This window comes from Candidatus Dechloromonas phosphoritropha (assembly GCA_016722705.1).
GTDB classification, from domain to species: Bacteria; Pseudomonadota; Gammaproteobacteria; order Burkholderiales; family Rhodocyclaceae; genus Azonexus; species Azonexus phosphoritrophus.
This window is the reverse complement of sequence record JADKGN010000004.1, coordinates 2,177,979-2,293,321: the sequence shown is the minus strand read 5'-3', so window position 1 is coordinate 2,293,321 and position 115,343 is coordinate 2,177,979. Positions and strand designations below refer to the sequence as shown.

The following is a 115,343-nucleotide window of genomic DNA, read 5'->3' as shown; positions in this document are numbered from 1 at the left end:
CGGTGGCCTCGACCACCCGATCAGCCTCGGCGGCGGTGCGCCCGAAAGCGGCGGCACGATGCGCCGCGCCACCTGAAATCCTGACTCATGACCCAAGCTGTTACCCTCCTCCTCGGCGTCCATGCCCACCAGCCGGTGGGTAATTTTCCGGAAGTGATGGCGGATGCGCATCTGCGCTGCTACAAGCCCTTCCTCGAAACCCTTTACGCCTACCCGGACTTCCGATTCGCCGCCCATTTCTCGGGTTGGCTGCTCGACTGGCTCCGCGAGCGCTACCCGGCCGACATGGCGTTGCTTGCCGCAATGGTGGCGCGCGGGCAGGTCGAGATGTTCAGCTCCGGCGACACCGAACCGGTGCTCGCCGCCATTCCCCAGCGCGACCGTGTCGGCCAGTTGCGCACACTGAACGACAAGCTGACCGCCTGGACCGGCGTCAGGCCGACTGGCGCCTGGCTGACCGAGCGCGTCTGGGAATCATCGGTGGTGCCCGCCCTGGCGGCGACCGGCATGGCCTACGTGACTGTCGACGACTACCATTTCCTGTGCACCGGCAAGCGCTCCGGCGAACTCGACTGCTTCTACAGTACCGAGGAAGGCGGCAAGCGCCTCGACCTCTTCCCGATCTCCGAGGCTCTACGTTACCGCCTCCCCTTCTCGCCGGCGCACGAGGTCATCGGCTATCTGGAAGACCTTGCCGACCAGGGCCAGGCGGCGGCGATCTATTTTGACGACATCGAGAAATTCGGCATCTGGCCGGAGACCTACGACTGGGTCTACAACCGCGGCTGGCTCAAGGCGCTGATCGAAGGCGTGCTGGCCAGCCCGAAGATCCGCACCGCGACCTATGCCGACTTTCACGCCGCTCAGGCGACGCGCGGCATCGTCTATCTGCCGACCACCTCGTACAGTGAAATGAACGAATGGACGTTGCCGATGCCCGCCGCCGGCATTTACGCGAATTTCGTCGCCGGCGAGAAGGCTGCCGGCCGCGGTGAGCTGCACCGGCCGTTCATGCGCGGCGGCATCTGGCGCAACTTCATGTCGCGCTACCCGGAAGCCAACTGGATGCACAAGCGCATGCAGGCGCTGTCGAGCCGCCTCGCCGCATTGCCCGTGGTGCCGCCGGAACTGACTGCCGACCTCTACCGCGCCCAGGCCAACGATGCCTACTGGCACGGCCTGTTTGGCGGCCTTTACCTGCCGCACCTGCGGCGCGCGGTGTGGAACAACATCGTCGCGCTGGAAGCGAAACTCGACGCGCTCCAGCCGCGCCCGGCAAGCGTTGCGGTCGACCTCGATTTCGATGGCAAAATCGAGACCTTCGTCCACAACGACCGCTTGCAACTGGTCGTGCGCGACGACGGCCTGGCGGCGGCGCATGAACTGACTAGCTACGCGCTGAGCCACAATTTCGGCGACACACTGCGCCGCTACCACGAGCACTACCACGACAGGATCGGCTCGGTGCCGAGCGAACACCTCGGCGAGGGCATCGCCTCGGCGCACGATGTCATCCGCTTCAAGCATCCGGTGGCGGCAGAAGATATCGTACCCGACGCCTTGCCGCGCGCCCTGTTTCTCGATCAACTCGGCGGCGTCGCCGTCAATGATTACGCTCTGGCTACGCCGGACGCCCTGCGCTTCGCCCGTCCCGGCATCATCAAGTGCTATGCGCTTAACGATGCGACGGCAACTATCAATTGGCTGCTCACCGGCCTCGCCGGACGTCGCTTCGCGACCCGCCTCAACCTGGCGATGCCGAGCTGCGATGGCTTCCTCGGCCGCTACGTGCTCGCCGATGGCAGCATTCCCGGCGGCTTCGGCTCGCCACTCGACCTGCCCGTGGCCAGCACGCTGACGCTGGAAGATGGCGTCCTCGGCGGCGGCATCCATCTGTTGGCGTCAATTCCGGCGGAAATTCGCGGTCGACCGCAGCAGACGGTCTCCCAATCCGAGGCCGGCTTTGAGAAAATAATGCAGAGCGTCGAACTGTCCGTCACTTGGACAGTGCCCGATGACCGTTTCACCCTGCAACTCCAACTGACGACCCAACAGAGCACATCATGACCGGAACCGTATTCAAACTCGAAGTCAATCCCAGGATACCGGCGCGTCTTAAACCGCTCGAAGATCTCGCCGGCAACCTCTGGTACAGTTGGGATCGCTCGACGCGCTCACTCTTCGCGCAACTGTCGGAAGGCCTGTGGAAGGCGACCAACCACAATCCCAAGGCCATTCTCAAGCGCGCCGACCAGAAACACCTCGAAGCCGCGGCCGAGAATCCGGTCTTCATCGGCACGCTGAATCGCGTCATCTCCGCCTACGGCAGCTACCACGAACTGCCCAACATGGCCCACGTCCATGGCCAGTCGTTCAAGAGAGACGACCTGATCGCCTATTTCTGCGCCGAATTCGGCTTCCATGAGAGCCTGCCAATTTACTCCGGCGGTCTCGGCATCCTCGCCGGCGACCATTGCAAGGCAGCCAGCGACATGGGCCTTCCCTTCATCGGCATCGGCCTCCTCTACCACCAAGGCTACTTCCACCAGACCCTTGATGCCGACGGCAACCAGCAGGCCACCTACAGCGATTCCGATTTCGACGACCTGCCGATCTCGCCACTGCGTGACGCCGACGGCAAGGATGTCGTCGTCGCGGTCGATTTTCCCGGCCGCATGGTCCACGCCAGGCTCTGGGAAGCCCGCGTCGGCCACGTCCGGCTCGTCCTGCTTGACACCTGGCTGCCGCAGAATTCGCCGCATGACCGGGAGATCACCCACCGCCTCTACGGCGGCGATCGGACGACGCGCATCGAACAGGAAATCCTGCTTGGTATCGGCGGCGTTCGCGCTCTCGCCGCGCTTGGCCTCAAGCCGACGGTCTGGCATGTCAACGAAGGTCACGCCGCCTTCCTCATCCTCGAACGCATCCGCAGCCTGGTCAGCGCCGGCCTGCCTTACGCCGCCGCGTCCGAGGCCGTCGCCGCCAATGTCGTATTTACGACGCATACGCCGGTTCCGGCCGGGCACGATCATTTCCCGGAGGAAATGATCCACCACTACTTCTCCGATTGGTGCCACGGGGTCGGCGTACCCTGCGAGCAACTCCTGGGAATGGGCGCCGAGCCGGGCAAGACGAATTTCAACATGACCGCCCTGGCCTTGCGCGGCTCCCGCCACCACAACGGAGTTTCGCGCATCCATGGCGGTGTCTCGGCCAATATCTGCCGCTATGTGTGGCCGCAGATCAACCCCGATGAAAACCCGATGGACTACGTGACCAACGGTGTCCACCTACCAACCTTTCTGGCCACCGAATGGGACGAAACCTTCGAGCGCTATCTCGGCACCGGCTGGCGCGAACGCCAGACCGAAACGGCCAACTGGGACGGGATTGCCAAGGTTCCCGACCAGACCTTCTGGAGCATCCGTCAGCAACTGAAATCGCAATTGCTGCAACTCGTCCGCGAGCGCATCGGCGAACAGCACCAGCGCAACCTGGGCTCGCTGGCTCACCTCGACCGCCTGCTCAAGTATGCCGATCCGGAAAACCCGAATGTCCTGACCATCGGCTTCGCGCGTCGCTTCGCGACCTACAAGCGCGCCGCGCTGCTCTTCCAGGATCCGGAGTGGCTGGCCGAGATCATCGCCCAAGCCGACCGGCCGGTGCTCTTCCTGTTCGCCGGCAAGGCCCACCCAGCCGACCAGCCGGGCCAGGAGATCATCCGCAAGATCGCCCAGATGGCCAGGCGCCCCGAGTTCGAGGGCCACATCCTGCTCGTCGAGGGCTACGACCTGCACCTGTCGCGCTCTCTGGTCGCCGGCGTCGATGTCTGGCTCAACAATCCGATCTATCCGCTCGAGGCCTCCGGGACCTCCGGCATGAAGGCGGCAATGAACGGCGCCCTCAACCTCTCGGTACTCGACGGCTGGTGGGGCGAAGGCTACGACGACAGTGACGACGTGCCCAACGGCTGGGCGATCAAGCCTGCCCCCGGGCATCTCGGCGACGCCCAGCGCGATGCCGAGGAAGCGCGCACGCTCTACGAACTGCTCCAGGACCATGTCATTCCAACCTACTACCGTACTGGCCCGATGGGCTATTCGCCGCAGTGGGTGGCGATGGCCAAGCAATCGATCATGACCATCGCGCCGCGTTTCAACGTCATCCGCATGGTTGCCGAGTACGCGAAGAAATTCTATGCGCCGGCCGCCTTGCACGGTCGACGCTTCGCCAACCGCGAATTCGCCATCGCCCGCGCCGTGGCCGAATGGAAGGCGCGGGTGCGCGGGGCCTGGCCGGGTGTGCGCCTGCACCGTCTCGACATGCCCGAGCGTCGTCTCGACTTCGGCAAGTCCCTGCAGATCCAGGTTGCCGTCCAGCTCAACGGACTGAATCCGGAAGACGTCACCGTCGAGGCGCTGATCGGGCGCCCGGGTCCGCAAGGCACGTTCATCCGGCGGGCCCGTCACTACCCGCTGAGCACCCGGGGAGTAACCGGTAATGGCGAAATGCTGTACACCATCGACCTGACGCCGGAAATCTGCGGCAAGCTCGAATACCGGATCCGCGTCTTCCCGTCGCATCCGGAACTGATCCACAGGTTTGAGACGGGCCTGATGGTCTGGCTATGAGACTTGTCGACTCCCCTGCCTGGCGCGCCGTTGCCGCCCATGCCGAAGCCGTGCGCCCGGCGCAGCTGCGCGAACTGTTCGCCGCCGACGGACAACGCTTCGAACGCTTCTCGCTCCGCCACGACGGCCTGCTGCTCGATTTCTCCAAGCAGCGCATCGACGCCGAAACACTCACACTGCTGCACGCGCTGGCCGACGCCGCCGACCTCGACGGCTGGAAGCGGAAGATGGTGGCCGGCGAGCCGATCAACCACACCGAAGGCCGCGCCGTCCGTCACATGGCGCTGCGTGCCGACAAGCAGGAACCGCTCGAAGTGCGCGTTGTCCTCGAGCGCCTACGGAACTTCTGCGAGAGCATTCACAGCGGCAAGTGGCGAGGGTTTGCCGGCGAGCACATCACCGATGTCGTCAATATCGGCATCGGCGGTTCTGACCTCGGGCCGCGCATGGCGGTCAGGGCGCTCGCCGCGCACCACCAGCCGGACCTCAATGTCCATTTCGTCGCCAACGTCGATGGCGCCGACATCGCCCCGCTGCTCGCCCGGCTCAACCCGCGCACAACGCTGTTCGTGATCGCCAGCAAGACGTTCGCCACGCTCGAGACGCTGACCAACGCGCGCACCGCCCGCGCCTGGCTGCTCGCCGCGGCCGGGCGCGAAAGCGCGGTCAGCCAGCATTTCGTCGCCATCTCGACCAACATGGAACTGACGCGACAGTTCGGCATCTCCCCCGACAACGTCTTCGAATTCTGGGACTGGGTCGGCGGGCGCTTTTCGCTGTGGTCGGCAATCGGCCTGTCGCTGGCGCTGGCCGTCGGCTGGCGGCAATTCAAGCAACTGCTGGCCGGCGCCCGCGCCATGGACAAGCACTTCATCGAAGCGCCGGCAGCCGCCAACCTGCCGCTGACGCTGGCTCTGCTCAGCCTGTGGAATACCGACTTCCTCGGCGCGTCAAGCCTGGCGATCCTGCCCTACAGCCAGTCGCTCGCTCTGCTGCCAGCCTACCTGCAGCAACTCGAAATGGAGAGCAACGGCAAGCAGACCGACCGCGACGGCGAAGCAGTCGGCGTCGGGACCTGTCCGGTACTCTGGGGTGAAGCGGGAACCAATGGCCAGCACTCGTTCTATCAATTGCTCCATCAGGGTGGCCAGACCATTCCCTGTGATTTCATCGCGCTGCGCGACAGCGACTTTCCGCTGCCCGGCAGCCACCATGTGGCGCTGCTCGCCAACTGCCTGGCGCAATCGGCCGCGCTCGCCTTTGGCCAGGCCGCCGCCGAGGCCCGTGCCGCCGGCGTGCCGGAAGTACTGGTTCCGTACAAGGTTTTTCCAGGCAACCAGCCGTCGACCACGCTGCTCCTGCCGGCGCTTAGCCCGTACACGCTGGGCCAGTTGCTGGCGCTCTACGAGCACAAGGTCTTCTGCCTCGGCGTCCTGTGGAACCTGAATTCCTTCGACCAGTGGGGTGTCGAACTCGGCAAGCAACTCGCCAACCGGCTGACACCGTTGCTTGAAGGCGCCGGCGACGACGCCGCCTTCGACTCCTCGACGCGCGGCCTGCTGGCCGCCCTGAAAAACCGATGAACCGCCTTTCGATCCTCTTCGCCACCTCGGAAATGGCTCCCTGGGTCAAGACCGGCGGCCTCGGCGACGTCGCCGCTGCTTTGCCGGCAGCGCTGCGCCGCGCCCGCCACGATGTCCGGGTGCTGATTCCCGCCTATCCGGCAATGCTCACAGCCTTTCCGCAAGCCACCCTGCTCGCCGAACTGCCGTCGCTTGCCCCGGCCCTGCCGGCGGCCCGCCTGCTCGCCGCCGAGGCCGACGGCCTGCCGCTGATCCTGCTCGACTGTCCGCCGCTCTATGAGCGTCCCGGCAATCCCTATCTCGACGCGCTCGGCCACGACTGGACTGACAACGGCATCCGCTTTGGCCTGCTTTCACGGGTTGCCGCGCTGCTCGGCCAACCAGCCTCGCCGCTCGCCTGGCGCCCCGATGCCGTCCATGTCAACGACTGGCAGACGGCGCTCGCCCCGGCCTGGCTGCATTACGAGGGCGGCGCCGCCAGCGTCGTCACCGTGCACAACATCGCCTTCCAGGGCAACTTCGCCCCCGGCTACCTGTCGGCGCTCGGCCTGCCTGATTACGCCTGGCGCCTCGATGGTGTCGAATACCACGGCCAGCTTTCCTTCCTCAAGGCCGGCCTGCAACTGGCGACGCTGATCTCGACGGTCAGCCCGACCTACGCCCGCGAAATCCAGGACGAGTATTTCGGCTACGGGCTTGCTCCCTTGCTGCGCCATCGCGCCAACGCGCTGCGCGGCATCCTGAACGGCGTCGACAGCGCAATCTGGAACCCGGCCTGCGATCCCGCGCTGGCCGCTCCCTATGCTGCCAACCGGCTCGCCGCCAAGCGCACCAACAAGCGTGCGCTGCAACTGGAAATGGGCCTCGACCCGGTGGACGATCGGCCACTGTTCGGTATCATCAGCCGCCTGACCGACCAGAAGGGACTCGATCTCGTGCTGGCGCTGGGTGACGGAATCACCCACCTGCCGGCCCAGCTGGCCATTCTCGGTAGCGGCGACAAGGCCCTAGAAGCCGGGTTCAGCGAGCTCGCCGCTCGCCACCCCGGCCAGATCGCCGTCCGCCTCGGCTTCGACGAAACCCTGGCCCATCGCATCGAGGCCGGTGCCGACTGCTTCCTGATGCCGTCGCGCTTCGAGCCCTGCGGCCTCAACCAGATGTACAGCCTGCGCTACGGCACGCCGCCCATCGTGCGTGCCACCGGCGGCCTCGCCGATACCGTGATCGACGTCAGCGAAGCCACACTGGCCGCCAAGACGGCCAACGGCTTCGTCGTCGACGGGGAAACGCCGCACGCGCTGTGGCTGACGCTCGAACGCGCCACCCGCTACTGGCAAGACCGCAAGCTGTGGCAGCGCATCCAGCAGAACGGCATGCGCCGCGATTTCTCGTGGGAACACGTCGCCCACGACTACGTCACCCTCTACCAAGACGCCATCGCCGCCCGCACCTGAAAGCGATGCCGGAAATCGTCCTCATCGCTGCCGTCGCCAGCAACCGCGTGATCGGCCGCGACAACCGGCTGCTCTGGAACATCCCGGAAGACATGGCGCATTTCAAGGCGCTGACCGCCGGCCACACGGTCGTCATGGGGCGCAAAACCTGGGAATCGCTGCCACAGCGCTTCCGGCCCCTGCCGGGGCGCCGCAACATCGTCGTCAGCCGCCAGGCCGACTATGACACACCCGGCGCCGAAGTTGCAGACTCATTGGAAAATGCCTTGAAAATGGCGTCGACCGCAGCAAGCGTTTTTGTCATCGGCGGCGAGCAAATCTATGCGCAGGCAATGGCCGTCGCCGACCGCCTGGAAATTACTGAAGTCAATCAAGAACCGGAAGGCGATGCCTGGTTTCCCGAGATTGCTGGGGTCGACTGGGAAAAAGCGGCAAAAATCGAGGGGAACGGGCACGCCTTCGTGACCTATCGCCGACGCACCACTTAGAAATATCAGCCCGCCCCCTTTTTCGTGTTCGCCCAGTCGCTTGCTGCTGTCTCTATTGTTCGTCGAGAATTAGCCACACCAAAATTCCAGACCCTTTTAGCTTCCTGGTCTTACTGTGCCAAAAGTTGGATGGGACCATCCCGCAACACGGACATCGCTGAGTAACCGGTAACTCTGCGGCGTTCTTTCCAGCGCCGATCGTGCTGTCGACAATGTCCTCCTCGAATCACGAAACGCGGAGGAGGCCAGGATGGCCAAGGCAGGGGAAGGGTCGCGGGTGCGGCGTAGCGCGAGCGAATGGGAGGCGTTGCTGTCGCGATTTCCGGGCAGCGGTTTGAACGTTGCGACCTTCTGCAAACGCGAAGGGATCAGCGATACCAGCTTCCATCGCTGGCGCACACGTCTGGGCATCGCCCTCGACAGTCAGGACAAGGCCAGCGGCCAGCCGGCCACCTTCGTCGACGTCGGCCCTCTGAGCACAACCACGGCGACGCCCGCTCGTTTCCACCTCACCCTCGACCTCGGCGGCGGCCTGATCCTGCAGCTGGAGCGCCGCTGATGTTTTTCCCTGAAGGCCAAATCCGCGTCCAAGTCTATGGCCAGCCGGTCGACCTGCGCAAATCCTTCGACGGTCTGTACGCGATCACCCGTCATGTCCTCGGTCAGGACCCGCTGAGCGGCCAGCTCTTCGTCTTCTTCAATCGCCGTGGCACTCAGGTGAAGGTGCTCTACTGGGATCGCAGCGGCTTCTGCCTGTGGGCCAAGCGTCTCGAAGAAGGCCGTTTCGTCGCCAACTGGGATAAAGTGCGCACGTGCGAAATCGACTGGACCGGTCTGAAACTGCTCCTCGAAGGGATCGAGCCGGGACGCCGGAAGAAGCGTTATCACGCCTCTGGAGCGCCCATAAAAACGCTTCAAAACAGCGGCTTGTGTTAAAATACACGCATGGATTCAGCACGTTACCAGACGGTTTTACAACCTCGAACAAGCCGCGGCATTGTGCCCGCAAGAGGTGCTGGATCTGTGCCAGACGCTGTCTGCTGAAATCACCGCACTGAAGCAACAAATCGACTGGTTCAAGCGCCAGATCTTCGGCCAGAAAAGCGAACGACGCATCGACGTCACGCCGAGCGGCCAACTGAGTCTCGGCGAGTTCCCGACGCCCCCACCAGGTTCTGAGTCACCAGGTCGCCCCGTCGCCGCGCATACCCGTCAGCCGACCAGCAAGCGTCCCAGTGACGAAAGCGTGCCCTTCTTCGACGAGAACCGCGTCCCAGTCGAAGTCGTCGAGCTCACCGCGCCGGAAGTCGAAGGCCTCTCTCCCGAGGACTACGAGGTCATCAGCCACAAGGACAGCTATCGCCTGGCGCAACGGCCGGGTAGCTACGTGGTGATCAAGTATCGCCGGCCGGTAATCAAGCTCAAGAGTAACCAGACACTGGTCTGCGCCAACGCGCCGGCCGGTGTCATTGAGGGCAGCCGGGCCGACGTCAGCTTCGTCGCCGGACTGCTGATTGACAAATTTGCCTACCACCTGCCACTGTATCGCCAGCATCAACGCCTGGCCGATGCGGGAATCACCGTCAGCCGGCCGTGGCTGACGCAGATCGGGCAACAGGGCATCACTCTGCTCGAACCGATCTACGAGGCGCAGTTTGCCTCGATCCGCAGCTCGCGCGTCAAGGCGATGGACGAGACGCCGATCAAGGCCGGACAGGGCGCACCCGGCAAGCTGAAAGCGGCGTACTTCTGGCCGGTGTATGGCGAAGGCGACGAAATCTGTTTCCCCTTCTTCGCCAGTCGCGAGTTCAAGCACGTCGAGGCGGCCCTCGGACTGACCGCCGCCGAAGGCGCGGTGCTGTTGTCGGACGGCTATCAGGCCTACAGTCATTACGCGGCGCAGATCGGGATCACGCACGCCCAATGCTGGGCGCACACGCGTCGTAAGTTCTTTGACGCGCAAGACGCGGAACCAGAAGCGGCAGCGCAGGCACTCGCGCTCATTGGGGACCTGTATCAGGTCGAAGAGCGCATCCGCGAGCAAAAGCTCACCGGTGCAAGGAAGCGCGACTATCGTCTGGAGCATGCCAAACCGATCGTCGAGCGTTTCTTCGCCTGGGTTGGCGAACGCTTCGCGGCGCAGGGGCTGTTACCGCGCAATCCGCTGACCAGGGCGCTGGCCTATGCGCGCGATCGACGATGGGGACTGGAGGTCTTCCTCGCCGACCCGGACGTGCCGATCGACACCAATCACCTCGAACGCGCCCTGCGGGTGATTCCCATGGGGCGCCGCTCCTGGCTGTTCTGCTGGACGGAGTTCGGCGCCAGGCAGGTCGGGATCATCCAGAGCCTGATCGTTACCTGTCGGCTGCATCAGATCGACCCCTACGATTATCTCGTCGATGTCCTGCAGCGCGTCGCCGAGCACCCCGCCGACCGCGTCCATGAACTCACGCCACGGGTCTGGAAAGAACTGTTCGCTCAGAACCCGCTGCGCTCGCCTTTGTACGCGTTGCCGAAGTAGGGGCGCTCGACGCCGCGTAGTTGCCGGTTACATCGCTGAAGCCTGCTGACGATGGTGCGGGCTATAAGCAATCGTAACGTTGGAATCGAGTCCGGCCCATGGCGCTGTGCCCGTTCAGCTGCCGCGAGGGACGTAATCCTCGGGTAAGGCAAGCGTTTCTGGTCGACCACGGTTTTTTTGGGGCTGCCCTCCCGAGTTCGACAGTTAATTGCGCAAGTGACTGATTTCACTTGAGGTGAATTTAAAGAATGCCACTACAACAGCGTCAGTTGCTGCGGGGCGGTCGGTTTTTTCACGTCCAGGGCATTAAGCACCTCGGTTTGCTCGGCACTGAGGATCGAGACGCCGGTGACGGGTTCAGACGCGTTGAGCCGGATCTGGTGACGCTGGATTCGGCGAAGGTAGTCGAGCGCTCGTTCCGGCGATAGCCCGGCGTTGGCCGCTTTCAGGCGCTGACGCATGACCCGGTAAAGGATCAGCGCCATGAAGCAGATCGCCGCGTGAGCCCGGATGCGTTCGGGCAGACGGTGGTGACCGGTCCGATCTCCAATTCGGATTTGAGTACCTTGAAGCCGCGCTCGATATCCGCCAGCGACTTGTACCGTGCAACAACGTCCCGGGTGATCAGGTCCGTCGTATTGGTCACCAGCAGCAGTTTGCCGTCCATCAGGTTCGCCAAGGAACGCGCGCGCTCATCGATAGCGTAGATGAAGCGCTCGCTTTTCAGGTCGACCTTGATGATCTTCGACAGATGGGCCTCGCTGACCTCATGGAAGAAGCGCGCCTTGGCGCCACTGTCCGAGAGCTTGCGGCCCCGATGGTTGACGCCGTCATCCTGATCGTCAAGTTTGCCCACCCACTGCGCGGCGCGCTGGATCAGCTTCCCGATCTGCTCGTCCCGTCGTTGGGTCTGTAGGGCGGTACGTTCTGGATCGTGGGCAATCACCAAGCGCAGCGCGTTCCACGTCTTTTCAGCGATGATCTCGACGGTTGCCGCTTGGCACTGGCTCTTGTGGAAGTCATCGAGCAGTTCAGTGAATTCGTGATAGCGGCGTCCCGGCACCGCCAGGATGAATTCGAGCGGCCGGCCACTGGCCAGACGTATTTCGCTCAGCGCATCGAGGTTGTCCAAGCTGAGCAAGCCGCGATCGGCCACCAACACCAGGCGACTGACCGAGGGGAACCGGTTCAACACGATTTTGAGCATCGGCAGCAGCGTCTTTGTCTCCGCCGTATTGCCGTCGACCACCGCGTGGCAGATCGGCAAGCCCTCGGCCGTCTGCACCACGCCGAGCATGAATTGCCGTGCAATCAGCCCTTCCTTGGCCATGCCAAAGGCACGCACATCGCTTTCCTGGGTGCTCAGTCCCTCGGCGCGTATCGTCGTCAGGTCATAGAACACGACGGACAGATCCTGATCGATCATCGCTCGCAGCAAGCCGGCCACCACGGTATCGACCGCCTCGTGTTGATCCATCAGGGCATCCATGCTGCGCAGCAGATGCTGATGCGTGATCGCTTTGACCTCGACCTCAGGCAAGGCCACCGTCTCCAGCCAGCGCAACACGCCCAGTTTGGATTCCGGATCGCAGAGTCGGTTGAACACCATCACCCGGATCAGCGCTTCCACGTCGATCGTATGCCGCGTGCGGCGAAACACCCGCTTCAGTTCGGCAAAACCGAGCGATTTCCAGAGTTCGGTCAGTGTCCATACATCGCCAAACGCCCGGGCCGACTCGAAGCTCACCGTCGGTGTCGGTGGCACAACCACCATGGCTTCACGGCCCGATACCTTGAGCAACCCCTTGATCACTGAATCGAGACCGCCATCGCGTTAATCAAGACGGCCAAGCGTCGCCACGGTACGCTTCTTCACCCGCCCAGCGTCGTCCCGGTAGGACTCGACGAGTTGGACGTAGCGGCGACCTCCTGAGGTGGTTATCTTGACATGCATGCCGCCACAGCATCACCGACATGAGTCCTGTCAAGTCAGAATTTAATAGGCCTTAGCGTGCCACCACACAACTTTCTTAGACATCCTCTGAAACCCGCGCCGTTACTGGGGCCATGTGTCAAAAATGGCTACTTTTGCCGCTGAACTGTCGAACTCCTGTTGTCCGTCCCATGATCACCTCCACGTCAAATGGTAGAACAATCATGGCAATTAACGGCACGTTTGTAAATATATTAATGGAACGCACCACTAGTGCCCGGGCAAGCATCCGAAAAAATGGGCATCCGAAAAAAATTAAGTGAGTGCCATTCGGGTAAAGCCCCCTTGTGTCACGCCCCCTACGTCAGAATAGTTGTCGCCTCGATAGAATCTCCCCCTGGGGCGGCGACAAAGGATGGAAATGGCAAGGTATTCAGAGAAGTTCAAAGGTAGAGCGGTAGCACGATTGTTGGCGCCGGAAAATGCAGCAATAGATGTGGTGGCCCGTGAAGTAGGCATTGGTTCGGGAACCCTTGAGCGTTGGCGAGATGACGCGCAGTCCATGCCCGCCCGAGGGCGGGCATGGACTGTGGCGGCGCGCCTGGAGGCGGTGATCGTCACTGCGGCGCTGGACGAAACCAGCAAAAGCGCGTGGTGTCGAGAGCACGGCGTTTATCCGGACGAGCTGATCAAATGGTGGGCCAGCGCCACGACAGCGTTGGCCGAACCGGAAGAAGTCAGAGCCAGCCCGCAAGCAACCCGACAAGACCGCAAACGCATCAAGGAACTCGAACGCGAATTGCTACGCAAGGACCGGGCACTCGCTGAAACCGCTGCCCTGCTGGTTCTCTCAAAAAAAGTCGCGGCGATCTTCAACAAAGGCGAGGCCGAATGATCGGCCTTGAAGATCGCCAAGCCTTGGCCCAAGACATCCATACCGCCCATGTCGCCGGTGCTCGGCTCAGGCTTGCCTGCGCGAGGTAGCCGGCATCGAGTTACGCACCTTGCAACGCTGGAAAGCCATTGAGGGCGGCATCTGCGCAGATCGCCGGCCCTTGTCCATGCGCCCGACGCCCAGGCACGCGCTCAGTGAGGCCGAACGCACGCAGGTGCTTGCCGTGGCCAACGAGCCACGCTTTGCGGCCGTGCCGCCAGCGCGCATGGTGCCGATGCTGGCTGATGAAGGGATTTACCTGGCCAGCGAATCCACCTTCAGCCGAGTGCTGCGTGAGCACGGTCAAACCACCCTCCGAGGACGGGCCAAGGCGCCTAGGCAACAGCGAGTGCCGACCACGCACATTGCCACCACGCCGCGCCAGGTGTGGTGCTGGGACATGACTTATCTGCCAGGCAAGGTTAAGGGGCACTGGTTTCACCTTTATCTCATCCTCGACCTGTATAGCCGCAAGATTGTCGGCTGGGAGGTGCCTGGCAGCGATCACGCCGACCATGCCGCGCATCTGGTGCGCCGTACGGCGCTCGCCGAGGGGATTGCCGCACTCGCGACCAAGCCTGTTCTGCACGGCGACAACGGCTCGACGCTCAAGGCCACGACGGTGCTGGCGATGCTCAACTGGCTGGGAGTCAGGCCCTCGTATTCTCGACCCCGAGTCAGTGATGACAATGCTTACGCGGAATCGCTGTTTCGGACGGCCAAATACCGCCCTGAGTTTCCTGCTAACGGCTTTGCCGAGCTCAACGACGCCAGGACCTGGGCAGTCAGCTTCGTGCACTGGTACAACGTCGAGCATCGGCACAGTGGCATTCGTTATGTCAGCCCAGCCCAGCGCCATGCCGGCGAGGATCTCGCCATTCTCGCGGCCCGACATGCCGTCTATACCTCAGCGCGTGATCTCAACCCGGCGCGCTGGACTGGTCAGACACGAAATTGGACGCCGGTCGGTGTAGTGACCCTCAATCCAGAACGCGATTGCATCGCCAACGCGCATCTGGAAGACAAGCTTATTCCGCCATTGGCTGCATGACCGAGGCGACAACTATCTTGACGCGCGCCGGTAGTCGTACGCCGGATGGTTATCATAATTGAGACCTTGATCGGCCAAACACCCGTCATTGGTTCCGATGTAGAGACCCCTAAGCCGGACGAGCCGGAACCAAACAGGTATTACGATAGAAGCCTGACGAATGACCGAGGAGGCGATCATGTTGGCGATGGCTCTGGCGGAACGATACGCGACGAACATGCATGGCGTGCTTTCGTGCTTTGACCGGATCATTATCACCGGCACGCTGCCTGGTGCGTGCTACGCGGCAGGAATGACGAGTTATTTGTACACGCACGGAATTCGGGTATTCGACTACCCGCGATTTGCCGAGCCGCTGCGAGATCGCATTCGTGAGCGTGCGCAGGAGGTGTGTCTGGCGGCGGGTATTGAAATCGAGCACGTCAGCAAAAGCCATATTCGCAAGGAAGAGTTGGTCGCGCGAGTGCTCGCCGGTCGCGGCGACGCACCGGGTTTGGTGCATGTGCTCTCGGCCATGGAAGCCTGTCCGAGCTACAAACCGTGGCATGACAAAGGCAGTGGCAAGACTTACCTGCGCCCCGATCAAGGCAAGTGCCTGCACTACTACTTCTATTTCATCGACGAGGAACTGGGGTTGTGCTACCTGCGTGTGCCGACGTGGGCACCGTTCGGGTTGCAGTTCTACTGTAATGGTCACAGCGCTCTGGCAAGAACTCTGACGCGAGAAAGGATCGACTTCCTCCAGCAGGACAACGCCTTCCTGCGTGTCGCCGACATCGCGCAGGCGCAGGCGCTGGCGGATGCGTTCAGTCCCGACGTACTTCACCCGCGACTGGATCGCTATGCGCAGTGGTTGTGCCCAGTGCTTGACGTCTTTGGATCCTCGTATCACTGGAGCTTGCGCCAAGTCGAATACTCCACCGACCTGATGTTTCGCAGTGAGCAGATATTGGTTCCACTGTATGACGCCATTTCGCGCCAAGCGGTCTTGGCCGCCAACGCAGAACGCGTCTCCAGCTTTCTGGGCAAGAAGGTCACGCCACAACTGGCCCAGGAGATCGGTTCCCGGTTGTCCACCCGTATCGAGGGGCGCTGCATCAAGCACACCATGGGCGCCGCTGGCGTCAAGGTGTATGACAAATTCTCCCGCGTACTGCGGGTCGAAACGACCGTCAATGACGTGAGTTTCTTCAAACACCACCGCAAGGTGGAACACAAGGACAGGCACGCCACCCGAGAATTGGCGCCCCTGAAGAAGACAATCTATAGCCTGATCGACCTGCGCGACATCCTGCTCGGCTGCAACCAACGTTACCTGGCGTTCCTCTCCAGCCTCGATGACCCCAGTGCCGGCGAGCGTGACTTGGAGCGATTGAGCATGCCACGGTTGGGGGCGGCTCCCGGTGTCAAAGGGGTGAACTTCTTTGATCCTGCCGAGAAAGCCTTGCTGCAAACCATGCAACGCGGCGAGTTCAACATTCACGGTTGGCGTCGTGCCGATCTTCTCAGCTATCTGAAGCTCACTCCGTCCGCCATGTCGCGCCAACTTGCCCGACCGCGTACGCTCGGCTTGATCAAGAAAGTCACTCATACCTATCGCTACTACCTCACTCGATTGGGACGTTCAGTCGTCGCTGCGGCCTGCTCATTGACCCGCTTCAACATAGTGCCAACCATGGCTTGCGCATCCTGAATTCTTCTCATGATTTGTGATGATTGAACTGGTTAGTGATTAATAATGAATCGCTTGCCGGGATTTGGCGAAGACTGGGGGTAGCAGCCCTGATTGACCTTCGGTTTCGCTGGAGTGGCTGCTCCCTCTTCACCAGTGAATGCCGTTACGATGCTGTCTTCGTCATATGGCTTTTCCATATGATGATCCAGAACGGAAGTGATACTGGCAGGCGTGTAGGCGCCCTTGCTGTACTGGGTCGCACTGCATTTGCCTTGCGCAGCACGTGGACAACTGAGCGGGAAATCCAGGAACGGCGTTGTCGCCCCCTCAGCGACAGGCGCCACTACGACGATGCATGCGACTCCTAGAAAAATCTTGCGCATGACCACCCCCGAAAATAATCGATGCGACAATTCAGACGACAGCGAACGGGGTCTTTGCGGTCTTCGTGTTCTTCCCGTCCGAAATCGTCGTTACCAGGGTGTAGTTCCCCTTCGGGAGATCCTTCGGCAAGCTCACCTTGGCAGTTGACGTGTGCGTGCCTTGCGGGCGCACGACCTCGCGCCGCCCAAGATCGATTGTCTCCTGTGCGCTGACCAGCGTGCGGACTTCCGTCAGCTTGACTTGCTCTTCGATGTTCGGAGACAGCGTTGTGTATTGCACCGTAGACTCAAACGTTCCCCCGCGCGAGACTGCCTGCGGCGCGACCGCCGCACTTTCGACCACCAACTTGTTGCCGCGGTCGTCGTAGCGGTATTTCATCGCGGCTTCCGCACGGGTCGCGTCTTGCTGGTCCCTGTAATTGCCGATGGCGGCGCCTACCAGCAGGCCTATCAAGGCACCGATCAGAGCGCCTTTCCCCTTGTTCTTGCTTACGGCGGCACCGAGAGCGGCGCCACTGACGGCACCGATGGCGGCGCCCTGTTGGGTTTGCGTCGCGCCAGTGTTGGCGCATCCTCCGAGTTGCATAGTAGTGATCGACACAACCAGAATACTTGCGATTACCTTCTTCATGGCTTCTCTCCCTGTAGCTCCATTATTCGACGACAAATATCCGGTCCTTCGGCATGCCCCTGGCCTGAAAGCGCCGGACGACCTGGAACGCGCGATCCTTCTGTTCGGCGCTGGTCACCGACCCTTTCAAGGTTACCGACAGATCGTCGGCAACCTGTGCTGTCACGCTGCCCACACCGCCGTTGCGCAGCGCTCGGTTGATCTCACCCTCCAGCTTGGCGGGGTCGATGGTTGCTGCTGTCTGGGGCGGCTCGGCGATAACCTGGATCGTGTTGCGAACGCCACTCAGTTCAGGCGAGTTGGAAGCGAGAATCTGGGCATCTTCCTTCTCTTTGGCCGTGCCGACCTTGCCGCGCAGCACTGCGCTTCTGTCCGCGTTGACCTTGACGGAAACACCTGATAGCCCACTGTTCCTTAGCTGCCGGTTGAGGTCCTGCTGGACTCCTGAAGCATCGAATGACGGGGCCGGGGGCGCGGCTTGCACAATGGGAGCATCGTTGGGCCCGGAGCGGGCAAGGGGCGCGGCTTGTGCCACATCCAGTCGATCATTCACCGCGGCGACGCCCGTCGCCGCTTTCGCAAGCGCGACCACTCTTGCCCTTTGTTCTTCGCTCGTTACCGAGCCGTAAAGCGTCACGACGAGGTCGGCATCGGTCAGGACTGAATCGTCTTGGAAAAACCCGCATCCGCGAGAATCATCGTCACCCCGGCGTCAACCATCTGCCTTGTTGGCGTAGCTTGAATGGAGGCTGCGGGCGCTAAGGATGCGGGTGAAGTTGGTGGCGCTTCCCCAAACGCCTTTGTTGGCGCGTTACGACCTGTAAGATACCAATACCCTCCGCCGCCAGCCGCGACCAAGACCGCCACAATACCGGTTGCAATGACGATGTTTGATCTCGATGATGCAGGTTTCGCTCCCCGAATGGGGGTAGCTGCCTGCTGCAGCTGAGCTGGAGGCGGCTCAGTCACGAGGATGGGTGGTAAAGGCAGCCCTTCGGCTCGGGCAATGTTGGTTTTCTTGGTAGCTGCATCGGCCAGACCCACACTGTCGGCTCCTCCGGCCAAAGCCACGCCATCCTTCTTGCAGAATTTTGCAGCAGCCGCATTTGCGGTGCCGCATTTTGGACAAATGACAAGATTGGCGATGGCCGGGGCCGGGGCCGGTGACGGTGACGGTGACGGTGACGGTGACGGTGACGGAGGCGGTGACGGAGGCGGGTTCATCGGCTGCGGTTCTAGTGCGGTCGCCTTTTCGCTAGCCAGGGTGGTGACAGGATCGCTGGCTTTGCCAGTGGCGGCCTCAACTGCGGCTAGTGATGGTTCCTGACGCGGCGCGGTAGCGGGGACCGCACTTGCGGGTGTGCCGCTGTCGAAGCGATAGCCATCTACCTTGCAGAACTTAGCTGCTGGTGCATTTTCCGAACCGCACTGCGGGCATTTCTTGGTCGCGGGGGGCTCCGAGGCGACGGCCGCAAGCGCCGCTGGCGGTGGTTCCTGACGTGGCGCGGCAGCGGGGACCGTACTTGCGGGCGTGCCGCCGTCAAAGCGGTAGCCATCTACCTTGCAGAACTTCGCTGCCGGTGCATTTTCCGAACCGCATTGCGGGCATTTCTTGGTCGGGGGGGGCTCCGAAGCGACGGCCGCAAGCGCCGCTGGCGGTGGTTCCTGACGTGGCGCGGCAGCGGGGACCGTGCTTGCGGGCGTGCCGCTGTCAAAGCGGTAGCCATCTACCTTGCAGAATTTCGCTGCCGGTGCATTTTCCGAACCGCATTGCGGGCATTTCTTGGTCGCGGGGGGCTCCGAGGCGACGGCCGCAACCACAACAGGCGATGCTTCCTGACGTGGCGCAACAGCGGGGACCGCACTTGCCGGCGTGTCGCTTTCAAAGCGGTAGCCATCTACCTTGCAGAACTTCGCTGCCGGTGCATTTTCCGAACCGCATTGCGGGCATTTCTTGGTCGCGGGGGGCTCCGATGTCCTCGCTTCAATCTTCGCTCCGCACTTGGGGCAGAACTTCGGAGTGCCGCTCAGGGCTGCATTGCAATTCGGACAGCTCATGTCTTCTCCTTCTTACCTCGATTGCTGAACGGGATCAATCGGTTGGGATTTTCTGCCCGCATCGAGTGCAGAATTTGGCGGATTCCGAGTTCCCTTGGCCGCATTCGGAGCAAAAGACCGCCGAGATTCGATTCTGGATTGGCACGAACATATCCGGCACGACCTCATACACTGAGGCAATCTTCCTGGACAGGACATACCATCCACCCCGAAGTCCAAGCGCCACAACGACCCCCATGATTATTCCATTTGAACATTGCATAATCAACCCACCCCCTTCGTCGCCGTCATGGAGACACCGAATTCACAAGTCCCGAATACCGATCACCGTAGACGGTGTCCGCAGGATTCGCAAAATGTGTCACCCACGTTCACGCCCATGCCACATTGTGGGCAAAACGAAACTGCATCCCCCATTGCCGGCAGCGATGCTTCGACCATCTGTATGCTTGGAGCGAGTTGCATTGTGTTCGGTGTTGTTGGCGTACTACGTTCAATGGCTGTTGCGCCGACCACGCCCAGGATTATTGCCAGTAGATGCATGACGGTGGCGATCAGGGGTATGGCGCTCAAACCAGGGAAGAGGTCAAAAACTGCTGCCAGGATAGGGAAGATGACTAGCCACATCTTTCCGACATAAGCTCCACGGATCAAGCACAGGAGGCAGAGGATCAGCATCGCGCCCAAGTGCATCCAGAATGCCGGGGTGACACCTGCCCCCGAAGCGGCAACCACCGCCCCGACTACAGCCGAGTTGGACCCGAGGTAGGGCAAAAAATATGTCGGCAGCATAAATATGATGTAGGCAATGACGAATACTGGCGCGTTGCCCAAGGCTTTATTGATGGCGTCCATCGAACCCCCCTCGTTGTTGATCATTGGGACAGTAGGTGTAGCGTTACGCTGCCCCGATGCGTAATTCCGTGTTCATTCTTAATCAAAGCACTACTATCGAGAGACCTTCCAATGCCCGCGAGTAGCCAAATCTGGCCTCCCTTTTCAGCCGCATCATGCTCCTACCCCCGCTCACCCCCGGAGTCGGTAACGCTAATTGCCGAGAAGCCGCCCGGCACTCTTCCGACGCAGCTACTTGTTGACGACATGTCTCATCTACAGTGCATTGTCCAAGAGCAATAGTCATGCCATTGTTATGAACATTAATGTTTTCAATCCCTTGAATCTCGCGGCCAATCTTGGTCAGCAACCTCTGTAAGATTTTCCGACACATTCCGGCTTTCACCGTCAATCAGAATCACGCCAGTTCTTCCCCATGGTGATCGGGCGCTACCCGTATTCACCACATTGCCATAGACAAAGAGTACGCCGCTCCGGCATAAGTTGGGCGCCCCTCTCGTTCCTGTCCGCAGCCGCAAGTCAAAGGGGTCTACCATCGAAATTATCGCGAATGTGGTAGGCGTATGGAAGGCGCACGTAATGGCATCGTTGCGGCAAACCTTCACCTCCTGCCCCAATTCGCCAAAGTACTGGACGATGTTGTAGGTGAAGCTGTCGCAATCATCGATCATCAGCAACGTGTCGCGGCTATCCTCTTGTTCTGCATGGCTAACGTTCCGGATTCTCCGGGCGACGCTAGCAAGACAAAGTCATACGCCAGCGCCTGTTGTCCGGAATCGAGCGCGCGAAGAGTGGCATTGTCGCCCAGATCGGCCTCCGCTCAAAACGTCACTGACGCAGCGCGAGGAACATTGCATGGAGCGGCTGCCTCCGGGTATTGCCGGGAGCGCCTCCCGATTCGCGACACGCGGTCTGGCCGACCTTCTTCCGCTCGCTTCCGCAAATCACGTGATCAGAATCCCAGCAGACTCGCCTGCCATGCCCGCATCGCCAGAACCAGCCGGCCGGACAAGGTGATGTATTCGCCGTAGAGGAGCGTGTAGGCCTCGGCTACCTGGCCCGCCGCGGCCAGATCGACGATCCGTCCGGCAAGCTCGTGAAATTCGGTGTGCAGGCGGCGAACCTCAAGGTAGTGATCCGTCAGGCGGTCATCCGCTGAGAGGCCCGGGCCATTCAGCCATTTACCAAACTCACAGAAGCTGTCGGCCCGGGTGCGATTCACGTCGATCCCCGACAGCGCGTCGAGCACCGCCTGCCTGATCTGCGACATCCAGTGTGTGTGTCCCTGTATGGCAAGATCAATGTCCGTCATGTTATTCATCCCGTTCTCCCCCTCGACCAATGCAGTACATGCCGCCACGCATTTTACATCCTGCGCCGTTACCGGTTAAAGCCGTCAGCAAGCTGCCGACTCCGGCCTCCCGTGCCGGATTTTTCCCTCTCCTGAACCGAGGTCACCCGTTGACATGGCGCCTCCATGCCGTTCTTTCAAGCAGCCGCGCATCCTAACGCGGCAATCGTTCCACTCCGGCTAGCCACCGTTGCCGCCTCGCCGCATTCAGTCGAGACGGGTATCGAGGCCCTGTTCCGCCAGTTCGGCGGCACGCAGCACCGCGCGCGCCTTGTTCTGGGTCTCGGTCCACTCGGAATTGGGATCGGAATCGGCGACAATCCCGGCGCCGGCCTGCACATGTAGTTGCCTGTCCTTGACCACCGCCGTGCGGATCGCGATGGCCAGATCCATGTCGCCATTGAAACCGAGGTAGCCGACCGCACCGGCGTAAATTCCGCGCTTGACTGGTTCCAGTTCGTCGATGATCTCCATCGCCCGCACCTTCGGCGCGCCGGAGACGGTGCCCGCCGGGAAGGTCGCGCGCAGTACGTCGAGCGCGGTCAAGCCTTGCTGCAGCCGGCCTTCGACGTTCGAGACAATGTGCATCACATGCGAATAGCGCTCGACGATCATGTTCTCGGTCAGCTTGACGGTGCCGACCCTGGCGACACGGCCGCAGTCATTGCGCCCGAGGTCGAGCAACTGCGTGTGTTCGGCGCGCTCCTTCTCGTCGGCAAGAAGTTCGGCGGCGAGCGCGGCGTCCTCTTCGGGCGAGGCTCCACGCTTGCGGGTGCCAGCGATCGGACGCACGGTAACACGATCACCCTCCAGGCGGACAAGAATCTCCGGCGAGGCGCCGACGACATGGAAATCCTCGAAATCGAAATAGAACATGTAGGGCGACGGGTTCAGGCTGCGCAGCGTGCGGTAGAGCGCCAGCGGGCTCGCGTGGAAGGGCTTGGTCATGCGCTGCGAGAGGACGACCTGCATGATGTCGCCCTCGGTAATGTAGTCCTTGGCCCTGACGACTGCCTTCTTGAAGGCGGCCTCACCGAAGATGGACACCGCCGGCTCGGAATGCACCGGCTGCTCGCGCGGGATGGCGACCGGCGTGCGCAGCTTGCCCAACAGATCCTTGAGGCGCGCCCGGGCCTTCTGCCACGCCCCCGGAAAACCCGGTTCGGCATAGACTACCAGCGTCAATTTGCCGGAAAGGTTATCGACCACGGCGATTTCCTCCGAGAGCAGCAGGCCAATATCCGGCGTGCCGATTTCGTCGGTCTTGCACGTGCGGGTCAGCCGCGTCTCGACATAGCGCACCGTGTCATAGCCGAAGCAGCCGACCAGGCCACCGCAGGGACGCGGGAGCCCAGCCTGCGGCGCCGAGCGGAAGCGCCGCATGAACTTGCCGATGAATTCGAGTGGATTAGTGTCATCCTCGCGCTCGGCGATCCGGTTGCCGGTCAGCACCAATACCTGATGGCCGTGGACGACGATGCGCGTCGATGCCGTGAGGCCGATAATCGAATAACGGCCGAACCGTTCGCCGCCCTGCACGGATTCGAGCAAGTAGGAGTAGGGTCCGTTGGCCAGCTTCAGGTAGATGGAGAGCGGCGTGTCGAGGTCGGCAAACGTCTCCAGAGTGACCGGAATACGGTTGTAGCCTTGCGCGGCAAGGGTGTTGAATTCGGTTTCAGTCATGGGGAAGCCTCGAAAATGACAGCCGAGTTGCGTACTGGTGCATGACGTCGAGTTGGCGCACGAAAGGAAATCAGGGGCGCCAGCGACGCCAACCTTGCCATTCGTTCCAGAGTCGCAGAGTCGTCATTTTTTCTAGAGGTCCTGAAAGGTATGCGCCTGACCATAGGCGACAGACAGATCGCATACTAGCGCATCGCAATCAGCGCTGTCCACCGGCGACGCGCATACGAGTCCTTCGAGTTCAATCAGGCAACTATTGGCATATCGGCCGTTGACCGCAGCAGGGTAGCGGAAAAAAATTCGATCCCGTCATGCGAACGCCGGCAGTCCGCGGAATTTCGTACCTAAGGTTTTAGAAAACCATCGCTCCTCTACCCACCGCTGCACCACTTCATCACCACGCAGATGGCCATGGGGCTGACACCCTGCACCAGTCGATCACGAGGGGCTCTGGCAATGTCATGCCGCTTCGGCTAGACTCATCCGCTTCTCTCGACTTTGGCTCACATCGGCGGCGATTCCATGCGGCAAACCAGCACGAACATGCAGTTGATCGAATTCAAGGGAACGACGCTTCCGGTGGTAACGGTTACCCTGCACTCATTCCAGCTGGATGCGCTGGCCTTGGCCGCTGGCGAGTTATTCGGTAATACGCCTTTTTTCGATGGTGACGCGGCGGTGCTCGACTTGTCCCAGCTAGTCGAGTTCACTGAAGTGGACTGGCAAGGCGTGCAAACGGTGTTGAAAACGCACGGGCTGAACGTAATTGGCGTGTGCGGCGGCAACAGTGAACTCCGACATCGAGCGGCAGCCGACGCCGGCCTGCCGACCTATGCTGCGCTGGAACGTTCGGTGCGTGCGGCGCCTGCCACCGAAGTAGCTACGCCTCCGCCAGTCCCCGCCACCGAGCCGCCTGTCGCGGCGGCTCCACCAACGGCGACAATCGCCGCCGTGGCTTCGTCAACACTGTTCATCGACCGACCGCTACGCTCGGGCCAGCAGATTTATGCACGTGGTGGCGACCTCGTGGTTCTGGCAGCCGTCAACGCGGGCGCCGAAGTAATCGCGGATGGCAGTATCCACATCTACGCACCCTTGCGCGGGCGCGCGCTGGCAGGCGCTGGCGGCGCCGAGAATGCACGTATTTTGTGCACCCGCTTCGAAGCCGAACTCGTCTCGATCGCGGGTCTGTATCGGACCTTCGATACCGGCGTTCCGGTCGAGTTGGCTGGCAAACCCGTTCAAGTGCTGCTGAACACAAGTCCGAGCGAAAGTACCGGGCGACTGATTATCGAGCCGCTGACAACTGATTAGCGGCCGAGCCGTTGCCGGCCCAGATGGACGCCAAAGGCACCGGAAAGCCGATTCTGCAGGTAGAATCACCCTCTTTAGATTGCGGAGAAATACCGGTGACACGTATCGTCGTCGTAACCTCAGGTAAGGGCGGGGTTGGCAAGACCACCACCAGCGCCAGCTTTTCTTCGGGCCTCGCCCTACGCGGTTACAAAACTGCCGTCATTGACTTCGACGTCGGCCTGCGCAACCTCGATCTGATCATGGGTTGTGAACGCCGTGTCGTCTATGACCTTGTCAATGTGCTGAACGGCGAAGCAACACTCACCCAGGCGTTGATCAAGGATAAGCACTGCGAAAGCGGGAACCTTTTCGTACTCCCGGCTTCGCAGACTCGTGACAAGGAGGCACTGACAGAGGAAGGCATCGAAAAGGTTCTCAAGGAGCTCGAACACATGGGCTTCGACTATGTGGTCTGTGATTCGCCGGCAGGCATCGAGCGCGGCGCGGTCATGGCCCTGACCTTTGCCGACGAAGCGCTGGTCGTTTCGAACCCGGAGGTATCCTCGGTGCGCGACTCCGACCGTATTCTCGGCATCATTCAGGCCAAGTCGCGCCGCGCCCAGCTCGGTGGAGAGCCCGTCAAGGAACATCTGCTGATTACCCGCTACTCGGCGAAGCGCGTCAATGAGGGCGAAATGTTGTCGTACAAGGACGTCCATGAGATCCTGCGCGTACCTATTATCGGCGTGATTCCCGAGTCGGAATCCGTACTGCAATCGTCGAATTCCGGCACACCGGCAATCCATCTTGCCGGTAGCGATGTTGCCAGCGCCTACCTCGACGTGGTTGGCCGCTTCCTCGGGGAAACCATACCTCTGCGTTTTGTCGACTACGAGAAGCCTGGCCTGTTCAAGCGCCTGTTCGGGAGCAAATGAGGATGTCCCTCTTCTCCCTCATCTTCGGCAACAAGCCCAAGACGGCGGCCATCGCCAAGGAGCGACTGCAACTGATCATTGCCCACGAACGCAGTGGCGGCGCCAGTACACCTGATTTTCTGCCCGACTTGCAGAAGGAGTTGATCACCGTCATCTCCAAGTATGTGTCGGTCAACCCGGATGACATCAAGGTATCGTTGGAGAGGCAGGGGAACTTCGAGGTGCTCGAGGTAAATATCGTCATGCCCGAGAAGGCCGGCAAGAGCTGACCGGGAGGTCTTCCCGCGGATCACACATCGTTCCAGCGATTGCAAGCCCTGACGGCGTACCGATGGGTACGTTAGCTTCAGGCTGCCCTTGCCACCACGAACGCAGCAAGAAGATCGGCGACCAGCACATCGCAACCAGCACTGTCCACTGGCTCGCCCTCGTTGTAGCCGTAAGGCACGACATAGGCGACACATCCGGCGGCATGGGCGGCCTGGATGTCGTTCTTCGAATCGCCGATATGCAGGTTATGGCCCGGCAGCACGCCAAAGATGCGGCAGGCGTGCAGAATGGGTTCGGGATGCGGCTTCTTGTGTGCCGTGCTGTCACCAGACACGATCACGTCAAAGTAGTCGGTCATGCCCATGAGGTCGAGCAAGGCTTCGGTGAACATGCCCGGCTTGTTGGTAACGACGCCCATTTTGACGCCGCTGGCTTTCCACGCTTGGAGGCCTTCAAGAACGCCGGGGTAAATCAGGGTGAATTTGCCGTTGACCGCAGCATAGTGGCGCTTGAAGGATTCGATGGCGGCGTGCAGCTTTTCCGCGCTGGGCGGCTGCTCGTGGGTCAGGCAGCGCTCGACGAGGACGGCCATGCCCTTGCCGACGAAGCTGTGGACTTCGGCCTGAGAGCGCGGCGGCGCGCCGATTTCTTCGAGCATCAGGCGGCAGCCTTCGGCAAGGTCGGCGACAGTGTCGAGTAGCGTGCCGTCGAGATCGAAGGTGACGGATTGGAAGTGCATCAGACTTTTGCCAGTTCGCTGCGCAGGGCGCCGATGACGGTGTTGTAACGTTGCGGATCACTGTCCTTGCTGGCGCCAAAGACGGCCGAGCCGGCGACGAAGGCATCGACGCCAGCGCGGGCGATATCGGCAATGTTGCCAGTATTTACGCCGCCATCTATTTCGAGCCGGATGCGCTGCCCGGTTTGCTGTTCGTAGGCATTCAGCTTGGCGCGTGCCTGCATCGCCTTGGCCAGCGTGCCGGGAATGAATTTCTGGCCGTCGAAGCCGGGATTAACGCTCATCAGCAGGATGATGTCGAGCTTGTCCATGACGTAGTCCATGAAATCGAGCGGCGTCGCCGGATTGAAGACGAGACCGGCCTGGCAACCGGCATCGCTGATCAGCGACAGGCTGCGGTCGACGTGTCCGGAGGCCTCCGGGTGGAAGGTGATGATATTCGCTCCGGCCTTGGCAAAATCGGGGATGATGCGGTCGACTGGCTTGACCATCAGATGGACGTCGATGGGCGCCGTGGTGCACGGCCGGATCGCTTCGCAAACCAGCGGGCCGATGGTCAAATTAGGAACATAATAGTTGTCCATCACGTCAAAGTGTATCCAGTCGGCTCCCGAAGCGATGACGTCGGCCACCTCTTCTCCCAACTTGGCGAAATTGGCTGAAAGAATGCTCGGTGCGATGATGAAATCCTGGACTGACATGACGCTTCCCTAAACGAAAACAGATGAAATTATCCCATGACCAACGCTGACAGATACCGAATAGAAGTCAAGCCGGTGTCGCACTTCATGCTCGACCAGTCGAGTCCGGACGATGATCGCTACGTCTTCGTCTACACGATCACCATCACCAACATCGGTCAACTGCCCGCGCAGTTAATCTCGCGCCACTGGATCATCACCGACGCCAACAACGAGGTCCAGGAAATCCGCGGCCTCGGCGTCGTCGGCCAGCAGCCGCTGCTGAAGCCGGGCGAAGCCTTCGAGTACAACAGCGGTTGCGTTCTGGCCACACCCATCGGCACGATGAAGGGTACTTACCAGATGGTCGGCGAGGACGGAGCACGTTTCGATGTCGCGATTCCCGAGTTCGTACTGGCGATTCCGCGGGTTCTGCATTGAGCCTGAAGCACAGTTATACGCTGGTCGCGCCTTTCTACGATGCTGCGGTTTCGCGCGCCACTTTGGCTGCGCGCAAACGTAGCCTGTCGGTTCTGCCGGTGGCGCCGAGCAGGGTTCTGCTGGCCGGAGTCGGCACCGGCCTCGACTTGCCGCACCTGCCCGCCCAGCATCACTATGTCGGCGTCGACCTAACCCACGCCATGCTGCGCCGCGCTGTACCTCGTTCCGGTCAAGTCAATTTCACGCCGGTCCAGGGAGACGCACAGAACCTGCCGTTTGCCTCGGGCATTTTCGATGTCGCGGTATTGCACCTGATCCTGGCGGTGGTTCCCGACCCCGCAAGGTGCCTCGGCGAGATCGCCCGAGTGCTGCGTCCGGGTGGCCAAGCGCTGGTCTTCGACAAATTTCTGCGTCACGGCCAGCCGGCAGTGTTGCGGCGTCTCGCGAATCCGCTCCTTAGTCGCATCGCCACGAGACTGGATGTCGTGTTCGAATCCGTTCTCGCAGCGGCACCCGGCCTCAGGGTGGAACATGACCAGCCGGCGCTGGCTGGCGGCTGGTTCCGGATGATCCGGCTACGCCGTGTCTGAGGCGTCGATGGCGTCCTTGCCCAAGGCATCCGCGATCCACGCCAGCATCAGCGTGTAGGTGACGGCCAACACCACCGGCCCGACGAAGATGCCGACCAGTCCGAAGCCGAGCATGCCGCCGATGACGCCGGCGAAGATTAGCAGCAGGGGCAGATCAGCGCCCTTCCTGATCAGGATGGGGCGCAGGAAGTTGTCCAAGGTACCGACAAAGACGCTCCAAATCAGCAGGAAGGTCGCCCAGCCGTTATCGCCCATCCAGTACATCCAGGCGACCGCCGGAAAAAGAACCAGCGAAGGGCCCAACTGGGCGATGCAGAACATCAGCATGACCGCTGAAAGCAGGGAGGCAAAAGGAACACCAGCCACCGCCAAGCCAATACCGCCGAGCACGGTCTGGACGATGGCCGTGACGCCGACGCCCAGCGCGACACCGCGAATGGCCTGGCTGGCGAGGATGACCGAGTTTTCCCCGCGCTCTCCCGCAAGGCGTCTGCCAAAGCGCAGCACCAGGCGGGCTCCCGCTTCGCCGTTGGCATACATGATCGCCGACAGAACGACGACCAGCATGAACTGGATCAGCACGCCACCAACACTCCCGGCTTGCCCGAACAGCCATTTGGCGGCATCGGTCAGGTAGGGAGCGAGCCGGGCCAACAGACCCACCGAGCCACCATCGGCCAGCTGCGCCCAGCTTGCCGCTGCCTTTTCTCCAATCAGCGGCAGCGTGTTCACCCATTCCGGAGGCTGGGGCAATCCCGACGCCGCCACTGACTTTGCCGCGTCTGTCACCCGATCAGCATGCTCGGCAATGGTGTCGATCGCCAACCCAAGCGGAACGACCAGCAGGAGCAGCATGCCAAGTGTCATCGTCAGAACCGCCGGACCACGTCGACCTCCGAATCGCGCTTCGAGGGCCTTCAGCAGCGGCCAACTCGCGACCACCAGCATGGCCGCCCAGACCGCAGCCCCCAGGAACGGGCGCAAGATCCACAGCGAGCCGGCGATCAGCAACAGGATGCAGATGATGGCAAGCGTTGTGCGGGTCAAATCCTGACGGACAGCAGACATTTCTAGCTCCGGTAATCGACGTTACGGCCTTGTAGGCCGTGCCAATCCTAGGTTGTTGTTAGGTGACCCGAGAACCGTACCCTCTTTTATTTCCACTTTTTCATTCTGCCCTGTTCCGTGGTGGTCTGGGTGATAACGAATAATGCCATTCAACAAGGTATTTTGCGAAGCAGATTCAGCCGTCCCTGTGCGCCGATCGTCAGGTGATAAGTCAGGCATTGGCAGTTCTACCTGTGCCCGTGCGAGAAAATTGGCGAGTGCTTCGGCTTTCCGCTGGCACTGGCTCACTTCGGCGGCAATGGTCATTTGATCGGTTTCTTCAATCAAGCCCGGACAGCTTTCTCTTCGTGATCAGCCAGCATAGGGAAGCGGTCGCCGTCCCGCCAGAAACGACTTTTCCCCGCGCTTACTCAGGCATTTTGCCTGCTACGGACCCACTGGCTCAGCGCATCCACCGCCAGCACCAGCACCAGCATTGCAGCGAGCACGGTGGCTGCTTCGGCCTGCTGGAAAATCGAGAGGTGGTAATACAGCATCTGCCCGAGGCCGCCGGCGCCTACGAAGCCGAGCACCGCCGCCATGCGGATGTTCATCTCGAGCCGGTAGAGGCTGTAGGCGATGAACTGCGGCCAGAGCAGCGGCAGGCTGCCGTAGATGAAGGCCAGGGGCGCGCCGCTGCCGGCCTCGTGCAGGGCGGCTTCGGGGGCGGGCGGCGCGTTTTCGATGGCCTCGGCAAACAGGCGGCCGAGCACGCCGGTTGTGTGCAGTGCCAGCGCGAGCGTTCCGGCAAAGGGGCCGAGGCCGGCGGCGAGCACCATCAGCGTGGCCCAGACCAGTTCCGGCACGCTGCGCAGCACATTCAGGCACAGCCGCGCCGTCAGCTGCAACGCGCGGCTGAAGCGCCCGGCGGCCGGCAGCGCCAGCGCGAATCCGCCCAGCACAGCGAGCAGGGTGCCGATGGCGGCGACGGCGAAGGTTTGCAGCGCCCCGAGGGCGGTCTTTTGGAGGAAGACCGGCTCGCTGGCGGGCGGGAAGAATTCGCCGACAAAGCTGACGATGCCGCGCAGCGCCTCCATCGATACCAAGGCGCCGTAGTCGATCTGCAGATAGACGAAACTGCCGACGACTGCGGCCAGCAGCAACAGCGTGGTCAGCAGGCAGTTCAGGCAGAAATCGCCGGCACCGCGCGGGGTGCAGGTTGGCGCATTCATGCCAGTGCCCGCCGCAGAGTGGCGCTGATCGCGTCGGCAATCAGCACCAGCAGCAGGAAGACAAGCAGGATGGTGCTCGCTTCGCCGCCGTTGAGCATCTTCATCGACTGGTCCATCAGCTGGCCGAGGCCGCCGGCACCGACGAAGCCCATGATGACGGAGGCGCGCACCGCGCATTCCCAGCGATACACGGTATAGGAAGTCAGTTCCTGCTCAGCATTCGGGATCAGTCCGTAACACAGCGCCGCTAGCCGGCCGCTGCCACCCTCGAGCAGAGCGCGGGCAGGACGGGTGTCAGTCGATTCGAGGATTTCGGTATAGACCTTGCCCAGCATGCCACCATAGGTCACCGCCAGCGCCAGCACTCCGGCGGCAGGCCCCAGCCCGAGCACGCGGACGAACATCAACGCCCAGACGATCTCCGGGATCGCCCGCAAGCCGGCCAGAACAGCGCGACTGGCGCCGCGCGCGCCGCGGCCGCGCCAGCGACTCGGACCGGGACCGATTGCCGAGACCGACAGCGCGCGGGTGGCGACAAAGGCCAGCGGGATCGCCAGTAGCGCCGCCAGCGCGATGCCGGCAGTAGCGATGGCGAGCGTTTCCAGAGTCGCTGTCAGCACTAGGCCGAGGAAATCCGGCGTGTGCGCCGGCGGGAAAAATCCGCCGAGAAACCCGCCGATGACCTTGAGGTTGCCGGCCTCGAACAGCACGCCGGCCCTGAATTCGGCCAGCAGCAACAACGGCCACAACACCACTACCGACGCCAGCGCGACACCGAGCCGGTTCAGCGCGGCCGGGTCGCGCATCTCAAAAGCCGGTGCTGGCGGGACGACGATTGGGTTCATCCGCAGCCTCGGCAGTCGCCCAGTCGCACCACGTTGGAGGCTTTGGCGGTGGGGTTGTCGACGGTATCAAAGGCATTGAAAGTATCGAGCGCGCCGAGCAGCGCCGGATCGTTGGTTTGTGTCGGCACCACGCTACCTTCGCCGGCATAGAGATCGCGCAGCAGCGCTGTGGTGACCTCGCTGGCCGGGAGATCGAAGACGGCTTCGCCGTTGCGTAGGCCGATCACGCGCGGGAACCATTTCAGCGCCAGATCGACCGCATGCAGGGAAGCGATCAGCGTCGCGCCACGCTTGCCCGTTTCCGCCACCAGTTGCGCCAGCGCCGCGTCGGCCAGCATCGGGTCGAGCGCCGAAACCGGCTCGTCGGCGAGAATCAACTGCGGTTGCTGGTAGAGTACGCGGGCAATCCCGACGCGCTGCAATTGCCCGCCGGACAGGCGGTCGCAGCGGTCGAACAGGCGGTCGGCCAGGTCCAGCCGCGCCAGCGCCAACTGCGCGCCAGCGATGTCGGCGGGATAGAGCATCGAGAGCAGGCCCTTCCACGCCGGCCATTGCCCGAGCCGGCCGGCGAGGATGGCTGTGATCACGCGCTGGCGCGGCGGCAGCGGCGGCGCTTGATGCACGGTGCCGATGTGCGCCCGCAGCCGGCGCAATCCGGCGGGCCCAAGCTGCCAGGGGTTCTGCCCCAGTACCTCGAGGCGGCCGTCAGTCGGGCGCAGGGCGGTGCCAAACAGGCGCAGCAGGCTGGTCTTGCCGGCGCCGGACGGGCCGATCACCGCCACGCACTCGCCTGCCTCCAGCCGCAAGTCGAGCGCGTGCAGTGCGCGCAAGCCGTTGGCGTGCGCCAGGCCGAGGCGCACCCCATGAACACTCACTTGATCAGCCCGGCGCTTTTGGCGGCCTGTTCGATGCCATCGTAGTTGGCGGTCTGGGTGGGAATGAATTTCGAGGCGCGCTGCAAGTCCATCAGTTCCTTGTGCGCCGGATTGGCCGGATCGAGCTTGAGGAAGGCCTCGGTGAGTTTTTTCGTCAGCGCGGCATCGAGTCCGGGGCGCACAGTCCAGTTGTAGTCGAAATACGGCGGCGTGATGGCAATCACGCGGACGCGCTTGGCATTGGCATCGCCTTTTTCAACCAGCTTGTCCATAACCGAGGCATTGAGTACACCGGCATCGGCCTTGCCGGATGCGACAAATGCCACGGTGGCGTCATGCGCTCCTGAGAAGGCGACGTTTTTGAAATCCTGGTCCGGCTGGATGCCCGCTTGTATTAGGAAGTAGCGCGGCATCAGGTGGCCCGATGTAGAGGAGGGCGAACCGAAGGCGAAATTTTTGCCCTTCAGGTCGGTAAGCGCTTGGGCCGGGCTGTCGACGGGAACGATGAACTTGCTGGTGAACTTTTTGTCTTCGACACGCTGCACGATCGGCTTTGCTTCGCCGTTGGTGCGGATCTTGGCCTGCACGAAGGTGAACCCGCCGAGCCAGGCCATGTCGATCTTCTTCGCGGCGAGGCCCTCGACCACCGCCGCATAGTCGCTCACCGGCGTGAATTGCACCGTGAGCCCGGTTTCCTTTTCCAGGTACTCGCCGAGGGGCTTGAACTTGCGCTGCAGTTCAGTCGGCGACTCGTCAGGAATCGCCGAGATTCGCAAGGTGCCGGCGAAGCAGGTGGCGGCACCCAGCATCACAGCGAGCGAGAGTGCGCTCCTGGCAATTAGACGCGGCATAGGGATCATTGTTTTCTCCTGTTGAGGTTCATGATGGGGAATTCCCGCGCGCAGCTTATCAGGATACTGAAGTCGCCAGCCATACGACGGCCAGCGCGCTGTCCCTTTCCTGGAATGCGGGCAAGGTCAATCCGGCTGCCATGCCGGATACCATGCCTCGACGTGGCCTGGTGGGTAGTTTATTGAGCCGGCACGATAATAATTGAAGTATTTAAATCAGACCTCATCCATCGTGCATTGAAAAAGGTGACGCAAGATATTCGACACTGGAGCAACTACACGAGCGACGCCAGCAGGTCGTTTGGTTACATCGCAAGGGCTACCCGCTTTTTTATCGGAAATCAATGGAACACAACGGAACGATACAGACTAGAAAGCCTGCATTTACGCAGGCCTTGTGGAATATTTCGGCATTCACCGGAACTCCGGTAATCGGCGTTACGGCCTTGCAAGCCGCGCCAATAATAGATTTAAGTTAAGGAATACGCGAACAGTACCCGCTTTTATACCCGCTTTTTTCATTCTGCCCTGTTTCCTGATCATCGGAGTGATGACGAATAATGCCATCATTACCCATGCCTCGCCTAGCCACTGGCTCGATGCAGAAGCTAGCGAACAGGCGCGAAGCCGCGCCGTTGCGTTGTTTTAGAAATTTCGATTTCCATCATGGGAACAGATATGGGAACACTTTTTGAAAATATCCCGTGAATGATGCCATGATTGCCGTCCCGCCAGCGACGGCATTTGCCCGCAAGAGCGGGGATCGCTTGCACTTTAGCCCATGAAGTTTGGCAATCGGGTCTGCCACTCGGGCATTAGCACCAGATCGCATTCGACGGTTGTACCGTCTTCCACCAGCAATTCCAGACTCCCCACTCGGGCAACGTGCTCTAGGGCAAAAGCATCGTTCATCAAGCGCAACACAGCTTTTTTATATTCCGTGTCATCGTTCCCTGCGAGGTGCTTGCCCTTCATTTCCAGCACCACCAGTTTGTTACCCGATTCACTGAGTTGGGTGGCAAAGATAAAATCCGGGTAGATTTTTTCCCGCCGCCATCCCTGAACTGAATAATGGGAACGTGCCACGTTGCGGTGCCACCACGTCAAAGCATTTTCGCCATCGAGATAGACCGCAATTTCGCGCTCATCTTGGCTGGAAAAATCGCCACGGTAGATCGGTTGGAAAAGGCTTTTCTCGACGGCCAGCTTTTCTGCGGTAGGCGATTCGAATGTTTCTGCCTCAAATGGCATCCGCCAGTTGCAGCCATCCGTGCGCAAACGGAACTGGATACGGCCTGCCGCAACCTCTGCTCGAAACAGGGCCTCGCCCTTCTTGCTTCGCAGCTCGTCCAGCCACTTACGCAATTCTTCCACTATCAGGCCAGATAGCTGTCCGAGCTTGGCCCTGTCGAAACCGCGAGTTTCAAGGCCAGCGACAACTTTTCCGACGACTTCACGCGCCCACCACGCATTCGGCACGATGTCTGAAATCATTCGTGTCGCGTAACGAGTATCAAAAACCAGCGATTCACTTGAGGCACCAACAACCTCGGCCACAATCCGTTCCTCGCCCGAGTCCGCAAGATGGATACGCCGCATTTGGTGTTCGGCACTGTTGATGTTGTCGGGAATCTTGGCGACCAGTGGCGACACATCCAGCCCTTGCCAGTCGAGGGCAAACAAGATGTCTTCCTCGTAGTCCATCGGTCGAGTCTGGCCGTCTGCCACCCGCAACACCAATGGCAGAAAGATTTCGGCCTTGGCAAAGGTGGTCCGCCGCTGCACTGGTCGTGGGCCTGATGGCGAGTTCGGGTCGCTGGTACGAATCTCCTTGACTAAATCGCCCATGCCGTCCTCTTCCAGGCCCTTCTTGATGGCACCCACAACATCGCCTGTATTTGCATGATGGGTGATGACGTAGGACTCATCCAGCAGTGCCACCCCGGTTTTCTGAGCATGCGGCTGGCGAAGGATACGGCCTACCAACTGTGTCATGGCCGAAAGATTGGCGCTCGCCGCCAATGCACAAAGCACATAGGCAAACGGGCAGTCCCAACCCTCCTGCAATGCCTGCTTGGTAATGATGACGCGGACACGATTCGTGGCGCTCAACAAGTCCAGATTCTCGGGAGCGGCGAGGTCGTTTGTATCCGCTGTCTTGATGGCGATTTCGGCCTCGTCCAGTCCGCCTACTGTGGTAAGCCATTCCTTAGCGTCCAGCGCATGAACATGCGCCCCATCCCTCTGGTCAATGCCGGTGCGCTCTACCTGCACAAGCAAAATGGGGCGAATGTAGCGGCCCGTATTTGCTTGCAGTTGCCGTGCCGCATCGTCCAGCATCCGCAAGCGATTGAGTGCTGCCGCCAACGTATTCCGCCAGTCGGCACCTTTCCGTGGGTCGAGATTGAGCGGCATTTTGATCATGCCTTCGCGGTCGAGGTCGAGACCCTTGACCTCCACCAGCACGTTCGAGTAGCGGGCAGGTTTCGGCTTCTTGCCCTCGGACGGTGCCACGTCCTTCGGGGTAGCCGTCAGTTCCAGCACAAAGCACGGATTGAAACCATAAAGTGTCGCAAAGGCCAAGTCGGAAACGGCCTTATGCCCCTCGTCCATTACGACGACGGGCCGAATCAGGCGCAAGGCGTTGCCGAGTGAATCCTTGACCTGCGGCCACGGATACGCGGTGCCAGCCAGATCATAAATGTCCAGATTTGGGGTTTGCCTCCGTACCTCAGCGTGAGCTTCCTGATCACCCTCGGGTGGGAAAAATCCGTGTACATCGCCACGGTCGCGGAACATTTTCAGCGAATCCTTGTTCTCGCGGTTGGACGATTGCAGCATCAGCAACATCACGCACAGGTGGCCTTCTACGTCGCGTGCATCCAGTTGGTCGGCTTTCTCCAAGATTTGTACCGCATTGCCCGAGAGCACGTCGAGCATTTGCCGATAAGGGTGCTGGCGGTCGATCAGTTGCCGCTTGGTCTGGGCATAGATGGCCTCGTTCGGCACGATCCAAAGGACAAAACCCATATTCCTGCCGAGATAGCGCCCGAAAATCTTGGATAGCGACGAAACGGCCAGAAAAGTTTTACCGCCGCCCGTCGGCACCTTGAATACGATGTTCGGTACCGCCCGCCCGATGCCGTCAAAACGGGAGGAATAAGGGATCGCCTGCCGTGAGTCGGGCACCTTGCCTGCTGCCTTCAACGCCTCCCAGGTTTTCAGCGCGAAGTCCGGCACTTCAAGTCCAAGGTCAGGCTGTTCCGCCGCCAGCTTGGCAATGCCATCAGCCCGCTTTTTCTGGCTGGAAAGCTCGTCCAGATAATCGTCCAGCCGTGTTAGGACACGGCTCTGGTAGTCGAGGTCGCGCAAGGACATTTTAGCCTCGCTCGACGCGGTACAAGGCCCACGGCAGCGGGGCAAACTCTACGGGAACCTTTTCCTCATCCAGCAGTTTCTGCGAAACAAACTTGGCGGCAGCGAAAACAAGGTGCCGCTTGCCCGGCTTCGACTCGGCGAGTGCCTTGGCCTTGGTCAGCGTCAGGGCCGAGTCGCGGGATTTGAGGAAATCAAGATCGGGCTTGTAGATGAGCCAAACATGGAACGTGGCTGACTCCCCAAGGTAGCCTTGTCCGTCTTTCTCGAACACCTTGGCAGGGTTGATCGCCTCGTTGGTTGCCATGTGGAACAGCAGAGCACCCAAGGAATCGAAACTCGGCAGGTTCTCGCCCGTCAACATCCTGTCCATATCAACGGCCTCGCCCAATGTGCAATAGGTGAAGCTGCCACCCAAGCCTTCGGTTCGTTCCTTGATGGCCTTGATGCCTTCCACGATCAGTTCGCCATCCTTCACCTTTTTTTCGATCTTGTCGAAGCGATGGCCGTCCAGATTTTCGATACTGGCAATCTGCGCCAGCAGTTTGTCGGCTTTTTTCAGGTCGCTGAACGTGAGGGACTGTTTCAACAGTTCTTCACGTTGTCTGCCTTGGAAGCTGTACCCATTTATGACGCGGCGGACTCGCTCGGCAGTGAGGTCGTCAGCGTATTTTTCGCACTCCACCAAAATGAATTTGCGGTCGCCGCCATCCTCTTTGTTGGTCGCGAGAACTGCATGTCCCGTGGTACCTGAACCAGCAAACGAATCAAGAACTATTGAGTGTTCTGTTGTCGCTAGGGTCAATATCCTAGCGATAAGCTCCACCGGCTTCGGGGTAATGAATATGTCCTCCCCTTTGTTCGCGCCCAAGATTGCAGACAATGCTTGCTTTGAGTTTCTTGTGCTACCAACGTCTTGCCACCGCCAGATTGTCTGGGCAACAACCCCATCTTTGACTTCAGACAAAAATCGCTTAATGCCAGGTCTGTTGTCTCCTGACTCGCCCCACCAAATTCGATTATCCCGATCAAACTCAACGAACTTATCTTTGCTTACCCGCCAGTAGCTTCCCGCTGGCGGCCCTTTGATGACTTTGCCGTTCTTCGTGGCAATAGGGTACTGGCCCTGTGCGTAATAGTTTCTCGCTGCCAAATCACTAACCCGAATTTTTCATAAAAGCAGGCGAATCTCGTTTAACCCATTGATATAATTGGGGTTACGCCAATAACGCTTTGTAAGAAGCCTAAACGAGACCGCCTATGGACTATTCTATCCCAACCCAGCTTCGCTTTCCCGCCAGCGCCGGATTTACGATCCGGGCAGAGTTTGACGGCGGGGCGATGTCCTCCGACTTTGGCGCACTCCTGTTGCGTGGCATCGACCTGCAAATCGGCCTGATTCCCCGCCTGGTCAGCGCGATTCACGACAAACGCCACGCCTCGTACATTGACCATCCCCTGGCCGACCTGCTCCGCCAGCGGATATTCCAGACCGCCAGCGGTTACGCCGACGGTAATGACGCCAACACGCTGCGGCGCGATCCGCTGTTCAAACTGGCGGTCGGTCGTGCCCCGCTGGACGAGGGAAATGACCTGGCCTCCGGCCCCACGCTCTCCCGGCTCGAAAACAGCGTATCGCGCAAAGACATTTACCGCCTGGCCAAAAGCTTCGTCGACGCCTTCATCGCCAGCTACGCCCAAGCGCCTGCCGTGATCGTGCTCGATATGGATCACTCGGAGGATGCCACTCACGGGCAGCAGGAACTGGCGTTCTATAACCCCCACTACGGGAATCACTGCTACCTGCCGCTGTTTCTCTTCGAAGGACTTTCCGGGAAGTTCATTACTGCCGTCCTGCGTCCGGGCAAACGCCCGACTGGCAAGGAGAACGCGGCCATCATCAAGCGCGTGCTGCGCTTGCTCCGCCAGGCTTGGCCCGAGACCCACATCATTCTGCGCGGGGATGGCCACTTCTCGAATCCCGAACTGATGGCCTTGTGCGCGTCCGATCCGCATCTGGACTTCCTCTTCGGCCTGGCCGGCAACCAGGTGCTCTCGCCCAAGGCCGAGCCGCTGCTGAAGAAAGCCCGTGCGCTGCACCAGACACACAGCGCCAACGCCCAGCGCCTGGGGAACGCCGAGCCTGCGGCGACACGACTGTACGACGATATCGAGTATCAGGCGGGCTCGTGGCCCAAGGCTTACCGCGTGGTGGTCAAGGCCGAGGTGATGGCCTTGGGTGACAACCCGCGGTACGTGGTGACCTCGCTGTCCGACCCGACGCCTGATGTGCTTTACAAAGAGCTGTACTGTGCTCGAGGGCAGGACGAGAACTTCATCAAGGCGGTGAAGAACGACTTGGCCAGTGACCGGACCTCCGATCATGCCTTCCTCGCCAATCACCTGCGGCTGTTCTATTCGTGTGCGGCGTATGGGTTGATTCACGGCTTGCGCGAGAACACGCTGGTGCATACGGAACTGGCCAAGGCGCAACCGCTGTCGATTATCCTGAAACTCTTTAAGTTGGCGGTGCGCGTGGTGCAGTACAAGGATCGGATCAAGCTGTCCTTGCCTACGTCGTGTCCGATGAAGGGGTGCTGGCGCGGGTGACCGAGTTGCTTTACCTCGTCCCGCGCCCGCCGGCACCGGCCTGATCGACTCGGCGACGCCGTCTCATGCTACCGACTCGAATCCGCTTGAGCGGAGGTCAGGTCTCGCCAGCGCTCTGTCCAGGGATCGATGGCGGCAGGGTGTGATGCCCAAAAGTTGGGGTATTTGGCCGATCGTGGCGGGTTGGCAGCAAAATTCGCAGCAAGCTGACTCGCATCACGGCTGGAATGGCACGACATTGACATCGCGCGGCGGGTTTATGAAACATCCGGGGTAAGAAGCCACGGGCCACGGGGGTCATTGTCGGGATTCTTGTATCGAGCAAGCATCTCGTCTGTTCGCGGCAACAGATTCATGCTCCATAGCGCTGCATTTTTTGCATAAACCAAGACATAATCATGATCCACACTGAAATGCTCAGCCGTATTCTTTGGGCTGTCCATCTTGTGCCAGATGCAGCAGGCAATGAAGTTCTGTATTCCAAAGATGGCATCGAGCATTGCTCTCGCCTGATGCACCTCGTTGTCGTCAAGCGTGATCCAGATGCTTCCGCCTTCCCCAAGCAGTTCATGCAATAGCCGCAAGCGAGGCCACATCATGGCGCACCATTTGTCGTGCCGCAGGCCATCCTCGATACCGACAGGATTTTCTGAAAGCCACTGCTGCATCATTGGGCTATTCACATTGTCGTTGTAGCACCAGCCCTCGTTTCCCGTGTTGTAAGGTGGGTCGATGAAAACACAATCCACTTTGCCCGCATACATCGGCAGCAGCGATTTCAGCGCGTGCAGGTTGTCGCCGTGGATGATCAGATTGCCATCCGGCCGTGCTTCGCCTACCGATTTATCGGGGTCTGGCACCAGCGGCCGATGCGGTACGGCGAGGTGGTGGTTATAGACAAACTCCTTGCCCTTGAAACTGAGTTCCGGCATGGGGGCTTCCTCCCTTTGATTTGTCCGTCATTGTAGGTTGTGTGACGCTTTTCAAGTAAGCCCATACCCTGCCGCCCAACCAATCCCACGGAAATTTATTGACTGAATGGAATCCCGTGCGTCTGTCACGCTGACTTATCGATTTTACGAAACAGATTCAGACACCCCTGCATAAATCGCTACCAGGCCCACCGTCAATGACCGTTCACCGTGACCAGTGTAGGATGATCGATTACTGAGCCAGTGGCTTCCAAACGCGAAATAATGAATCGGACAAAACAATCGCGGGTCTATCTGTTTCCGCAAATCACTCAGAGCGCGGCGCTGGAAATCGCGTCACGGACTCTCGCGCAACCCGTGGTTGCGGGGACCTTGACCTGCCACGGCAAGAAGCCAAGCAACTTCCGCATCTACACCAACCCGCCCGAACCGTGCTGGTACGTTCAAGCACCATGGGGTGATGGGAAGGATGGACTTATGCTTCGCAGCAGTCGCGTGATTGTGATAGACAGCCGGACGGGCGTCGTTCACTACGACGGCCCAGCCGGTGACGAGGGCTAGCCGATCCATGCAGCTATCTATCTTTCCGCTCGATAACACGTATCGGCTTGTTCGCACACTTGGCGAAGGTGGCTTCGGGCGGGTCTGGCTGGCGGAGGATGTGCTGATCGCCGGTCGCTATGTGGCCGTCAAGCAACTCAGGAACGAGGCGATCAGCAATCCTTCAATGCTGATTGAGGAAATGCAGCACCTTTCCGCGCTCGATCATCCGCATGTCGTCAAGTTTCTCCACCACTTCGCGGACGAGGAAAATCTCTATCTGGTGATGGAGCATTGCGCGGGCGGTAATCTGGCAGACGCTATGTGCGGTCGACCGCTCGATTCCGTCAGGGTGTTCGCTTGGGCAAAGACGTTAGCCGACACGCTGGCCGCCGTTCATCGGCATGGCATCGTTCACCACGACATCAAGCCGCAAAACCTGCTGCTGACGGACGACGGGCGCTTGAAGGTCGCCGATTTCGGCGTGGCGAACAGGAACTGGGGCACGCGCGCCTACATGGCGCCTGAACTTTCCCTTGGTGAAGCCGCCAGCGACGACGTGCGTATCGACATCTATGCCCTCGGTGTTACGTTGCTGGAGCTATTGCTTGGCTGCAATCCGTTGCGCACGATTCCTGACAACGAACTGTTGCGGGCGAAAATACAGCACGAATTTATCCCGACGACCCTCGACCGCTGGATTCAAGAACTACTGCTAAAAGCCACCCATCCGACGCCCGAGCAACGATTCCAATCGATGACTGATTTTGCCGAGGCCATCGAATCGCGCCATGTACCCTATATTATCGACGGCAACCGGATCAAGGCGCATAGCCTGGCGGAGAAGGCGCGTACCCTGCTTTCGCGAAAGAAGTGGGTCACGGCCAAAAAATGTGTCGACCAAGCTCTACCTGTCGCGCCGGACTGTGTTTCGGCGCTTGTCGTAGCCGGCCGCCTGGAATTGATGCTGCGGCGCACGGCACATGCCAAGACATATTTCTCCGAAGCGGTGCGGATCAGCCCCCGCGTTGCCTTGCAAAAGGAACTCGGCTGGATCGCACTCGAAGAAGGGAACCACGCCCAAGCGATTTCGATGCTGACCGACCATCTGCAACGCGAAGCCGTCGACTTCGAAGCGTGCAATCTTCTATTGCAATGTTTCTATCAGACCGAGCGCTACGAAATTGGCGAGCATCTGGCCGAAACCGTGATGGCACAGGGCGCTGCCAATAACTGTTTTGAGAACAATCGTTTTTTGTGCCGTCTGCTTTCGGGTGAGTATTCGCGCGACTTTCTGGAAAATTACGACAAGAGTTCTCTGACCAATCCCTTTGCGCGCCTGAACTTTGAGATTGCCACGGAACGCCCGAAGAGTTGGCACAAAGACGGCCCCCCATCGCTCAAGTCAAAATTACTCTTTCAGGATTACCGCTTTGACCCAAGCGAGAAACGTCGGAAGCCCCAAACGATGTTTTTTGACTGTGGTGACGGCTATGTTTACTCGTTTCAGACACCACTGATCACGTTCGGTCGGCTCGACACAAACCACATCCCGTTCAACCAAAACGGCATCAGCCGCCGGCATGCGGTAATCGTCAACCTTCCCGACGATGTCTGGATTTATGATCTGGGCAGTGTCACGGGTACGGCAGTCGATGGTGAATCGGTTCGCGGCAAGGCGTTTCTGGATGGTGTGCATACGGTGAATATTGGTTCGCGCACCATCCGGGTCGCCACCGACGAGGCATTGTTGATCTGAGGTCGTTTGCCCTATTTGAGGCCGAGCAGGAAGTCGACCAGCTTTGGGCCGCCGAATAATGCATTGAGTTCAGGGAGAACACGATGACCGCTCAGATGTAGAAATCCGGACTTCATCTGACAAAGGGTGTCAGTTCAGATCGGGACTGACCGGCAAGAATCGACCCTCAGCCGTCTCATGACATTAGAAAGCTATTTGGCTGCTTACTGAACACAAAGCCGCCTCTCAAAGATTTCAGGCGGGTGACTCTTGATCGGCCATTCCGCCCATTCGGATGCTGGATCGTCACGGTCAGCAATACCCCGGTTACCTGCCTCTCAGCATAATATCGCGCTGAACGTCAGCTTTCGTTTTGACGAACGCGAACAATCGACCCCTAGGCGGAAGCATCGAGGCCCGCAGAAGCCACCATACGCGCCGGCGAGCGAACTTATATTGCCAACATGCCGGTCCAAAACGGTGGCCGCATTGCCGATACGGCGGCTGGACTCGGCATTTCCCGCAAAAACCTATGGGAAGAGATGAAAAAAATGGGGCTTGAAGTAAGTATCTCCGGCCAAGTCGCTGAGTAATCAGCCGCCAGTCATCGACATAAAGCGTACAGTTTTTTCCGGGCGCTCGTTGAATTCATGGCGCTCAGGTTTGTTGAGCAGTGCCAACGTCAGGGCTTGATCGAGGTCAGCATCACTGGCGCCGCCCCGCAGCATGCCGCGCAGATCCAGACGGTCTTCCTGACCGAGACAGAGGTGGAGGGCGCCATCGACTGTCAAGCGGACACGGTTGCAGGTCTCGCAAAAATGCTGTGACAGCGGTGTGATGAATCCGACGCTGAAATTCTCGTGCGGGCTGACTAGGTAACGCGCCGGGCCCCCCCCGGGAATCAGGCCATTGATCAGGCCGAAGCTTTTTTCAAGGACTCGATCAACGGCTGTAGGCTGGCAAAGCTGGCATTGCGCCGGGTCTAGCCCATGGGCATGGTTTCGATAAGCCGGAGAATGAAGCCACCCTGGCGACAAAAATCGATCATTGCTTCCAGTTATTCGTCATTGGTCCCGGCCAGCCAGACCATGTTGATCTTGAGCGGGGCGAAGCCGGCGGCTCGGGCTACCGCCAGTCCGTGCAAGACATCGGGCAGCACGTCGCGGTGGGTGATGGCGGCAAAGCGTTCCGGCCGCAAGCTGTCCAGGCTGATATTGAGGCGATCAATGCCCGCGGCTTTCAAGGCTGCGGCATGTTTGGCTAGTTGTGTGCCGTTAGTGCTGAGGGAAAGGTCATCGATGCCCGGGATGGCCTTGATGCGACGGCTGCGGTCGGTCAGACGGTTGCGCAGCAGTGGTTCGCCGCCAGTCAGGCGAACCCGGCGCAGGCCGCGCCGGGCAAAGATGCGAAGAATTCGTTCAATCTCGTCAAAGTTGAGCCAATGCGAGGGCTCCTCGTAAGAGTCAAATTCCTGCGGCATGCAGTAGGCGCAGCGCATGTCGCAACGGTCGGTGACCGAGAGTCGCAAGTATTCGATGCGTCGCCCGAAACGGTCAGATAGCTCGCTGTGTTGCAGGGTCATGGCTTGGCCAGAAAAGTTTGAACCGTGATAGCTACGCAAAAAGTCGGCCAGCGATTTTCGCCAGAGATCTTCACATGCTGGCGCCAGAGGGGTTATTGGCGACCAGGCTGGAATGCCAGAGTGCAGCGCCTTGAACAGCCGATTCCAGCGCCATTCCCGCTTCCACCCGGTCCATGATCAGGCGTTGCAGGATGGCACCGAGCATGGCGACGTTGTCGGCCATCAGCGGTTCGACTTCGCGGAGGAATTCGATGGTCGGCGGATCGAAGGCATAAGCCGTCAGAAAATCTTCGAAATCCTTGCTGGTCGCCAAGGCGTAGCACATATCGTAGATCAGGTTGAAGCTGCGCAATTGCTGGACTTCATCGGCGACACCGAGATTCATGCGCACTTCTTCCGCCAGATCGCGACGGAATTCCTCAAGGCCGTAATCGGCCCTGGCCTTGACAACATCTTCGGTTGAGAACTCCCATTGCATGTTTTGTCTCCTGAAAATCAGCCAAAAATGGCTGCAAAGGCATCTTCGTCATCGCGGCAGATCGGGCAGGTTTGCTCCGGCGATGGCGAAACGAAATGGCGGTCGCAACGCTGGCAGCGTTGTTTGTTGAGGCTGAGCAGGACGCGGTTGGCTTGCTCGGGACGGGCGTCGAAGCTGGCCTCGGCATCGAGCACCCGGGGCTGGCAGACTTCGAGGCAGGCCATGCAGGCGACGCAGCGATCCTGACGAAAGGTCAGCGCCCAGGCATCTGGGTTTTCATCAATCTGCAAGGCGGCGGTCGGGCAGACCCGGAAACAGGCTTCGCAGACGGTGCAGCCGGGATGCAGGCTCAGTTGCATGAGCGGCAGACCCTCATGGAGCGTGACTGGGAATGGGTGTTCGTCCTTGCGTTGGCAGACGATCTGCAGCAACTCGCGCCGTTCGGACAAGGCGTAGGGCCCTGGCCGGATTGCTTTTTCCGGAATAGGAGCGGCTTCCCGTGGTGTTTCGGCGAGAACGACCTCGTCGATGCCGCGCCCGATCAGGCGCCGGAACAACTGGCGGCGCGCCGGCGCAAACGCATTTTCCTGCTTGGCCTCGCCACCTGCTGCGCCGGGCCGTGGATTCGGGGCCAGCACCGGCATCACCCAGTTTTCGAGTGGTTCGCCATCGCCGAGGCCGGCTTGCGCGCCCTGATGCAGCATGGCCAGCGCGTCCTGATGGATGGCAAGTTGCGGCGCACCGGTTTTCCCATGAGGGCATTCGGTACAGTGCCAGTTGCCCAGCAAGGTGACTGGAATGCAACGTTTGGCCAGATAGGCCAGGGCAATGCCATCGACGGCGCCAAGACAGGGAACGATGGCATCCGCCTTGGCACCCGAAGGGGCGCAGGCGATGCTCCAGCTTGGCTGGCGGATAGCCTGGCGAAGCAGATCAATCAGTTTGAAGCTGGCACTCGACCAGGACCCAGTATGGCAGGCGCTGACACACAGGCCACAATTCTGGCATTTTCCGGCGTCGACCGCAGCACCCTCGTCAGACAGGGTAATCGCCTCATGTGGACAGGCATCGGCACAACGGCTGCACTCGCTGTAACGAAATCGGAAGCGTGTACAGTTGCTGGCGCGAAAACTGGGGGTGGCGAGGCTCATTTCGGATTGCTTTGCAGCTTTTGCAGGGGCGTGCCAACTTCACAGGTATTGTGGGGAATGACGAATTGAAAACTGCCCTTGGGCGCGCCATCGGCCGCATTTAGGCTATCCGGTACGGTCGTCGCCGCCTTCCAGCTAGTCAGCCCGCCCTTGACTGCCAAAATATTTTTCCCGGGATGTTTTTTCTCTAGCAGGCCGCCAATCCTCAGCGCCTCCTGGTCGTTATCGGCCAGCACTACAACTGTTGCCGTGGGGTTGATTTCAAGGCCTGCCCGGTAGGGGAGTGCATCCTTCAGCGGCACCTTTGTACGCTGGCTTTGGCTACGTCCGTCAATGACGCAGCACGGTGGGCTTTCCTTCAGCGCCTTGCTCAGTTTCTCGCCGTCCAGTAGGGATACGCTGGCAGAGGCGAAGTCGAAAGCGAGCAGGCCCACCACGAAGGCAAGATGTTTGGGTTTCATAGAGGCTCCATCACCACTTCGGAAAAAGGTCCGGGATCGGTATCCGGTATCCATTCCTTGCGCCGCTGATACAGCTTGGTCGGTAACGCCAACTGCCGCACCTGACCGAACTCGATCCACTCTGCCAGAGGCGGTTCGCTGTCTGAGAGCGGCGCGATCCAGAGCCGCTCACCGAGTTTCTCGACAAGGCTGGCACAAAGGTTGAGATCGGTGTCGTCACGAATATCGGCCAGCACGAGCACGGTCTGTGCGCCTCGCGCCAACATTTCACCAATCCACCATTCGACATGGGTACCGGTACCTATCCCATCGGCGCGCAGGATTTCCCAGGTTGGCTCGCAGAGCGAGGGAGTTACGACCTTGAAATCGGCGTTGGAAACGGTCTCGAATGACCAGTCGACCGCAAGCTTGCGGACTGGGACACAGAGGCCAACGCGTTCTGCACCAAATTTGGCTGCCAGACGACTGATTACCTTGCTATCGGACAGCGCGGCCTCGCCGACCAGCACGCGGCTGGCACCGGCAGTCAGCAGGGTTTCGGCACGCTCTTCATTGCCTACTGGCAAGACAACGGATGCTTCACGATTCTTGAAGTCAGTTAGTCCTGGCGCGTCGAAGACAAACTGCTCACCGATGTTTTCATCAATGACATCGCTGAGGCAACAGAAACGAGGGATCATGGCACTGCACGATAGTATTGAAATTTCGGATAGGCAAAAGGATACAGCGGGCAGGGATCATCAGCTGCAAGTCCGCATAGCAAAGGGCGTAATTCCTGAAGGATACCGACGATGGGGTCGATGGCCACGCCGAGGTAGCTCGGTCTGTATTTGTTCAGGGCAACCAAAGCATCGTCTGCCATCAACAGCGCGCCTTCCTGGTTCTGGTTTTGGGTGAAAAAGAGCGCCAGCACGGCAAAGGCCATAGCCTGGAGGAACTCGGCCTCCGGATCGTTCTGGCCAAGGACGCTGTTGCGGATCAGGCGTGACCAGCGCTCATTGAGCCAGTCGTGCAGCTGGCCGAGCTGGTTGCTATCCCACATGGCGGCAACTTCACTCCAGTCAAGCTCAGAGAGTACCTGGCGGTCAGGGGGCAATATAGGCTGGGCGTGCAGGTCAAGCAGCATGGTGATACCTCAGAAACGCAGGTCATGCAAGGTGTGGACTTTAGCGCCACCGACTTCCTCTTCTTCAGAGGGGCAGGCTCCGCACACCGGCTCGTCAGGATTGAACTCTACCTTGCTCTCACTCTTTGGGACGACGGCGCGGCCCATATCGAGATCGTCCAGGTTCTTGAGGTTCATGGCAGTAATTTCTTCTTGGGCGAAGCCGCCGAGGAAGCGTGCCATTTCCCGGTAAAAGGAGTGATTGGCGGCCCGTTCGATCAAGCGACTGTAGCCGCGTGCCCAAAGGCCCAGATGCTGGGTCCAGAACCGTTTTATGTCCTTTTCAAGACGCCTGTACTCCTTCATGTGATCGCTCTCGAGCGCTGCGGCGCAGCGATTCAGTAGTTCGCCGACAAAGAGCAATTCAACACCCAGTTGGTCGGCAAAAACCTCGAAGCGCCCTTTGCACAAGGAAAACCCGGCCTCCCGATAAATACGCTCAACCTGGAAATGCGGTTCCTGCTTGAAGCGCCCCATCAGGCGGACGGACTCGATGGGCGGGAAACCACCCGACGAGGCGAACAGAGTGGCGTATTCACAGGCCAGGGTTTCACTGAGGCTCGCTTCATCGACGTCGAGAAAATCCGCGTCAAAGGCAATGCCGGCTTGAGCCAGATGACTGAGAGAACCAGATTCGCGCAGGGCGGCGATAAACGCCAGACCGGGTTCTTCGATGAACACACCGGCCAGCATGCGATAGATGTCGGCACGGGCGAGACATTCCTCCAGAAGCTCGGCAGTGTCGATTTCTGGTGAGTTTCCAGCGGCCTTGTCAGCACGCTCAATGGCAAAAACGCTATCTAGCATTACAACTCCCGAAAAAACGGCCCACCGGGCTACCGGCGGGCCGAAACTCGTTGCTACAACCGAACCCCAATCAATGGCCACCACCGGTCTTGTGCTTGACGCTTTCCGGCCCGGCCCAAGATGCCATTTCAGGGTGCATCTTGCGGTGCAGGTCGCCGGTATAGGCGTAGCGCATCGTTTCCTTGTAAGCGGCAAGGTGCTTGTCCCAGTCGCCCTGGCTATCACCGTATTTGTCGTTGGGACCAGCCTTGGTGACCTTGACCACAGTATCGTACCAACCCTGGGAACCACCAATGGGGTCGGCCACTACCGGGATGATATTGTTCGGGTGAACACCTTTGTCGTCCCACCAGACATTGTTCAGGTCAGGGTCGTCCTGACCGTTGCTATAGATTGCCTTATTATCCTTAAGTCTCAGGGTCGCCAGACGGCCGTATTCCCAGTGGCCGAAGCCGGTCGGGATGGATACAACCTTGGGATGGATACCTTCCGTGACATAGGCCTTCGTCACCAGGTGGCCGACTGGACTTTCAACACGTACCAGATCGCCAGTTTTGACTCCCAGTTTCGCAGCGGTTTCCGGATTCATCCATGCCGGATTGCTGTGGGCAATTTCGGCAAGCCATTTGATGGCTGCGGTGCGCGACTGCTTGTGCACATTGAGCTTGAAGGTGGACAGGATCAATTCGTCTTCCTTCATGCTTTCGTGCCACGGGATGCGCTTGAAGGTCGGCATCGGGTTGAAGCCATACTCCGCCCACTGATCGACGCGAACGTTGATCAGACGATTGCCGGTCGGGAAGCCGACACAGTTCTTGCCGCCGCGCCGTACGCCGATAGCCTTGCCGTTCTTGCTGACGATGCCCTTCGCGTCGACCGTTGCCCCGGCCATGTCGGCAACTGACAGTTCCTTCAAGTAGAGCCCGTACTCGGCCTTGATTTCGCGGCCGGTCTTGTCGGACACCTTGCCGGTTTTCGGGTTGAGCTGGCCGTAGATGGGCCAGACGCCGTGTTTCTTGAGGAAGTCGAGGCCACCAGCTTCCTTCAGGCCGGGAATGTTGTCGAAGTGTTGGCGCATATAGTCTTCGCCGTCTTTGAACTCCCAGAACTGCTTCATGCCGCGCTTGCCATCCGGATCAAGCTTCCAGACGATGTCACGCAGCAGCACACGGTTTTCGCGCGATTCGCCGAGCGATTTGTGCACCGGTTGGCGGATGCCCAGCCAGGGCCACAGGGAGTTCGGCATCGACTCCGGTTCCCAGCGCTCCAGGTAGGGGCAATCAGGCAGGATGAGGTCGGCCAGCGCCGTTTCCTCGCCCATGAAGGGACTCATTGAAACGAAGTACGGAATCAGCTTCTCGTCCTTGTACAGCTTTCCCCACACTGCCATCGACCCCGGGTTGGTATAAACGGGGTTGTCCTGGTAGGTGAAGGCCACGTTGATCTTCTGTCGTCCTTCAGTGATCCAGAAGGGGACCAGATGGCTCACCTTGTGCGCCGCCAGGGGGTACTCCGGCGGATGGGCAAGGACCGAATCGTGGGCGGGCTTGCCCGGTTCCGGCATCGGTTGTGGCCAACCCATGCCGCGTGGCAGGCAATATCCGCCTTTCTTCTCGACATTGCCGGTCATGATCGGCAGCATCATGCAGGCTTTCTCGTTGTATGAGCCGTACAGGTGCTTGGCCGGACCACGATAGGTAAATAGTGTCGCTGGCTTGGTGGTGGCGAACTCGCGGGCAATGCGCTCGATGGTCTCGACCGGCACACCGGAAATTTTCGAAGCCCATTCCGGGGTGTATTGCTTGTAATGCTCCTTCAACTCGCTAACCGTGACATTGGTCCAGTTCTCGATGAAGTCCGAATCCTGCAGATCATCGCGCAGGATGACGTGGCCCATGGCCAGCGCGACGGCGCCGTCGGTAGCCGGAAAGACAGGAATCCACTCGTCCGAGAAGCCCGCTGTATTGGACAGGCGCACATCGAAGGTGACGATCTTCATCTGGTTGTCGATCCGGCCTTCCGTCACCCGCTGCGACAGCGGGTTATGGAAGTAGGAGGCCTCCAGAACGTTGGAGCCGAAATTCAGCACGTACTTGGCGTTGGCAAAATCCGGCGTCTCGATGTCCGGCCCCCAAGTCGGTTCCATGCCACATTTTTTGGATGATTCACAGACCGAGGTGTGATTGAGCACCGTCGCCGAGCCGAGTGTTTGCATGAAACGGTCGAGGGTGCCGCCAGTCCGGTTGCGACCGTATTTCATCATGATGCTGTTCGGGTCTTCCATGAGTGCTGCATCGAGCTTGGCGGTCAGTTCGGCCAGTGCCTCGTCCCAGGTGATACGTTTCCACTTGCCTTCGCCACGCGCGCCAACCCGTTTCAGTGGGTAGAGAATGCGATCCGGATCGTAGCTGTACCACATGCCGGAATTGCCCTTGGCGCAAAGGCGGCCGCGGGTTGAGACATGCTCTGGGTTGCCCTCGAGCTTCACTACCCGATCGTTCTCGATATAGGCAATGGCGCCGTCCTGGATATTGCAAACGTGGCAGTTGGTCGGGATAGCCTTGCGTTCCGCGCCGCTGACCGGACCGAAGTCCTTGCCGCCGAGATCGTTTTCCATCGCCGTCAGCAGACGGGGTGCCGCGGCAGCCGCTGCGCCGGTACCGGCACTGACCTTGAGGAAGGTGCGGCGTGTGACTTTTGGGATTTCCATGTTCTTTATCTCCTCGTAACCTGGATCAGTACAGGGCTTGCAGTTGTTGCGGGGCCATCAGCAGGACATAGCGCAGCGCGGCGCTGCCGGCCAGGATGAGCAGGGCCGATACAAGCGCCACGCCCTGGCTCTTGCCGATTGGCGCAAACAGCATCAAGGCTGGCAAGACGCTACCGCCGAGAAAGCCGACGCCGATGAAAAGCAGTCCCATCGTGCCTGTCGTCATGATCATGAAGGTCAGTTCCGATGCCGAGCCGCCGTAATTGGTCGTGCCCATGATCGAAACCAGCATCACGGCCACGGCGCCGGCCGACCACAGCATGTATTCGCGCAAGACCTTTTGCGCTTCGGCGTTGCCCGCGGCAAGCAGGGCACCGACCGCCGATCCGGACGCGATGGCGAGGGCGACGAATAGCACCGGCATGATCGGCGTATTCCAGACCGGGCGAGACTGGTGGACACTCAGGTCAAAGCCGGTGTAAATCGCCAGACCCAGGGCGAGCAGGGCCGTGATCAGGGCCAGCAGTTCCCCGTTCTTCTCATCCCCTTTGCGCAACGCCAGGATATAAACAATTGAGGCGATGCTGAAGGCAACGATATTGAGCGCACCCCAAGCCAGCGGCGACGTAAAGTTCAGGTACGCTGGATTGAGGATGTTGAGAAAGCGCAACGGCTGCGACAAGTCGGCGATCAACAGCATGCCGCCCAAGCCGAGCAGGACGAAGGAAGCGTAGGCTGTTTTTTCCCGCAGTGGCCTTAGCGCCGGTGTGCGCCATGAGCCGTAGGAAATGAAAGACAGGCCGGCGAGTATGCCAATCACAAAGAAGTAGACAGCATAACTCGCATGCCAAGACACATCATGGAACCAGACGTAATCACCCATGATTCTCCCCTTAGATCTTGAAGTTGCGCTTGAAGGCGGAACGTTCCAGCTCCATCACTTCGGGCTTTTGGTAGGCATCGCGACCAAACTCGGTCTGGTGGCGATCGGCCCCGATATAAAAGACGTGCGGCTTGGTACCTTGTTCCGGGCGCAGCACCTGAGTCGCGTTTGTCGCCACCAGGTAAGAAACTTCGCTGTTCGGATCGTTCAGGTCACCAAATACCCGTGACCGGCCGATACATGTCTGGACGCAGGCAGGCACCAGATTCTGGGCGACGCGGTGGAAGCAGAAGGTGCACTTGTCCACGACATTGGTGATTGGTGTGTAGGTGCGGTGCGATGGCAACATGAAGCGTGCGTTGTACGGGCAAGCGGCCATGCAGCTACGACAGCCGATGCAACGCTCATAGCGCTGCAGAACGAATCCGCCATCCTCAACCACAAACGTCGCCTCGACCGGGCAGTTCCGTACGCATGGGGGGTCTTCGCAGTGGTTGCACAGCCGTGGCAAGAACTGCTTCTTGACGTTCGGATATTTTCCAACCACTTTGTAGGGAACCCAAGTACGGTTCACGCCCAAGGGTGTGTCGTACTCCGCCTTGCAGGCGACCTGGCAGGCCATGCAGCCAATGCAGCGGCGAATATCGACCACCATTGCATAGCGCTTCTTGCGGGCTACACTGCGGGTTTCTGTCGGTGAAACCTTTGCATCTTCACTCATCTGCTTGCCTCCTCTGAATGCAATAAACTGTCCTCGGGAAAAAAGCTGGCTCTTTTTGGCACCGATATCGTTGCCTTCCCGACGAATGCTGAGGATGTAATGCAACAAGCGGGCCATGGGGTCGATGAATCACCGGATTTCTATGGTACGAGAGGCATTTGGGGTGCAACTCCATGTCAAGTCGAGAAGCCCAGTTGTTACGTTGGCGTAACACAGCGTATTTTTGTTGCACCGCAAGGTGCTACGCGGGCGTAACACCACGCAAATAGGACTGGCGAGAAGGCTCGGCTGCCGCTTATTATTCCTTATGGTCAGTTTGCCCCAGTCTTTGCTTTCGCTTGCCAAGCGGCATTTTCTGTGTTGCCTGGGAGGGCTGGCCATGCTTCCCCTCGCAGGCGCAAAGGCTGATGGCGGGGGTGTTCTGCGTATCGGCCTGACTCCGGTGTTTCTTGACGATCAGGTCAGCTTTCTTGGGCAGTGGCGCGACTGGCTCGAACAAAAACTCGGGCGTTCCGTCGTTTTCGTGCAGAGAGGTAGCTATCGGGAGGTGACTGACCTCTTGAGTACAAGGAAAATCGATTTTGCCTGGTTGTGCGGCTACCCCTACGTTCGTCACCGCCAAGAATTCCGGTTGGTAGGGGTGCCTCTCTGGCGCGGTCAACCGCTCTACCAGTCCTATCTGCTGGTACCAGCATACGATAAAAGAACCCTCACTATTGCGGAACTGCGGGGAAAGGTGTTCGCCTATTCCGATCCGGATTCGAATTCCGGATTTATCTACCCGCAGTATCTGCTGACCACGCGCGGAGAAAACCCGTCCACCTATTTCTCCCGAACCTTCTTTACCTGGAGCCATCGCAAGGTGGTCGAGGCAGTCGGCGTGGGCTTGGCGGACGGTGGGGCAGTGGACGGCTACGTCTGGGAAACCTTGGCCCAAGTGCGTCCGGAATTGACGCAGGCTACTCGCATTATCGAGCGCTCACCTTGGCTAGGTTACCCGCCATTTGTTGCCAGGGAGGATATTCCCCTGGCAGAGCTTGAGCAGTTTCGTGCGGTATTGATCGGCATGTCGGCTGATCCACGAGGAAGTGAACTGCTCGGCCGTTTGTGGCTGGACGGCTTTACCGCCGGAGACCCTTCATTGTTTGATGAGATCGCCCGGATGGCAGCCACGGTTAATCGGCGATGATCTTTCGCGCCGATCTCTCGCTACGCTGGAAAATCCCTTTGCGCGTGATGTTTGCGGTGTTGGGCACCGCCATTGCCGTGACGGCAGCGCTGGTCGTCTGGGAATATGACGAGATGCGCCAAAATCTCGAAGGGCATGCCAAAAGTCTCGGACGTGTGCTGGCCAACACGCTGGTCGCACCAGTGCTGCACGATGACATCTGGCGTGCCTACGAAATCCTTCAGTCGGCCCGGGAGAGCTTCCCTGAAGCTCCTGAATTGCAGGCAGAGATTGTGCTGGTGACGGATACCGACTATCGGGTCTTCGTATCGACTCGGCCCCGAGAATTTCCCATCGGCAGCAGCCCAGCAGCGCATGGTGGCGCCTACGCTCAATTGCGTGCTGGATTGTCATCTCTCCAGCCGAGTGACCAGAGGGTTCTGGAGCCCAGCGATTCCCCGGTCTATTTTGTAATGTCGCCGCTGGTGGCGGACGGTGTCGCACTTGGCCACGTTATCCTCGGTTATTCCAAGATTTCCTTCCTGCCTCGTTTCCTCGGGCTGGTTGCTCGGGCAGCATTGGTTACCCTACTGGTTCTTCTAGTTATTCTTCCGGTATCCTGGGTGTGGGCGACGCGAACCGGTGAACCGCTGCTTCGCTTAGCCGCTGCCATGCGTCGGGTGCCCCAGGATGTTGAAGAAGCCGATCTGGCCAGCCTGCCGACCAGTCGAGACGAAATTGGCCAACTGGGCATGGCTTTCCGGCGCATGGTCGGCGTACTCAAGGAAAAGCAGGATATCGAGCGTCAGATGCTCGTCTCAGAACGACTGGCAGCCTTGGGGCGCCTAACGGCCGGGATTGCCCACGAAATCAACAATCCGCTGGGGGGCATGCTGACGGCCATTAACACCTATCGAAAACACGGCAGCGGAAGCGATTCCATGGCCATGGATACCATGTCGCTGCTGGAACGCGGGTTAATGCAGATTCGCCAGACCGTCGGCGCTCTGCTCGTCGAGACCAAACCCAAGGACCGACCTTTTGCCCCACAAGATATCGATGATGCGCTGATCCTCATCGATGCCGAGGCGCACATGCGCGGCGCAGCCATTCGGGTGGACTCACAGTTGGAAGGACCCGTGCCCCTTCCGGCTACTCTGATCCGCCAGATTCTGCTGAACCTCCTGCTCAATGCAGTAACTGCAGCAGGCGACAAGGGGGTCGTCCTTCTCGCCGTAACAGCGGGTGAAGGCCACCTGCTGATTGCAATCAACAATGATGGCGCCTTTATTCCTCAGGAACACATGGATACGCTCTTTGAGCCCTTCGTAACCACTACTAGCGAAGGGGGGCATGGACTGGGCCTGTGGATCGTCTACCAGATCGTTCAGCAGCTCAACGGAGAGATCACCGTCGAAAGCCTGCCGGACAGCACATCCTTCAAGATGGTGATTCCCTATGGCCAACCCATCTGAAATTCTTCCTCGCCTGTGCCTGATCGAAGATGATGAGATCATGGGCGAGTCGCTGAACCAACGATTTACCCTGGAAGGATTCGAGGTCGATTGGTGGCGTAACGCCCGTGACGCTTCGACTGCGTTGGAAAATCGGCGATATCAGGTTATTGTAAGTGACATTCGCCTCCCTGACCGCAATGGCAGTGACCTTTTTCTCGATCTAGTCACTCGCCTGCCCAGGTTGCCACCATTCTTGTTCATGACGGGTTACGGCAGCATCGACCGGGCGGTTGAGCTGCTCAAGGCGGGAGCCGCCGACTACATCACCAAACCTTTCGACGCCGATGCGCTTGTCGCCAAGGTGCGCGGACTGGCGCAGGGTTATGGCGCTCTCGGCTCGAATGATGGCGATGCGCTGGGCGTCTCGCCGGCTATGCGCCGCATCGCCGAAACCCTGCCGCGCCTCGCGCGTCACGCTTCCGCACTCCTGATCACGGGTGAGTCCGGTGTGGGCAAGGAGCATGTGGCAAAAGAGTTTCACCGACATGCCGCGGGGATCACCGCGCCATTCATCGCCGTAAATTGTGCGGCGATTCCAGAGTCGCTGCTCGAATCCGAACTCTTCGGATATGAGAAAGGCGCCTTTACCGGAGCGGCAAAGACCAAGCGTGGATATTTCGAGTTGGCAGACAATGGCACGCTGTTCCTCGACGAGATTGGCGAAATGCCTTTGTTGATGCAGACCAAGCTCCTACGGGTTTTGCAGGAGCGCGCCCTGATAAGGGTCGGGGGAGAGGTGAGCGTCACCGTTAATTTCCGTTTGGTTTGCGCCACTCATCAGGACTTGAAGGTGATGGTTGAGCACGGGCAGTTTCGAGAAGATTTGTATTACCGAATCCATGTCATTCAATTGCGCATTCCGCCGCTGCGGGAGCGTCCCGACGATATTCGCTGGTTTGTCCGGCACTACGTCGAGACATTTAACCGAGCCAACCCGGCGGAGTTGCGTCGCCTGGACCCACGAACCGAGCAGGTTCTAACCAGCTATCTCTGGCCTGGCAATGTCCGCGAACTCAAGCATGCCGTGGAGCGTGCCTGCATCCTTTCACCAGGGCCATTGCTGGGTGCCGAAGCGTTCTTTGGTGACAGTCTGGAAGGCGGCAAGCTTGACGATGCGATCTCGCCTTCGCTGGCCGAGTACCTGATGGCCTGCGAGCGTGACTATCTTCAGGTGGTACTTGAGCGCCACGGCTGGCACATGACGAATACGGCCGAGGCACTGGGTATTTCGCGCAAGACGTTGTGGGAAAAAATGCGGCGGCTGGAGATACAGGCGAATGAGGAGTAGAGCCTTAAAATGGTTTTACTTCGCGAGGCGGAAACAACCGTCCAAGAATTCGATATTTGCATTTTGCGACAAAGTTCATTAATGACGATATCGGCCTTATGGAAAGGATTGCATAACGCCGCGTACCTGCCAGTACGCAGGTGCCTGGAATGGCCGTTGCACTTTGTTACCTGCAGGTCAGCAGGTACCTGCCGAAATGACAACAATGGGTCGACATGGTGAGTTTCTAGAGCGAGAAAGCTGCCGTTCGCCCAGACTTCTCGACCTATGGCTGGTGACTGCTCATTGCGGACGTAGATGGCTCAGCTCTCCAACGTCCGTTCAGGCCGAGGTGCGGGCCGATCGACTACTGGCCCGAACGGCAGGTTTCTGATGAGTTACCTGCCGCTCGTAAAGCTCAATCCTTAGAGCCTTCTACGGCCGGTTGTGGCCGACTGCTGACCGATGACGGATGGAATTACACTCCTTGGCCCGATACCGATTTTTGCGAAACAGATTCAGCCACCCCCGGTCAGGTCTTCAAGAGCAAGCCCCAAGCCGTCAAGCCGCCGATTCACCAGCCCAAACTTTTGCGCGATCCCGGCCAGCGATGCCGCAACGAAGGCATTATGTTCAGCCTGTAGTCGTTGAAAGGTGCGCCAGTGCATCCCCTTGGGCTTCCTGCCGTTGCCATTCAGCATGCCCGGCGCCCACCCAAGCCTGTCCCGGATTCGATCTGCCCGCCGCGCTGCTCGATCATGGCCGGGTTCCCGCTGGCATTGGTAATTCAGCTTATGACAGTGCCGACAGGCGAAGATTGAACCGCCGAAGAGAATTGCTACGCGCCGTCCACATCCTTGCGCCGGACAGAGAAACCACGCCCGCCGCCCCCCAAGGTTGCATCCCGTCCATTCCAGATAAACCGGATACTCCATCGGCTTCCATTCGCTGCCGTTACTCTGGGTGCGATATATCAGCGTCACATGGTCGGCCTCAGTCCGCATTTTGATTGACGCTGTAGTTGCGCCCCTGCTCGACCAAGATAAATCTATCATCCTCCCGGGAATCAGCCACTCCTTGCGCTGCAACAATCGAACATCGAGGCGCAGCATGTCGCTTGTCGTGTCCTTTCCGCCTTGCCCGCATCCGCTACCAAAGCCGCCCATTATTTTATCCTTCCGAGATTTGCCTAAATCATCAGGCAAGTTTGCAATATCGTTTTCGTCGAAAATAACCGAAAGCCATAGCCTGACGGGCTTTGCGCCCGATTTGGCGATATTACATTTCACCCGCCGCGAAGCGATTTCAGCTTCAAAAGCATGGCCAAAGTGCGTTCAAACTTGCGATCCAAATGCGTTTCGTAGCGGTTCAACTGCTCCAGCAAGTGTGCTCGCAGGCTTTCGCCCAAGGTTTGCGCCTTGATTGCCGGGGTAAATTGGGCTTCCCGCGCTATCTGGAAACAGATAGGTTCCAGAGACTCGCGGATAAACTCAGTCAGCCCTTCAGCGGTCGCCGGGTATTCCTCTTCGTCTACAGACTCGTCCCACATATCGCGGGATTCTTGAATCAGCGCCCGCCGGGCTTGGGTGTAGGCATTCGGCCCGCCCTTGCGAAGTATCGCCGCCGCCTTCCGGGTTGCCGCCAGATCAAGCGCCGCGCCCCGCTGCCGCTCGGCTATCTCTTCCGGTGTGTCGTCCATGAATTCGCGCAGGTCGGCATTCTCGCTCGCGAGGCCACGTTGAAACGGTGCGGCTGAGGTAATCACCGACTTTGCACTGTTGACCGCGCATTTCAATCCCTCGTTGATCCTCGCGCCTTCCGCCAGCAATACACGGCGCTTGCGCCAGATGATCGTCGCCAATTCTTCGATCAGGTGTCGCTCGGTCATGCCCGCGGGTCGGTGTTCGTCGATCAGCGCCGCCAGCAGGTCGGCAAACTCGGCATGATCTTCGTGGGCCAGGACAACCAGCCGCGAAAGAATCCCGTGCTTCATGGCGTTGAAGCGCACCGGCTCATAGTTTCCTGTCGGCGCTACGGGTGCGGAATCGTCGCGGGCTATCAGCGCCGCCTCGTTGATGGTTTCGGCTTCAATGGTTCGCATGGTCATTTCCTTTCAGATGCCCGGCCAGCGTTCGCCGCCCGGTTGTTGATTGGTGTCGTTGGTTGGCAAATACCCGGCGCAGCGTTGCAGGGTGTCGGCTGGGGGCGCGTAGCCTCGATTGGCGGATACCAGCCCGCCGGGCTTGGCAATGGTGCAAACCCGCCCCAACAGGCTGAGGCATTGGCGACACGAGATGCGGTCATCGGGGAAGGGGTCAGGTTTTGGCAGTTCCGCCGCCGCCCGCCCGGTGAAGTAGGCCCGTGCATCCGCATCCCGCTGGCACCGTCCTATGACTTCGGCAATGGTCGCCGGGTCGGTTTCCTCGATCAGTTTCAGCCAGGCGCGGATTGCCGTTTCCTCTTCGGCAGTCATGGGTGCCGACAGTTGCCGGCCGGTCGGGGTATAGGGTTCCGCCGCTACCGCTTCCGGGTACCGCTCCAAAATCTCGGCATGGGTTGCTTCTGGACAGCAGGCCACTTCCAGCAGATCGCGGTCGACGTAGTGAATCAGCCACCAGCGGGAAGCGGTTGCCGTGCCGCCGGGACTGACTTTTACCGGGGGTGCGGTTTGCCCTTGCCCGGACTTTGCGACTGCGACAGTTGCGACACTTGCGACAGTTCGCCCCTTTTTCCCTTCAAGTGTCGCAATAGTCGCAGGTGTCGCAGTCGCAAACCTTACCGGGTCGCTCTTCCTTCGGATCAGGTTCGATAGGCTCATGGTGTCACCACCAGCGCCGGATTTACCTTAATGGTTTTCCGCCGCCCCTCATGGTCCACGCGCACACGGTCGAGCTCTTCCAGTTCCCGCAATGCTGTTGTCAGCCTTTCCTTGTCGCGGATCGGCCCAAGGCGTTGCGCCTCTCGGGTCGGTACAAGGTGCGTCCGTTCCCGCTTGCAAAGCTCGATCAGCCAACTATCCAGCCGCGCCGCGTCCGCCAGTTCAGCCGGTAGCGCAAGCTCACCAAAGAAGCGCCGGGCTTCGTGCAGGTGCCATGCCGTGATTCGGCTTGCACCCTCGAAAGCCTCCGCGCCGATTGCGCCGCCCGCCCCCTCGAACATCTGGAACAGTGCCGCCAGCCTTGCCGCGTTGTCGGCGGATTTGCTCGCCACGTCCCGCACGTCGTAAAGCTCGCCGCCGCTGGATAGCTCGCACTCGATTGCATTGTGATAATCCACCCATGCCGCTTTCGCTTCCGTGGTCAGGGGCAACATGGGCGGGGTCAGTGCGCCATCGTCATCAATGGGGGCGGGTTGATCCAGTATCGCGGTAATGCGCCGATGGAATGCGGCCAGGTACGGCCATGTTGCAGGCCCGTCCGGTGCGTCAGGGTCAATCATCCGCATCCCTTGCGTTGATCCCGGCCATGCCACAAGGAAGCGGGCAAGGAAGCCCGTGCCACGCGCCAGAGCCCCGGATCGGGTGAAAAATTCCCGCAAGGTCGGTTCCTGAATCTGCAAGGCCACGGTAAGACGCGCACCGCGCACAGTGAAGGACTCCGAAGTGCGCCGGTCAATGGTCAGGCTCTTGCCGTCCCATAGCTGATTCAGCAGGCCAAGATTCCGCATGACTGAATCCTTGCCCATGCCATGCGAACCGAAAACAATCCCGGCCTCGGCAGATACCACGCCGCCCGACGGCCATTGCCTTGCCAGCCCATAGGCCAGTGCCTCGGGGGTTGCGTCGGCATAGAGCAGGCGGGGAATTCTTGGCGGTTCCGGCTTGTCGTGTTCCAGATCGCGCAAGGCCGATTCCATGCCCGCCGTCGGCTTTTGATCTTTGGCAAGCTGGCGGATTTTTTCCTTGACGCCGCCGCGCTTGGCTTCCCATGCCTCGATTGCCGCCCTGTGGTCTTTCAGGATCGGCTTTGCTGCTTCCGCTTGGGCTTCCTCATAGTCGCTTATTGTCTTGGTGAAAAAGCCGTCGCAGGTTGATTTACGCTCGCCAGAATCGGCAATGGTCAGCAGGAACAAACCGACAGGCCCATGCAGCTTTTCCAGTCGCTTCGCATCGGCATGGGCTTGGATCGCCAGCGACAGCGCCGCCAGTGCCGACGATGCCACCATCGGGACAGGTGCCTTGACAAAGCCCGCTACCTCTTCCACCGCCGCCCGGATCGGCAGGGGCAGGGCATCAAGCGGATAAGGTTCCGGTTCGATCTTCGCCGCCAGCGGATGCGGATCAGGCCAGCCGTTTCCCTCAGAATCGCCCGCTGGCGCATCATCATTGCCGGGTTGACACTCACCCCTTGCGGGTGCGCTCGCGTTCGCTATGACTTGCGCTACGGCTTCTGGCCCGTCAAGAATGAACAGGTCGTTCATGTCCTTCATGTCGGGATCGCGGTCGGTGCCGAAGTCAGGGATTGCCGTCCTGCCAGCGCCGACTTTTGCGGACTCGATTGCATGGGGATCAGGCTCGCCGGTCGACTTCACCAGATCGGCCAAAATCACTATCACCGCCGCCGGGTAGCATTCGCGCATCGCCTTCGCCACCGCAGGCAGGTTGCCCGACGATAGCGCCGCAATGCCGGGATGCCCGGTTGCCGCCGATGCCGATAGCACTGTCGCCACGCCCTCGCCAATCAGCAAGGTCAGGCCCGCGCCGTCGCCATCTGGCAGGCGTCCGGTTGCCCAATACCCGCCCACCTTGCTACCGCGCCCGGCCAGCGCCGCCTTGCGCTTGTCGCCGTCGATCAGTTCCAGCGTTGATATGCCGTCGCCTTGCTTGACTGGAACCACCAACAAGCGGCCCGTCAGTAGATCGCCGCCCGACTTCGGCGCATAGCCAAGGATTGCCGTCGCCGCGCTCGCGTCAATCTCTCGCAGGGTCGCCACAGGGGAAACCCGCTTGCGGGCAAGGTAGGGGTTATCGACTGGGTCAGCCGCCACCTTGAAGATCGCCGCCGCCTTCGCCGCCGTGTCGGCGCATTCGCGCTCAATCTCCAATTTCTCCCGCTTTTCACGGTCGACCGCAGCTTGACGGCGTTTTTCCAATTCTTCTGGGGTCGGCTTCTGATAGCTGCCATCATCGCGCCAGCCGTTTGCCTTGGCTTCGTAGAACAGCGTCCCGATAGTCACCTTGCCACCCGCCCGGATACTCTTCCACACGTCCCGCGCATCCTTGCCGTTGAAGGAATCGGCTTGCAGGCTCCACGCCTCCCACAGGTCAAGGCCAACGTCCCCGAGCTCGGATTTGATCGCCATGCCCATGCGTAGCCATGTTTCGCGGTCGCTGGCATCAATGAATTGCAGGGCTTCGCGGATGCGGTCAATGTCGGTGCTCATGGCATCACCCCACTGGCGATCAGAAAAGCAATCACGGCCAGCAAGGCCAGTTGCCCGGCCATGTAGGCGTCAATCTGGCCTTGTTGCTTACCGCGTTGCCATCTGTGTTTTTGCTGACGACTACGTGACGGTTTAGCCAGATTGAGCCAACCTATCAGCAGATTAGATTTGGTATAATTGCGGCTATCGAAATTGGTATTTGAAGTCGTGGGGGTGCCTGCCCCGACGGCTTTTTTCTTGTCGCTCATGATCGCCCCTATGCCTTACGGCTCTTTTGGATTTGGGCGGTCAGCCAGGCGTCTAGCTCCGACTCGATCCAGCCAACGGCCTTCGCGCCGATGGAAACCGGAACAGGGAAGGTCGGGTCGTAGTCGCTCGGGCGCTTCGGGTTTCGGCGCAGCTTGGCGTAGATCGTGGAACGGGAAAGCCCGGTGCGGGCCTCAACCTGCTTGCGACGTAGGATGGTAAGGGCGTGATTGATTTGTGCGGCCATGCTCGTAATTCCTTAGCATTCGCCGGAACGTACCGGCATGGTTTCGCATTGAATACATCACGCCGCCCTCAGAATAGCCGGGCAGGTTCAGAAAACCCGCCCCGAAAAATGGGGATGGGGTGGGCGGGTTCCCTTGGTAGGGGGTGGGTAGGTTCAAAACCGCGCCAGCCTTGAAAACCAGTATTGGCAAGGCTCTTGGGGGTGGGTGGATTACTCGCCGGGGGTCTTTGGTGCGCCGCCGCCGGGTTGCCAATTCGCGACCTTCGCGGCTTCCTCGATTCCGGTTTCGTTAGGCTTTCCTTCGTCGTCGGTCATGCCGAATTCCGCCGCGTGTTCCCTTAGCCATTTCGCCAATGCCTGCTTCGGTGTCTTGCCGTTCAGGTTGGTAACAGCCAGCCACGCTCGAACTGCCGCTGCCAGTTTGGGCGCATAGCGAGGGTTCTTCGGGTCAAGGTAATCGGGAGCATCGGTCGCAGCCGGAAAGAAAAAGCCGGTGCGGATGCCACGGGTTGCCAGCCATTGCCGCAGGGATTCAACATCCACCCGCGACTCGACAAGGTTTATTGAGTCGTCGATTGCACCGCACTGGTTCCCGTTGATGTCATATTCATAAATTGGGATCAGCCGCCCTTTGATCGTCCCGCGCCGGAAAGTATTGGTTATCGCTGTCTTTGCGGCTTCGTAGCCATGCGGCCTTTCGTGCATTTCCCAGTTCTCCACATATCCATTACTGCCCGGGTCGCACTCGACAAGCAATAACGCCGCCTGAATGATGCTCAATTCATCGCATAGTCGCCAGTAATCCAGACTTTCCATGTTGTCCCCCATTTACACATCGCCTTTGAATCAGAAGCCGCGCCACTAGGGTGCCCGGTTTTCGTCCCGTCGGATTAGGCGCAGCAAACCTTTACGCCGCCTGATTCTTGAACGGCAAAACCTTGACGCCTTCCCGCCAGGCGTCTGTCAGGTCAGCCCATTGCTGCAACAGTGCCCGCCGTTGATCCAGCTTTTTTGCGTGGTTGTAGGCGCTACGGATTTTGTCTCTATCCTTGTGGGCCAGGATCAACTCGATAACGTCGTGGTCAGCCCCGGCCTCGTTGAAGTAGGTTGAAAACGTGGAACGAGTACCGTGCGGCGAGAATTTACCGGCATACCCTGCTCGGTTGAACACGTCGCGAATACCCTCATGGGTCAATGGCTGGTCACGATCCTTGCGCCCCGGAAAGACATACCGCCCCCGGCCCGTCATCGTCTGCAATGCTTGCAACAGTTGAATGGCTTGCGTCTGCAGTGGAACCATGTGCTTTTCGCGCATTTTTATCCGCTCGGCTGGAACCGTCCAAACGCCGATTTCAAAATCAAACTCGCTCCATTCCGCACCGCGCAATTCAACGGTGCGAACCATCGTCAGCCACAGCAGCTTAACGGCGCTTGCTGTAACCTGTTCGGCCTGCACATTTTCGACGGCCTGCAAGAAGGGCGGTATTTCCTTCGCGGTCAGGTGTGCAATGTGTTGGGTCTTGGGTGCCTTGATGGTGTTGCGTAGCGGCCAGGTGGGGTCAGTCTCGACCATCAGTTCCCCGGCTGCGTATCTGAATACACCGCCAATCCATGTTTTCAACAGCTTGGCGACACTTGGCGCGCCGCGCTTTTCTACGCGCTTCAAAACGTCTTTGACGTGCGCCGGGGTCACAGTCTTGATAGGCAGGAAGCCAATGAATGGATAGGCATCCCCGACAAATCTCTGTTTGATTTGGCGCGTGTAGTTCCCGGACCAAACCCTTTCGTTTTCCTCTATCCACGTTTCGGCCACCGCTTTGAACGTACTTGCCGACTCAACAGACCGGCGCAGGGTTTCCGTTCTTTGTTGGTGCGAGGGGTGGATGCCTTGCTTGACCAATCCCCGGCAGCGTTCGCGCTCTCCCCTTGCCTCTGCCAGCGTAAAACGCCGTCCGCTCCGACGCTCTTTGGCTTCTTCTTCGCTCTCGCCAAGTGGCGGTTGGCAGTAGCCGCCCATGGCAAACAGATTCTCCTTGCCGTCGATTTTGTATCTGTAGCGCCACAGCTTCGAGCCGTTCGGGCGAACTTCAATGTACAGCCCGTTTCCATCTGTTAGCTTGATCGGGCCTGTGGTCGCCTTCGTGTTGCGGATTGTTGTGTCGCCGAGCATGGGAAGCCTCTTCATAAAATGCTTTGGTCATTGGCCCGTACCCGTGTTTTTGTTGTACCCGCTTTTCAGAATCGGGTATAGGCCATCCATACCCGCTTTTATACCCGCATTGTTACCAGTAGTCAATGGAACGCTGCGGAACGATACAGACTAAAAAGCCCGCATTTACGCGGGCTTAGCGGAACATTCCGGCACTCACCGGACAAGCTATTTTCTTAACTCCGGTAATCGGCGTTGATTCTGACGTAATCGTAAGAAAAATCGCAGGTGTAAACCTTGGCAGCGGCGTGTCCGCGACCGAGATCGACGCGGATCGTGATTTCCGCCTGTTCCATGACCCGTGCACCATCCTGCTCCTGATAAGCCTCGGCCCGCCCGCCGTTCTCGGCGACCAATACGTCGTCAAGCCAGACCCTGACTCCATCGACATCGAGATCTTGGATTCCGGCATAGCCGATAGCGGCGAGAATCCGCCCGAGGTTCGGGTCAGAAGCGAAGAAGGCCGTCTTGACTAGCGGCGAGTGGCCGATTGCGTAGCCGACCTGGCGGCATTCTCCGCTGTCCTTGCCGCCGTCGATGGCCACCGTGATGAACTTGGTGGCGCCCTCGCCATCGCGGACTATGGCCTGCGCCAGTTCGAGCGCAAGCGCGATGATCGCCGCCCCGACCTCGGCCCAGCCGGCATCGGACTCCTCCGCAAACACGGCTCCCGACCGGCCGCTGGCGATCATGATGAAGGAATCGTTGGTCGACGTGTCGCCATCGACGGTGATGCGGTTGAACGATTGGTCAGCGGCCTCCTTGACCAGCCTGTCGAGCATGGCCTGCGCGATGCCGGCATCGGTGGCAACGAATCCAAGCATGGTCGCCATGTTCGGACGGATCATGCCGGCACCCTTGGACATGCCGGAAATGGTGACTTTTTTGCCGTTGACCGCAACCGTCCGTGAAGCAACCTTGGCGACGGTGTCGGTTGTCATGATGGCGTGCGCGGCGGCATGCCAGTTGTCGGCCTCGAGGTCGGCCAGCGCTGCCGGCAAGACCGCCCTGATGCGGTCGACCGGCAGGTTTTCGAGAATCACGCCTGTCGAGAACGGCAGCACCTGATCAGCGGCAACGCCGAGCAGTTCGCCGACCGCCTCGCACGTGGCCTGCGCCGCCTGATGGCCTGACTCGCCGGTACCGGCATTGGCGATGCCGGTATTGATGACCAGCGCGCGGATTTCCCTGCCACCCGCCAGATGATCGCGGCACAGTTGTACCGGTGCCGCACAGAAACGGTTCTGGGTGAATACCCCGGCGACCGTGCATCCCGCATCCAGCGCAACCAGTGTCAGATCACGCCGGTCTTTCTTGCGAATCCCGGCCTCGGCGACACCGAGGCGGACGCCGGCCACCGGAAGTATCTGATCGGCGTCAGGGGTGGCGTAATTCACTGGCATTCCATTTGACTCCAAAAACATCAAGGCACCTCACGGGTGCCTCGACGGGTCAGGACAGTTTTCCGTGGCAGTGCTTGTATTTCTTTCCGCTGCCGCATGGACACGGGTCGTTGCGCCCGACCTTTGGCCCGGCCTGAACCGGTCGCTGCGGCGGTGCCTCGTCGGCGCTCCCGCCCGACTCCTCGTCATAACTGCCATGCTGATACTGCACGTTGTGCACGTCGGCGTGCGGAACCGTTTCCTCAACATCTTCCTGCGAACGGATCTGCACCGTGAACACGACGCGGGTAACCTCCTTGCGCACCCGGTCGAGCAACGCCTCGAACAGTTCGAATGCCTCGCGCTTATACTCCTGCTTGGGATTCTTCTGGGCATAGCCGCGCAGGTGAATGCCCTGGCGCAGGTGATCGAGCGCCGCCAGATGTTCGCGCCAATGCGCATCCAGGCTCTGCAGCATCACATTGCGTTCAAACTGGTGGAAACTTTCGCCCCCGACCATGTCGACCTTGGCCTGGTAGGTACTATCAGCGCCCTCGGTGATACGGGCCAGAATTTCCTTGTCGGACAACGTCGGCTCGTTCGTAAACCACTCGGCCACCGGAGCGACCATCTGCAGGTCGGAGGCGAGTACCCGCTCCAGTCCGGTCATGTCCCACTGTTCCTCCACCGAGTCAGCCGGAACATGAGCGCGAAAAATCTCGGTAAGGACGGCATGGCGCATCGCCGTTATGGTTTCGGAAATATCGTCGGTTTCCAGCAGCTCGTTGCGCTGCTGGTAGATCACCTTGCGCTGATCATTGGATACGTCGTCATATTCCAGCAACTGCTTGCGAATATCGAAGTTGCGCGCCTCGACCTTGCGCTGTGCGGATTCCAGCGAACGCGTGACGAGCGGATGCTCGATCGCCTCGCCCTCGGGCATCTTCAGCTTGTCCATGATGGCGCGCAGGCGTTCGCCGGCAAAGATGCGCAGCAACGAATCGTCGAGCGATAGGTAGAAACGCGAAGAACCAGCGTCGCCCTGACGCCCGGAGCGCCCGCGCAACTGGTTGTCGATACGGCGCGATTCGTGGCGTTCGGAACCGATGATATGGAGTCCGCCGGCCGCCAGCACCTGGTTGTGCGGCTTCTGCCACTCCTCGCGCATGCGGGCCATCGTCGCTTCGCGCTCGGCCGCCGGCAGCGATTCGTCATGCTTGACGACCGACACGGCCTTCTCGATGCTGCCACCGAGGACGATGTCGGTACCGCGACCGGCCATGTTGGTGGCAATCGTGATCTGCCCCGGTCGACCGGCCTCGATGACGATTTCGGCTTCGCGGGCGTGCTGCTTGGCGTTGAGCACCGAATGCGGCAAGCTTTCGTTGTCGAGTAGGCTGGAGAGCAGTTCGGAGTTTTCGATCGAGGTCGTGCCGACCAGCACCGGCTGGCCCCGCGCCGAACAATCCTTGATATCGGCGATGATCGCCGCATATTTTTCCTGGGCCGTCTTGTACACCAGGTCATTCATATCCTTGCGCACCATCGGCCGGTGCGTCGGGATGACCACGGTTTCGAGGCCGTAGATCTGCTGGAATTCGTAGGCCTCGGTATCGGCGGTGCCCGTCATGCCGGACAACCTGCCGTACATGCGGAAGTAATTCTGGAAGGTTATCGACGCCAGCGTCTGGTTCTCGGCCTGGATCTGCACGCCTTCCTTGGCCTCGACCGCCTGGTGCAGACCGTCGGACCAGCGCCGGCCGGCCATCAAACGGCCGGTAAATTCGTCAACGATGACCACTTCGCCGTTCTGCACGACATATTGCTGATCCTTCTGGAACAGGGTCAGCGCACGCAGGGCGGCATTCAGGTGATGCATCAGCAGGATGTTCGCCGCGTCGTACAGGCTGCGGCCTTCCTGCAACATGCCGTGCTCGAGCAGAAGCTGCTCGGCGCGCTCGTAACCACTTTCCGCGAGATGAACCTGATGGCCCTTCTCGTCCACCCAGTAATCACCCTCGCCGTTTTCCTCGGCAGCGCGAGTCAGTTTGGGCACCACATCCTTCATGCGCAAATACAGGTCGGTATGGTCCTCGGCCTGGCCGGAAATGATCAGTGGCGTCCGCGCCTCGTCGATCAGGATCGAATCCACCTCGTCGACAATGGCGAAATTCAGCCCGCGCTGCACGCGCTGATCGGCCGTATAAACCATGTTGTCGCGCAGGTAGTCGAAGCCGAACTCGTTGTTGGTGCCGTAGGTGATATCGGCCGCATAGGCCGCCTGCTTGGCCTCGTGATCCATCTGCGAGAGATTGACGCCGACACTCAGGCCGAGGAAGCGGTGGAGACGGCCCATCCACTCTGAATCGCGGCTGGCCAGGTAGTCGTTGACCGTGATGACATGAACGCCCTTGCCGGAAATGGCATTGAGGTAGGCGGGCAACGTGGCGACCAGCGTCTTGCCCTCGCCGGTACGCATTTCGGCGATCTTGCCGTAATGCAGGACCATGCCGCCTACCAACTGCATGTCGAAATGACGCATTCCAAGTTCGCGCCTGCCGGCCTCACGGACAACGGCGAACGCCTCTGGCATCAGGTCATCGAGCGATTCGCCGTTGGCGTGGCGCTGGCGGAACTCGTCCGTCTTGGCACGCAATTGCTCGTCGCTCAGTGCTTCGATGACTGGCTCGAAAGCATTGATGCGCTTGACGGTCTGAGCGTATTGCTTAATCAGCCGGTCGTTGCGGCTGCCGAAAACTTTTCTGAGTAGGCCAGAGATCATCGCGATGGAGTGTGGTTGCGCACTGCAGCAAAGCAGCGAAGCAGCGATTCTAGCATGTACGCCCCGCCCGTCGCATAGAGCCGAAATCCAATAGAATTGCCGTATCGCTTGGCGGTTTGATCGCAAACATAGCCAACCACACCAACGCCCCCCTGCCGGAAGGACAGACCTTGAACTGGGAAGACATACTGAATTCATTCCGCAGCCCGCGCCGCGGCTATCCGGTTCTGGCGGCGCGAGCGGTGCTGAACGATGGCGAACATTATGAGTGCCTGATAGCCGAACTGGAGCGGATATCCGGCGACCCGGACGAAATGGCCGAGTCGATGTTTCATCTGCACGCCATGCATCTGCTGGCCCAGAGAAGGGAGACCCGAGCCTTGCGGCCGCTGCTGCGCATTGCCGCGCTCCCCGAGGCCGCCCTGGACGAAGCCCTTGGCGATCACCTGACCGAATCCTTTCACCGCTGCGTTGCCGCAGTCTGTGACGATGAAAGCCTGATTCGTGACTTCATCGAAAATCGCCAATATTCCGAATGGGCGCGCCATATGATGGTTGGCGCCCTCGTCAGCCGCGTAATTGCCGGCGATTCCCCGGCCGAGCAACTACTCGAATGGTTGTGTGCGCGGGGCGACCAGACAATGCTCTGGATCAGCGAACAACCCGCGACGGTGAATACGCGGAGCGACGAATTGCTCATGGATGCCTTGGCCGGCGCGCTGGCGGACATCGGAACATCAGTGCACCTGCCGACGATTCAGAGATGGTGGAATGCTGGCGTCCTGGATCCGCAAGTTGCCAGCATCGGCTGGTATGGCAGGGAACTGGAGCGCCCACTGGCCGAACGCCTCGACAGTTTCCTTTCCTACAAGCAGCCTTACGTGCCCGATGCGATTGGCGACATGCAAACGTGGCATTGCTTCTCGGATCGCTTCCATGACTTGCCAGCCAGACCCCCGCTGGCCGGCGAGGCCGCACCAAGCAATAGCGGCCTTAACCGAGCAACGCCCAAGGTTGGCCGTAACGAACCATGCCCTTGCGGCTCGGGCAAGAAATACAAGAAATGTTGCGGCGCTTGATCTGCTTCAGCTACTGACCTTGGCCAGCGCGAGGATCACCTCGCGCGCCACCTTCTTCTGCGGCGCCGGCAGGTTGACGAAGGCCTCCAGTACCTCGCGCTCGGGTCCGGTGACGGCTTCTTCCCAGCGCTTTTTCTTTTCCTGAACCGAGCGGATCGCTTCGCCGCCGAAGCGCAGAATTTGCGGCTCGATCTTGAGCCAGTCGGCGAGGATTTGAAGCTTGTCTTGCTGCGGTACGGCCTTGCCGAGCAACCATTGCCTCGCGGCCTGGAAGGAAATCGAACGTCCCCAGTACCGCTGATTGAACTCGCGCTCGATCACTGAAGGCCGTGGCTCATAGCCAGCAGCGAGCATGGCTTGCTTCAAGCGTTCGGCAAATTCGGCTTTCTCATCCATGCGCGGAAGTTAAATCTTCCGTTCAGTACCGAATTGAACCTACTTCAATCTAAAATTGAATTAATTATTCAATTTTAGATTGAACAGAAAATTCAATGGCGAAGTCATTGCTCGAACAACTCCCGGACATCGTCACCAAAGGCCGGCAACAAGCCGAAAAAATCCTCGAAAGTCTGGAAAGCCGTCACCGCGTCGGTCTGCAAACCCGGGAATGGGTACTGCCAGCCAAGGACAGCGCCGCGACCGACTGGATTGCCGCCAACGAACGGCGGGAATGGCTGACTAGCGTGCAGCCCGGCCTATTCGGCGAAGTGCAACCCTCGCTGGAAGACATTGCGCCGTGGACCAATCGCCTGATCTACGGCGACAACCTGCTGGCAATGGCGGCGCTACTGGCCGGCGACGAAAAGACCCCCAGCCTGCGCGGCAAGGTCGACCTTATTTACATCGACCCGCCGTTCGATTCCAAGGCCGACTACCGCACCAAAGTCAGCTTGCCCGGCGTTGAACTGGAACAGAAGCCCAACGTCATCGAACAGTTCGCCTATTCCGATACCTGGGCTGATGGCACGGTTTCGTATCTGGCGATGATTACGCCCCGGTTGATTTTGATGCGCGAGTTGCTGGCCGACACCGGGTCGATCTACGTGCACCTCGACTGGCATATCGGACATTACGTGAAAATCGTGATGGATGAGATTTTTGGGAAGGATTGTTTTCGCAATGAGATCGTTTGGCGTCGTTCATATAGCCATAACGACGGAAACAAGTTTGGTGCCATTCACGACACCTTGTTTTTCTACACGAAGACAAACGGCTATCACTTCCAGCCAGTATTCGTTCCACGCAGCGATGGGGAAACGGCGGAAGAGTATCCCGATATCTGCAAGTTAACAGGCAATCGATACAAATCGGTATCGATGAATGCTGCTGGTCAGGGGGAGCCACGCTACTTCGGTGATCGAGGATTGCTAAAACCACCCTCGGGGCGACACTGGGTATGGTCCCAAGAGCGCATTGATATTGCTCTGACTGAGGAGAAGATATTTTTTTCGTCGACAGGCACGCCCCGCTACAAGCAGTACGGCAATGATATTGAAGGCAAACAGGTTCAAGACCTTTGGTTTGACTTCATGGCAATTTCATCGCGCTCCAATGAAGGGCTGAACTACGCCACCCAAAAACCCGAAAAACTCCTCGACCGCATTATCCGCGCATCTTGCCCAGAAGGTGGATTAGTCGCCGACTTCAACGGCGGCTCCGGCACCACCGCCGCCGTCGCCGAAAAACTTGGCCGGCGCTGGATCACCACTGATCTCGGCAAACCAGCCTGCATGATCATGCGCAAGCGGCTGATCGACCAGAACGCTCGCCCCTTCCTCTATCAGGCCATCGGCGATTATCAGGTGGAGGCGGCCAAAGCCATGCTGGGCCGCGATTTCCGCATCGGCGATCTGGCGCAGATCGTTCTCTCGCTGTATGGTGCGCTGCCCTTGCCGGCGGAGGAGAACCCGGTGCGCAATCTCGGTCAGGTAACGGGTGGTGGCCACAAGACGCTGGTGCTGGCCGATTCGCCGAACAAGCTGACCGGCGCCGCGACGCTGAAGAAGGCCGTCGCCCAGCGCGACAACCTGATGGGCGGCTGGGATCGTGTCGTCGTCCTCGGCTGGAATTTCGAGCCGTCCATTGGCGAAACCATCGCCGCGCTGAACGATAGACGACTGGAAGTGCTGGTCATTCCGCCTGATTTGATGGATCGCCTGAAGAAAAAGGGCGGACTGGAAAAACTGCGCGGCACGGTGCGCTTCTCCAGTCTGCAATACCTGACCATTCACCCAGTGGAACGCACTGTTGCGGTCGACGGTCAGGAAACACTGAAAATCAAACTCAGGAATTACGTGCTGTTGTCGCCGGAAGCGATCAACCTCGACGAGGCCAATCGAACCAAGTTGCAGGCCATCGCCAATGCCGAGCCGCTGGCGCTGATTGAATATTGGGCGGTGGACCCGGATTACGACGGCCAGGTTTTCCGCTCGGTGTGGCAGGACTACCGGGGCAATACCGAAAACGACGGCGACCCGCTGCGCGTGGTGACGGAAGCCTGTTTCCAGACCCCAGCCACACCCGGCCCACGCCGGGTGTGCGTCCGGGTGGTGGATGTCTTTGGCTTTGAGGCGGAGGCCAGCGCCACCGTGGCATTGGCATCATGATCAAGGCGCCAGATATGCTTCCCCTCGCCGCCGCTCTCACCGCCAGGACCCAACAATTGTGCAGCGGCCTCGAAGACGGCAGCGCCGATCTCTACGATCTGGTGACGCCGATCAGCGCCGAATTGTTGCGTTGGTGGTTTCTCGACGATATTTGCCTTACCCGACGTTTCAATTTTCACCCCGGCCAGAAGCAGGCCATCCTCAATACCATCGTCGCCCATGAAGTGCTGGCCGCCCCGAACTTGCTGGCCTTGTATCAGCAAGTGGCGCCGGAGGCGCTGCTCGGAGGAACAACGCTGGCCGAGGTGGCGAGCGCCAAGCATGCTCACCCCAAGTATTGCCTGAAGATGGCGACGGGTACGGGCAAGACCTGGGTCTTGCAGGCGCTGTTGGTCTGGCAATTGCTCAACGCCAATGCGGCGCGGGCGAATGCTGCGGTCGACCCGCGTTTTACCCGGAATTTCCTGCTCGTCGCGCCGGGGCTGATTGTTTATGACCGCCTGCTCGATGCCTTCTGCGGCAAGCTGCACGATGGCGTGCGCGACTTCGCGACTTCCGATGTGGCGTGCTATGCCGAATTGTTCCTCCCCGAAGGGCAGCGCGAAACGGTTTTCGGCTTCGTGCGCGGCAACGTCTGCGCCAAGGAAGACATCGGACTGAAGACGACCGGCAACGGCCTGCTGGCGATCACCAACTGGCATCTGCTATCGGAAGTGGTGGAAGAGGCGCCTGAACCGGAATTTGATGCGCCCGGTGTGTCGCCGGAAGCGCAACAGGTGATTTCCGGGCTGCTGCCACTGACACCGGGGCGGGCGACCGGCAACAGCCTGGAGGTGCTCGACCGCCGCTATGCGCGCGGCGGGGTGCTCGATTACCTGGCCAGGCTGCCCGACCTGCTGGCCTTCAACGACGAGGCGCATCACATCCACGAGGTGAAAAAGGAGGGTGAAAGCACCGAGGTGGAGTGGCAGAAAAGCCTCTCGCGTATCGCCGAAAGCAAGGGGCGGCGCTTCGTCCAGCTCGATTTCTCGGCGACGCCTTACAACGATGTCGGTGCCGGCAAGAACAAACGCAAGCTGTATTTCCCGCACATCATTGTCGATTTTGACCTCAAGCAGGCGATGGCGGCCGGGCTGGTAAAGTCGCTGGTGCTCGACCGGCGCAAGGAAATCGGCGCGTTGCCGCTGGAGTTCAAGGCTGAGCGCGACGAGGACGGCAATCCGACGCTCGCGCAAGGCCAACGTGTGATGCTGCGCGCCGGCTTTGCCAAACTGAAGAAACTGGAGGCCGACTTTGCCACGGTCGACGCGCTCCGGCGCCCCAAAATGCTGATCGTCTGTGAGGACACGAGCGTTTCGCCGCTGGTCACGCGCTTCTTTTGCGACGAACTGGGGCTTGCGGATGACGAAATTCTGGCGGTCGACTCGGGCAAAAAGGCTGAATTGGGTGAGAAGGAATGGGCGCCATTGCGCGAACGGCTGTTCGACATCGACCGCCATGCCCAGCCACGGATCCTCGTCAGTGTGCTGATGTTGCGCGAGGGTTTCGACGTCAACAACATCTGCGTCATCGTGCCGCTGCGTTCCTCGCAGGCGCAAATCCTGCTCGAACAGACCATCGGGCGTGGCCTGCGCCTGATGTGGCGGGATGCCGAATTCGCTGAACTGAAGCATGACAACCGGGAAAGCATCAAGGCCGGGCAGGAACCGAAAAGCCTGATCGACGTGCTCTCGATCGTCGAGCATCCGGCCTTTCAGTCCTTTTACGACGAGCTGATGGCGGCCGGGCTGGTTGGCAGCACCAGCGAAGAGAGCGACAGCACGAGCAGCGCCGGCGACCTGATTTCGGTCGGCCTGCGCGACGGCTACGAGGCTTTCGACTTCGCCATTCCCTTCATCCTGCGCGAGGCCGAGGAGCGCCTGGAACATCGTCCGCCGCCGCTGGAAACCCTGCTGCCCTTTACCGCCATTGGCCGCGAAGAACTGTCCGCCATGCTTGGCAAGGGCGATGTCTTTGTTTCACAGGATTTGCAGACCCGTACCCTGTTCGGCGATTACCGGGTCGATGGCGTGGTAATGAACGTGACTGGCTACAACGATTTCCTGACCCGTCTGACCCGGCGCATCGGGCAGGCCTTGAGCCAACCGCTGCCGAGGGGCAACAGGATTGCCTCGCACCTTGCCAATCCCTATCTACAAGTCAATTCCGCAGAACTTGCGGCGTGGCTGGATGAGTACATTCGCGAGCGCCTGTTCGGCGCCGGCTTCGAGCCGCTGGCCGATGAGAGCTGGCGCTTGCTCCTGCTGCAACCGGTGCTCGACCATGTGACCAAAGTCTTCGCAGTGGCCTTAATCGACTCCGAAACGCGCCCCACCGTGGGCCAGACGGAGGTTTTGTATCGCCATTTGTCGGAAGTCGGCACGCTACCCATGCGCGAAAGCAGCTCGCTAGCGGTCGCCAAGTGCATCTATGAACGCCTGCCTTATCCGGCACGAAATGGCGGACTGGAAAAGGCATTCATCGAGTGGGCGCAGGCCGACAGCGGGGTCGAGGCATTTTGCAAGATCAGCGAGACGCGCCACGACTTTGTGCGCTTGCGTTACGTCAAGGAAGACGGGCTGCCGGCTTTCTATTCCCCGGATTTTCTGGTGGGCACGCAGCACACGGTCTATCTCGTCGAAACCAAAGCCGAAGGCCAGTTGACCACACCGAATGTACAGCGAAAACTGAAGGCAGCCGCCGCCTGGTGCGAACGGATCAACGGATTAGCCGGCGATGTAGAGTCGGCAAAGCGCAACTGGCATTACGTGCTGCTCGGCGAACGCCTGTTTGACGAATGGAGAAGCAAAGGCGCCCGCTTGCCGGATCTGCTCGACTTCGCGCGAATCCGCCCGGTGGCCGGCATCCTGGCGCAAGGCCGATTGAATTTTAACGGCGCTTGAGCAGTGCGTATTCGTCACCCTGCTTCAGAAATTGCGCCGGGTTCTGCGCGACGCCGAGCATGCGTACCTCAAAATGCAGGTGTGGGCCGGTGGTACGGCCAGTGGTGCCGACCGCACCGATCGTTTCGCCGCGCTTGACCAGGCCGCCAATCTTCGCGTCCATGCGCGACAGGTGGGCATAGCGGGTGACCAGGCCATCGCCATGGTCAACCTCGATCATGTTGCCGAAATCGCCCTGATAGGCAGCCGAGAAAATCACTCCATCGGCAGCGACAACCACCGGCGTGCCAGGCTCGGCATTGAAGTCGATGCCTTCGTGCATCGCCCGCTGGCCGAGGATGGGGTCACTGCGATGACCGAAGGGCGAACCGAGAAAGGCATCCTTGACCGGCAGGGTCGTCGGCATCAGCCGCTCCCTGACGCGTTTTTCCAGAAAGCGCAATTCGAACTCTGCCAACTCATCGGTCCGCACATCAACCTCCAGCGCCAGGCGGTCAATTTCGTGCTGCAATTCCTCGGCGCCCAGTGGCGCCGGCACGAATGCGCCACCCTGCCCGGGCGCCGGACCGCGCACAGGCGACGCTCCGCGCTTGATGCCGGCGAGTGTCGAGAGCCGTTCACCGAGCGTGTCCAAGTGCAGGAGCTGCGCCTGCAACTCGCCAAGGCGCTTGGCCATCAACTGCAGGTTGTTATTTACGTACTGCTGGGCCCTGTGTGTTTCCTGTTCCTGTGCAAGGATGCCCGGCCCGGTGTCGAACGATCCGTGGCGGGTGGCAAGTGACGAAAGGCCGGCCGCCGTCGCGATGACGAGGGAAACAAACGCGAAGCCCGCAATCGCCAGATGGCGAGGCATAATGGTGATTGTCCGCGCTACCTTGAGGTGGCGGGAAACAAGAATGATCTGCACTGAACCTCCTATGACCAACACGCTTGAGCGCTATCTTGACAACGATTCCGGCGCCGGCAGGGTGATGGCCCATGCCAGACTGCTACTCGACCTCGCGCGCCGCTTCGAGAAGGCGGCCCCGGCGGGACTGGGCGAAGTTGCGCACATTGCCAACTACAAGTCGGGGAAAGTTGTTATCCACGCCGACAATGGCGCAGTCGCCACCAAGATTCGCCAGTTGAGCCAGCGTCTGTGCGACGAGTTATCCAAGGGAGGGGCGGAGTGTAGCGGTATCGAGGTGAAAGTTCAACCCCGCCAAATCCCCCACCAATCACCGACTTCAACCACGAAGCCTCTCTCTGCGGGGGCCTGCGGGGCGCTCCGGTCAGCCTCTGAAAACCTGCCGGACGGGCCGCTGCGGAAGGCACTGGACACCTTGCTGGCGCGTGCCGCTAGGCAGGAATGACGGCGATCCGCTCAATGATCATGAGCGCAAAAACAATCAGCGCAAAGACTATCCCGTAGCGAAAGAGCCGCCAGGAAAGCAGCAGGTAACCGCGGTTGCCACTGATGGCGTAGAGCAGGAGGCCGGCGCCGATGGCGACCACCAGAATGACTGCAAGCAGGCGCAGCAGCCACATGCGGGACTATGCGAGCTGGTTTAGCCAGCGCGTCACGCTTGCCGGCGCCCGCTCGACCTGTTCGAAGGTCACCAATTCCCAGGAATCGCGCCGATTGAGGAGTTCGCGGGCAAGCATGTTGTTGAGCGCATGTCCTCCCTTGTGCGACGAATAAGCCGCCAGCAGTGGATGGCCGAGCAGGTAAAGATCACCCACGGCGTCGAGAATCTTGTGCTTGACGAACTCGTCGCCGTAGCGCAGCCCGTCCTGGTTGAGAACGCGAAATTCGTCGAGAACGATTGCGTTTTCCAGTCCGCCGCCGAGGGCGAGGCCACTTTCACGCAGGTATTCGACTTCCTGCATGAACCCGAAGGTACGTGCGCGGGCTACTTCACGAACATAGGAATGCTCTGCGAAATCGATTTCGGACTTCTGCGCCGACTTGTCGATCGCCGGATGATTGAAGGTGATCGAAAAGGTCAGCTTGTAGCCATCATAAGGCTCGAAACGCGCCCACTTGTCGCCATCGCGAACCTCGACGGGCTTAGTGATGCGAATGAACTTCTTGGCGGCGTTCTGCTCCTCTATGCCTGCCGACTGAATCAGGAAGACAAACGGTGAAGCCGAGCCATCGAGGATGGGCACTTCCGGGGCATCCAGATCGACCCAGGCATTATCGATCCCGAGGCCGGCAAATGCCGACATCAGGTGCTCAACCGTACCAACCTTGACTCCTGCCTTTTCCAGGCACGAACACATCCGCGTATCGCCGACCATGAAGGCGGTGGCGGGAATATCCACTGGTTCCGGCAGATCCGTGCGCCGGAAGACGATCCCGCTGTTCGCGGCGGCCGGACGGAGAGTCATGTTGACCTTGACGCCCCCATGCAGGCCGACGCCGGAGGCGCGGATAACGGTCTTGAGTGTGCGTTGCTTGAGCATGCGGGTGCTTGAATAATCGGGGGCGGCGCATTGTAACACAATGCGCAGCCGCCCTTTTCAGAGGTGTCTTATTGCCGCTCAGTCAGCCTGCTTGCGCAGAAAGGCCGGAATGTCGTAGCGATCCACTCCGCTGTTGGCCAGCGCTTCGACCGTCACGTTGCGCTGCCCGCGGCGGACAACCGTTGGGACATCGTAGTTTGCAAAGTCGCTTGCGGAAGACGGCGTGAAAGCCACGGCATCGCCCGTCCCGGTTGCCATCTGGAGAATCGGCGTGACCATCGAGATCGACTGACGAGCACGGGCGCTGGTCTGGCCGAGGCCGGTTGCCACTACCGTGACCCGCAGGGCATCGTCCATCATCTCGTCGTAAACCGCGCCGAAGATGATGTGCGCGTCCTCGGCGGCAAATGCCTTGACGGTGTTCATCACTTCGTTGACTTCCTTCATCCTCAGGCCGCCTTTGGCTGCGGTGATGTTAACCAGTACCCCCTTGGCGCCTGAAAGGTTGACACCTTCCAGCAGCGGTGAGGCGACCGCCTGTTCGGCGGCGATGCGGGCCCGGTCGACACCGGCTGCCGAGGCGGAACCCATCATGGCGCGACCCATTTCGCCCATCACCGTGCGCACATCCTCGAAGTCGACGTTGACCAGACCCGGGTAGGTAATGATTTCAGCGATGCCGCCAACTGCATTCTTCAGCACATCGTCGGCTGCCTTGAAGCAGTGATCGACGTCTGCGTCGTCACCCATGACCTCCATCAACTTGTCGTTAAGGATGACGATCAGGGAATCGACGTGCTTGGAAAACTCGATGATTCCCGTCTCGGCGGCCTTCATCCGCTTGTTGCCCTCGAAGCTGAATGGCTTGGTCACGACGCCGACAGTGAGGATCCCCATTTCGCGGGCAATTTCGGCCACCACCGGGGCGGCGCCGGTGCCTGTCCCACCACCCATGCCGGCGGTGATGAAGGCCATGTGCGCGCCTTGCAGCGACTCGCGGATTTCTTCGCGATGCGCTTCGGCGGCCGCCTGACCGACTTCCGGCTTGGCGCCTGCGCCGAGGCCCGTGGTGCCGAGAGCCAGCTTGCTGGTCGCTGTATTGCGGCCAAGCGCCTGCGCATCGGTATTGGCGGCGATGAACTCGACGCCGCTGACCCCCTCCTGAATCATGTGCTCGATGGCATTGCCACCCGCGCCTCCGACACCGAACACCTTGATGATCGTGCCGTACTCTTCGTCCTTCTCGATGATTTCAAACATGACTTCCTCCTCTAAAAATACACAAAAAAATATCAAAAGTTCTTGGCAAACCACGACTTCATGCCATCAAAGACATCCTTGACGTTCTGCTTCTCCTTTATCTTCTGGCCGCGCTTGCGCTGCGCCTGCGCTTCGAGCAGCAGGCCGAAGGCTGTCGAGAAGCGTGGACACTGCACGACATCGGCCAGGCTGCCCGTGTATTTCGGGCTACCGAGGCGCAGCGGCATGTGAAAAATTTCCTCGCCCAGTTCGACCATGCCTGGCATCACGCTGGCACCACCGGTGAGGACGATGCCGGACGACAATACCTCTTCGAAGCCGGCGCGACGCAGTTCGTTCTGGATCAATTCGTAGAGTTCCTCGACCCGTGGCTGGATCACATCAGCCAGGGCACGGCCGGTCAATTTCTTGCTCGGACGGTCGTCGACCCCGGCGACTTCCATGCTTTTCGCATGGTCGGCGAGATGCGACAGTGCGCAGCCATACTTGCACTTGATATGCTCAGCCTCGCGTGTCGGCGTGCGGAACGCCATTGCTATGTCGTTGGTGATCTGGTCGCCGGCGATCGGGATCACCGAGGTATAGCGGATGGCGCCCTGCGTCCACACCGCCAGATCGGTCGTGCCGCCGCCGATGTCGATCAGGCAGACACCGAGATCCTTCTCGTCCTCGGACAGCACCGCGTAGCTGGAAGACAACGGCTGCAGCACAAGATCATTGACCTCCAGCCCGCAACGACGCACGCACTTGACGATATTCTGGGCCGCTGACACCGCCCCGGTGACGATATGCGTCTTGACCTCGAGGCGCATGCCGCTCATGCCGATCGGCTCACGGATGCCGTCCTGACCGTCAATGACGAATTCCTGGGTCAGGATGTGCAGAATTTCCTGGTCAGCCGGGATCGGCATCGCCTTGGCCGTCTCGATGACGCGTTCGACGTCGCTCGGCGTGACTTCCTTGTCCTTGATCGCCACCATGCCGTGCGAGTTGAAACTCTTGATGTGGCTGCCAGCGATCCCGGTATACACGTCCTTCACCTTGCAGTCGGCCATCAGTTCGACCTCCTGCACGACGCGACTGATCGCATGCACGGTTTCCTCGATGTTGACCACGACGCCCTTCTTGAGGCCGCGAGAATCCTGAGAGCCCATGCCTATCACATTGAGGCGGCCTTCCTGGTTGATCTCGGCAACCAGCGCGACAATCGTCGAAGTTCCGATGTCCAGTCCGACAATCAGATCCTTGTTATCCCTGCTCATATGCCTACTTTCCCTTGACATCACCGGCGACTCGCATCGCAAATCCGTTCGGATACCGCAAATCCACAACCGAGGGCTGAACCTGCCGCCTGCCCACCGTCTCGGGATAGGCCTCGATGAAGCGTTGCAAGCGTACTGCTACCGGTGATTTCGGTTGCTCCCTGCCCATCTCGACCACCATTCCGCTTTCCAGCTTCAATTGCCACGCCAAGCGCGGCGACAACGTTACCTGCACCGGCTTCTGCCCGAGTGGCTTGAGATTGCCGACAAATTCCCCGTAGCGCTTGAGCACTTCCGGTGCGGTCCCCGATGGGCCGTAGAGCAATGGCAGGACGGCCATTTCGGCTGCCGGGGCCTTCGCCGCGAAGACCTCGCCGAAGGTATTGACCAGTTCGCCCCGTCCCTCGCCCCAGCGAGCCAGTGGACGGTGTTCCTCGATTTTCACCTCCAGGCCGGCAGGCCACACGCGCCGCAGTTCGACCTTGCGCACCCAGGGCAGTCTCTCCAGCGTGCCCCGCACCTCCTCCAGATTGAGGCTGAAGAAGTTGCCTTTCAGCGCCGCCGGCAGCACCTGCTCGAGTTCCACCCGTCGCGTGTGCGGCAGTTCCTGGACGAACACCACCTGGCGCACCGGCAGCGATGGCACACGCACCAGCCATACCGCTCCCGCCACGAGCAACGCCGCCGCTGCCGCGAGAATCAGCAGGTCGGCGATGGCATTGAGGATGTGCGGTTTGTTCCACATTCACGGTCTCAGTCGTTGGCTGCCAGTTCCAGCACCCTGAGCACCAGCGTCGGGTAGTCCATTCCCGCCGCCAGCGCCGCCATCGGCACCAGCGAGTGGTCGGTCATGCCAGGGCAAGTGTTCACTTCCAGAAAGTAGTGATTGCCGTCTTCATCGAGAAGAAAGTCGACCCGCCCCCAGCCCCGGCCACCAATGACGCGGAAGGCCTCGAGCGCGCCCCTGCGGATTTCTGCGTCCATAGCCTCCGGCAACCCGCAGGGGCAGAGATAGCGGGTATCGTCGCGGCTGTATTTGGCCTGGTAATCGTAAAACTCCGTGGCCGGCTCGATCTTGATCGTCGGCAACGCAATCATGTCATCACCGGAACCGACAATACCCACCGTGTATTCCCCACCCATCACGCCCTTCTCGGCGATGACCAGCGGATCATGTATTGCCGCTTCGGCGTAGGCGAGGTGGAGCTTGTTCCGTTCCTTGACCTTGCTGATGCCGATCGACGAACCCTCGCGTGCCGGCTTCACGAAGATCGGCAACCCGAGTTCCTCCTCGACATCGGCAAAGTCGGAATCGGCGGTCAACAAAGCGTACTCGGGCACCGGCAGACCAGCCGCCTGCCACAGCAGTTTGGTGCGGAACTTGTCCATGCCGAGCGCCGAAGCCATGACGCCGGATCCGGTGTAGGGGATGTGCATCAATTCGAGCGCACCCTGGATCGTGCCGTCCTCGCCGTGCCGACCATGCAGCACGATGAAGGCGCGGTCGTAGCCCTTGAGCGCTTCGAGCGGCTGCGTCGCTGGGTCGAAGGCATGGGCAGCGACGCCCTGCCCCTGCAGCGCGGCCAGCACGCGCGATCCGCTGTTGAGCGACACCTCGCGCTCGGCGGAGGTGCCGCCGAGAAGCACTGCAACCTTGCCGAAATCACTCATTGGCGCCCCCTACCTTGGCCGGTACCGCACCGATCGAGCCAGCGCCCATGCACAACACGATGTCGCCATCACAGGCGACATCCATGATGGCTTGCGGCATCGCCGCGATATCCTCGACGAACACCGGCTCCACCTTGCCGGCGACGCGCACGGCGCGGGCCAGCGAACGGCCGTCGGCGGCGACGATCGGCGCTTCGCCGGCAGCATAGATTTCAGCCAGCAATAGCGCGTCGACCGTGGACAGCACCTTGACGAAATCCTCGAAGCAATCGCGCGTCCGTGTGTAGCGGTGCGGCTGGAAGGCCAGCACCAGCCGGCGACCGGGGAACGCCCCGCGCGCCGCGGCCAGCGTGGCCGCCATTTCGACCGGGTGATGACCGTAGTCGTCGACCAGCGTACAACTGCCGCCTGACGGCAAGGCCACCTCGCCGTAACGCTGAAAGCGGCGACCCACCCCCTTGAACTCGGCGAGCGCCTTGACGATGGCGGCGTCGGGCACCTGCACCTCGGTCGCAACCGCGATGGCGGCCAAGGCATTCAGGACATTGTGCAGGCCCGGGGTATTGAGCGTGATCGGCAGGCGCGTCACCGACCCATTGACCCGCACACACTCGAAGCGCATCCGGCCGTCGGCGGCCACAATGTTATCGGCGTACAAATTGCAGTCGGGTGCCAGGCCGTAGGTGACAATCTGTCTGGAAACCCGGGGCATGATGGCGCGCAAGTTCGCGTCGTCGGCGCAGAGTACGGCGACACCGTAGAAGGGCAGCCGGTTCAGGAATTCGACGAAGGCGCTCTTCAGCCGCTCGAAGTCATGGCCGTAAGTCTCCATGTGGTCAGCGTCAATGTTGGTGACCACCGAGATGACTGGCGACAGAAAGAGGAAGGAGGCATCCGACTCGTCCGCCTCGGCCACGATGAAATCGCCGCTCCCCAGACGGGCATTGGCGCCAGCCGCGTTCAGGCGGCCACCGATGACGAAGGTCGGATCGATGCCGCCCTCGGCGAGGATGCTGGTTACCAGGCTGGTCGTGGTCGTCTTGCCGTGGGTTCCGGCGATGGCGATACCCTGCTTCAGGCGCATCAGCTCAGCCAGCATCTGGGCGCGCGGGACAACAGGGATCTGCCGTTCACGGGCAGCGATCACCTCCGGGTTGTCGGCCTTGACCGCCGTCGAGACGACCACGGCGTCGGCCCCGGCGATGTTCTCCGCAGCATGACCGATGGTTACCCTGATGCCTTCAACCTCGAGGCGGCGCGTCGTTGCGCTGACGACCAGGTCGGAGCCACTCACCGTGTAGCTGAGGTGGGCAAGAACCTCGGCGATGCCGCTCATCCCTGAGCCACCAACACCGACAAAGTGGATGTGCTTGACCTTGTGCTTCATTTTGCCACCACGGCGCAGACGGTCGCGAGTTCTTCCGTGGCTTCGGGCCTCGCCAGGCTGCGCGCTTTCTCGGCCATTTCCAGCAGTTGACCGCGGCTGTAGTTACGGATCAACGCAATCGCCTCCGGCGTCAGGTCGGCCTGCGGAAGAAGAAAGGCACCGCCGACGTTGACCAGGAACCTCGCGTTGCCGGCCTGGTGATCGTCGACAGCGTGCGGGAAGGGGACCAGGATGCTCGCCACGCCCGCCGCTGCCAGTTCCGCCACGGTCAGCGCGCCGGAACGACAGATGACCAGATCGGCCCACTCATAGGCACCGGCCATGTCCTCGATGAATGAGACGCAGTGCGCCTGGACACCGACGGCTGCGTAATTGGCCTTGAGCGCCTCGAGATGCTTCTCGCCGGCTTGATGGACGATTTGCGGCTGCTCGTCCGCGCCCAGCAGGCCCATTCCCAGCGGGACCGTCTCGTTCAGCGCCTGCGCCCCGAGGCTGCCGCCGATCACCAGCAGGCGCAGCGCGCCGGTCCGTTGCGCAAAGCGCTCGGCCGGCGGTGCCATGGTCGCGATTTCCGGGCGCACCGGGTTACCCACCCAACTGCCAGCCTTGAACACGTCCGGGAAGCCGGTAAGAATGCGGTCGGCGACGCCGGCCAGAACCCGGTTGGCCAGTCCGGCGACCGAATTCTGTTCATGCAGGACCAGCGGTCTGCCCAGCAGGGCTGCCATCATTCCCCCCGGGAAGGTAATGTAGCCGCCCATGCCGAGAACCACGTTGGGATTGACTTTGCGGATCACCTTCTGAGCCTGCCAGAAGCCGCGTAACAGATTGAGCGGCAACAGCAGCTTGCGCAGCAGGCCCTTGCCGCGCAACGCGGCAAATTTTATCCAGACCATCTCGAAACCGTGCAGCGGCACAAGGCGCGCCTCCATGCCGTCGGGATTGCCCAGCCAGTAGACATTCCAGCCGCGCCCGCGCATCTTTTCGGCAACAGCGAGGGCCGGAAAGATATGCCCACCGGTCCCGCCAGCCATCACGAGAAGTGTCTGGGTCATATTTTCCCACCTCGCATGAGCTGCCTGTTTTGTCTCCGGCCGCGCTGCGCGCTTAACGCCGGCTGCGCTGGGTAGGCCTGCGACGAAAGCGCCAACTGATGCGAATACATGCAGAGCTTCCTCACAACTTGCCTCCACGCATCAATTGGCGATTTTCCCAATCAACCCTGAGCAGGATTGCCAGCGCGACGCAATTGGCGAGGATGCCGGAGCCGCCGAAACTCATCAGCGGCAGGGTCAGGCCCTTGGTCGGCAGCAGGCCCATGTTGACGCCCATGTTGATGAAGGACTGGACACCGATCCAGATGCCGACACCCATGGCAACCAGCGCCGGAAAGAGGCGGTCGAGCTGGACGCTCTGGCGGCCGATGGCGAAGGCGCGCTGCACGATCAGGGCAAACAGGGCGATCACCGCCAGCACCCCAAAGAAACCCAGTTCCTCGGCGATCACCGCGAGCAGGAAGTCGGTATGCGCTTCCGGCAGGTAGAACAACTTTTCGACGCTGGCGCCAAGGCCGACGCCGAATAGTTCGCCGCGCCCGAAGGCGATCAGCGAATGCGAAAGCTGGTAGCCGCGCCCGTAGGCGTCGGCCCATGGATCCATGAAGCCGAATACGCGGTCGCGCCGGTAGGGCGAGACGATAATCAGCACGGCAAACGCTACCAGCAGGCCGACGATCAGCAAGGCGAACAGGCGCGCCTTGAGCCCGCCAAGGAACAGAATGCCCATGGCGATCGCGATGATGACGACGAAGGCGCCGAAATCGGGCTCCTTGAGCAGCAGCATGCCGACCACGGCCATCGCGCTGAACATTGGCAGGAAGGCCTGCTTGAGATCGTGCATGACGTTGATCTTGCGCACCGTGTAGTCGGCGGTATAGAGAACAGCGAACAGCTTCATCAGCTCCGAAGGTTGCAGGTTGACGATGCCGAGAGGCAGCCAGCGCCGCGCGCCATTGACGTCGCGACCAATACCGGGGATCAGCACGATCGCCAGCAGGGCGACGCCGATCATGAAGAGCATTGGCGCGTAGCGCTGCCAGACTTTCATCGGAACCTGAAAGGAAATCGCGGCGGCGGCTATTCCGATCGCCAGGAAGATCGCGTGGCGGATCAGGTAGTAGGTCGGCTGATGGCCGGTGGCGCGGCCGGCCTCGGCAATCGCGATCGATGCCGAGTAGACCATGACCATGCCGGCAAACAACAGCAGCAGGACGGTCCACAACAGGGCGTAGTCGATCTCGGGCAACTGGCGGCGCGGCGCGTCGAGGGTGTTGAGCATCATGATGGCAGGCCCCTCACCGCAGTCACGAAGGCGGCCGCCCGCTCAGCATAGTTGTCGTACATGTCGAGGCTGGAACAGGCGGGTGACAACAATACGCAATCGCCGCACCTCGCCTCGCCGGCCAGCCAGCGCACGGCCGTCTCCATGTCATCGGCACGCCGCATCGGCAACCCGCAGCCGCCGAGTGCCGCCTCGATCATCTCGGCGGCGCTGCCAATCAGGGCCACCGCCCGGCCATGCTTCCTGAGTGCTGGCAGCAGCGGACCGAAGTCCTGTCCCTTGCCTTCGCCACCGAGCACGATGGCCACCTTGCACCCAAGACCTTCGACTGCGGCGAGCGTCGCGCCGACGTTGGTGCCCTTGGAGTCATCGACATAGCGGACCCCGGCGATCTCAGCTACCGGTTCGACGCGGTGCGGCAGGCCGGTAAACGACTTGAGCGGCTCGACCAGCCTTTCGGGTGCGACGCCGATGGCATCGGACAGGGCAAGCGCCGCCAGCGCGTTCGCGACATTGTGCAACCCGGCCAGTTTCAAGGTGTCGATCGAAACAAGCGGCTTATTGCCCTTGCACAGCGCCCCGCCGCTCAGTCCGTAGTCGACTGCGCGCGGCGCGGCGTCGAGCCCGAAGGTCAGCATCCGGCGCCCACAGCGCCCGTTAGCCATCGACCAGTCATCGTTGCGATTGAGGATCATCGCCCCACTACCCTGGAAGATGCGCGACTTGGCTGCGGCGTAGGTCGCCAGGCTGCCGCCGTAGCGATCGAGGTGATCCTCGGAAACATTGAGGACGGTCGCCGCATCGGCATTCAACCGATGCGTCGTTTCAAGCTGGAAACTGGACAGTTCCACGACCCAGACCTGCGGCAGCCGGCCGGCGTCCAGCGCATCCATCAGCGCATCGAGCGCCGACGGCGAGATGTTGCCGCAGGCGACGGCCGCCACGCCGGCACCGTTGAGCAGATGGGCGGTTAGCGCCGTGGTCGTGGTCTTGCCATTGCTGCCGGTGATGGCGATGATCTGCGAGCCCGGCGCCTGCTCGCGCACACCGGCGGCGAACAACTCGATTTCCGAAACAATCGGCGCGTCGACCGCAACGATCTCGGGCGTCGCCTTGGGCACCCCGGGTGAGAGCGCGACGAGGTCGACACCGGCGAAAGTCGTCGCCGCGAACGGACCGGCGATCAACTCGGCATCCGGTGCGATACGGGCCAGCGCATCGCGATTCGGCGGGTTGTCGCGCGAATCGGCGACGCGGACGAACGCGCCCTGGCGATGTAGCCACTTGGCCATCGCCAGTCCGGACTCGCCGAGCCCGGCCACCAGAACATGTTTACCCTTGAGTTCCATCAGCGCAACTTCAGCGACGAAAGCCCGATCAGCACGAGCATGATGGTGATGATCCAGAAACGGACGACGACCTGCGTTTCCTTCCAGCCGCTTTGTTCGAAATGGTGATGCAGCGGTGCCATGCGCAGGATGCGCCGGCCCTCGCCGTATCTCTTCTTGGTGTATTTGAAATACGAGACCTGCAGCATCACCGACAGCGTCTCGACGACGAAGACGCCGCCCATGATGACCAGTACGATCTCCTGGCGAATGATCACGGCGACCGTGCCGAGCGCGGCGCCCAGCGAAAGTGCCCCGACATCGCCCATGAACACTTCGGCGGGATAGGCATTGAACCACAGGAAGCCGAGCCCGGCGCCGGCGATCGAGCCGAGCAGGATGCACAATTCGCCGGCTCCCGGCACGTAGGGAATCAGCAGGTATTTGGCGTAGACCGCGTGGCCGGTCACGTAGGCGAAGAGCACAAAGGCGCCGGCGATCATGACGGTGGGCATGATAGCGAGACCGTCGAGGCCATCGGTGAGGTTGACCGCATTGCTGGTGCCGACAATCACGAAATAGGTCAGGGTGATGAAGCCGACGACCCCGAGCGGGTAGGCGATGGTCTTGAAGAAGGGCACGATCAGTTCGGTCTGCGCTCCGGATTTGGCCGAGAAGGCGAGAAACAGGGCGGCGCCGATGCCGAGCAGCGATTGCCAAAAGTATTTCCAGCGCGCGGCCAGCCCCCTGGGATCGCGGTACACGACCTTCTTCCAGTCGTCGTACCAGCCGACGATGCCGTAGCCGAGCGTGACGATGAGCACCGTCCATACGTACTTGTTGCTCAGGTCGCCCCATAGCAGGGTGGTGATGGCGATCGCGATCAGGATCATTACGCCGCCCATGGTCGGCGTCCCGGATTTGACGAGGTGAGTATCCGGCCCGTCGCTGCGCACCGCCTGCCCGATCTTCCTGGCGGCCAGCCAGCGGATGACCCGCGGGCCGGTGGCGAAAGAAATCAGCAGCGCCGTCATCGCCGCCAGCACCGTGCGCAACGTGATGTAGTTGAAGACGTTGAAGAAGCGGACGTCCTGGGCCAGCCATTGAGTCAGCGCGAGCAGCATCAGTCTCTCCCCTCGCCGACGATGGCATCCGCCACGCGCTCCATCTTCATGAACCGCGAACCCTTGACCAGCACCGTGGTTTCCGGCCCCAATTCCTTGTTGACCGCGGCAATCAGCTTTTCGATGTCGCAGAAATGCCGGGCGCCCTCGCCAAAGTTGCGCACCGCCTGCTGGCTGGCATCGCCGAACGCCAGCAGACGGTCGATTCCCTGGCTCTTGGCGTAGCCGCCGATCTCGTCGTGATACTGGCCGCTGGCTTCGCCGATTTCGCCCATGTCGCCGAGGACGAGAACCTTGCGTCCGACCGTGGCGGCCAGTACGTCGATCCCGGCGCGCACCGAGTCGGGATTGGCATTGTAGGTATCGTCGAGCACCACCGCGCCGGCGCGCCCCTGACGCCGCTGCAGGCGCCCCTTGAGGCCGGCGAACCCCTCGAGGCCGGCCGTCACGGCCGCCAGGGGGATTCCGGCGGCGAGACAGGCAGCAGCCGCGGCCAGCGCGTTGCGCGCATTGTGGCGCCCCGGCACCGCCAGCTTCAGTTCGGCCCTGCCTTCCGGCGCCTGGAGACTCAGGCGCGTCGTCAGTCCCTGCTGGCGAACGCCGGCCCGCACGACGGCAGCGTGCTCGATGCCGAATGTGCGCAGCAGATGGCTTCCCGCCATCATCCGCCAGAGATCGGCATAGGCATCATCGGCGTTGACCACCGCCACGCCACCGTCGGCGAGCCCGGCGAAGATGCTGCCTTTTTCGCGGGCGACCTCGTTCATGTCGCCCATCCCTTCGAGGTGAGCCCGCTGTGCGTTGGTCACCACCGCGACCGTCGGGGCGCCAAGCGGCGCCAGATAGGCGATTTCACCGGGGTGACTCATGCCCATCTCGATGACGGCCGCCCGATGGCTGGGGTCGAGTCCAAGCAAGGTCAATGGCAAACCTATATCGTTGTTCAGATTGCCGCGCGTCACCAGTACGGCATCGCCAAACTCGCTCCTGAGAATGGCGGCGATCATTTCCTTGGTCGTCGTCTTGCCGTTCGAACCGGTCACGGCAATGACCGGAATTTCAAAGCGGGCGCGCCAGGCGGCAGCCATTCGGCCCAAGGCAAGCCGCGTATCGGGGACGACCAACGCCGATGTACCCACCGGTATGCGCGCCCCCTCCGCCACCAGCAGCGCACCGGCGCCCGCTGCAACGGCCTGTTCGAGAAAGTCGTGGCCGTCGAAACGCTCGCCGCGCAGCGCCACGAACAATTGCCCGGCGCCGATGCCGCGCGTGTCGGTGGACACGCCGGCAATCGCCTGATCCCGGCCGCTCAGGACGCCGCCGATGGCGCGCTGGATTCCGGAAAGCTGCCAGTTCATCATGCCACCACCCGCGGACATTCCCGACGCAAGGCAAGCGCGGCCCGGGCCTGGTCGACATCGGAGAACGGCGCCCGGACCCCGGCGACCTCCTGGTAGGGCTCATGTCCCTTGCCGGCAAGCAGTACGATATCGTTGACACCGGCGCCGGCGATGGCGCGGCGGATGGCAACGGATCGGTCGACGATGGACTCGACCGGCGACATGCCAGCCTGGATGTCGGCAATGATGCGCGCCGGGTCCTCGCCACGCGGGTTATCGCTGGTCAGCACCACGCGATCGGCCAGCCGGGCGGCAACCTCACCCATCTGCGGTCGCTTGCCGCGGTCGCGGTCGCCACCGCAGCCGAAAACGACACAGAGGCTTCCATTGCGCGCCTGCGCCACACGGCGCAACGCCCGCAGGACATTCTCCAGCGCATCCGGGCTGTGCGCGTAATCGACGATGATCAGCGGCTCGCCGGCACCGCCCAGGCGCTCCATCCGACCGGCCGGAGGGGTCAGCGCCGACAGTCGGCGGGCAACTTCTCCGGCATCGATTCCGGCATCATGGAGTACCGCTGCCGCAGCCAGCAGGTTGCCTACGTTGTAGCGCCCGAGAAGGCAGGTATGGACCTTGGCGCGCCCGCCCGGCAGCACCAGATTGAAGTGCTGCCCACCCGGCGTCGCGACCAGATTCTCGGCCCGCACCGCCGCGCCGCCCGTCGTCGCCGGATCGCCGATGCCGTAGCCGAGAACAGTGCGCGCGGTCGTTTCACGCATCAGCTTGCGGCCCATTTCGTCGTCGGCATTGATAATCGCCGCGCGCAAGCCTGGCCAGGCAAATAGGCGTCGCTTCGCCGACGCATACGCTTCCATGCTGCCGTGGTAGTCGAGGTGGTCGCGGGTTAAATTGGTGAACACCGCAACATCGACCCGTGCGCCGTTCAAGCGTCCCTCCACGATGCCAATCGAACTGGCTTCAAGTGCGCAGGCCTCGGCCCCGGCACTCCGGAAGCCGGCCAGCAGGCGCATCAGGGTCGTCGCTTCCGGCGTCGTGAAGCCGGTATCCGCGAGCGCGCCCTGAAAGCCGGCGCCGAGCGTGCCGATGACCGCACACTTGCGGGCGTGGGCGCGGGCAATGAACTGGCTGACCGTGGTCTTGCCGTTGGTACCGGTAACGGCGATCAGCGAGAGCTTGGCACTCGGCTCGCCACAGACCAGATGCGCCAGCGGACCGGCGAGCGCCCGTAGCCCGTCGACTTGCAAGTTAGCCGCGGTCCACGCCGGATTCCAGGCAAAATTTCCGTTTCCCTGCCAGAGCACTGCAACGGCCCCGCGCTCGATGGCGTCGCCGATGTAACGGCGTCCATCGGCGAGGTCGCCCGGATAGGCGAGGAAGATGTGTCCGGGACGCACCTGACGGCTGTCATCGGCCACTCCCACGGCGACGATGCCGCGCGCTGCCAGACGGTCGAGAATCTTGCGTGGAGCGTTCACAGCCGCCCCTTCCCGGTCGCCGCATCGGCCACCTGAACCGGATCGTCGGGCGGAATTCCAAGCGTGCGCAGGGAGCCGCCCATGATCTGCGAGAACACCGGGCCGGCAACGTCACCCCCATAATGTGCGCCACCCGTCGGCTCGTCGATCATCACCGCCACCACCAGTCGCGGATCACTAATCGGCGCCAGGCCGACGAACGAGGCGACGTACTTCCTGACATAGACGCCGCCCTCGATCTTGTAGGCCGTACCCGTCTTGCCACCGACCCGGTAGCCGGGCACCCGGGCCTTGGGCGCGGTCCCTTCCGGCTGCACTGCCATTTCCAGCATGGTGCGGATCTCGCGCGCCGTCTGCTGCGAAAAGACGCGAGTGCCGTGCGCCGGCGGCTCGTCGTTGCGGATCAGGGTCACCGGGACTGTCTCGCCGTCACGCGCGAAAATGGCATAGGCGCGCGCCAACTGGATCAGGCTGACCGATATGCCATGTCCATAGGACATCGTCGCCTGTTCGATCGGCCGCCAGTTCTTCCACGGCCGCAGGCGACCATGCACCTCGCCGGGGAACCCGAGATTGGGCGCCTGGCCGAAGCCGACGCTGTCGAACATTTCCCACATCTCCTTGGGCGGGAAACCGAGTGCAATCTTGACCGTGCCGACGTTCGACGATTTCTGGACCACCTGCGCCACGGTCAGGGCGCCGTGGGGATGCGCATCGGATATGGTCGCCGAGCCGATGGTCAGCCTGCCCGGCGCGCAGTTGATCACGGTATCCGGCCGCACCTTGCCGCGTTCGAGGGCCAGCGCGGCGGTGAATGGCTTCATCACCGACCCCGGCTCGAAGGTATCGGTAATCGCCCGGTTGCGCAGTTGGGCCCCGGAGAGATGCTCGCGATTGTTCGGATTGTAGGACGGCAGATTGACCAGCGCGAGGATCTCGCCGTTCCGTGTATCGAGGACGATGGCGCCGCCCGCCTTGGCGTTGTGCTTCTCGACCGCCGCCTTGAGCTGGCTGTACGCCAGATACTGGATCTTCGAATCGAGCGCCAGGCGAACGTCCCTGCCATCCTGGGGCGGCTTCAGCGCTCCTATGTCCTCGACGATGTTGCCGCGGCGGTCGCGGATCACGGTACGGCTGCCGTGGCGCCCGATCAGACTCGGCTGATAGGCCAGTTCGACCCCTTCAAGCCCCCTGTCGTCCACGCCGGTAAAACCGACGATGTGCGCCGTCATGTCGCCTGTAGGGTAGTAACGACGATATTCCTTTTCCTGATGCACGCCCGGCAGCTTCAATGCGGTGATGCGGTCGGCGGTTTCCGGCGGAACCTGGCGTTTGATGAAAACGAATGTCTTTTCCGGGGCAATCTTGCCATCCAAATCACGGACGCCCATGTCGAGCAGCGCGGCCAGTTGCCGCTTCTGCTCCGCACTCATGGTCCGCGCGTCGCCGGGGATTGCCCAGATCGACTTCATCGGCGTCGACACGGCCAGCATGTCGCCGTTGCGGTCGACGATCTTGCCGCGTAAGGCAGAAACCTCAATATCGCGGCGGTAGCGCGATTCGCCTTTCTCTTGCAGGAAGTCGTTGTTGATGACCTGCAAATAGAAGCTGCGCCCGACCAGCGCCGCGAAGGCGCCCATCAACAGCAGGCCGACCATGCGCGAGCGCCAGCCCTGCAAGGCCAGTTGCAGCACCGGGCTCTCGGTGAACCGGTGGCCGCGTTGAGTGCGCCGACGGATGGCCATCAGCGCCCCCCCTGCTTCGCCGGCCTGGGTGCCGACTTCGGTACCGGCTTGTCGATCACTCTGCCAATCGCATCCGGCGTTACCATGCGCAGTCGGTCACGGGCGATCTGCTCGACCCGCGGATGGGTCGCCCAGGTCGATAGCTCGAGCTGCAGTTGTCCATATTCGATGTCCAGTTGACGCACGCGCTCCTGCTCTCCTTCCAGCGCCTGGAAGAGCTTGCGCGCACGGTGCTGGGAGGTCACGGCGCCCAATGCGCAAACGACGGCGATCAGAAGAAGGATCATGTTGAAACGGACCATCAGATCTTCTCGGCTATCCGCATCACCGCACTGCGCGCCCGAGGGTTGGCACCAACCTCGGCGGCGGAAGCCTTGACCGCCTTACCGACCAGGCGCAGCTTTGGCGCCGGCAACTGGTCGGCGCGCAACGGAAGGCTTTTGGGGAGCGAGTCGGCCGTCGACTGCTCGCGCATGAAGTTCTTGACAATGCGGTCCTCGAGCGAATGGAAGCAAATCACCACCAGCCGCCCGCCTGGCCTGAGCAGTTGGACAGCCTGCGGCAAGGCTAGCGCCAGCTGGCCGAGTTCCTGATTGATATGAATCCGTAGAGCTTGAAAGCTGCGCGTCGCCGCGTCCTGCCCTGGCTCACGGGTGCGCACGGCCGAGCGTACGAGTGCCGCAAACTGGCCTGTTGTGACAACAGGCTGTTCGAGCCGAGCAGCCACAACCTTCTTTGCAATCTGGAAAGCAAACCGTTCTTCGCCATAGTTCCTGATGACCTCCGTAATTTCCCTTGTTTCCGCCCGTGCCAGCCATTCGGCCGCCGTCTCGCCGCGCGTCGTGTCCATGCGCATATCGAGCGGCGCATCGTGGCGGAAGCTGAAGCCGCGCTCCCCCTCGTCGATCTGCGGGGACGACACTCCGATGTCGAACAGCACCCCATCGACTTCCGCAACGCCAGCCTCGCGCGCCGCCCCGGCAATCTCGCCGAAGGCGCGATGCGCCAGGTGAAACCGCGGATCGTTGATGGCTTGCCCGGCAGCAATTGCCATCGGGTCGCGGTCGACCGCCAGCAGGCGGCCCTTTTCATTGAGGCGTTCGAGGATGCGCCGGCTGTGGCCACCGCGCCCGAAGGTGGCATCGAGGTAGACGCCTTCAGCTCTTATCGCCAGTGCCTCCACCGCCTCTTCGAGCAGTACAGTTACATGGGCCGAACCGCGCGTCACAGCACCAGCTCACCGAGACCGGGCGGCAAGTCACCCGCAAGCGCTTCCGCCGCCAGTTCATTCTGCCGCTTCCAGCCGGCCTCGCTCCAGATCTCGAAGTGCGATCCCATGCCAACCAGGTAGACCGTCTTCTCGAACTGGGCATATTCGCGCAACTCGGGGGCGACAAGGATACGCCCGGCGGAATCGAGTTCCTCGGTACGCGCGTTGCCGACCAGCACACGCTTGATCGAAGCGGTCCGCGGATCAAGGCTGGAAACTTTGAGGAACTGGTCACGGATCGGCTGCCAGGCCGGCGACGGGTAAAGGAGGAGGCAGTGGTGCGGGTGCGCTGTCAGGACGAGCGAGCCCTCGCCAGCGGCGAGCAGGCTTTCGCGATGCCTTGCCGGTATGGCAAGCCGCCCCTTCGCATCCAGACTGAGTGCCGCCGCCCCCTCGAACATTCCGACTTCGCTCCCTTTTTTCCCACTTTTCTACACATTTTCCCACTTTAGGACATGAGAGAACCTCAGTCAAGAACGAAATTCCGATTTATCCATTTGCAACAATGACTTAGGCGATGTTTTACAAGTTTGCGACTTAAAAATATCCATAAAAATCAAAGGCTGCGTATAAACTCTTAATGTAATTTATAAGGATTTGGGCGCCTTTTTGCCTGGCGATGACGCCATGCGGTCGCTGCTGAAGTAGAAGTGGATTTTGAGCAAGGCTGCGAGTCGACCGCAGCCATGCGCGGGAGATTCGTCGCTGGACGCCCCGGCGTAAGGAGTCGCGAGGGGCGTGGCCCAAGCGCGCGGCGCCAAGGAGCAAAGTCAGGTCGTCGACCTGCCCCGATCCCAGAATTTCTCAAGCCCCGTTCGCCCCCACGCGGGAGCGAGAAAGCCGGGCCACCCCACGGAATTCGCAGGCTGGCCCGGTGAAGGAAAGCCTTACTTCAACTGGCCGAGCTTCTGCTCGATCTTCGCCAGCGGCATTGCGCCCGGCACACGCTCGCCATCGGCGAAAAATATCGTCGGCGTTCCGCTGATGCCGAGGCGACGCCCATACTCCTGATTCTTGACGATAGCCGCAGTGTCGCAATCGTCCTTGCCGGCCGGTGCGCGCCCTTCGACCATCCAGTCGTTCCACGCCTTGGCGCGATCGACGGAACACCAGATCTGCTTTGACTTCCTGATCGAATCCTCGGACAGGATAGGGTAAAGGAAGGTGTAGATCGTCACATTGTCCAGCTTCTGAATTTCCTTGGCCAAACGCTTGCAATAACCGCAGTTGGGGTCCTCAAAGGTGGCCATGACTCGCTTGCCATCGCCGCGCACCTGCTTGATGGCCCGGTCCAGCGGCAGTTCGGAAAACTTTATCGCGGTCAGCTTGCGCATGCGCTCCTCGGTGACGTTCTTCATCGTCTTGCCGTCAATCAACTGGCCGCCGGCGATGAATGCCGTCATCTTCTCATCAGTATAAAGGATGCTGCCTTCCGAATAGACTTCGTAAAGACCGAGATAACCCGACTTGGTCACGCTCTCGACCTTGGCCCCGAGCTTGGACTCCATTACCCTCTTCATGTCGGCCTCGTCAGCGTTGACTGTCGCGATGAACATCGAGGCAAGCGCGAGTGGCAAGAGTTTCTTCAGCATTCAATTCTCCTAGAAGGCGCCCAGCGCATAACGCACCAGGGCATTTTTGACAAATGGCAATCCGTTGGCAAGGTTCAGGCCGAGGTTACGCAGGCCGCGCAGTCCGGGCGGCGCATCGCGGAACAGGCGGCGCAGGCTGTCGGTCGTGGTCTGCATCAGCGCCGTCTCTTCGCGACGGGCACGTTGATAGCGCCGCAGGAAGCGCTCGTCGCCTATGTCCTGCCATGGCTGGGCACCGGCAAGAAGGGCTGCCAGTTCGCTGGCATCCTGAAAGCCAAGGTTAATGCCATGCCCGGAAAGCGGATGGATGCCGTGCGCCGCGTCGCCGACCAGAGCCAGGCGCGGCGCAACGGTTTGTGGAACGCGCATCAACCGTAGCGGGAAGGCGGTCGGAGCGGTCACCACTCGCAGCCCGCCGAGGCAATAGCACCCTGCGGCGGCCACGCGCTGGCAGAAGAGATCGGAAGGCAAGGCGCAAAGTTGATCCGCGTTTTCATCAGGAGTCGACCAGACAATCGAGATGCGGTTTCCGGGAAGAGGCAAATAGGCGAGCACGCCATCGTCGCGGAACCATTGATGCGCGATATTACGATGTGGCCTTTCCGTCTCCAGGTTGGCGACCACGCCCTTTTCGCCGTAGGGCATATTGACCGCAGAAAGACCCGCGGTCCGACGCACCCAGGAATCCCGGCCATCGGCGCCAACGAGCAGACGGGCTGTCAGGATCGAGCCATCGACCAGTTCGAGCCGGGCACCGTCCGCAGCGAAGTCCAGACTTTTCGGACGCGACGGGCAGAGCAGCGTGAGATTGCTCTGCCGCTTGGCGCTCTCCCAGAACTCGCAGCCCATGAGCGACGCCTCGAGTATCCACCCAAGTTCAGGAACTCCGGCCTCGTAAGCGGAGAATCCCAGCCTGCCCCCGGAGTCTCCGCGCACGTCCATGCCGTGAATCGCTGAAATACGCTCGGCATCGAGATGTTTCCAGGCGCCGATCCGCTTGAGGAAAGCCACGTTTGCCGGACTGATGGCATAGACGCGGGCATCCCAGCCTTCCGGGCGCGTCGGCGCCTGGTATTCGACCAACGCAACGCGCAGTGGCGTGTCGCGCAGGGCAATAGCAAGGCTGGCGCCGGCGAGTCCGCCCCCGACGATGATCAGATCAAACTGCTGCATGACATTAATATTGCCGCTTCATTCGCAACGGCAGGGGAATCAGACTTGGCTGCCCGTTGGTTTGTTGGGCCGGGGCCGACGGTTATTGCTGATCGTGCGGGGGCGGTGCTTCTTTGGCTGGCCAGGCGGCTTGTTCTGGCCACCACCAAGGTTCTGAGCACTGCCAAGGTCGGATGTGGAGGCACGGTTACCCGGCGCGAGCTGAATTTCCAGCTCGATGATTTCATCCCACTGCTCGTCTGTTCTGTCCCTTTCGGAGATCGCCAGCAACTCGCGCAGGCGGCGACGGTTATCATTGGGCGGCGGTGCCGGCGGCGGGACAACTGGGGGGTTTTCTGGGTTTTGATCGTTCATTGAAAGCCAGGAAGAGGAATCCGCCGGGACGAATCCCGCATTGGTGAGGCCCGCTTACTTCTTCTTTGCGGGTTTCTTGGAGGCGACCGCAGCCTTGAACGCTGTGCCGGCGGTAAATCTTGGCACCGTGGTCGCCGCGATCGTCAGGGTAGCGCCCGTCTTAGGATTCTTGCCGATACGCTCGGCGCGACTGGCGGACTTGAAGGTGCCGAAGCCGACCAGTGTAACCGACCCCCCACTCGCCACAGTGCTTACGACAGCCTCGATAATGGCCGAAAGTGCCTTTTCGGCGGCGACCTTGGTGATGTCGGCCTCTCTTGCAGCAACTTCGACCAACTCGGTCTTATTCATCTAGGCGCCTCCTGTGAACTGTCGAGGTTGAGGAAAACTGGCCGCGTGCGCGACAGCACCCCAAAAGTAGCACATTTCTTGGGCGGGCGTCGATGGCGACCACAATATTTGACAGCATCGCCCCAGAGATGCTGCGTTTTCCATCGGCCAACCGGACAGGTAATAAAGGCCTCGGCCTCGGCCGAGGTCCGCGCGCAAGAGGCAAAACCCATTTCTTCTCTTCCAGGAGATTGCCGCTCAACATGGACGGCATCCCATCGTTGCGCTCACTGAGCTTCCCTCGAAAATTAGTCTGCCAAGGGTAAGTCACTTTTGGAAGGCATGAAATGAAGATACCGAAGCAGGCATACACGACGGAGTTCAAGGAACTGGCGTTCACAGCGGGTGAAGGATGGCCAGAGCATCAGTCGCGTGATCAAGGAACTCGGGCTGGGCGACCAGACGCCTCGCAACTGGATAAAAGCGTCAGCAGAAGGCAATCTCAAAGGAGCGGGAAAGCGCGAGGTGACGCCAGACGAAATGGAGCTCTCCCGTCTGCGAGCGGAGAATCTGAATCTCAAGCGGGAGAATGAAATCCTAAAAAAGCGACGGCGTACTTTGCAAGGGATGCCCTGTGAAGTACGCCTGGATTGCCGAACAAGGTTTGCGCTATCCGCTCGTCGATTTGTGCGAGGTGCTCAATGTCAGCGTCAGCGGTTTTCGTGCCAGGAAGCGCGGTGGTCGGCCGGATCGCAAGCGACTGACTGATCTCCAGATGCTGGCGCTCATTCGTGCCATTGATGCGGAGATCAGAGGCGCCTACGGCAGCCCGCGCATGGTGTGGGAATTGCGGGCCAGAGGCTTCCCGGCCAGCAAAGAGCGGGTTGAACGACTGATGCGTGAGAACGGCATTCATGCCCGCCACAAACGGCGCTACAAGGTCACGACAAACTCGAAACATGGTTTGCCAGTCGCTGACAATCTGCTCGCCAGAAACTTCGCACCGACGGCCCCCAATCAAGTCTGGGCGTCTGACATCACCTCCCTGTGGACCGACGAAGGCTGGCTGTACTTGGCCATCGTGCTTGATCTATTCAACCGCGAAGTCGTGGGCTGGTCGCCGAAGCCGCGCATGACGGCGGATATCGTGACCGATGCGCTGACCATGGCCTGGTTCAGGAAACGGCCAGCAGCGGGATTGATGCACCACTCCGACCGAGGGAGCCAATACGCCAGTCACGCGTTTCAGAACAAGCTCAAGGCTTACGGCATGATCTGCTCGATGAGCCGCAAAAGAAATTGCTGGGACAACGCACCAACGGAAAGTTGGTTCAACAGCTTCAAGAACGAGTGGGTGCATGGCATTCACTACGCCACTCACGCCGACATGAAGGCCACTGGCTTTGGGTACATCGAGGTGTTTTACAACGGGAAACGGCAGCATTCAACTCTGGGCTACAGATCCCCGATTCAGTTCTTGGAAAACTGGCTCAGTGAGCAACAACAGGAAAAACTGGTAGCATGAAATCCACTCTTTGGCAGACGAAATACAGAGGGAAGCTCACCCGCCGGTAAGGTGCGCGTGCTCATGACGTCCTTGCTCGACAGTGCGCAGTATCCGGCGCCTGCATTCGCAGATCTCTATCATCGGCGCTGGCGCATCGAAGAGGCCTTCAAGCGCCTCAAGCATCGCCTGTCGCTTGAGCATACGTCTGGCTTGACCTGGCTCGCGGCTTGTCAGGACGTCGGCGCCAAGATGCTCTGCGACAACCTCAATGCGCTGGCGGTCTATCTGGCCACGGAGCACCTCATCGCCCCAGATTCGCCGTGGCGTATCAATCGCACCTTGGCTTTCTCGCATCTGCGCCGTCTGCTGCTCCAAGTGCTCACCGGTCGCCTTCGCTTGACCTCGCGCATCGTCGCCGCACTGTTCTCCGAGATTGTCCTGAACCTTCAAAAATTCATCCCCAACCGAAACCGACCGCAACCTATTCGACCCAAGCCACACAAGTCTCATGCCTACAAAACCGCTCCATGACAAGATGCTAAGTCACGAGGATTGAGGTTGAGGTAGCCCTTCCTACACTCTTCAATCAGCCATCTTTGAATTGGAGGTGTTATGAGAAATTAGCTGTTTGTCCTGCTTTTTTGCTCGATATTGACGGCGAACGTGTCGGCTCAGTTCTCAGGCCCGAGTGTCGCCGGACGAGCGACTACCGTGGAGCAGGTCCGTGGCGCGGCGCGATTGGGAAGTTACGTGATGGTTACCGGGCATCGTGGCGCACCAGCGGTCCAACTACTTCACCTTCAGCGACAAGACCGGCGAGATCCGGGTCGTAGTCGAGAGCCCGGTGTGGCAGGGTCGCGCGGTCACCCCGGATACCAAGGTGCGCTTGTTGGCCGAGGTCGACAGAGGCTTCAGCGGGCGCTATCTTTGGGTCAAATCGCTCGAGGTTCTGGAGTAGGCGAGGTTGATCGCCCCGGAATCCCCGGTGCGTGATGTCGTATCGAGCCGCCATGGCTAGCAGTTCGTTCCATTATTAACCCGGCCCAATAATTCAAGACACGGCGTAAAGCGTGGCGGGGTGCCTGAAACAGGCCCGTACTTTTTCCAGCCACTGGGTCAAGCCATTCATGAACTTCAGCGACTTGTCGAGCAGGGTGGCCAGGAAGGCGATGAAACGCTCGCCATTGATGCTGCCCTCGACAATCTGGAACCGTGATTCGCCACGCGGTGAAATCGCCGAGTTCATCGACAGGCCTTGCCGGCGCGTGGGTTCAACATCAGTCCGCTGATTCTTTTCGCAGCCAGCCCCGGCACGATTACCGGAGTGATCACCCTTGCGGTGGTCCACTCACGACTTGCCGTTCCGGTCACCGCATTGATCGCCGTGGTCGTGGGCACCGCCGTGGTGGCTTGTCATCAAGCTCGCCATCCTGCTGGAATCTGGCAAGAAGAGCGGCAGCGGCATCATGGGACTCATCGCTCTCGCCATGGGCGTCCAGTTCGCACTCACCGGCCTGCGCGCCTTCTTTGCAATCACCCCTTGACTCATCCCGAGTGTTAGAGCCGGAATTCCAAGCCCCATCCATCAACATCGATTCAAAAGAAGCCACATTACTCGATCACCCCACTGCTCGCCGCGCTCCTTTCCGGTCTGTCCAAGGTGGTACAGGGCGAAAAGCTGATCCGCCGCCCCGGGCGTTCGCATCTCTAAAAAACCTGATGCTTCTTCTGTAAAAATGTTATTTTTGATCATGGACTTCACTGGAGAAAAGCCATGGTCGACACCATGAAGCAGTCAAATCCTTCGGCAGACAGCAAGGCTGCTGCTGCCGGCCCGGATCTCGAGAAAGTCCCCGTCGACCAGGTTCTGGCAACGCTCGCCGTCAAGCCGGAGCAGGGGCTCAGTACGGCTGAAGTTGCGCAGCGTGCGACCAGGTACGGCCCGAACGCGATTGTTGAAAAGGAAAAGAGTCTCGGCGAGCAGGTACTCGGTTACTTCACGGGTTCGATGGCCTACGTCATCGAGGCGGCGGCACTGGTTTCCGCGCTGCTCGGCCACTGGGATGACTTCGTCATCATCGGCTCCCTGCTGCTGTTCAACGCGGCGCTCGAATTCTGGCAGGACCGCAAGGCCTCCAGCGCGCTGGCCGCCCTGAAGGCCGGTCTGGCACCCGAGGCGACCGTCCTGCGCGACGGCAAGTGGAGCACGGTCCAGGCATCGACGCTGGTGCCCGGCGACATCGTCAAGATCCGCCTTGGCGCGATCGTGCCTGCAGACCTGCGACTCACCAGTGGTGACTTTGCCTCGATCGACCAGGCGGCACTCACCGGCGAGTCGCTACCGGCCAGAAAGAAGGTCGGCGACGAGGCGTACGCGGGCAGCGTTGTCAAGCAGGGCGAGATGGAAGCCGTGGTCATCGCGACCGGCTCCAATACCTTCTTTGGCCGTACCGCCAAGCTCGTCTCCGGCGCCGGTGCGGTCAGCCATGCCCAGAAGGCGATGTTCCAGATCAGCAACTTCCTGATCGTCATTGCCGTCTGCTTGACGCTGATCCTGGTCGCCGTCAAGGTCTATCACGACCTGGTCATCGTCAAGGACTTCAACGTCAGCGATGCCCTCAACATCTTGCAGTTCGTGCTGGTGCTGATGGTGGCGTCGATCCCGGTGGCGATGCCGGCAGTCTTCTCGATCACCATGGCGCTCGGGGCGCTGGACCTTTCGAAACAGCAGGCGATCGTCTCGAAACTGTCGGCGATCGAGGAAATGGCGGGCGTCGATATTCTCTGCTCCGACAAGACCGGCACCCTGACCAAGAATCAGTTGAGCCTGAGCGAACCGATCCTCTTCGCTGCCACTGATCCGCAGGACTGCATTCTCGCCGCTGCGCTAGCCTCGAAGCTCGAGGACAAGGATGCCATCGATACGGCGGTGATTACCTCGCTCAAGGACCAGACGCTGCTCAAGGGCTGGACGCTGACCAAATTTGTCGCTTTCGATCCGGTGACCAAGCGTACCCAGGCGTCGCTCACCGACCCCAGCGGCAGGTCGATCATGGTCGCCAAAGGCGCGCCACAATCGATCGTCGATCTCGCCCAGGCACCTGCCGACGTTGCGCAGAAGGTCAAGGAAGCCGTCGACCAGCTGGCGTCCACGGGTTCGCGGGCACTGGGCGTCGCCCGTTCTGCGGATGGCGGCACGACCTGGTCATTCCTCGGCATCCTGCCGATGTTCGATCCACCACGCGATGACTCTAAGGAAACCATCGACAAGGCCGCCGAGAAGGGGGTCCGGGTGATGATGATCACCGGCGACGACACCGCCATCGCCATCGAGACGGCGCATCAGCTCGGCATGGGCACGCACATTATCGCGGCTGCGGATGCCTTCCCGAAGGACATGGACCCGGACAACGTGCCGTCCACGATCATCGACGCGATCGAGCGGGCGGATGGTTTCGCGCGCGTCTTCCCCGAGCACAAGTACGCCATCGTCAAGGCGCTGCAGTCACGCGGCCACCTGGTGGCGATGACCGGTGACGGAGTCAATGATGCGCCGGCCTTGAAACAGGCCGACTGCGGCACCGCCGTTTCGGGTGCCACCGATGCCGCCCGCGGCGCCGCCGCGCTGATCCTCACCGCCCCCGGCCTGTCGGTGATCAACGGCGCCATCGACGAGGCACGCCGGATCTTCGGCCGCATCAACAGCTACCTGATCTATCGCATCGCCCTGACCATCGACATCATGTTCGTGGTCGTCCTGTCGACCATCTTCCTCGGTTTCTCACCGTTGACCGCGATCATGATCGTCGTCATGTCACTGCTCGACGACCTGCCGATGATGACCATCGCCTACGACAACACGCCGGTCAGTCCAAAGCCGGTGCGCTGGGATCTGCCGAACATCTTCGGGCTGGCGACCGTTCTCGGGGTCTTCTCGGTGGTCGAGTCGTTCGGCCTGCTGCTGTTCGGCATCCGGACGCTGTCGATCCCGGAACTGCAAGTGCACTTCGGGCTAGCGACACACGCGCAACTGCAGACGATGATGTTCCTGCAACTGGTTGGCGGTGGCCAGATTTTGCTGTTCATCACCCGCACCGAGGGCTGGTTCTTCAAGCCACCCTTCCCTGCTGCGCCGCTGTTCTGGGCCATCGTCGCCACCCAGGTCGTGGCGGCGCTGATGTGCGGTTTGGGCTGGCTGGTGCCGGCGATTCCCTGGAAGCTGATCGGCTGGGTCTGGGTCTACCTGATTGCCTGGTTGTTCATTCTCGGCAGCGCCCGACTAATCTACGACCGCTTCGCCAGCTACCGTACAGTACGCCACCTGAAGCACACCGCGCTGGTCAATCAGTCGCTGCAGCCGCATGTGCCGGCAGCATAGCCAGCAACCACGGCCAATACTTAATCAAGCATAGGAGAAACGATTATGGACTATCGCAAGCAATTCATCGTCAAGCCGGGCGAGAAACTCAATCTGGCGGAAATCGACCCGGGGCAAAAAGGCGGGTACGTCTCGAATGATGTGGCGTTGCCGGAGATCACGAAATACGTCACGCGCATGGCAGAGATGCAGGCGCTGCTCTACGCCAACGCCGACCAGTCGCTGCTGGTCGTGCTGCAGGCCCTCGATGCCGCCGGTAAGGACGGCGTCGTGCGCCACCTGTTCAGCGGCATGAATCCGCAGGGCACTTCCGTTTTCGGCTTCAAGCAGCCAAGTGCCGCCGAGGCGGCGCACGATTTCCTGTGGCGTGCACACCAGCGAACGCCGGGCAAGGGCGAAGTCGTCGTTTTCAATCGTTCCCATTACGAGGATGTCCTGGTCGTACGGGTACACGAACTGGTCCCAACAACGGTATGGTCGCAACGCTTCGAGATGATCAACGACTTCGAGAAGCTGCTGACGCAGAACGGGACGCGGATTCTCAAGTTCTTCCTGCACATCAGCCCCGAGGAACAACTCGAACGCTTCAAGCAGCGGCTCGACGACCCCGCCCGCAATTGGAAGATCAGCGAGGCGGATTACTCCGAGCGCGAATTGTGGCCGAAGTACACCGAGGCGTATGAAGAGGCCCTGGCCAAGACCAGCACCGCGCACGCGCCGTGGTTCGTCATCCCGGCGAACCACAAGTGGTTCCGCAACCTCGCAGCTTCCCAGATCATCGCCGAGACGATGGAGGACATGAAGCTCAAGTTGCCGCCGACGCGGGTGAACCTCGACGAGGTGCGCCGCAAGTATCATGCGGCAGCCGTGACGCAGGAGAAGCAGAACGGCAAGGTCTAGCGTAGTGCTTGCGGTGAGCGACCGCTCACTGCAGCAATTCCGCCATCCGCTAACCAACGCAAGAATTCCCGGTGCCTTCGCTTGAAGTGTCAACCGGTTTTCCGGCAAGAGCAGTAAGACTGAGCTTGCTAAAGGCACCAGAGGTGGCGCTTGAGTAATGCAGCGGGGCGGTCGGTTCGTCTCACACTAAAGGGCTATTCGCGGCTGGCGCAGGCCCTTTACGACGGTGGCCGGGTGCCCTATTCGACCGTCCTAAAAGCCGAAGAGCCATTCCATCCGTCCGAGCTCAACCTGGTTGCGGCGCATGCCCGCCTGTTTGCCCTAGCCGTCAACATCTACAAGGCGATGGGTGGTGGAGGGGTCGATGAGGCGGCAAAATTGACGAGCGCGCCCGAACCGGTCGCAACGCCGACCGGCGACAAGGTCGACGACAAATAGAATGTGCGGTGGCAGCGGTGCACAGGTGAGGAGAGGGTGGTAATGACAACAGCACGCGAAGGTGAAAGCTTCAGGCTACCGATCTTTCAGGGAATCCTGCCGGTCGACCGCGCCGGCGTGGGGCGCGACATCGTGGCCGGCTTCACCCTGGCCGCGCTGTCGATTCCGGGGACGATGGGCTACACCAAGATCATCGGTACGCCGGTGATCACCGGCCTGTACACCATCCTCATCCCGATGTTCCTGTTCGCCATCTTCGGGTCTTCACGCCATCTGTCGGTCAATGCCGACTCGGCGACGGCGGCGGTGGTTGCCGCCGGTCTGGCCGGCATGGCGGTGCGCGGCTCCAACGAGTGGCTGGCGCTGTGCAGCCTGCTGGCCCTGATGGCGGCGCTCTTCATGTTTGTCGCACGGGTGATGCGGCTGGGCTTCCTCGCCGATTTTCTCTCGCGCACCGTGCTCACCGGCTTTCTCACTGGCGTCGGCGTGCAGGTGTCGCTACTCGAGGTCTCCGGCTTGCTGGGATTGCCGCGGATCAGCAACCAGCCGCTCTCGCAGACCTTGCACGACCTGCAATCGATTGCTCAGACCAACGTCTATGCACTGGCAATGTCGCTGGCCGTGCTGGCGGTGATCCTCGGCGGCAAGAAGCTGTCAGAGAAGATTCCCGGCGGCCTGATCGCGGTCGTCGGCGCCATCGGCGTCAGTTGGGCATTGGGTCTCGAGCACCACCTGGAAACGCTGGGCGCGGTACCCAGCGGCCTGCCGACGCTCGGTCTGCCACAGGTCGACTGGAGCTGGCCGCTGATCTCGAAGCTGCTGCCGATCGCCCTGGCGTGTTTTGTGGTCGTTCTCTCGCAGAGCGCGGCGACTTCGCGCGCCTACGCCGCCAAGTACAACGACCGCTTCGACGAGAACGTCGATATGGTCGGGCTGGGCATGGCCAACCTTGGCGCCGGTCTGTCCGGCACCTTCATCGTCAATGGCAGTCCGACCAACACGGCGATGGTCGTCGGTGGCGGCGGTCGCAGCCAGGTCTCGCAGATCACCACCAGCGTCATCGTGCTGCTGGTCCTGCTCTTTCTGACGGGACCGCTGGCGTACCTGCCGGCCGCAGTGCTGTCGGCGATCGTTTTCCTGGTAGCGGTGCAAATGATCGACGTCAAGGGCATGGCCCGAATCTTCGTCGAAGCGCGCGCCGAGTTCTGGGTCGCCTTGGTGACGGCGGCAACGGTCGTCGTCGTTGGCGTCGAACAGGGCATCGTCCTCGCGATGGTCCTGTCGCTACTCGATCACGTGCGGCGCAGCTACCGTGGCACCAATGTCGTGATCACGGCGGACAAGCGGAAGAAGGGCTGGCAGACGGTGCCGCTGAGTGCACCGCAGCAGATCGCACCCGGGCTCATGATCTATCTTTTTAGCCACAGTCTGTACTACGCCAATGCCGGGCAGTTTGCCGAAGAAGTCCTGGATCTCGCGAAGACCAGCACGCAGCCTCCGCTGACCTGCCTGTGTGTGGAAGCGGCAGCGATCGGTGACGTGGATTTCTCGGCAGCGGCGATGTTGCGCGACAGTTGTAACCTGCTCAGGGGGAAGGGCATACGGCTGGTATTTGCCAACGTATCGACCGAACTGCGCGGTCAGTTCGATCGATACGGCATCAGCAAGCTGCTCGGCGAGGATGCGATCTACGGTTCGGTTCATGCTGTGGTCGCGGCCTACGAGGGCCAGTCTGTGCCCGAGCCAACGACCGTCGACAACGGTGGCGCGGCACAAGCCTGACCGCCGCCAGCCGACGCATCGGGACGACCGTCGGAAACAATTCATCGTGACTGGTCCGGCGGCAAGACGAGCGCTGGATCGGCTGCCGCTGCCAGCCGCGTGAGAGAATGCGCGCTTGGCAGTCAGGACAGAGGAACGGTCGGGAATGGCTGATACGAAAACGATAGGAAAAGCAGCGACGGAAGCGCCCCTGCCGGTTCCGGCTGTCGCGCACCCGTCGCCCGGAGAAGCAGGGCCGGGCTCCGCGTCGCCTGCCCCGGCCGTAGACTGGCAGTCGAAGGAAGCGCAGGTGCTGCTGCAGGCAGCCAAGAATGCACCCGCCGAACTTGCCAATCTTCCTCACACGGTCGCCGAAACCCTGCCGCGCAAGCTTGCGCCAATGGAAGCTTACCTCAACGCAGAGTTGCCGGTGCTGGAAGCCCTGCCGCTGCAAGACCTGATCTTTGGCGGCGGCGTACTGGTCGCCGTCGTCATCGTGCAGGCGATCGGCATACGTCTGCTCACCGCTCGCTTCGAGAAGCGTGCGCTCGACATCGAGAAGGGCCCAGCGTGGTGGAGCGTCGACCTGCTCCTCGGCTTCACCGTCTTCAGGATGCTCGGCCTGCACCTCGCTTCTATCGTCCTGTGGTCGGCGGCGCTTTTTTACGGTGGCATCATCCAGGAGTGGGGTCCGGCTGCACGCTTCGTCGCGCTTTCCTACACCACCCTGGGTAGCGACCGCGTCCTGTCGGCGGAATGGCATATGCTCTCACCGATCATTGCCATCTCGGGGATGTTCACCTTTGCCTGGACGGCCAGCGTCCTGGTGAACATCATCGGCCGCTGCGACGAGCTGCGTGGCGTCCGTCAGAATACGCGGCAGGCGAGGCGCACGAAAAAGAGTGGCGGCAAGCCCGACGGCAGCTCCGGCGCGGTGACGGCCGATGGACAGCGCACGCAGGAAGGAGCATGAAGCTGGCAGCGCGCGCGTGTCAGCCTTCCAGAGCACCCTGGGGACCAGGCACTTGCCATGAGTGCTCGCGTCGTCGACGCTGCCGGTGTCGCCGGGTACTATAGTGGTCCCCGTTTTCAAGACAGCGGTTTAAGCTGGACAGCCCGAAGTCATAACGTAGGACGCGGGATAATCGCCCGGTCAACAGATAATTGGCCGTGGATGTATTGGCTGCTACCATCTGCGATCCGATAATGCATTGAAAACAGGTGATTTTCGATGTCGCCAGAGGCGCTAGTTGTCTGTCATGAATGCGATCTGCTCCTACGCGAAGTGCCGCTGGAGGCTGGTGGAGTGGCGCGCTGTACGCGCTGTGGCTGCGATCTGTATCGTCATCAGCCGGAGACTCTTGAACGCAGCCTGGTATTCGCGCTGACGGCGGCGGTTCTATTTGTTATCGCCAATTCTTTCCCAATCGTGAGCATGAATTCGCGCGGCCTGACCAGCTCAACCACATTACTCGGCGCGGTGAGTGTCCTGCTGCACGACGATATGCCGAGCGTTGCCCTGCTCGTTTTCATCACCACTTTTCTGATGCCGGCACTGGAGATTGGCGCACTGATCTATCTTCTCCTGCCGCTCAAACTGGGGCATGTGCCACCCGCCGTGCCGCACGTGTTCAGATTGATGCACGCTGCGCAACCGTGGAGCATGGTCGAGGTGTTCATGCTGGGCCTGTTGGTGACGATCAGCAAATTGGCGGCCATGGCCTCGGTGGTGCCGGACATTGCGCTGTGGTCGTTTGTTTTGCTGATGTTCGCGGTGGCTGCAGCCGTGGCTGGTTTTGATGTGCGTATTTTCTGGGCGCGCGTGAGGGCCTTGCAATGAATGCTACAAGGGCGCCTGTCACCGGAGCTTCGGCTGGCGTGCTCGCGTGTCACATCTGCGGCCTGACGCAGCGTGCTGCGCCAGAAGCGCACGGGCTGGCCTGTGCACGTTGCGGTTCAAGTCTGCATTTTCGCAAGCCGCAAAGTATTTCACGCGCCTGGGCCTTGTTGATTGCCTCTTATGTGTTGATTATCCCGGCCAATCTGTTGCCGGTGATGCAAACTGGCTCACTTTTCGGCAGCGAGAAAGATACGATCCTGAGCGGAGTGATCTATCTATGGACCTCGGGTTCGCAGCCTCTGGCGATCATCTTGTTTGTCGCGAGCATTGCCATCCCGGTCGCCAAGCTGCTCTCCTTGACCTTTCTACTGGTTTCGGTGCAGCGTCGTTCGGTGTGGGCACCAAGAGAACGGACCAGGCTTTACCGCGTGCTTGAAGTCGTAGGGCGCTGGTCGATGATTGACGTATATGTCGCCACCATGCTGACCGCGCTGGTACATTTCGGCAGTTTGATGTCGATTCGTGCCGGTAGTGGTGCGATTGCCTTTGGTGCGGTAGTGGTACTCACCATATTTGCCGCAGAGAGCTTTGATCCCCGGCTGATTTGGGATTCGGCAGAACCGGCAGAGCCGGCAAATAAAATGGAGAACAGGAATGACTGACACGCAGGGCGATTCTGATCTGCCGAGCCTGCCAGCGGCATTAGCCAGCCCCAGGCGGCGCTGGGCGCCACAGTTCATCTGGATCATCCCGATCATTGCAGTGCTGGTCGGCGCTGGACTAGCGGCCAAGGTGATTCTTGAACGCGGGCCGACGATCACCATCAGCTTCAAGTCGGGCGATGGGCTGGAGGCGGGTAAAACCGGGGTTAAATACAAGGACGTTAATATTGGTCTGGTCAAAACCGTGGCGCTGTCGGATGACCACAATCAGGTGATTGCGACTGTAGAACTGAACAAGGAGGCCGCGGATTTTCTGCTGGAAGACACGCGTTTCTGGATAGTCCGGCCACGCATTACCGCGAGCGGGGTAACCGGCCTCGGGACCTTGCTGGCCGGGTCTTTTATTGCGGTCGATGTTGGCAAGTCGACGAGTAAACGAGAGGATTTTGTGGCGCTGGATGTGCCGCCAATCGTGACGGGGGATACCCCGGGGCGGGAGTTTGTGCTGCGTACAGCCAACCTGGGTTCGCTCGATATTGGGGTGCCGGTTTATTTCCGCCGACTGACGGTCGGTGAGGTCGTGACTTACGATCTCGACAAGGACGGCAAAGGGGTGTCGATCCGGGTGTTTGTACATGCGCCCTACGACAAATACGTAACGAACGACACGCGCTTCTGGAACGCGAGCGGCGTCGATGTGTCGCTCAGTGCGGCAGGCTTGCAAGTGCAGACGGAGTCCTTCGTATCCCTACTGGTAGGCGGGATCGCTTTTGAGGCGCCTCCCGGACCGAGCAGTGAAATCATTCCCGATAGCAAGGAGATACCTGAAGCGACGGCGGCCATTTCGTCAACGGCTGCCGACGGAGCGCCAGCCGAGCGCGCGGAGAAGAATGCCGTATTTCAACTCTTTGCTACGCGCTCCGAGGCCATGAAACGCCCGGATGCACAGACCGAGCGCTTCGTGATCGTTTTCAAACAATCCGTACGCGGCCTGTCGGTCGGCGCGCCGGTTGAATTCCGCGGGATCAATATCGGTGAGGTGATCAGCATCCATACCGAGTTTGCGCCGAAGCACTTTGATTTTGTACAGCCCGTCGAAATCTATCTCTATCCTGAGCGTTTGCGTGCAAACTCGCGTTCCGGCGGCGCCGCGCTACCGGCACCCAAAACAAGAGCCGAGCGTATCAAGCGGGATCAGTTGTTTATGGAAAAGGGTTTTCGCGCCCAATTGCGTAGCGCCAATTTACTCACCGGGCAACTGTACATCGGCGTTGATTTTTTTCCCAAAGCGCCGAAAGTCAAATTTGATGCGAGCCAGTTTCCGATCGAGATACCCGCAATTCCAGGGGCTTTCGACGAACTGGAAGAAACCGGCGCCAGGGTCGTCAAGAAAACGGATGTCTTGCTCGGCAACATGGACACGCTGATCAAACGCCTCGATGCCGAAACCGTTCCCGAGCTTAACCAGGCGCTGACTGAGGCCAGGCGGGCGATGCAGAACGCCGAGAACGTGATGGCCAGCGATTCGCCTTTGCAGACCGATCTGCGCGAGGCCTTGCGCGAGCTGACGCGAACTGCGGCCTCGATAAAAGCACTAAGCGATTCCCTTGATCGTCAACCGCAATCGCTGATCTTTGGCAAGCCACCAGAGGAGACCAAAAAATGAAATCTTGTTTAGTCACTGTCGGTCTGCTGGCTTTGCTGTTGTCGGCGTGCAGCAGTTCGCCCCAAGCGTCTTACTACACCCTGAGTGCCACACCAGCACCATCTGCGCCCGTAACCAGCACGGGAACGAGCGTTATTGTCGGGCCGGTGAGTTTGCCTGAGTCGGTCGACCAGGCCCTGCTGGTGGTGCAGAACGGCAGCAATCAGGTCAGCATGAGCGAATTCCACCGCTGGGCCGGCTCGCTCAAGAGCGACATTTCCCGTGTGATTGCGGTCAATCTGGCCCACGATCTGGGCATGACACGGGTGTGGAGCTACGCACAAAGCATGCAGACGAAAGCGGACTATCAGGTCTTGATTGATGTGCAGTCGTTTGACGCCCGACTCGGCGAAGTGGTCGTCCTTGATGTGCTGTGGACCATTCGGCCGTCAGCAAGCCATGCAGCCAGTGTGACGTCCGCCAAGGCTGGCGGAAAACCTGCCGAAGCAACACTGGTCACCACACCCGGCCTGCCCAGGAGCGGGCGTACCATGGTGCGCGAAGCGGTGTCGGGTGCCGGTTATGAGCCTCTGGTGGCCGCGCAAAGCCGGGCACTCGTGCAGGTGAGTGCCGATATTGCCGAGGCAATCCGCTAGGAAAGTTCAGAACAAATCCACACTTTGGGGGTAGACCCAACACTCGTGGCACCAGCCGCCACGTCGGGCGCCAGCGCATCCCACACGACGAGCTATGTTCCGCGCTCGATCTCGTTCAAGACAGGGGTCTGAGGTGCAGTGGAACGGAAAAATCAGTTACGGCGTTGCCATGTTGTGCCAGCTGACTACAGTCGACCCATAGTACTCATTCGCCGGTGTCAGCAATCGGGAAACAGAATTCTCGAACTGAGCGGCAGCAATGCGAGTGGACCGGCGCCCAGTGCGGGTTGTCTCTAGTCCCACATGCCTTCCATTCCGACATAAGCAGGAAGGGCGCGAAGGCGCTTAAACCAAGCCAGAACCGACCGGTAAGTATAGGAGCGCAACACGAAGTAACCCATCAGCACGTCGCCCTTGTAGTTGGGTGGCAGCTTTGGTATGTCATACCAAAGCTGCCTCACTGGGCCGGTGCAGCACAGACAGTAGCGCGGCCTCGACGCACGATGGGCCACCTCGCAAATCAGGTCCGCCATGTGCTGGTTACTGGACACGAATGGAAATCGGCGCTAATTCGACTTACTATTCCGTTCGGGGAGTGCCCCCTACCATAATAAAAATCCTGTTTACAAAAAATTCGAACACGCCCACCTCCACAAGCGCACAAGATGACCCGAAGATCTACACCCAAGGGCAAGCCCGCCACGATGCCGATAAGCCCTGAAGGTTCGAAACCGCGGCCTCTGCGCTTCATTGTTGCCGGCCTGCTACTCGCTACGTTTATTGCAGGCACTACGCTGTATTTTGTTTCCTCGTCAGCGGTGTCGCCACCTGCCTCAGCGCCTTCGGCTGTTCCCGTTGTCGCGTCAAACGCTGTGCCACCTGGCGCTCCTCCCACCTACGTCGGCGCCGAAACCTGCAAGACCTGCCACGAGAGCGAATTCAAGGCGTGGTCAGGTTCGCACCACCAACTGGCGATGCAGGAGGCCACGGCGACCAGCGTACTCGGCGACTTTGCCAACGCGAAGTTCAAGAAGGATGGCGTCGAGTCCACTTTCTTCAAACGCGGCGACAAGTTCATGGTGCGCACCGATGGCCCGGACGGCAAACTGACCGACTACCAAGTCAGTCAAACCTTCGGTCTCTATCCGCTGCAACAGTATTTGATCCCCTTCCCCGGCGGACGTTACCAGGCGCTGCCGATTGCGTGGGACTCCCGCCCGAAAAGCGAAGGCGGTCAGCGCTGGTTCCATCTTTATCCAAAACAGAAGACGGACCATACTGACCCCCTGCATTGGACGGGCGTCTACCACAACTGGGCCCTGCAGTGCGCCGAGTGCCATTCGACCAATCTGCACAAGGGTTACGACGCGGCCAGCCAGACCTACAAGACAACGTTCAGCGAAATCAACGTCGCCTGCGAAACCTGTCATGGTCCGGCATCCGCTCACCTCGACTGGGCCAAACAGGTCAAACCGCCGTATGTTGCCGGTGACAACAAGGGTCTGCCCTCACTGCAAAGCCGCTGGAAAGAAGCGTGGAATTTCCCGACCGAGGGCGCGCGATTCGCCGTGCGTGACAAGCCGGTCGCGCCTGCCGGCATGAACAGTTGCGCCGCCTGCCACGCCCGCCGCTCGACACTCAGCGAAGACCGGACGCCCGGCGCGACGCTGGAAGACAGCCATCGCCTGGCGATGCTCACCGCGCCCAACTACCATGCCGACGGCCAGCAGCGCGAAGAGGTCTATGTCTGGGGCTCGTTCCTGCAAAGCAAGATGCATCAGAATGGCGTCACCTGCATGGATTGCCACGAGCCGCACAGCCAGAAACTGCGCGCCGAAGGCAATGCGCTGTGTACCCGCTGCCACGCCGCCACCGAGTTCGATGCGCCCAAACACCACCACCATACGGCTGGCGGCAAGGGAGCACAGTGCGTCACCTGTCACATGCCGACGCAGAACTACATGGTGATCCACGCCCGCCAGGATCACAGCCTGCGTATCCCGCGCCCAAATCTTTCGATGACGCTGGGCAGTCCCAACGCCTGTACCCAGTGCCACACCGACAAAAAGCCGCAGTGGGCAGCCAGTGCCATGGACCAGTGGTATGGCAAGAACTGGCGCGAGCGCCCGCACTATGGCAGCACCTTGCACGCCGGCGAAACGCAAGGCGTGCGCGCCTTGCCCAGCCTGCTTGAACTGGCCGCCAGCCCGACGGCGCCGGCGATCGTCCGGGCGACGGCAGCGACACTGGCGCAGCCCTATGCCAACCCCGGCACGCTGTCGGCGGCGCGTGCGCTGTTGCAGGATGCCGACCCCTCGGTGCGCATCGCCGCGCTGGGCATGATCGCCAGGGCTGAACCGGTCAACCGGGTGCTCAGTGGCGCGCCGCTACTCGCCGACCCGGTACGTGGCGTGCGCATCGAAGCGGCGCGCCTCCTCGCCGACATACCGGACGCTCAGATTCCGGAAGGCAAGCGCGCCGACCGTGCCGCCGCCCTGCTGGAATATGAAAATGCCCTGGCGCTGGAGGCCGACTGGCCTTCGGGCCAGGTCAACCTCGGCAATTTGCGCTTGCAGCAGGGGCGCGCCGACGAAGCGATCGCCGCATACGAGCGCGCCATCGCGCTCGACAAGAGCTTTCCCGGCCCCTATGTCAATCTTGCCGACGCCTTGCGCCAGCTCGGGCGCGAACTGGAAGCGGAAAGGGTATTGCGCCGGGGCCTGGCGGCGATGCCGCGCGATGCTGACCTGCACCATGCCCTCGGCTTGCTGTTGACGCGCAAGGGAGACAAGGCAGCAGCGCTGAACGAATTCGTCGAAGCGGCGCGGCTGGCCCCGGATAACGCGCGCTATGCCTACGTGCAAGCAATCGCCGTCGACTCCGCGGGCAAACGCGAGCAGGCGCTGGCCCTGCTGCGCAGCGCGAACAAGCGACACCCCAACGATCTCGACATCCTCGGTGCGCTGCTCTCGATGAGCCGTGAAACCGGTGACCGGCAAGCCGCCCTTCGCTACGCGAAGCAACTTGCGGAGATGATGCCGGGCAACCCCAATCTAATCCGATTGATTGCCGAGTTGGAGGCCCACTAGAAAGGCCGCTGGAAGCTTGCGCTAATCTCAACAAGCTTTGCTAGCCCCAAAGGCTTCGGGCTGCCACTACATGCGGAGCGATTCAGGATTGAGTCCCTAAACTGCTGTAAATCGGGTGGCAGGTAGCCACCGCTTCGATTCGGTAAACTGACGTTGCGAGACGATCGATAACCGAAGGAGAGAAGCGATGACTGGGTATGAGGTTAGCGTAGGAACGGACTTGCTGCCAGGGCTTTTAAACGGGCAGGACGGGCTGGCGAAACTGGTGGAAGCGGTGCTCAATCAAGTACTGGAGGCGCAGGTGACGGAAACGCTGGGGGCGACGCGGCACGAGCGCACGGACGAACGGGCCGGCTATCGCAACGGCTACCGGCCACGCACCCTTTACACGCGGGTTGGGCCGGTGACGCTGCTGGTGCCGCAGACGCGGGACGGCAGCTTTTCGACGGACATCTTCAAGCGCTACCAGCGGAGCGAGCAGGCCTTCGTTCTGGCGCTCATGGAAATGGTCGTGCACGGTGTCTCGACGCGCAAGGTCTCGGCGATCACCGAAGAGCTGTGCGGCGCCAGCTTCTCCAAATCGACGGTGAGCGCACTGTGCGCCGGACTGGAACCGCGGGTCAGCGCGTTCAACGAACGGCGGCTGGACGGCGAGTATCCCTTCGTGCTGGTCGATGCCCTGTTCATCAAGAGTCGGCAAGAAGATCGTGTGGTTTCGCGTGCCGTGCTGACCGTCTCAGGCATCCGCTCCGATGGCTTCCGGGAGATTCTGGGCGTGCGGATCGGCGACACCGAGAGCTTCGCCACCTGGGACGAGACCTTCCGCTGGCTCAGAGGGCGCGGCCTCAAGGGCACGCAGTTCATCATCTCGGACGACCACGGCGGCCTGCGTGAAGCGGCAGCGCGGCACTTTCAGGGGGCCAGCTGGCAACGCTGTCAGGTGCATCTGATGCGCAACATTCTGGGCCAATGCAACACCCGCCACCGCGCCGAGGTGGCAGCTGCCGTCAAGCTCGTGCTGCAGGCGCCCGATTTGGTCGAGGCCAAGCGCCGCCTGGCGGAATTCACCGAGCGCTTCGCCAAGAGCGCCCCCAAAGCGGTGGCCTGCCTCGAAGCAGGATTCGAGGATGCCATGGCGGTAATGGTCTTGCCCGAGAAGTATCGCAAGCGGCTACGCACAACGAACATGCAGGAGCGGCTCAACGAGGAAATTCGCCGGCGGGAGCGCGTGATCCGCATCTTCCCCAACGACGAGTCAGCCTTGCGCCTGATCGGCGCTCTGCTGGCCGAACAGAACGAGGCTTGGCAGGAACGGAAGTACCTCGACAT

Annotated in this window: 95 protein-coding genes and 9 pseudogenes (2 of these 104 cut by a window edge); 39 read left to right on the top strand and 65 right to left on the bottom strand. The window is 60.7% G+C overall.

The features are described 5' to 3' along the window. The 9 genes from IPP03_16805 to IPP03_16765 form a co-directional block, all read left to right on the top strand. Nucleotides 1-76: the 3' end of a glycoside hydrolase gene (locus IPP03_16805; protein MBL0354223.1), read on the top strand. It extends 1,580 nt beyond the left edge of the window; only the last 76 of its 1,656 coding nucleotides appear in the window; the start codon falls outside the window, past its left edge; it ends in the stop codon at nucleotides 74-76. Between the two features lie 11 nt (nucleotides 77-87). Further along, nucleotides 88-2,067, top strand: coding sequence for a DUF1926 domain-containing protein (locus IPP03_16800; GenBank protein ID MBL0354222.1), 1,980 nt, complete (start codon nucleotides 88-90; stop codon nucleotides 2,065-2,067). Next, nucleotides 2,061-4,634, top strand: a complete 2,574-nt coding sequence (gene glgP / locus IPP03_16795) for an alpha-glucan family phosphorylase (GenBank protein MBL0354221.1) — start codon at nucleotides 2,061-2,063, stop codon at nucleotides 4,632-4,634. The genes IPP03_16800 and glgP overlap by 7 nt, the downstream gene beginning before the upstream one ends. Beyond that, a complete protein-coding gene (gene pgi, locus IPP03_16790; GenBank protein MBL0354220.1) occupies nucleotides 4,631-6,217 on the top strand; it encodes a glucose-6-phosphate isomerase in 1,587 nt (528 codons plus the stop codon). The genes glgP and pgi overlap by 4 nt, the downstream gene beginning before the upstream one ends. Then, on the top strand, nucleotides 6,214-7,671 hold the full coding sequence (gene glgA, locus IPP03_16785; GenBank protein ID MBL0354219.1) for a glycogen synthase GlgA: 1,458 nt from the start codon (nucleotides 6,214-6,216) through the stop codon (nucleotides 7,669-7,671). Before pgi ends, glgA begins: the two co-directional genes overlap by 4 nt. Nucleotides 7,672-7,676: 5 nt before the next feature. Further along, nucleotides 7,677-8,159 (top strand): dihydrofolate reductase, encoded by a 483-nt coding sequence (locus IPP03_16780; protein MBL0354218.1) that lies wholly within the window; start codon nucleotides 7,677-7,679, stop codon nucleotides 8,157-8,159. Nucleotides 8,160-8,409: 250 nt separating this feature from the next. After that, the gene (locus tag IPP03_16775; protein MBL0354217.1) at nucleotides 8,410-8,718 is read left to right on the top strand and encodes an IS66 family insertion sequence element accessory protein TnpB; all 309 of its coding nucleotides are present in this window, start codon (nucleotides 8,410-8,412) and stop codon (nucleotides 8,716-8,718) included. Next, nucleotides 8,718-9,095, top strand: coding sequence for an IS66 family insertion sequence element accessory protein TnpB (tnpB, locus tag IPP03_16770; protein ID MBL0354216.1), 378 nt, complete (start codon nucleotides 8,718-8,720; stop codon nucleotides 9,093-9,095). The genes IPP03_16775 and tnpB overlap by 1 nt, the downstream gene beginning before the upstream one ends. Nucleotides 9,096-9,108: 13 nt before the next feature. After that, nucleotides 9,109-10,683: an IS66 family transposase gene (locus tag IPP03_16765; protein MBL0354215.1), complete on the top strand. Its 1,575-nt coding sequence runs from the start codon at nucleotides 9,109-9,111 to the stop codon at nucleotides 10,681-10,683. Between the two features lie 254 nt (nucleotides 10,684-10,937). On the opposite strand, the pseudogene IPP03_16760 reads toward IPP03_16765, so the two are convergent. Next, nucleotides 10,938-12,637, bottom strand: a pseudogene (locus IPP03_16760) (IS1634 family transposase). Between the two features lie 400 nt (nucleotides 12,638-13,037). Here IPP03_16760 and IPP03_16755 point away from each other — a divergent pair. Both IPP03_16755 and IPP03_16750 read left to right on the top strand, forming a co-directional pair. After that, nucleotides 13,038-14,601: pseudogene (locus IPP03_16755) on the top strand (IS3 family transposase). 160 nt (nucleotides 14,602-14,761) lie between these two features. Beyond that, on the top strand, nucleotides 14,762-16,294 hold the full coding sequence (locus IPP03_16750) for a MarR family transcriptional regulator (protein MBL0354214.1): 1,533 nt from the start codon (nucleotides 14,762-14,764) through the stop codon (nucleotides 16,292-16,294). Nucleotides 16,295-16,326: 32 nt separating this feature from the next. Here IPP03_16750 and IPP03_16745 read toward each other — a convergent pair whose 3' ends face one another. From IPP03_16745 to IPP03_16705, 9 genes and pseudogenes are all read right to left on the bottom strand, one after another. Beyond that, a complete protein-coding gene (locus IPP03_16745) occupies nucleotides 16,327-16,659 on the bottom strand; it encodes a hypothetical protein (protein ID MBL0354213.1) in 333 nt (110 codons plus the stop codon). 31 nt (nucleotides 16,660-16,690) lie between these two features. Next, entirely contained in the window at nucleotides 16,691-17,290 is a 600-nt protein-coding gene (locus IPP03_16740; GenBank protein MBL0354212.1) for a glycine zipper 2TM domain-containing protein, read from the bottom strand. Nucleotides 17,291-17,312: 22 nt separating this feature from the next. Next, nucleotides 17,313-17,927 carry a BON domain-containing protein gene (locus IPP03_16735; protein MBL0354211.1) on the bottom strand — a complete coding sequence of 205 codons (615 nt, stop codon included), beginning with the start codon at nucleotides 17,925-17,927 and terminating at the stop codon, nucleotides 17,313-17,315. Between the two features lie 17 nt (nucleotides 17,928-17,944). Then, entirely contained in the window at nucleotides 17,945-19,348 is a 1,404-nt protein-coding gene (locus IPP03_16730; GenBank protein MBL0354210.1) for a zinc ribbon domain-containing protein, read from the bottom strand. Nucleotides 19,349-19,382: 34 nt separating this feature from the next. Further along, nucleotides 19,383-19,586: a zinc ribbon domain-containing protein gene (locus tag IPP03_16725; GenBank protein ID MBL0354209.1), complete on the bottom strand. Its 204-nt coding sequence runs from the start codon at nucleotides 19,584-19,586 to the stop codon at nucleotides 19,383-19,385. Nucleotides 19,587-19,672: 86 nt separating this feature from the next. Further along, nucleotides 19,673-20,203, bottom strand: coding sequence for a zinc ribbon domain-containing protein (locus IPP03_16720; protein MBL0354208.1), 531 nt, complete (start codon nucleotides 20,201-20,203; stop codon nucleotides 19,673-19,675). A gap of 578 nt (nucleotides 20,204-20,781) precedes the next feature. Further along, nucleotides 20,782-20,874 (bottom strand): annotated as a pseudogene (locus IPP03_16715) (anthranilate/aminodeoxychorismate synthase component II). Between the two features lie 281 nt (nucleotides 20,875-21,155). After that, nucleotides 21,156-21,524 (bottom strand): CZB domain-containing protein, encoded by a 369-nt coding sequence (locus IPP03_16710; protein ID MBL0354207.1) that lies wholly within the window; start codon nucleotides 21,522-21,524, stop codon nucleotides 21,156-21,158. 237 nt (nucleotides 21,525-21,761) lie between these two features. Beyond that, nucleotides 21,762-23,237, bottom strand: a complete 1,476-nt coding sequence (locus tag IPP03_16705; GenBank protein MBL0354206.1) for an anthranilate synthase component I — start codon at nucleotides 23,235-23,237, stop codon at nucleotides 21,762-21,764. Nucleotides 23,238-23,759: 522 nt separating this feature from the next. Between IPP03_16705 and minC the strand changes: the two genes are divergently transcribed. The 3 genes from minC to minE all read left to right on the top strand — a co-directional run bounded on the left by minC (nucleotide 23,760) and on the right by minE (nucleotide 25,737). Then, a complete protein-coding gene (minC, locus tag IPP03_16700; GenBank protein MBL0354205.1) occupies nucleotides 23,760-24,551 on the top strand; it encodes a septum site-determining protein MinC in 792 nt (263 codons plus the stop codon). A gap of 95 nt (nucleotides 24,552-24,646) precedes the next feature. Next, nucleotides 24,647-25,468, top strand: coding sequence for a septum site-determining protein MinD (minD, locus tag IPP03_16695; protein ID MBL0354204.1), 822 nt, complete (start codon nucleotides 24,647-24,649; stop codon nucleotides 25,466-25,468). A gap of 2 nt (nucleotides 25,469-25,470) precedes the next feature. Further along, complete coding sequence (minE, locus tag IPP03_16690; GenBank protein MBL0354203.1) at nucleotides 25,471-25,737, top strand: cell division topological specificity factor MinE; 267 nt, start codon at nucleotides 25,471-25,473, stop codon at nucleotides 25,735-25,737. A 77-nt stretch (nucleotides 25,738-25,814) separates the two neighbouring features. On the opposite strand, the gene IPP03_16685 is transcribed toward minE, so the two are convergent. Together IPP03_16685 and rpe are read right to left on the bottom strand one after the other, a co-directional pair. Then, nucleotides 25,815-26,477 carry a phosphoglycolate phosphatase gene (locus IPP03_16685; GenBank protein ID MBL0354202.1) on the bottom strand — a complete coding sequence of 221 codons (663 nt, stop codon included), beginning with the start codon at nucleotides 26,475-26,477 and terminating at the stop codon, nucleotides 25,815-25,817. Then, nucleotides 26,477-27,178 (bottom strand): ribulose-phosphate 3-epimerase, encoded by a 702-nt coding sequence (gene rpe / locus IPP03_16680; GenBank protein ID MBL0354201.1) that lies wholly within the window; start codon nucleotides 27,176-27,178, stop codon nucleotides 26,477-26,479. Before rpe ends, IPP03_16685 begins: the two co-directional genes overlap by 1 nt. A 36-nt stretch (nucleotides 27,179-27,214) precedes the next feature. On the opposite strand from rpe, the gene apaG reads away from it, so the two are divergent. After that, nucleotides 27,215-27,598 carry a Co2+/Mg2+ efflux protein ApaG gene (gene apaG / locus IPP03_16675; protein MBL0354200.1) on the top strand — a complete coding sequence of 128 codons (384 nt, stop codon included), beginning with the start codon at nucleotides 27,215-27,217 and terminating at the stop codon, nucleotides 27,596-27,598. Continuing rightward, on the top strand, nucleotides 27,595-28,188 hold the full coding sequence (locus tag IPP03_16670; GenBank protein ID MBL0354199.1) for a methyltransferase domain-containing protein: 594 nt from the start codon (nucleotides 27,595-27,597) through the stop codon (nucleotides 28,186-28,188). The genes apaG and IPP03_16670 overlap by 4 nt, the downstream gene beginning before the upstream one ends. Here the strand turns inward: IPP03_16670 and ydiK are convergent. From ydiK to IPP03_16630, 8 genes and pseudogenes are all read right to left on the bottom strand, one after another. Further along, nucleotides 28,174-29,256 carry an AI-2E family transporter YdiK gene (ydiK, locus tag IPP03_16665; GenBank protein MBL0354198.1) on the bottom strand — a complete coding sequence of 361 codons (1,083 nt, stop codon included), beginning with the start codon at nucleotides 29,254-29,256 and terminating at the stop codon, nucleotides 28,174-28,176. The two genes, IPP03_16670 and ydiK, sit on opposite strands and share 15 nt — an antisense overlap. A gap of 21 nt (nucleotides 29,257-29,277) precedes the next feature. Continuing rightward, nucleotides 29,278-29,583, bottom strand: coding sequence for a hypothetical protein (locus IPP03_16660; protein MBL0354197.1), 306 nt, complete (start codon nucleotides 29,581-29,583; stop codon nucleotides 29,278-29,280). Between the two features lie 83 nt (nucleotides 29,584-29,666). After that, complete coding sequence (gene phnE, locus IPP03_16655; protein MBL0354196.1) at nucleotides 29,667-30,467, bottom strand: phosphonate ABC transporter, permease protein PhnE; 801 nt, start codon at nucleotides 30,465-30,467, stop codon at nucleotides 29,667-29,669. Then, entirely contained in the window at nucleotides 30,464-31,312 is an 849-nt protein-coding gene (locus tag IPP03_16650; GenBank protein MBL0354195.1) for an ABC transporter permease subunit, read from the bottom strand. The genes phnE and IPP03_16650 overlap by 4 nt, the downstream gene beginning before the upstream one ends. Beyond that, nucleotides 31,309-32,187, bottom strand: a complete 879-nt coding sequence (locus IPP03_16645; GenBank protein MBL0354194.1) for an ATP-binding cassette domain-containing protein — start codon at nucleotides 32,185-32,187, stop codon at nucleotides 31,309-31,311. The genes IPP03_16650 and IPP03_16645 overlap by 4 nt, the downstream gene beginning before the upstream one ends. Next, nucleotides 32,184-33,047: a putative selenate ABC transporter substrate-binding protein gene (locus IPP03_16640; GenBank protein ID MBL0354193.1), complete on the bottom strand. Its 864-nt coding sequence runs from the start codon at nucleotides 33,045-33,047 to the stop codon at nucleotides 32,184-32,186. Before IPP03_16640 ends, IPP03_16645 begins: the two co-directional genes overlap by 4 nt. A gap of 765 nt (nucleotides 33,048-33,812) precedes the next feature. Continuing rightward, a complete protein-coding gene (locus IPP03_16635) occupies nucleotides 33,813-36,416 on the bottom strand; it encodes a DEAD/DEAH box helicase family protein (protein ID MBL0354192.1) in 2,604 nt (867 codons plus the stop codon). Between the two features lie 616 nt (nucleotides 36,417-37,032). Beyond that, nucleotides 37,033-37,581, bottom strand: a pseudogene (locus IPP03_16630) (site-specific DNA-methyltransferase). Between the two features lie 92 nt (nucleotides 37,582-37,673). Here IPP03_16630 and IPP03_16625 point away from each other — a divergent pair. After that, nucleotides 37,674-39,067 (top strand): annotated as a pseudogene (locus tag IPP03_16625) (IS1380 family transposase). A 213-nt stretch (nucleotides 39,068-39,280) separates the two neighbouring features. Here IPP03_16625 and IPP03_16620 read toward each other — a convergent pair. Further along, nucleotides 39,281-39,955: a site-specific DNA-methyltransferase gene (locus IPP03_16620; protein ID MBL0354191.1), complete on the bottom strand. Its 675-nt coding sequence runs from the start codon at nucleotides 39,953-39,955 to the stop codon at nucleotides 39,281-39,283. 568 nt (nucleotides 39,956-40,523) lie between these two features. Between IPP03_16620 and IPP03_16615 the strand changes: the two genes are divergently transcribed. Together IPP03_16615 and IPP03_16610 are read left to right on the top strand one after the other, a co-directional pair. After that, on the top strand, nucleotides 40,524-42,254 hold the full coding sequence (locus IPP03_16615) for a protein kinase (GenBank protein ID MBL0354190.1): 1,731 nt from the start codon (nucleotides 40,524-40,526) through the stop codon (nucleotides 42,252-42,254). 443 nt (nucleotides 42,255-42,697) lie between these two features. Then, nucleotides 42,698-42,826: a hypothetical protein gene (locus tag IPP03_16610; GenBank protein MBL0354189.1), complete on the top strand. Its 129-nt coding sequence runs from the start codon at nucleotides 42,698-42,700 to the stop codon at nucleotides 42,824-42,826. Here the strand turns inward: IPP03_16610 and moaA are convergent. From moaA to IPP03_16560, 10 genes and pseudogenes are all read right to left on the bottom strand, one after another. Next, nucleotides 42,827-43,815: pseudogene (moaA, locus tag IPP03_16605) on the bottom strand (GTP 3',8-cyclase MoaA). A 70-nt stretch (nucleotides 43,816-43,885) separates the two neighbouring features. Next, complete coding sequence (locus IPP03_16600) at nucleotides 43,886-44,293, bottom strand: hypothetical protein (protein ID MBL0354188.1); 408 nt, start codon at nucleotides 44,291-44,293, stop codon at nucleotides 43,886-43,888. A 17-nt stretch (nucleotides 44,294-44,310) separates the two neighbouring features. Continuing rightward, nucleotides 44,311-45,444, bottom strand: coding sequence for a 4Fe-4S dicluster domain-containing protein (locus IPP03_16595; GenBank protein ID MBL0354187.1), 1,134 nt, complete (start codon nucleotides 45,442-45,444; stop codon nucleotides 44,311-44,313). Further along, nucleotides 45,441-45,905 carry a hypothetical protein gene (locus tag IPP03_16590; protein MBL0354186.1) on the bottom strand — a complete coding sequence of 155 codons (465 nt, stop codon included), beginning with the start codon at nucleotides 45,903-45,905 and terminating at the stop codon, nucleotides 45,441-45,443. The genes IPP03_16595 and IPP03_16590 overlap by 4 nt, the downstream gene beginning before the upstream one ends. Beyond that, nucleotides 45,902-46,585, bottom strand: a complete 684-nt coding sequence (locus IPP03_16585; GenBank protein ID MBL0354185.1) for a hypothetical protein — start codon at nucleotides 46,583-46,585, stop codon at nucleotides 45,902-45,904. Before IPP03_16585 ends, IPP03_16590 begins: the two co-directional genes overlap by 4 nt. After that, the gene (locus IPP03_16580; protein ID MBL0354184.1) at nucleotides 46,582-47,031 is read right to left on the bottom strand and encodes a DUF309 domain-containing protein; all 450 of its coding nucleotides are present in this window, start codon (nucleotides 47,029-47,031) and stop codon (nucleotides 46,582-46,584) included. The genes IPP03_16585 and IPP03_16580 overlap by 4 nt, the downstream gene beginning before the upstream one ends. A 9-nt stretch (nucleotides 47,032-47,040) precedes the next feature. Further along, nucleotides 47,041-47,877: a molecular chaperone TorD family protein gene (locus tag IPP03_16575; GenBank protein MBL0354183.1), complete on the bottom strand. Its 837-nt coding sequence runs from the start codon at nucleotides 47,875-47,877 to the stop codon at nucleotides 47,041-47,043. A 70-nt stretch (nucleotides 47,878-47,947) separates the two neighbouring features. Beyond that, nucleotides 47,948-50,587 (bottom strand): molybdopterin-dependent oxidoreductase, encoded by a 2,640-nt coding sequence (locus IPP03_16570; protein ID MBL0354182.1) that lies wholly within the window; start codon nucleotides 50,585-50,587, stop codon nucleotides 47,948-47,950. A gap of 25 nt (nucleotides 50,588-50,612) precedes the next feature. Then, the gene (gene nrfD, locus IPP03_16565; GenBank protein ID MBL0354181.1) at nucleotides 50,613-51,470 is read right to left on the bottom strand and encodes a polysulfide reductase NrfD; all 858 of its coding nucleotides are present in this window, start codon (nucleotides 51,468-51,470) and stop codon (nucleotides 50,613-50,615) included. 10 nt (nucleotides 51,471-51,480) lie between these two features. Then, entirely contained in the window at nucleotides 51,481-52,191 is a 711-nt protein-coding gene (locus IPP03_16560) for a 4Fe-4S dicluster domain-containing protein (GenBank protein ID MBL0354180.1), read from the bottom strand. Nucleotides 52,192-52,498: 307 nt separating this feature from the next. Here IPP03_16560 and IPP03_16555 point away from each other — a divergent pair, with 307 nt between their 5' ends. The 3 genes from IPP03_16555 to IPP03_16545 are packed head-to-tail and all read left to right on the top strand — an operon-like array spanning nucleotide 52,499 to nucleotide 56,164. Next, nucleotides 52,499-53,380, top strand: coding sequence for a PhnD/SsuA/transferrin family substrate-binding protein (locus tag IPP03_16555; GenBank protein MBL0354179.1), 882 nt, complete (start codon nucleotides 52,499-52,501; stop codon nucleotides 53,378-53,380). Further along, entirely contained in the window at nucleotides 53,377-54,834 is a 1,458-nt protein-coding gene (locus IPP03_16550; GenBank protein ID MBL0354178.1) for a HAMP domain-containing protein, read from the top strand. Before IPP03_16555 ends, IPP03_16550 begins: the two co-directional genes overlap by 4 nt. Continuing rightward, nucleotides 54,818-56,164, top strand: a complete 1,347-nt coding sequence (locus IPP03_16545) for a sigma-54-dependent Fis family transcriptional regulator (GenBank protein ID MBL0354177.1) — start codon at nucleotides 54,818-54,820, stop codon at nucleotides 56,162-56,164. The genes IPP03_16550 and IPP03_16545 overlap by 17 nt, the downstream gene beginning before the upstream one ends. A gap of 497 nt (nucleotides 56,165-56,661) precedes the next feature. Here IPP03_16545 and IPP03_16540 read toward each other — a convergent pair whose 3' ends face one another. From IPP03_16540 to secA, 10 genes are all read right to left on the bottom strand, one after another. Next, the gene (locus IPP03_16540; GenBank protein MBL0354176.1) at nucleotides 56,662-57,309 is read right to left on the bottom strand and encodes a hypothetical protein; all 648 of its coding nucleotides are present in this window, start codon (nucleotides 57,307-57,309) and stop codon (nucleotides 56,662-56,664) included. A 119-nt stretch (nucleotides 57,310-57,428) separates the two neighbouring features. Then, nucleotides 57,429-58,205, bottom strand: coding sequence for a hypothetical protein (locus tag IPP03_16535; protein MBL0354175.1), 777 nt, complete (start codon nucleotides 58,203-58,205; stop codon nucleotides 57,429-57,431). 51 nt (nucleotides 58,206-58,256) lie between these two features. Then, a complete protein-coding gene (locus IPP03_16530; protein ID MBL0354174.1) occupies nucleotides 58,257-58,961 on the bottom strand; it encodes a hypothetical protein in 705 nt (234 codons plus the stop codon). Then, complete coding sequence (locus IPP03_16525; protein MBL0354173.1) at nucleotides 58,958-61,525, bottom strand: DUF3987 domain-containing protein; 2,568 nt, start codon at nucleotides 61,523-61,525, stop codon at nucleotides 58,958-58,960. Before IPP03_16525 ends, IPP03_16530 begins: the two co-directional genes overlap by 4 nt. Beyond that, nucleotides 61,522-61,773 (bottom strand): hypothetical protein, encoded by a 252-nt coding sequence (locus IPP03_16520; protein ID MBL0354172.1) that lies wholly within the window; start codon nucleotides 61,771-61,773, stop codon nucleotides 61,522-61,524. Before IPP03_16520 ends, IPP03_16525 begins: the two co-directional genes overlap by 4 nt. Before the next feature lie 8 nt (nucleotides 61,774-61,781). Then, nucleotides 61,782-62,006, bottom strand: coding sequence for an AlpA family phage regulatory protein (locus IPP03_16515; protein MBL0354171.1), 225 nt, complete (start codon nucleotides 62,004-62,006; stop codon nucleotides 61,782-61,784). Between the two features lie 222 nt (nucleotides 62,007-62,228). After that, entirely contained in the window at nucleotides 62,229-62,846 is a 618-nt protein-coding gene (locus IPP03_16510) for a hypothetical protein (protein ID MBL0354170.1), read from the bottom strand. A gap of 79 nt (nucleotides 62,847-62,925) precedes the next feature. Then, entirely contained in the window at nucleotides 62,926-64,188 is a 1,263-nt protein-coding gene (locus IPP03_16505; protein ID MBL0354169.1) for a tyrosine-type recombinase/integrase, read from the bottom strand. Between the two features lie 215 nt (nucleotides 64,189-64,403). Then, entirely contained in the window at nucleotides 64,404-65,630 is a 1,227-nt protein-coding gene (gene argJ, locus IPP03_16500) for a bifunctional glutamate N-acetyltransferase/amino-acid acetyltransferase ArgJ (protein MBL0354168.1), read from the bottom strand. A gap of 49 nt (nucleotides 65,631-65,679) precedes the next feature. After that, on the bottom strand, nucleotides 65,680-68,391 hold the full coding sequence (gene secA, locus IPP03_16495) for a preprotein translocase subunit SecA (GenBank protein ID MBL0354167.1): 2,712 nt from the start codon (nucleotides 68,389-68,391) through the stop codon (nucleotides 65,680-65,682). A 170-nt stretch (nucleotides 68,392-68,561) separates the two neighbouring features. Here secA and IPP03_16490 point away from each other — a divergent pair, with 170 nt between their 5' ends. Continuing rightward, nucleotides 68,562-69,470, top strand: coding sequence for a DUF1186 domain-containing protein (locus IPP03_16490; GenBank protein ID MBL0354166.1), 909 nt, complete (start codon nucleotides 68,562-68,564; stop codon nucleotides 69,468-69,470). A 6-nt stretch (nucleotides 69,471-69,476) separates the two neighbouring features. Here the strand turns inward: IPP03_16490 and IPP03_16485 are convergent, their stop codons facing one another. Then, on the bottom strand, nucleotides 69,477-69,866 hold the full coding sequence (locus IPP03_16485) for a transcriptional regulator (GenBank protein MBL0354165.1): 390 nt from the start codon (nucleotides 69,864-69,866) through the stop codon (nucleotides 69,477-69,479). Nucleotides 69,867-69,961: 95 nt separating this feature from the next. Between IPP03_16485 and IPP03_16480 the strand changes: the two genes are divergently transcribed. Continuing rightward, nucleotides 69,962-72,076 (top strand): site-specific DNA-methyltransferase, encoded by a 2,115-nt coding sequence (locus IPP03_16480; GenBank protein MBL0354164.1) that lies wholly within the window; start codon nucleotides 69,962-69,964, stop codon nucleotides 72,074-72,076. Continuing rightward, a complete protein-coding gene (locus IPP03_16475) occupies nucleotides 72,073-75,018 on the top strand; it encodes a DEAD/DEAH box helicase family protein (GenBank protein ID MBL0354163.1) in 2,946 nt (981 codons plus the stop codon). Before IPP03_16480 ends, IPP03_16475 begins: the two co-directional genes overlap by 4 nt. Here the strand turns inward: IPP03_16475 and IPP03_16470 are convergent. Then, the gene (locus IPP03_16470) at nucleotides 75,005-75,871 is read right to left on the bottom strand and encodes a M23 family metallopeptidase (protein ID MBL0354162.1); all 867 of its coding nucleotides are present in this window, start codon (nucleotides 75,869-75,871) and stop codon (nucleotides 75,005-75,007) included. The two genes, IPP03_16475 and IPP03_16470, sit on opposite strands and share 14 nt — an antisense overlap. A 64-nt stretch (nucleotides 75,872-75,935) precedes the next feature. On the opposite strand from IPP03_16470, the gene IPP03_16465 reads away from it, so the two are divergent. Next, complete coding sequence (locus tag IPP03_16465; GenBank protein ID MBL0354161.1) at nucleotides 75,936-76,370, top strand: DUF721 domain-containing protein; 435 nt, start codon at nucleotides 75,936-75,938, stop codon at nucleotides 76,368-76,370. Here the strand turns inward: IPP03_16465 and IPP03_16460 are convergent. The 21 genes from IPP03_16460 to IPP03_16360 all read right to left on the bottom strand — a co-directional run bounded on the left by IPP03_16460 (nucleotide 76,357) and on the right by IPP03_16360 (nucleotide 97,159). After that, complete coding sequence (locus tag IPP03_16460; protein ID MBL0354160.1) at nucleotides 76,357-76,545, bottom strand: hypothetical protein; 189 nt, start codon at nucleotides 76,543-76,545, stop codon at nucleotides 76,357-76,359. The two genes, IPP03_16465 and IPP03_16460, sit on opposite strands and share 14 nt — an antisense overlap. A gap of 6 nt (nucleotides 76,546-76,551) precedes the next feature. Further along, complete coding sequence (locus tag IPP03_16455) at nucleotides 76,552-77,466, bottom strand: UDP-3-O-acyl-N-acetylglucosamine deacetylase (GenBank protein ID MBL0354159.1); 915 nt, start codon at nucleotides 77,464-77,466, stop codon at nucleotides 76,552-76,554. Between the two features lie 78 nt (nucleotides 77,467-77,544). Next, the gene (gene ftsZ, locus IPP03_16450; GenBank protein ID MBL0354158.1) at nucleotides 77,545-78,726 is read right to left on the bottom strand and encodes a cell division protein FtsZ; all 1,182 of its coding nucleotides are present in this window, start codon (nucleotides 78,724-78,726) and stop codon (nucleotides 77,545-77,547) included. 32 nt (nucleotides 78,727-78,758) lie between these two features. Continuing rightward, a complete protein-coding gene (gene ftsA, locus IPP03_16445) occupies nucleotides 78,759-79,988 on the bottom strand; it encodes a cell division protein FtsA (GenBank protein ID MBL0354157.1) in 1,230 nt (409 codons plus the stop codon). 4 nt (nucleotides 79,989-79,992) lie between these two features. Beyond that, nucleotides 79,993-80,733, bottom strand: a complete 741-nt coding sequence (locus tag IPP03_16440; GenBank protein ID MBL0354156.1) for a cell division protein FtsQ/DivIB — start codon at nucleotides 80,731-80,733, stop codon at nucleotides 79,993-79,995. A gap of 8 nt (nucleotides 80,734-80,741) precedes the next feature. After that, nucleotides 80,742-81,659 carry a D-alanine--D-alanine ligase gene (locus tag IPP03_16435; protein ID MBL0354155.1) on the bottom strand — a complete coding sequence of 306 codons (918 nt, stop codon included), beginning with the start codon at nucleotides 81,657-81,659 and terminating at the stop codon, nucleotides 80,742-80,744. Continuing rightward, nucleotides 81,652-83,046 carry a UDP-N-acetylmuramate--L-alanine ligase gene (locus tag IPP03_16430; GenBank protein MBL0354154.1) on the bottom strand — a complete coding sequence of 465 codons (1,395 nt, stop codon included), beginning with the start codon at nucleotides 83,044-83,046 and terminating at the stop codon, nucleotides 81,652-81,654. The genes IPP03_16435 and IPP03_16430 overlap by 8 nt, the downstream gene beginning before the upstream one ends. Continuing rightward, on the bottom strand, nucleotides 83,043-84,101 hold the full coding sequence (murG, locus tag IPP03_16425) for an undecaprenyldiphospho-muramoylpentapeptide beta-N-acetylglucosaminyltransferase (GenBank protein MBL0354153.1): 1,059 nt from the start codon (nucleotides 84,099-84,101) through the stop codon (nucleotides 83,043-83,045). Before murG ends, IPP03_16430 begins: the two co-directional genes overlap by 4 nt. A gap of 121 nt (nucleotides 84,102-84,222) precedes the next feature. After that, on the bottom strand, nucleotides 84,223-85,386 hold the full coding sequence (ftsW, locus tag IPP03_16420) for a putative lipid II flippase FtsW (GenBank protein MBL0354152.1): 1,164 nt from the start codon (nucleotides 85,384-85,386) through the stop codon (nucleotides 84,223-84,225). Then, nucleotides 85,383-86,735 carry a UDP-N-acetylmuramoyl-L-alanine--D-glutamate ligase gene (murD, locus tag IPP03_16415; protein MBL0354151.1) on the bottom strand — a complete coding sequence of 451 codons (1,353 nt, stop codon included), beginning with the start codon at nucleotides 86,733-86,735 and terminating at the stop codon, nucleotides 85,383-85,385. The genes ftsW and murD overlap by 4 nt, the downstream gene beginning before the upstream one ends. Then, the gene (locus tag IPP03_16410) at nucleotides 86,735-87,838 is read right to left on the bottom strand and encodes a phospho-N-acetylmuramoyl-pentapeptide-transferase (GenBank protein ID MBL0354150.1); all 1,104 of its coding nucleotides are present in this window, start codon (nucleotides 87,836-87,838) and stop codon (nucleotides 86,735-86,737) included. The genes murD and IPP03_16410 overlap by 1 nt, the downstream gene beginning before the upstream one ends. Next, the gene (gene murF, locus IPP03_16405) at nucleotides 87,838-89,196 is read right to left on the bottom strand and encodes a UDP-N-acetylmuramoyl-tripeptide--D-alanyl-D-alanine ligase (protein MBL0354149.1); all 1,359 of its coding nucleotides are present in this window, start codon (nucleotides 89,194-89,196) and stop codon (nucleotides 87,838-87,840) included. The genes IPP03_16410 and murF overlap by 1 nt, the downstream gene beginning before the upstream one ends. Continuing rightward, nucleotides 89,196-90,674, bottom strand: a complete 1,479-nt coding sequence (locus IPP03_16400) for a UDP-N-acetylmuramoyl-L-alanyl-D-glutamate--2,6-diaminopimelate ligase (GenBank protein MBL0354148.1) — start codon at nucleotides 90,672-90,674, stop codon at nucleotides 89,196-89,198. The genes murF and IPP03_16400 overlap by 1 nt, the downstream gene beginning before the upstream one ends. After that, nucleotides 90,671-92,419 carry a penicillin-binding protein 2 gene (locus tag IPP03_16395; GenBank protein MBL0354147.1) on the bottom strand — a complete coding sequence of 583 codons (1,749 nt, stop codon included), beginning with the start codon at nucleotides 92,417-92,419 and terminating at the stop codon, nucleotides 90,671-90,673. Before IPP03_16395 ends, IPP03_16400 begins: the two co-directional genes overlap by 4 nt. Further along, the gene (ftsL, locus tag IPP03_16390; protein ID MBL0354146.1) at nucleotides 92,419-92,721 is read right to left on the bottom strand and encodes a cell division protein FtsL; all 303 of its coding nucleotides are present in this window, start codon (nucleotides 92,719-92,721) and stop codon (nucleotides 92,419-92,421) included. Before ftsL ends, IPP03_16395 begins: the two co-directional genes overlap by 1 nt. Beyond that, the gene (rsmH, locus tag IPP03_16385) at nucleotides 92,721-93,647 is read right to left on the bottom strand and encodes a 16S rRNA (cytosine(1402)-N(4))-methyltransferase RsmH (protein MBL0354145.1); all 927 of its coding nucleotides are present in this window, start codon (nucleotides 93,645-93,647) and stop codon (nucleotides 92,721-92,723) included. Before rsmH ends, ftsL begins: the two co-directional genes overlap by 1 nt. After that, the gene (gene mraZ, locus IPP03_16380; GenBank protein MBL0354144.1) at nucleotides 93,644-94,090 is read right to left on the bottom strand and encodes a division/cell wall cluster transcriptional repressor MraZ; all 447 of its coding nucleotides are present in this window, start codon (nucleotides 94,088-94,090) and stop codon (nucleotides 93,644-93,646) included. Before mraZ ends, rsmH begins: the two co-directional genes overlap by 4 nt. Before the next feature lie 486 nt (nucleotides 94,091-94,576). Beyond that, the gene (locus IPP03_16375) at nucleotides 94,577-95,281 is read right to left on the bottom strand and encodes a DsbC family protein (protein ID MBL0354143.1); all 705 of its coding nucleotides are present in this window, start codon (nucleotides 95,279-95,281) and stop codon (nucleotides 94,577-94,579) included. A 9-nt stretch (nucleotides 95,282-95,290) separates the two neighbouring features. Next, on the bottom strand, nucleotides 95,291-96,454 hold the full coding sequence (locus IPP03_16370; protein ID MBL0354142.1) for a UbiH/UbiF family hydroxylase: 1,164 nt from the start codon (nucleotides 96,452-96,454) through the stop codon (nucleotides 95,291-95,293). 39 nt (nucleotides 96,455-96,493) lie between these two features. Then, nucleotides 96,494-96,808, bottom strand: a complete 315-nt coding sequence (locus tag IPP03_16365) for a hypothetical protein (GenBank protein MBL0354141.1) — start codon at nucleotides 96,806-96,808, stop codon at nucleotides 96,494-96,496. A 54-nt stretch (nucleotides 96,809-96,862) separates the two neighbouring features. After that, complete coding sequence (locus IPP03_16360) at nucleotides 96,863-97,159, bottom strand: HU family DNA-binding protein (protein MBL0354140.1); 297 nt, start codon at nucleotides 97,157-97,159, stop codon at nucleotides 96,863-96,865. 384 nt (nucleotides 97,160-97,543) lie between these two features. Between IPP03_16360 and IPP03_16355 the strand changes: the two genes are divergently transcribed. The 3 genes and pseudogenes from IPP03_16355 (at nucleotide 97,544) to IPP03_16345 (ending at nucleotide 99,603) form a co-directional block, all read left to right on the top strand. Continuing rightward, a protein-coding gene (locus IPP03_16355) for an IS3 family transposase (protein MBL0354139.1) occupies nucleotides 97,544-98,663 on the top strand; the annotation gives its coding sequence in 2 pieces (ribosomal slippage) (nucleotides 97,544-97,746 and nucleotides 97,745-98,663; 1,122 coding nt in all). Between the two features lie 45 nt (nucleotides 98,664-98,708). After that, nucleotides 98,709-98,924: pseudogene (locus IPP03_16350) on the top strand (transposase). Between the two features lie 474 nt (nucleotides 98,925-99,398). Then, a pseudogene (locus tag IPP03_16345) lies at nucleotides 99,399-99,603 on the top strand (NirD/YgiW/YdeI family stress tolerance protein). A gap of 93 nt (nucleotides 99,604-99,696) precedes the next feature. Here IPP03_16345 and IPP03_16340 read toward each other — a convergent pair. Continuing rightward, complete coding sequence (locus IPP03_16340) at nucleotides 99,697-99,993, bottom strand: hypothetical protein (GenBank protein ID MBL0354138.1); 297 nt, start codon at nucleotides 99,991-99,993, stop codon at nucleotides 99,697-99,699. A gap of 438 nt (nucleotides 99,994-100,431) precedes the next feature. On the opposite strand from IPP03_16340, the gene IPP03_16335 reads away from it, so the two are divergent. From IPP03_16335 to IPP03_16290, 10 genes and pseudogenes are all read left to right on the top strand, one after another. Further along, on the top strand, nucleotides 100,432-103,023 hold the full coding sequence (locus IPP03_16335) for a plasma-membrane proton-efflux P-type ATPase (GenBank protein ID MBL0354137.1): 2,592 nt from the start codon (nucleotides 100,432-100,434) through the stop codon (nucleotides 103,021-103,023). A gap of 45 nt (nucleotides 103,024-103,068) precedes the next feature. Next, complete coding sequence (locus IPP03_16330) at nucleotides 103,069-103,923, top strand: polyphosphate kinase 2 family protein (GenBank protein ID MBL0354136.1); 855 nt, start codon at nucleotides 103,069-103,071, stop codon at nucleotides 103,921-103,923. A 150-nt stretch (nucleotides 103,924-104,073) separates the two neighbouring features. Then, the gene (locus IPP03_16325) at nucleotides 104,074-104,361 is read left to right on the top strand and encodes a hypothetical protein (GenBank protein ID MBL0354135.1); all 288 of its coding nucleotides are present in this window, start codon (nucleotides 104,074-104,076) and stop codon (nucleotides 104,359-104,361) included. 42 nt (nucleotides 104,362-104,403) lie between these two features. After that, nucleotides 104,404-106,143 (top strand): SulP family inorganic anion transporter, encoded by a 1,740-nt coding sequence (locus IPP03_16320; protein MBL0354134.1) that lies wholly within the window; start codon nucleotides 104,404-104,406, stop codon nucleotides 106,141-106,143. Between the two features lie 145 nt (nucleotides 106,144-106,288). Continuing rightward, nucleotides 106,289-107,095, top strand: coding sequence for a hypothetical protein (locus tag IPP03_16315; GenBank protein ID MBL0354133.1), 807 nt, complete (start codon nucleotides 106,289-106,291; stop codon nucleotides 107,093-107,095). A 258-nt stretch (nucleotides 107,096-107,353) separates the two neighbouring features. Further along, nucleotides 107,354-108,624, top strand: a pseudogene (locus IPP03_16310) (paraquat-inducible protein A). Beyond that, nucleotides 108,617-110,290, top strand: a complete 1,674-nt coding sequence (locus IPP03_16305; protein MBL0354132.1) for an MCE family protein — start codon at nucleotides 108,617-108,619, stop codon at nucleotides 110,288-110,290. Before IPP03_16310 ends, IPP03_16305 begins: the two are co-directional and overlap by 8 nt. After that, nucleotides 110,287-110,925: a membrane integrity-associated transporter subunit PqiC gene (locus IPP03_16300; GenBank protein ID MBL0354131.1), complete on the top strand. Its 639-nt coding sequence runs from the start codon at nucleotides 110,287-110,289 to the stop codon at nucleotides 110,923-110,925. Before IPP03_16305 ends, IPP03_16300 begins: the two co-directional genes overlap by 4 nt. A 704-nt stretch (nucleotides 110,926-111,629) precedes the next feature. Then, nucleotides 111,630-114,014, top strand: a complete 2,385-nt coding sequence (locus tag IPP03_16295) for a tetratricopeptide repeat protein (GenBank protein ID MBL0354130.1) — start codon at nucleotides 111,630-111,632, stop codon at nucleotides 114,012-114,014. A gap of 187 nt (nucleotides 114,015-114,201) precedes the next feature. Continuing rightward, a protein-coding gene (locus IPP03_16290; protein ID MBL0354129.1) for an IS256 family transposase crosses the window boundary here: on the top strand, nucleotides 114,202-115,343 show its 5' portion. 76 nt of this gene lie beyond the right edge of the window; 1,142 of the gene's 1,218 nt are visible here — the first part of the coding sequence; it begins with the start codon at nucleotides 114,202-114,204; its stop codon lies beyond the right edge, outside the window.

Excerpts from the sequence above, each read along its gene's own strand:
- IPP03_16435 (MBL0354155.1), bottom strand. The coding sequence starts at position 81,659 with ATGAGTGATTTCGGCAAGGTTGCAGTGCTTCTCGGCGGCACCTCCGCC.
- IPP03_16620 (MBL0354191.1), bottom strand. The coding sequence starts at position 39,955 with ATGCCGGAACTCAGTTTCAAGGGCAAGGAGTTTGTCTATAACCACCAC.
- IPP03_16710 (MBL0354207.1), bottom strand. The coding sequence starts at position 21,524 with ATGAATAACATGACGGACATTGATCTTGCCATACAGGGACACACACAC.
- IPP03_16740 (MBL0354212.1), bottom strand. The coding sequence starts at position 17,290 with ATGAAGAAGGTAATCGCAAGTATTCTGGTTGTGTCGATCACTACTATG.
- murF (MBL0354149.1), bottom strand. The coding sequence starts at position 89,196 with ATGAACTGGCAGCTTTCCGGAATCCAGCGCGCCATCGGCGGCGTCCTG.
- IPP03_16470 (MBL0354162.1), bottom strand. The coding sequence starts at position 75,871 with ATGCCTCGCCATCTGGCGATTGCGGGCTTCGCGTTTGTTTCCCTCGTC.
- IPP03_16375 (MBL0354143.1), bottom strand. The coding sequence starts at position 95,281 with ATGCTGAAGAAACTCTTGCCACTCGCGCTTGCCTCGATGTTCATCGCG.
- IPP03_16545 (MBL0354177.1), top strand. The coding sequence starts at position 54,818 with ATGGCCAACCCATCTGAAATTCTTCCTCGCCTGTGCCTGATCGAAGAT.
- IPP03_16705 (MBL0354206.1), bottom strand. The coding sequence starts at position 23,237 with ATGACTGAAACCGAATTCAACACCCTTGCCGCGCAAGGCTACAACCGT.
- IPP03_16295 (MBL0354130.1), top strand. The coding sequence starts at position 111,630 with ATGCCGATAAGCCCTGAAGGTTCGAAACCGCGGCCTCTGCGCTTCATT.
- pgi (MBL0354220.1), top strand. The coding sequence starts at position 4,631 with ATGAGACTTGTCGACTCCCCTGCCTGGCGCGCCGTTGCCGCCCATGCC.
- IPP03_16580 (MBL0354184.1), bottom strand. The coding sequence starts at position 47,031 with ATGCTGCTTGACCTGCACGCCCAGCCTATATTGCCCCCTGACCGCCAG.
- argJ (MBL0354168.1), bottom strand. The coding sequence starts at position 65,630 with ATGCCAGTGAATTACGCCACCCCTGACGCCGATCAGATACTTCCGGTG.
- IPP03_16335 (MBL0354137.1), top strand. The coding sequence starts at position 100,432 with ATGAAGCAGTCAAATCCTTCGGCAGACAGCAAGGCTGCTGCTGCCGGC.
- IPP03_16330 (MBL0354136.1), top strand. The coding sequence starts at position 103,069 with ATGGACTATCGCAAGCAATTCATCGTCAAGCCGGGCGAGAAACTCAAT.
- murG (MBL0354153.1), bottom strand. The coding sequence starts at position 84,101 with ATGACCCAGACACTTCTCGTGATGGCTGGCGGGACCGGTGGGCATATC.
- IPP03_16370 (MBL0354142.1), bottom strand. The coding sequence starts at position 96,454 with ATGCAGCAGTTTGATCTGATCATCGTCGGGGGCGGACTCGCCGGCGCC.
- IPP03_16475 (MBL0354163.1), top strand. The coding sequence starts at position 72,073 with ATGATCAAGGCGCCAGATATGCTTCCCCTCGCCGCCGCTCTCACCGCC.
- IPP03_16750 (MBL0354214.1), top strand. The coding sequence starts at position 14,762 with ATGACCGAGGAGGCGATCATGTTGGCGATGGCTCTGGCGGAACGATAC.
- IPP03_16570 (MBL0354182.1), bottom strand. The coding sequence starts at position 50,587 with ATGGAAATCCCAAAAGTCACACGCCGCACCTTCCTCAAGGTCAGTGCC.
- rpe (MBL0354201.1), bottom strand. The coding sequence starts at position 27,178 with ATGTCAGTCCAGGATTTCATCATCGCACCGAGCATTCTTTCAGCCAAT.
- IPP03_16800 (MBL0354222.1), top strand. The coding sequence starts at position 88 with ATGACCCAAGCTGTTACCCTCCTCCTCGGCGTCCATGCCCACCAGCCG.
- IPP03_16725 (MBL0354209.1), bottom strand. The coding sequence starts at position 19,586 with ATGGGGGTCGTTGTGGCGCTTGGACTTCGGGGTGGATGGTATGTCCTG.
- IPP03_16395 (MBL0354147.1), bottom strand. The coding sequence starts at position 92,419 with ATGGCCATCCGTCGGCGCACTCAACGCGGCCACCGGTTCACCGAGAGC.
- IPP03_16540 (MBL0354176.1), bottom strand. The coding sequence starts at position 57,309 with ATGGGCGGCTTTGGTAGCGGATGCGGGCAAGGCGGAAAGGACACGACA.
- ftsL (MBL0354146.1), bottom strand. The coding sequence starts at position 92,721 with ATGGTCCGTTTCAACATGATCCTTCTTCTGATCGCCGTCGTTTGCGCA.
- IPP03_16315 (MBL0354133.1), top strand. The coding sequence starts at position 106,289 with ATGGCTGATACGAAAACGATAGGAAAAGCAGCGACGGAAGCGCCCCTG.
- IPP03_16520 (MBL0354172.1), bottom strand. The coding sequence starts at position 61,773 with ATGAGCGACAAGAAAAAAGCCGTCGGGGCAGGCACCCCCACGACTTCA.
- IPP03_16505 (MBL0354169.1), bottom strand. The coding sequence starts at position 64,188 with ATGCTCGGCGACACAACAATCCGCAACACGAAGGCGACCACAGGCCCG.
- IPP03_16615 (MBL0354190.1), top strand. The coding sequence starts at position 40,524 with ATGCAGCTATCTATCTTTCCGCTCGATAACACGTATCGGCTTGTTCGC.
- IPP03_16780 (MBL0354218.1), top strand. The coding sequence starts at position 7,677 with ATGCCGGAAATCGTCCTCATCGCTGCCGTCGCCAGCAACCGCGTGATC.
- tnpB (MBL0354216.1), top strand. The coding sequence starts at position 8,718 with ATGTTTTTCCCTGAAGGCCAAATCCGCGTCCAAGTCTATGGCCAGCCG.
- nrfD (MBL0354181.1), bottom strand. The coding sequence starts at position 51,470 with ATGGGTGATTACGTCTGGTTCCATGATGTGTCTTGGCATGCGAGTTAT.
- IPP03_16610 (MBL0354189.1), top strand. The coding sequence starts at position 42,698 with ATGCCGGTCCAAAACGGTGGCCGCATTGCCGATACGGCGGCTGGACTC.
- IPP03_16510 (MBL0354170.1), bottom strand. The coding sequence starts at position 62,846 with ATGGGGGACAACATGGAAAGTCTGGATTACTGGCGACTATGCGATGAA.
- IPP03_16595 (MBL0354187.1), bottom strand. The coding sequence starts at position 45,444 with ATGAGCCTCGCCACCCCCAGTTTTCGCGCCAGCAACTGTACACGCTTC.
- IPP03_16465 (MBL0354161.1), top strand. The coding sequence starts at position 75,936 with ATGACCAACACGCTTGAGCGCTATCTTGACAACGATTCCGGCGCCGGC.
- IPP03_16480 (MBL0354164.1), top strand. The coding sequence starts at position 69,962 with ATGGCGAAGTCATTGCTCGAACAACTCCCGGACATCGTCACCAAAGGC.
- IPP03_16365 (MBL0354141.1), bottom strand. The coding sequence starts at position 96,808 with ATGAACGATCAAAACCCAGAAAACCCCCCAGTTGTCCCGCCGCCGGCA.
- glgA (MBL0354219.1), top strand. The coding sequence starts at position 6,214 with ATGAACCGCCTTTCGATCCTCTTCGCCACCTCGGAAATGGCTCCCTGG.
- IPP03_16730 (MBL0354210.1), bottom strand. The coding sequence starts at position 19,348 with ATGAGCTGTCCGAATTGCAATGCAGCCCTGAGCGGCACTCCGAAGTTC.
- IPP03_16550 (MBL0354178.1), top strand. The coding sequence starts at position 53,377 with ATGATCTTTCGCGCCGATCTCTCGCTACGCTGGAAAATCCCTTTGCGC.
- ftsA (MBL0354157.1), bottom strand. The coding sequence starts at position 79,988 with ATGAGCAGGGATAACAAGGATCTGATTGTCGGACTGGACATCGGAACT.
- mraZ (MBL0354144.1), bottom strand. The coding sequence starts at position 94,090 with ATGTTCGAGGGGGCGGCGGCACTCAGTCTGGATGCGAAGGGGCGGCTT.
- phnE (MBL0354196.1), bottom strand. The coding sequence starts at position 30,467 with ATGAATGCGCCAACCTGCACCCCGCGCGGTGCCGGCGATTTCTGCCTG.
- IPP03_16525 (MBL0354173.1), bottom strand. The coding sequence starts at position 61,525 with ATGAGCACCGACATTGACCGCATCCGCGAAGCCCTGCAATTCATTGAT.
- ftsZ (MBL0354158.1), bottom strand. The coding sequence starts at position 78,726 with ATGTTTGAAATCATCGAGAAGGACGAAGAGTACGGCACGATCATCAAG.
- ydiK (MBL0354198.1), bottom strand. The coding sequence starts at position 29,256 with ATGTCTGCTGTCCGTCAGGATTTGACCCGCACAACGCTTGCCATCATC.
- IPP03_16685 (MBL0354202.1), bottom strand. The coding sequence starts at position 26,477 with ATGCACTTCCAATCCGTCACCTTCGATCTCGACGGCACGCTACTCGAC.
- secA (MBL0354167.1), bottom strand. The coding sequence starts at position 68,391 with ATGATCTCTGGCCTACTCAGAAAAGTTTTCGGCAGCCGCAACGACCGG.
- IPP03_16460 (MBL0354160.1), bottom strand. The coding sequence starts at position 76,545 with ATGTGGCTGCTGCGCCTGCTTGCAGTCATTCTGGTGGTCGCCATCGGC.
- IPP03_16560 (MBL0354180.1), bottom strand. The coding sequence starts at position 52,191 with ATGAGTGAAGATGCAAAGGTTTCACCGACAGAAACCCGCAGTGTAGCC.
- minC (MBL0354205.1), top strand. The coding sequence starts at position 23,760 with ATGCGGCAAACCAGCACGAACATGCAGTTGATCGAATTCAAGGGAACG.
- IPP03_16640 (MBL0354193.1), bottom strand. The coding sequence starts at position 33,047 with ATGATCCCTATGCCGCGTCTAATTGCCAGGAGCGCACTCTCGCTCGCT.
- IPP03_16600 (MBL0354188.1), bottom strand. The coding sequence starts at position 44,293 with ATGCAATGGGAGTTCTCAACCGAAGATGTTGTCAAGGCCAGGGCCGAT.
- IPP03_16575 (MBL0354183.1), bottom strand. The coding sequence starts at position 47,877 with ATGCTAGATAGCGTTTTTGCCATTGAGCGTGCTGACAAGGCCGCTGGA.
- IPP03_16745 (MBL0354213.1), bottom strand. The coding sequence starts at position 16,659 with ATGCGCAAGATTTTTCTAGGAGTCGCATGCATCGTCGTAGTGGCGCCT.
- IPP03_16360 (MBL0354140.1), bottom strand. The coding sequence starts at position 97,159 with ATGAATAAGACCGAGTTGGTCGAAGTTGCTGCAAGAGAGGCCGACATC.
- apaG (MBL0354200.1), top strand. The coding sequence starts at position 27,215 with ATGACCAACGCTGACAGATACCGAATAGAAGTCAAGCCGGTGTCGCAC.
- IPP03_16555 (MBL0354179.1), top strand. The coding sequence starts at position 52,499 with ATGGTCAGTTTGCCCCAGTCTTTGCTTTCGCTTGCCAAGCGGCATTTT.
- IPP03_16650 (MBL0354195.1), bottom strand. The coding sequence starts at position 31,312 with ATGAACCCAATCGTCGTCCCGCCAGCACCGGCTTTTGAGATGCGCGAC.
- IPP03_16530 (MBL0354174.1), bottom strand. The coding sequence starts at position 58,961 with ATGAGCCTATCGAACCTGATCCGAAGGAAGAGCGACCCGGTAAGGTTT.
- IPP03_16320 (MBL0354134.1), top strand. The coding sequence starts at position 104,404 with ATGACAACAGCACGCGAAGGTGAAAGCTTCAGGCTACCGATCTTTCAG.
- murD (MBL0354151.1), bottom strand. The coding sequence starts at position 86,735 with ATGGAACTCAAGGGTAAACATGTTCTGGTGGCCGGGCTCGGCGAGTCC.
- IPP03_16720 (MBL0354208.1), bottom strand. The coding sequence starts at position 20,203 with ATGGACGCCATCAATAAAGCCTTGGGCAACGCGCCAGTATTCGTCATT.
- IPP03_16485 (MBL0354165.1), bottom strand. The coding sequence starts at position 69,866 with ATGGATGAGAAAGCCGAATTTGCCGAACGCTTGAAGCAAGCCATGCTC.
- IPP03_16585 (MBL0354185.1), bottom strand. The coding sequence starts at position 46,585 with ATGATCCCTCGTTTCTGTTGCCTCAGCGATGTCATTGATGAAAACATC.
- IPP03_16410 (MBL0354150.1), bottom strand. The coding sequence starts at position 87,838 with ATGCTGCTCGCGCTGACTCAATGGCTGGCCCAGGACGTCCGCTTCTTC.
- IPP03_16300 (MBL0354131.1), top strand. The coding sequence starts at position 110,287 with ATGAAATCTTGTTTAGTCACTGTCGGTCTGCTGGCTTTGCTGTTGTCG.
- ftsW (MBL0354152.1), bottom strand. The coding sequence starts at position 85,386 with ATGATGCTCAACACCCTCGACGCGCCGCGCCGCCAGTTGCCCGAGATC.
- IPP03_16775 (MBL0354217.1), top strand. The coding sequence starts at position 8,410 with ATGGCCAAGGCAGGGGAAGGGTCGCGGGTGCGGCGTAGCGCGAGCGAA.
- minE (MBL0354203.1), top strand. The coding sequence starts at position 25,471 with ATGTCCCTCTTCTCCCTCATCTTCGGCAACAAGCCCAAGACGGCGGCC.
- IPP03_16430 (MBL0354154.1), bottom strand. The coding sequence starts at position 83,046 with ATGAAGCACAAGGTCAAGCACATCCACTTTGTCGGTGTTGGTGGCTCA.
- IPP03_16440 (MBL0354156.1), bottom strand. The coding sequence starts at position 80,733 with ATGTGGAACAAACCGCACATCCTCAATGCCATCGCCGACCTGCTGATT.
- IPP03_16635 (MBL0354192.1), bottom strand. The coding sequence starts at position 36,416 with ATGTCCTTGCGCGACCTCGACTACCAGAGCCGTGTCCTAACACGGCTG.
- IPP03_16305 (MBL0354132.1), top strand. The coding sequence starts at position 108,617 with ATGACTGACACGCAGGGCGATTCTGATCTGCCGAGCCTGCCAGCGGCA.
- IPP03_16455 (MBL0354159.1), bottom strand. The coding sequence starts at position 77,466 with ATGCTCAAGCAACGCACACTCAAGACCGTTATCCGCGCCTCCGGCGTC.
- IPP03_16590 (MBL0354186.1), bottom strand. The coding sequence starts at position 45,905 with ATGAAACCCAAACATCTTGCCTTCGTGGTGGGCCTGCTCGCTTTCGAC.